Below are 95112 nucleotides of genomic sequence, written 5' to 3'. Positions count from 1 at the left end.
GCACAACCGAGCCCGTCTCCACTATCCGCTCAAACAAATGGACCCCGCGCGCCTCAACGCGCGGATCGCCAACTCCAAGCCGTTCCATGCCAATCCCCAATCCATCACCGGATCAATGAATCAGCTTATTACAAACTTGAATACCCACTTCCGTGCATCCGGTAGACCCCCGAGGAGAGGGCAAAGACGAAAATCTCTTCCCTTTCGCTTCGACCTCCCCCATCGCCCCGGCGCATGATCGAGCACATCCTGGGCATCCTCGCCACCTTCACCATCTGGGTTATCTCCAGCGGCGGCTATCTCGGCATCGCGCTGCTGATGGCGATCGAATCGGCATGCATTCCGCTGCCGTCCGAAATCATCATGCCGTTCGCCGGCTATCTCGTCTCGACCGGGCAATTCAATCTGTACCTGGCGGCAACGGCCGGTGCGATCGGCTGCAATATCGGTTCGATCCCGGCCTATGAACTGGGCAAGCGCGGCGGCCGCCCGGCGATCGAGCGCTGGGGCCGTTATGTCCTGATCGGCCCGGGCGAACTCGACGCCGCCGATCGCTTCTTCGCGCGCTTCGGCAATTCGGCGGTGCTGATCGGCCGGCTGCTGCCGGTGATCCGTTCGTTCATCGCCTTTCCCGCCGGCGTGGCGAAGATGAAGCTGCTGCCGTTCCATATTTACACGTTTGTCGGGTCATGGCCGTGGTGCTTCGGCCTGGCCTGGCTCGGCATGGTCCTGGGCGAGAAATGGAACAGCGACCCGCGTCTCAAGGCCGCGTTCCACAGCGCCGATGCGCTGATCGGCGTGGTATTGTTCGCCGGGATCGCCTTCTATATCTGGCACCGCGTGCGGGGCATGAAACGCAAGCCCTAAGCCGGCGGCATTCGCGCGGCGAGCGCCAGCGTGCGTTTGTCGCGATCCGGCGCGCCGCGCGCCGCCAGCGCCTGATAGCGGGCGAGTGTTGCCGCATCGGCGCGATCTGGCGATCCTGAATCGAACGGCGGCGCGGGATCATATTCAAGGCTGAGCTGGACCAGCCGGGCATGATCCTCGCCGCGAATGGCGGCGGTCAGCGCGAGGCCGAAATCGATGCCCGCCGTGACCCCGCCGCCGGTCACGCGATTGCGATCGAACACCACGCGATCATGCACCGGGATCGCGCCGAATGCTGCAAGATGCTGGTGCTGCGCCCAATGCGTCGTCGCGCGATAGCCGCGCAACAACCCCGCCGCGCCGAGCAGGAGTGCCCCGGTACAGACGCTGGTCACCCAGGTCGCGCCAGCCGCCGTCGAGCGCACCCAGGCCATCGTCGCGTCATCCTCGCTCGCATCGGTGACGCCGAAGCCGCCCGGCACGCAGACGATGTCCGGCTGGCTCACGGTCGCAAACGTCGTGGTCGGCAGCAGCGCAAAGCCCGAATCGGTCGCGACCGGATCGAGCGACCTGGCGACGAGATCGATCGTCACATTGCCAAGCCGCGACAGCACTTGGGCAGGGCCGGTCAGGTCAAGCTGTGTAACGTTCGGGAAAAGCAGAAAGGCGACGCGGATCGGGGACAGTTCGACCATGGGAATCTCTCCTTATACGGTGAGCTTGCCCAGGCGAGCGGCGTGGATCGGTCCCGCTTCCCCGTGGTGCTCCACGCTTCGCCAGTCACGCGACCATCGCTGGATTACTCTCCGTCGATGCGTCCGACAAGGCCGCGGCACGGACCAGGAACCAGAGCAGCGGCAGCGCAAGCGCCAGATACAAACCCAGCCCGAAGCCGCGCCGCCATCCCCACCAATCGCTCGGCAGGGTGGTGATCCCAAGAGTCAGGAAATGCGTCATCACCGGGTCATAGACCGGAAAGCTGAACCCATGCGGCGCGGCGATCTCCGCCGCCGCGATGGCCAGGTTGATGAACATGCTCACGGCCATCAGCCCGGCAAACCAGCGCCGCCCGATCCGGCCCGATACCTGCCAGAGCGGTGCGAGGCCGAGCGCGAGGAAACCGAGCGCGGGCACGGAATGGCGCGGCCCGGTCGAATGGCCGCCGTCCCAATAATAATAGGAGGAATTATACAGCAGCACGATGATCGTGATGGCCAGCGCAAGCCAGCCGAGGTCGCGGGTCTCGCGCGTTCGGATCAGCCGGGACAGGGCGAATGGCGCGAGGAGCAGAATCGGTGCGACATAGATCAGGCCACGCTCCGGCCCGGCAATGATCTGCGCCAGCACTTCGATATGCGGATAGGTCAGGCCGAACAGCCCCTGCTCCATCCCCTCGAAGCCGACCACGCCCTGATAACCGACCTTGAACGGCACGCCGAAGGCGATTTCGTTATAAACGACCATCGGCACCAGCGCGACGAGTCCTGCGGCGGCGGCCAGGCCGGCGAGCGTCAGGCGCTCAGGCCATCGCAGCTCGCGCGTACGCCAGATCGCCCACACACCAATCGCGAAGCCGGGCAGGGCCGCAGGCAGCTCGACCACGATCGCCCAGCCGAGCGCGCCACCGAGCATCAGCGGATAACGCCAGCGGCCGAGTTCACGCGGCCCAGAAGTGCCGCGCCACACCGCCCAGGTCGCTATCAGCAGCAATGCGCCGACCGGTGCATGACCGAACAGGGTGGTCGACCAGCCCCAGGCGGGTGTCGCCATGGCATAACCGAGTGCCGCGATCAGGCCCGCTTTAACATTGCCGGTGATGCCGGTCGCCAGATCGAACAACAGCACCGCCGCGAAGGCGATCAGCACCGCAACCGTTGTCGCGACCGCCAGGCGCAGTCGCAATTTCACGAAAGTTTCAAAACGCGCATCGCCGAAATCGGGCGTATGCTGGTCCGCGCGGTCACCTGTCAGCAAGTCCGCGATCCATACCGCCGGCATCGCCATCAGCGTCATGCCGGGCGTCTTATCGGTATAATAATGCCCCCCGAACTGCGCCTTGTCGATCGTCATCGGGTGGAATTCGTCGATCGTCGCGTCGCCCTGTTCGACCAGCGAAATCGCGGCGAACAGCCGCGTCGAATTGTTGGGATTGAACTCCCACGATCCGAACCAGACGCACGACAGCCAGGCGAGCAGGAACAACCCCATCGCGATCGCATGCGGCGCACGCACGATTGGCGTTTCTTTCACGCGATCAACCGAACAGCCAGGTGCCGAGCAACCGCCCGAACGGCAGCGTAAAGAACCCCGCGATGATCAGCGCGCCCAGCACCATGCCGCGCACCGCGCTGCGGTGGCGCGCGATATTGTGCGTCCGTGCGCTCCACCAGATGATCGGCACCTGAATCAGCGTCCATGCCGACAGGATGTGGATGAAGCCGAGACCACCGCGATTGGAGAGACGAATTTCGAAAGAGATCGACGCGGTTGCCATCATCGCGACCAGCCAGACCGTGCCGAGTGCGCGATGCGGCCGATCGCCCCTACGCCGCAGCAGCATCACCGGGGTAAGTGCAAGCGCGGTCAAAACCGTCGCGAGATGAGCCCAGACCTGCCATGGCAACAGGCCCCATTGCGCATGCCCCTTGGCCAGTGCGACGAGCACGACCAGCAAAAGCGCGATCGCGGCAAAGGCGAGGATTCGCTCGAAATTATCGGGCGCGAGCGATTTCGGCCGTGGCGCCGGATAGGTATCAGCGAGCGTTGCCATCATTTCCCCGCGACCGGCGACCTATACGACCACCCGGAACCGTCTCTAGCGCGCGGGCAACGCGGTGCAACCGCTTATCAGGGCAGCGAATCCTGCACCTGCTCATTGGCCTTCTTCTTGGCCTTGTTTTCGCTTCGTGTCCGGTTGGCCTGCTGCACGAAACAGCCGCTCGCGCCGCCCGGTCCGACCGTGGTGCAGCTGCCGATACCGCCCGCACCCGCCTGATCGTTGGACTGGGCGCGGACCGCCCAGCTTTCATTCTCCGGCGTGACTTCAAGCTCTCGCAATTCCTTGGGGATGCGGAACTGTTCCTGTGCGCTGCGCCGTTCGCACACGACGATTTCGTTGCCGTTCGGATCGGTGGGACATTTTTGCGTGCCGTAGATCACCAGCACGCCATTCTGCGGCGCGTTCTGGGCGAATGCCGGTACGACGGCTCCGCCGGTGGCGAGTATGGTTGCGGCGAATGCCGTGCGAAGTGCGAGTTTCATCGGCCTTGCTCCTGTCCGACCAAACGACGCTCCAGCGCCGTTCGCGTCTCCATGAATTCAATCATATCCGTTTCGCCGTGGCGATCGCGACGCGACAACCCAGGCGAATCGCCGCGCTCAGCAACGGATAGGCGATCGCCATCTCCGCGCCCGCGGCGAGCGCCGCTTCCTTATGCTCGACCTCTTCGGCCTGGAAATCCAGTACCGCGGCAGAGAGTTCGGGATCGCTGTCGCCGAGTTCGACCAGCTGATCGGCGTAATGCTTGTCGATCTCGGTCTCGACCGCGACGGTACAAGCCATCGCCGCCGCCGGCCCGAGCGCCGCCGTCACCGCACCGAGCGCGAAGCCGGCGACATTCCAGAACGGCTGCAACAAAGTCGGACGCACGCCACGCTGCGCGATCATCGCATCGAAAAAGGCGCGATGGCGTTCTTCCTGATTGGCCATGCCGGCGATTGCGCGCGCGGCCGGCGTACGGTCGCCCATCACCGCCAGCTGCCCGGCATAGATCCGCGTCGCGCCATATTCGCCCGCCTGATCCACCCGGATCATGCTGTGCGTGGCACGCTTCGCGTCACCGGGTTTCCAGCCGCTCATCTACGTCGATCTTGTAGCATCAACCACAAGATGGTGGCGGCACCGCCTAGTGAAAAGATCGCATTGAACCCAGCGAGCGAGATTCCGAACAGGTTCCATTGCGCCACGTCGCAGCGGATCAGCGGCGCGCCCATGATGCGCGCCAGCATCTCCTCCGGTGTACCGCCCGATTGGGTGATCGTCGATGCGCAGGCTGTGATCCCCTGCCACCAATGATATTCGACCCCGGCATGGAACACGCCGATCGCGCCGCTGGTCGCGATCGCCAGCGCGGCAAGCATCACCAGCGGGCGCCGCGCGGCCGGCGGCACAAAGAAGGCGAAGCCGGCCAGGGCAATCGCGGTATAATGCGGCCAGCGCTGCCAATGACACATCTCGCACGGATATAGCCCGCCCCAATATTGCGAGAGCAGCGCCCCCGCCATCAGCGTGACGGGCAGGAAAAAGGCGAGCTCGTGCGCCAGCTGGAAACGCGTGCGCGACATTATTTGCCCGATGCCATCTTCGGCGCGGCACCGAGTCGCGCGATCGTCTTCAGCGCATAATCGAGCTGGAAGTCCGTCACCCCCTTGGTCTTGAGCTGGTCGGGCGTCGCGCTGTAGCGCGGATCGTCCTTGGTATCCTCTTCCAACACCGCATTGTCGGCCTTGACCTCGTTGATCAGATGGCGACGCAGATCGGCCTCACGGAACACCGGGCGCGTCTTGAAATCGGGATCGGAAATCTGCGGCACCTTGATGTCGGGCTCGATCCCGCCCTCCTGCACCGACCGGCCCGACGGCGTGTAGTAACGCGACGTCGTCAGGCGCAGGGCCGAGTTGTTGCCCAGGTCGAGCACGGTCTGCACCGATCCCTTGCCGAACGATCGAACGCCCATGACCAGCGCGCGGTGGTGATCCTGCAGCGCGCCGGCGACGATCTCCGACGCCGACGCCGAGCCCGAATTGATCAGCACGACGACCGGAAGCCCGTGCGAGGGGTCGCCATTCTTGGCGTAGAACCGCTCGATATCGCCCTTTTCACGGCCGCGTTCGGAAACGATCTCTCCGTAATTGAGGAAATTGTCGGCGACGTTGATCGCCTCGTCGCGCAAGCCCCCGCCATTGTCGCGCAGATCGACGATATAACCGAGCGGCGCATGGCCGAGCGACTTTTCGATCCCCAGCATGCCCGCCTTCACCGCGGCACCGGTGTTTTCGGAGAAAGTGTTGATGTTGAGGATGCCGATGCCGTTCTTGACCTCCCACTTCACCGGCTTCTGCACGATCTTCTCGCGCACCAGCGTCACCTCGATCGGCTTGTCGCGGCCCGGACGAACCAGGGTCAGCGCGATCTTGCTGCCCGGCGTGCCGCGCATCTGGGTGATCGCCTCGTCCAGGCTCAGGCCGTAGATCAGCTTGCCGTCGATATGGGTGATGTAGTCGCCCGACTTGATCCCGGCGCGGAAGCCCGGCGTGTCCTCCTGCGGCGCGATGACCTTGACCGCGCCGTCCTCCGCCGTGACGGTCAGGCCGAGCCCGCCATAGCTGCCCATCGTCTGGATCCGCAGATTGTCGTAATCGAGCCCAGTCTCGAACGCGCTGTGCGGGTCGAGTGCGGCGAGCATGCCGTCGATCGCACCCTTGATCAGAGTCTTGTCGTCGACCTTGTCGACATAGGCGCCCTTCACCCGATTGAAGACGTCCATGAACTGGTCGATCTCGCGATAAGCATCAGTATCGACCTGCGCCATCGCGGCGGTCGCTGTCGGCACGAGCGCGAGGATGGCGGCGATCGCGGTGGCCTGGATAAAGGGACGAGCCATTGAATTCCATTTCGGGAAGAGCGTGTTGCCGCGACTCTAGCGGCTAATTCGGCACGATCAAAGCGGCCAGAGGATGAACAGGGTCTGAGCGGTCGGAGTTCGTTTGAGAATTCGCGAAAAAGACCCTCAACCGATCAGCGGTGTCATATCGACCGCTCGCCCCTTGCGGCGCAGTTCGATGGTGACGCGCGGGTCGTCGCCCTTGGTCGCACGGCCGATCGGCGCGCCCTGGCCGACACTTTCGCCGACCCGTACCGAGGTCGCGCCCAGGCCCGAGACGAGCGAGGTCCAGCCATTGCCATGGTCGATGATGACGATCGTGCCATAACCACGAAACGCGCCGGCATAGGCGATCCGTCCGGCCGCCGGCGCGACCACCGCGGCTTCGGCGGCCGAGGCGATGGTCAGACCGCGTGAGCGCACGCCGGCATCGGAGAGTTCGCCCAGCCCGATAACCACCTTGCCGAGCACCGCCAGGCGATATGGTGGCGAACCGTGCGACCATGACACGCTGTCGAACGGCGAGGCGACTTCGCCCGGTCGCGGCGGACGCGGCAAGGGGCCGGGCAGCGATTCGAGGCTTTCGCGCACCGCCGCCTGATTGCCGAGTTGATCCATCAGATCGACGATATCCCGCGCCCGCTCGCCCATGGCGATGGCGCGGTCGGATTCGAACAGCGCGTCACGCCCGAGCGAGCGCGAGCGCAGCCGGTGTTCGGCCTCGAGCCGGGTCAGCGCAAGGCGCTGCGCCTCGAGCCGGGTGCGGCTGTCGGCCAGCGTCCGGGTGGCCAGCGCGGCATCCGCCTGCAGCGCGCGCGTCCGCGCGAGATCGGCGCGGACATCGGCGGTGCGGGCATGGATCACCGGCAAGCTGCTCGCCAGCACCGCGCGGACATGGACGATGTCGTTGACCGATCCGGGCTGGACAACGCTGATCAGCACCGGACGGCGCGCCAGCGACTGCAGCGCCGCGACCAGCCGGACGATCGGCCCCTGACGCTCCGCAAGCCGCGCGCGTTGCTCACCGAGCTGGCGGCGGATGATCTCGATCCGTGCCTGACCGGCGGCGATATCGGCCTCGGCCTGCTGGACACGTGCGGCGACGGCGGCTTCCTGCGCACGCGCCTGGCGCGCCTGGTCGCGTTCTCGCCCGGCCTGCGCCTCGAGCCGCTGCGAGCGGAGCGCGGCGGCCTGGGATTGCGCCTTGGCCTCGGCGAGCCGTTGCTGCTGGTCCTGAGCGGGAAGCGATGGCGCACCCAGGCCGATGGCAGCGGCACCCGCCACGACCAAGCCAGCGATTTTGATGCCGCCCCGCATGCCGCTCATCCTTCGCGGTGATAGGGGTGGTTGGCAAGGATGCTCGCCGCGCGCCACAATTGCTCGGCGAGCATCGCGCGGGCGAGCATGTGCGGCCAGGTCGCGCGGCCGAACGAGAGCAGCAGGTCGGCGCCGTCACGCTCGGCATCGTCGAAACCATCAGCCGCGCCGATCATGAAACGTGTTTCGCGCACGCCGTCGTCACGCCAGCGGCCGAGCTTTTCGGCGAAAACGCGCGAGGGCAGCACATCGCCGGTTTCATCGAGCATGACGATACGCGTCTGCGGCTCGACCAGCGGCATCTTGCCGCCGGTATCGGGCAGTTCCGTGACTTTGGTCGGCCAGGAAAGCCGCTTCAGATAACGCGCGACCAGTTCCGCCTCGGGGCTCTGCCCGATGCGGCCGCGCGCGACGATGTGGAGCAGCAAGGCCTAGAGTCCGTTTGGAAATGCGCCGCCGGCGCATTTCAGCGGCACCAGCCCGCTTCCCCACCCGGCCACCCACAGAATATCCTGAACGGGTGGCCGGGTGGGGAAGCGGGCCGGTGCCGCTCCAAAATTCGTTCTTTCGCGAATTTTCGAACGTCTCTCAGTCGTCAGAATCAGCGTCGAGCGCCGGTGCGTCCGGCACGAGCGGCGCGTCGCCGAACGCCCACATCCGCTCGAGATTGTAGAAGCTGCGGACCTCGGGGCGGAACAGATGGACGATCACGTCGCCGGCATCGATCAGCACCCAGTCGGCGGTCGGCAGCCCCTCGATCCGCGTCTGGCGGCCAAGCTCGCCCTTGATCTTTTCGGCCAGCTTCGACGCCATCGACGCGACCTGGCGCGTCGACCGGCCGCTTGCGATCACCATATGATCGGCGATCGACGATTTGCCGGCAAGCGGGATGGAGATCGTGTCGACCGCCTGATCGTCGTCGAGCGACGCCAGGACCAGCTTGTGCAGTGCCTCGACCTCTTCCGGGTCGGTCGCGCGAATGACGGGTGAAGTTGAAGCCAAAACGATTCCTATGATGAGCGTGTTAATCCGGATTGCGGCAAGAAACGCCGTTGCCAGGCGGGATCGGCCTTGCGCAGCCCGGTCGCCGAGGTGGGGTCAGGGCGGAATCGCAACAGCACAAGTGCCGGCATTCTCCACGTCGTCCAGCTCTTTGCCTGGTATGCGGGCCGGATGAAGCGCCGCAACCAACCCATCGCGGGAGCCGCGCGAGCAGCCCGGTCATACCCCGGACGCGCGATTACCGCAATCGGAACCTCGCGAGCGATCCCGCGCCAGTTCCGCCACTGGTCGAACTGGGCGAGATTATCCCCCCCCATCAGCCAGATGAAGCGTTTCTTCGGATAGAGCCGGACCAGTTTGCCGAGCGTATCGGCGGTATAGCGCGTGCCGAGCCGTGCCTCGATATCGCTGACCCGGATCGGCGCATGCCGCGCCATCGCCCGCGCCGAGGCAAGCCGCACGGCCTGCGGGGCCATATCCCGCGCGCCATTCATGAGTGGGTCCTTGAGTGGATTACCGGGCGACACCAGCCACCACACTTCATCGAGATCGAGCGCGCAGATCGCCGCGAGGCTGATCGCGCGGTGGCCGCGATGCGCAGGATTGAACGAACCGCCGAGCAAGCCGATGCGGGTCATAGCTCACCCTCGATTTCGGTCAGCCAGTCTTCTCTCGCATGTCGAATACGCACGATTTCGATTCCGGCTTCGGCGACACGATAGACCAGCAGATAGGGCGTTGTCCGCACCCCCAGAACGCGAAATGGCTCCGCCAACGCGCGACCGATCCCAGGATAATCACGCAGCCGATCGGCTGTCGCGCGAATGGCGCGGAGCGTTCGGCCTGCAACGCCGCCATCGATCGGCTTGAGATAAAGGTCGATGGTTTTCAGATCATCAAGCGATGAAGGCGACCAGATCAGTCGCGGCATCGTGCCTCATGCTTCGCGATCATCGCGTCGAGTTCATCCATGACCACTTCGTGCGGGATCCCCTCGCCACGATCAAGTTCATCTATACCCTGTTGAACGAAAGCGAGAAATGCCTCTTCGCGGCGAGCCGCCTCGCCGACGACCCGAGAGATAAACCAAGAACGACTTTGTCCACGCGCCTCGACGATGCGATCGACGAGTTCGACCGTTTCCGTATCGAGCCTTGCGGTAATGACCGAAGTCTTGCTCATGATTCGAATGTATACATCAGATACACATCGTCAACCCCGCACCTGACCGGTACCGCGCACCACCCATTTATAGGTCGTCAACCCTTCCAGCGCGACGGGGCCGCGCGCATGGAGCCGGCCGGTCGCGATACCGATCTCCGCGCCCAGTCCGAATTCGCCGCCATCGGCGAACTGGGTCGAGGCGTTCCACAGCACGATCGCCGAATCGACCCCGGCGATGAAGCGTTCCGCGATGCCATCGTCTGCGGCAATGATCGCGTCGGTATGATGCGACCCGTGCGTCGCGATATGCGCCATCGCCGCATCGACCCCATCGACGATCGCGACCGAGGCGATCGCGTCGAGATATTCGGTATCCCAATCCGCATCGTCCGCGATCCCGACACCGGCATCGAGAGCGCGCGTCGCGGCATCCCCGCGCAGTTCGCATCCGGCCGCCCGCAGCGCAGCGGTCAGCCCCGTCGGATCGGGATAATCGCGGTCGATCAGCAAGGTCTCCATTGCGCCGCAGATACCGGTACGACGCATCTTGGCATCGACCACGACCGACGTCGCCATCGCCGGATCGGCCGATGCATGGACATAGACATGGTTGATCCCGTCGAGATGCGCGAGCACGGGCACGCGCGCCTCGGCCTGGACGCGCGCGACCAAGCTCTTGCCGCCGCGCGGAACGACCAGGTCGATCGCTCCTTCGGCGATAAGCATGGCGCCGACAGCGGCGCGATCGGTCGTCGGCACGAGTTGCGCGATATCGGCGGGCAGCCCCGCCTCCGCCAGCCCAGCGACAAAGGCGGCATGGATCGCGCGGTTGCTATGCACCGCTTCGGATCCGCCACGCAGGATCACTGCATTGCCCGCCTTGACACATAAGGCGGCGGCATCGGCGGTGACGTTGGGGCGGCTTTCATAGATGATGCCGATCACGCCGATCGGGACGCGGACCCGGCGTAGCACCAGCCCGTTGGGGCGGCGGCTTTCGTCGATTACCGCGCCGACCGGATCGCGTAGCGCGGCGATTGCCGCGACCCCGGCGGCCATCGATTCGATGCGACCTTCATCGAGCATCAGCCGATCGAGCATCGCCCCCGACAGCCCGATCTCCCGCCCATGCGCCATATCGAGCGCGTTCGCCGCCAGAATCTCTGCGGCCGCGTCGCGCAATCTTTGCGCCGCGGCATCGAGCGCACGCGATTTAGCGACGCACGGCAGCGCGGCAACCATGCGTGCGGATTGGCGGGCGCGGGCGCCCATATCGGCGATGAGCCGGACGGGATCGAGATCGAGAACGTCGGTAGCCATGACCGTGGCTATCACGCCCACCGCGCACGGCCAAATATTGATCGCCCAAAACGCTATCGTCTTTTCGCATCGTGATGCTATTCCGCGCGGTGATGACGGGGGAAATCGAAGCAGTCGGCGATATCGCCACGGGTGCTCTGATCGGGCGCGCGGTCGAACCGGGCGCCGGCGATGGCCATGCCACGGGCCATGCACATGGCCTGTGCCTCAATTGCGGCACCGCGCTGATCGGCGATTATTGCCATGCGTGCGGCCAGAGCGAGCATGTCCATCGCTCGCTCGGCTCGATCGGCCACGACCTGCTTCATGGCGTGTTCCATTTCGAGGGCAAGATCTGGCGCACCTTGCCGATGCTGCTGTTCCATCCCGGTGCGCTGACCCGGCGCTATGTCGCGGGCGAGCGCGCGCGCTTCGTCTCGCCGCTCGCGCTGTACCTGTTCTTCGTGTTCCTGATGTTCGCCTCGATCCACACATTCGGCGGCGAACTCGACGACGGGCTGACCCCGGCGGCGCGTCAAACGACGATCAGCAATCTCGATAAACAGATCGCCAAGGCCTCGACCGAACTGGCCAAGCTCGAAGCGGCGTCGACCAAGGCCGGCACGACCGACCCAGGCGACGATATCGTCGCTATGCGCTCCACCGTGAAGGCGCTGCAGACCGCACGCACGGCCACCGCGGCACCCGGCAGCGGCACCAAGGGCAGTCATTCCGATCTCACGACCAGCTGGCCCGCACTCGACAAGGGCGTCGCCAAATTCAACGCCAACCCCGGGCTGATGCTCTACAAGCTGCAGTCGAGCGCGTATAAATATAGCTGGGCGCTGATCCCGATCTCAGTGCCGTTCGTCGCTCTGCTGTTTCTGTGGCGGCGTCGCTTCAAGCTTTACGATCACGCGATCTTCGTGACCTATTCGCTGTGCTTCATGATGTTGCTGGTGACCGTCTTCAGCCTCGGGCTGATGGTCAACGTGCCGAGCGGATGGCTCACCGCGCTGCTGCTGATCGCACCGCCGGTACATATGTTCGCGCAATTGCGCGGTGCCTATTCGCTGCGCAAGCGATCGGCGTTGTGGCGCACCGTCATCTTGATGACCTTTTCACTGTTCGCGCTGATTCTCTGGGGGATGCTGCTGCTGGTGCTCGGCCTGACCGGCTAGACGTCGAGCGCTGTTCAGACGCACGGGTAGAGCTGGTCAGACGCGAAGCCTTGCGCTCGCCTGCGGCAACCCCGTTCGGACAATGAGAAAGAGCGCGCCGGTGTAAAACCGGCAGGGGATGACATGCCAGCTTAGCCGTCATGGGTGAATCACCACCGGCGGCAGGACCGCGGCGACGAGCGGTCAGAGATATGTCACACCCCTTAGTGTCAAATCTCCTGCCGCCGCCGGGACAGGAGCTCGCTATATTATTATCTTATATATCAATAGCTTAATATAAAGCAGCCAACATTGGATGCGGGACACGCCGAGATTGGGAGCCTCAAGCGTTTCCCATGACCGGCGGGAAGCCCGCCCGCCGAATATCGTTCATGCGAGTGCCCGATTTGGCTTCGCTCAAACGATTTCGCTCGGCACGAACGCATCGGGTCATAAAAAACCCTCCCGCGCGGATCCGCGCGGGAGGGTTATGGTCGAACCGCCGAAGCGGCTGATGACCTGGATCAGGCCCCGGCCGGTGCCGGGTTGCCGAACGGACCCTTGGGACGGCGCGTCTTGGGGATCGAGGTTCCGCCGGCCGGCACCGATGGCGCCTTGGGCCCGCTGTCGCGATCGATTGCGTTGCCCGCGACCAGCGCCTTGATCTCTTCACCGGTCAGCGTCTCGAACTCGAGCAATGCGCCGGCAATGGCGTGCAGCTGATCGACATGCCTGGTGATCAGCTCAGTCGCGCGAGCATGCCCGCCCTCGACCAATCGGCGGATTTCGCCATCGATCGCGAGCGCCGTCTCGTTCGACATGTTGTGACGCTGAGTCTGCGAATAACCGAGGAACGTCTCACCCTGCTGCTCTTCATATTGCAGCGGGCCGATCGCTTCCGACATGCCCCATTGCGTGACCATCGCGCGGGCGAGCTTGGTCGCCTGCTTGATGTCGCTCGAGGCGCCTGACGACACCTTGTCGTGACCGAAGATCACTTCTTCGGCGACGCGGCCACCCATGACCGACGCCAGATCGGCATACATCTTGTCGCGGTGGTACGAGTAATTGTCGCGCTCCGGCATGCTCACCACCATGCCCAGGGCACCGCCACGCGGGATGATCGTCGCCTTGTGGATCGGGTCCGACGCCAGTTCATGGACGCGGACCAGCGCGTGGCCCGCTTCGTGATAGGCGGTCATGCGCTTCTCGTCGGGGGTCATGACGAGCGATTTCCACTCAGTGCCCATGATCACGCGATCCTTGGCGATCTCGAACTGCGCCATTGCGACAAGGCGCTTGCCGAGCCGCGCGGCCATCAGCGCCGCTTCGTTGACGAGGTTGGCGAGATCAGCGCCCGACATGCCCGGCGTGCCGCGCGCGAGCGTGCGTGCATCGACGTCAGGTGCCAGCGGCAGCTTTTTCATATGGACTTCGAGGATTTTCACGCGGCCTTCGATATCGGGCAGCGGCACCGTCACGCGGCGATCAAAGCGGCCCGGACGCAGCAAGGCAGGATCGAGCACGTCGGGACGGTTGGTCGCCGCGACGATGATGATGCCTTCGCTCGCCTCGAACCCGTCCATTTCGACCAGCAGCTGGTTGAGGGTCTGTTCTCGTTCGTCGTTACCATTTCCAAGGCCGGCACCACGATGGCGACCGACCGCGTCGATTTCGTCGATGAAGACGATGCATGGCGCCGATTTCTTGGCCTGTTCGAACATGTCGCGCACGCGGCTCGCGCCGACGCCGACGAACATTTCGACAAAGTCCGAACCGGAAATAGTGAAGAAGGGCACGCCAGCCTCGCCCGCAATGGCGCGGGCGAGCAAAGTCTTGCCGGTACCGGGCGAGCCGACCAGCAGCGCGCCCTTGGGAATCTTGCCGCCGAGGCGCGCGAATTTGGTCGGATCCTTCAGGAACTCGACGATCTCCTGCAGCTCTTCGCGCGCTTCGTCGATGCCAGCGACGTCGTCGAAGGTCACGCGGCCTTCTTTCTGTGTCAGCATCTTCGCACGCGATTTACCGAAGCCCATCGCGCCGGAGCCGGAATTCTTCTGCATCTGGCGCAGCACGAAAAATGCGATGCCGAGGAACAGCAGGAATGGCAGCGACTGGATCAGGATGACCTGCCAGATCGCCGGGCCTTCCTCAGGCTTGGCAGTGATCACGACATTCTTGGCGCGCAGCTTTTCGGTCAGCTGCGGATCGGCCATCGCATAGGTACGGAAACGCGTATCGTCGCGCAGCGTGCCGGAAATCACGTCGCCAGCGACATTGACCTCCTTGACCGTGCCCTCCTGAACCTTGTCGAGGAAGGTCGAATAGGCAATCGCGCCGCTCGCCGCCGGGGTGGTGCGGGTGTCGATCATGGTCACGAACAGCGCCAACGCGACGAGGATGCACACCCATACGAGCAGGCTCTTCATCCAGGGGTTGGGGCCGCCGCCGTCGGGGCCGGGCTGCTTGTCGTTGTCGTTCATCGGTGCGCGTACCTTTCGTGACCATAAGATAGGCGACGCGAGGTTAATGGCAATGGAACAAGCGCAGGACTCGGGCTGATAGGTGCTATCGCCGGGGCGGCGCCTCGCGGAATCGCCAGATATCACCCTTTGGCGACGCCATCACGCCGGCCTGGGTCGCCGACCTGCCCCCCTCCAGTGCATCGAGCAGCGCTTCGATATTGGCGGCGGATGACCATTTCGGCGAATCGATCGCCGCCGATTCGCGCACCCGGGAAATCGCGATCCGCGCCAGACGGCGGCGAACCTCGCGCGGCAGCGCGGTGACATCGACCTGCTGCTCGTCCCGCCGTTCGTCGCCGTCACCCTGAATCGCGCGACTGCCCCACAGCCATGCCTCCAGGGCGCGCAGGTCATGATCCGCTTCGGCGAGATAACCCGCAGACCGGGCGATCTGCCCCGCATCAAGCCATAAATTTTCGCGCAACAATATCCGAAAGCGGGTCCGGCCGAACCGATCATTCGCATTGCTCGGATCATCGACAAACGGCAGCGCTTCGGTCTCGGCCACGGCGCGCAATTCGGCGCAGCGCCAGCCGAGCAGCGGCCGGACCAGCATCAGCCCGTGGCCCAGATCCTGAACCGGTCTCACCGCCGCCAGCCCCGACAGACCGGCACCGCGCGCCGCGCGCATCAGGAATGTTTCGGCCTGGTCGTCGGCATGGTGCGCGGTGGCGAGCATGGTGGCGCCGCTCTCGACCGCCCAGTCTCGCAAAGCGAGGTAACGGGCGTCGCGAGCGGTGGCCTGAATATTGGCCGGCCCGATCTGTCCGGCAAGCGCCAGCGTCGCGTGAGGGATGTCATGGGTCGCGCAATATCGGGCAACCATTGCCGCCTCCGCCGCACCCTCCGGCCGCAAGCCATGATCGACGGTCGCTGCGATCGTCCGCCCAGGATGAGCCGCGTTGCCCAGGGCGAGCATTGCCATACTGTCCGGTCCACCCGACACCGCCAGTGCCAGCCGATCGTCCGGCCCCAACGGCCGCCGCAACGCCGCCTCCAGGTCGCGGCGGAAACGCGCGACCTTGTCGGAGGCCGTCACCTCATTTGCATTTGGAGGTGACACGGCCACCCGTCACATCGGCCTTCATCTGCGGCGACAATTTGTCGGGATAGACATCCTCGAGCTCGTCATAGACCTTGCACACCTCGGCCGCCGGCTTGTTGAGCTTCACCAGCGCCTGGGCGAGATAGAACAGGCTCTCATGCGCCCGGTCGCCCTTCGGCATCTTGCGATAATTGTCGTAGAAAGCGAGGATCGCGAGGTTTGGCTTGCCGCCATCGAGCAGCGACCGGCCAAGCATATTCTGTGCGCGGCTAATGCGCCGATGCTGCGGATAATCCTTGATCAGGGATTTGAACTGCACCTCGGCCTCCGGGTAGAGCTTTGCCTCCCACAGCCGATAGCCGTAATTATAGGTGTCTTCGCCGGCGTCGTCGGTCGCCGGCTTCTCGATTGCCGCGAGGCGCCCGGCGCGGGCCGGATCCTTGGCGGACGTGGACGTGCCCGCTGCCGGGGCCACCGCCGGTGTCGTCGGCTTTGGCGGTACTGGCTTTGGCGTCAACGGCTTGGGCGTGACTGGCCTGGTTGGGTCAGTCGCGATTGGCGGCGTCGCCGTATCTCCGGCCACCGCACTGCCCGACGTCGTGCCTTCGATCGCCGCCAGTCGCGCCTCGGTCGATCGCTTGAATGCGGCAAAACCTTCCTCGATCTGGCGGTTCTTGAACTGGAGCTGCTCGATCTGTCCGGTCAGGCCGCTCAATTGCGATTCGAGCGCATCGACCCGCGCAGTAAGATCGGCGACCGGGCTGCCCGAGGGCGTCCCCGATGGCTGGGTGGGGTATTCGCCGGGCGCGATGTCGGGCTGGATCAGCTGGTTGTTGCCCCCCTGACCCTGTGGCGGAAAGACCTTGCGCTGCACGGCGCGCATCTGACCTTCGAGCCGCTCGACGCGGTTCTCGACCGCCGATTGCGCGACAGCGGTGCCGGGGATCGCCCCGACCCCGATCAGAAGAACAGCCGCCGTCAAATAGTTACGCATGAACACCCCCCGGTGCAGTGAATGGGGTGGTATAGCTGACATTGTCATCCTGTCGCCAGTCTTAAGGAGTGGGTGTCGATGGCGCCGATGGCGCGGGCGGCGTAGCTGAGGCGGCGGGTGTCGGTACGCCGGTCGGGGAAGTTTCGGGTCGGCGCTGCGTCGTAAATGCAAGTGGAATCCGCGTCGCAGTGGCGGTCGGCGTCGCCCGGCTGGTCGGCGCGGCGACCGGCACCGACACGCCATTGACCCGTCCCTTCAATGCGGCGGCGCTGATACCGATATCCTTGATCGCCAGCCGCCCGTCACCGAGCGGCGGTAACTGCGATCCGTTGAGCAGGATCTGAAGCTTGTCGGGGCGGCCGATATTGATCATCGGGCCATTGGCATCGGCCGGTACATCATAGCGATCGCCCGGCTTCATCGTATTCTGGAACAAGGTCTTGCCGGTCGCGTCATAGATGCGCAGCCAGATATCGTCGGTCGCGACCAGCGTTACTTGTCCGCCGGCAGGCGCGGCCGGGGTTGGATTGGCGACCGGTGCCATCGGTACGGCCCCGCCTTCGGCCATGGGCGAGGCAGGCGCGGAGCCTTCGCCGCGGAACAGATTGGTGCCGAACCACAGCCCCGCCGCGATCAGCAGGAGGACCGCCAGCACCGCGGTGACCACGACAACACCGCCGGTCGGCGTGCGCGCGGGATCGTTGATCTCATAGGCTTCATATTCGGTGCGCCGCACACCCGTGTCATTCTGGCTGCGCACCTCGCGCGCGATCGCGACTTCGTCCATGCCGACGGCCCGGGCATAGGCCTTGGCGAAACCGACCGAATAGGTGACCGAAGGCAAGGCCGCGAAGTTGCTCGTTTCGATCGCTTCGAGCTGACGAATTGGGATGCGCGTGCGCGCCGCGATCTCGGCCAGCGACAGCCCCTGTGCTTCGCGCGCATCGCGCAGCCGCTCACCTGCCGTCTTGGGGAACAGGGTGGCTTCCTCGCCGGATTCGACGTCGGTCATGAGTGTCTCCGGCAGGAGGGTGCGGCCCGATATTATTTCCTGCGATTACGACGTGTCTCACAAAGGGTCGCGGCGGTGTCAACGCCCGCTTTACCCACCCGTCACGCAATCACGCCAGTTCGACGCCGCTTTCCACCGCCCAGGCGGTCAATTCCCCGCGCATGTCGCGCGGCGGCGCCGCCAGCAGCGTCTTCATATGCGCCATCAGAGCGTCCCGATCGAGCGAGCGGACCATGGCCTTGATCGGGCCGACCGCCGCCGGCGTGATCGACAGCCGATCGATGCCGAGCCCGATCAGCGCCATCGCCTCCAATGGCCGGCCGCCCATCTCGCCGCACACACCGAGCGGTACCCCAGCTTGCGCAGTCGGTGCGACGAGCCGCGCGATGAAACGCAGGATCGCCGGGCTGAGCCAGTCATAGCGTTCGGCAAGCTTTGGATTGGCACGGTCGGCGGCGAACAGGAACTGAGTCAGGTCGTTGGTACCGATCGACAGAAAATCGAGCTTGGGCAGCAGGATATCGAGCTGCTCGGCGAGCGCCGGCACTTCGAGCATCGCGCCATAATTGATCTCGTTGGGCAATTTGCGACCGCGCTGCGCGAACCATTCGCGCTGCGTCTCGAACAGCGCGCGCGCTTCCTCATATTCCCAAGGTTCGGAGACCATCGGGAACATCACATTGAGCGTCCGCCCCGCCGCCGCCTCGAGCAGCGCGCGTGCCTGTACTTTCATCAACCCGTCACGTTCGAGCGCGAGGCGCAGCGCGCGCCAGCCCATCGCCGGATTTTCTTCCTCGCCGCCGTCCTGGATCAGATAAGGCAGTGCCTTGTCGCCACCGATATCGACGGTACGGAAGATCACCGGCCGGTCGCCGGCCGCGTCGAGCACTTCCTTGTAGAGCCGCTGCTGGCGCTCGCGCGCGGGCAAGGTGGCCGACACCAGGAACTGGAATTCGGTCCGAAACAGCCCGATGCCATCCGCTCCGGTCATGTCGAGCGCCGCGACATCGTCGCGCAGGCCGGCGTTGACCATCACCGTCACGCGGTGGCCGTCGGTGGTGATCGGTAATTCGGACTTCAGCGCGGCAAACACCGCGCGACGCTTCTGGCGCAGCTGCAGCTTCGTCTCGAACGCTTCCTCCATCGCCGGCGATGGCCGCGCAAAGACATTGGCCGCGGTCGAGTCGAGCAGCAACATGTCGCCCTCGGCGATCGAGCGGCGCACACCCTTGACCCGGCCGAGCACCGGCACGCCCATCGCCCGCGCGACGATGGTAACATGGGCGGTCAGCGATCCTTCCTCGAGGATCACGCCCTTCAGCCGGCGCCGGTCATATTCGAGCAGCTCGGCGGGGCCGAGATTGCGCGCGATCAGGATCGTGTCCTGCCTGAGCCCGCCTTGCGCGGCAGTGCCCATCTGGCCCGACACGATGCGCAGCAACCGGTTCGACAGGTCCTCCAGGTCGTGCATGCGATCGGCGAGCAATGGATCGTCGATCTGGCGCATGCGCTGACGCGTGCGTTGTTGTACGCGCTCGATCGCGGCTTCGGCGGTCAGGCCGGAATCGATCGCCTCGTTGATGCGCCGGCTCCAGCCCTCGTCATAAGCGAACATCTTGTAGGTCTGCAGTACTTCGTCATGTTCGCCGCCGACGCCGAATTCGGCCTGGCTGGCGATCCGTTCGATCTGCTCGCGCATCTTGTCGAATGCGGCATAGACGCGGTGGCGCTCGGCATCGATATCCTCGGCGACGGTGTGCTCGATCGTGATGCGCGGCTGGTGGAACACGGCATAACCGCTGCCCATGCCCTCGACCAGCTTGAGCCCCTCGATGCGCATCGCGGCGGTCGATTGCGGGCGCAATGTCGCTTCGCCGCTGGCATCGACCAGATCGGCATTGGCGATCAGCTCGCTCAGCACCATCGCGACGGTCTGCAATGCCTCGATCTCGACATCGTCATATTTGTGCGGATCGGCATGCTGCACGCACAGCACGCCGACCGAGCGTTCGCGGCGGATGATCGGCACACCGGCAAAGCTGTGGAATTTCTCCTCGCCCGTTTCGGGCTTGTAGGCGAAATCGGGATGACTCGCGGCTTCGTCGAGGTTGAGCGTCTCGACTTGCTCGGCGATGGTGCCGACCAGCCCCTCGCCCAGCGCGAGCTTGGTGACATGCACTGCCTCCTGCGCCAGGCCGCGCGTCGCATAGAGTTCGAGCACCCCTTCGCGCAGCAGATAGATCGAGCAGACCTCGCTCGACATCGCTTCGCCGACGATCCCGACCACCGAATTGAGCTTGGCCTGTGCCGCCGTGCGCGACGCCATCACATCGTGCAATCGAACCAGGATTTCACGGGCGGAGTTGGCGGCAGTTGGCATGACCCCAGCGCTATCAGATTGTTGCGCGGGGAGCCATCGCGCAGGCATGCGACTTTGCCAAAATCTCGAGCAGTATCTGGCCCTCCATCACCACAATGCCCGAACCGGACAATTCCGGCTGTTCCCCGACCTCGATGGACAAGAGGCTGCGACGTCCCATGCGCGTTCCCTGTTCGACCAACAGCGCGTTTCCGCGCAGCAGGCGCTCCCCGAAAAGATATGCCGCCAATGGGCCCGCCGCCGTGCCGGTCGCGGCATCTTCCCAAAGGCCGACCGTCGGATTGAAGAAGCGCGCATAGGCGTCCGAGCCGGAGTCCGCGTCGAACCAATAGAGATAACAGCCCTCCGCCTGCGCCCCTGTAAGGATGCTCAGCAGCGCCGGCACACTCGGTTCGGCCCGATCAACCGCTGCCTTGTCACGGACACGAACCAGCAGATGCGCCGCGCCCGTATCGGCCACCCGGGGCGCCGGGTCGAAAAGGAAATCTCCAGCCGCCAGACCCAGCGCCGTCGCCAGGCCGCCCGTATCGCTCAGGACCGGCAACAGCCGGAGCGGCTTCTGCCGCATTCGACCATGCGCCCGATCGCCGCGGCGTTCGAGAATGACCGGAAGAACCGCGTCCCCAATCTCCTGATGAAAGGTCGTCGCCGAGTCCAACGGGCCGAGCGCATCGCCCCGCGCCAGCCACAGCCACGCGCCAAGGGCATTATGGCCCGCACCGAATACCTCGGATCCCGCCGCAGTGAACGAACGGAGCTTCCGGTCCGCTTTCGTGCTGCGCATGATGAAGGTCGTTTCCGCCTGATTGAACTCGCGTGCGATCGCGCGAAGCACGTCATCCGAAAGCTGCTCGCCACCTTCGACGACCGCCAGCGGATTACCCTCCAGGGGAACATCAGCAAAAACATCGACCATACCGAACGCCAGCTGACCCATTGCGATACTCCAAATGATGATGACAATTCATCTCAAAATCTGCACACCGTCTCGGTATACAAGTGGCCTAAGCTCCACAATTGAGCAATTCTCAGCATAAGATGAGCAGGATTCATCATGAATGACCTTCCGCCGCTTGCTGCGCTACGAACGTTCGAGGCCGTGGCGCGGCATGCGAGTTTCAAGCGTGCGGCGTTCGAGCTTTCGGTGACGCCAACGGCGGTCAGCCATCAGATCCGACAGCTAGAGGACTATCTGGGCATCAAATTGCTCGACCGAAGCCCGAGGTGGGTTCTGCTGACGCCCGGCGGTGCCGAGCTCTATGAAGCGGCGGCGGCGGCGCTGAAGACGATTGGTGACGCGGCCAGACGCGTGCGGAAAAGGAACGGCCTGGAGAAAGTAACGCTTTCCGCGAACACCGCCTTTATGAGCCAGTGGCTTGTTCCGCGTTTGGCGGAATTGCAGGCGATCCTTCCATCGGTCGACCTCCGCCTGCACGCATCCGACGATCTGGTCGATCTTCGGCGCGGCGAGGTGGACATCGCGATCCGCTACGGCCCGGGCGGCTATTCGAATGTGGATTCCGTCAAATTGGCCGATGACGTATTCGCGCCCGTTTGCAGCCCGTCGCTTGGCGTAAGGGACTCGTCGACACTGAAGAATGCCGTTCTTCTCCATATCGACGGACGGCGAGCACCCGATCCGGCACCGGACTGGGCCCGGTGGTGCGCCGCTGCACAGGTCGATCGGATCGATGTGAATGCCGGCCCCCGCTTCACCGATGGCGGTCATGCGATTCAAGCGGCCATTGCCGGGCACGGCATTGTCATCGCCAGCCTGGTTCTCGTCGCCGACGCGCTGGCGGCCGGGCTGCTGGTTCAGCCGTTTGCTCCGGTCCTGCCCGGCGATTCATATCATTTCGTGGCCACGCCTGGGGCGTCCGATTCCCCCGCTATCTCCGACCTGCGGCTGTGGATGGCAAGCGCACTCCGTCCCCACGCCGCTCGCCTCATGGAACACCTCGCCTGACCGAACCCGCAAAGACTCAGTCGAACAGCCCATCCTGCGAATCCGCTGGCGGGTTGAGGCCGAGATGCTTCCATCCCCCCGCGTTCAGGCACCGTCCCCGTGCGGTGCGCGCGATCAGCCCGAGCTGAATCAGATAGGGTTCGATCACTTCCTCGATCGTGTCACGCGGTTCGGACAAGCCCGCCGCGAGCGTCTCCACCCCGACCGGGCCGCCGCGATAGACGTCGGCGATCATCATAAGATAACGCCGGTCCATCGCATCGAGCCCGAGCGAGTCGACTTCGAGCCGGTTGAGCGCTCCATCGGCGGCGCCGGCGTCAACGATGGCTGTCCCGGCGACTGTGGCGAAGTCGCGCACCCGGCGCAGCAAACGACCGGCGATCCGCGGCGTGCCGCGCGAGCGCCGCGCGATCTCATGCGCGCCATCGGCCGAGACATGCAGGTCGAGCAATGACGCCGCCCGCGCGACCACGCGTTCAAGCTCGTCCACGGTGTAGAAATTGAGCCGCACCGGAATGCCGAACCGGTCGCGCAGCGGCGTGGTCAGCAGCCCCTGCCGCGTAGTCGCGCCGACCAGAGTGAAACGCGGCAGATCGATCCGCACGCTGCGCGCGCTCGGCCCCTCTCCGATCATCAGGTCGAGCGCGCGGTCCTCCATCGCCGGATAGAGTATTTCCTCGACCGCCGGCGCAAGGCGGTGGATCTCGTCGATGAACAGAACATCGCCATCCTCGAGATTGGTCAGCAACGCAGCAAGATCACCCGACTTGGCGATCACCGGACCGGAGGTGGCGCGGAACCCCACGCCCATCTCGCGCGCGACGATCTGCGCCAGCGTGGTCTTGCCGAGCCCGGGCGGCCCGAAGAACAACACATGGTCGAGCGCATCGCCGCGCGATTTGGCGGCGGCGATGAACACACGCAGATTCTCGCGCGCCGCCTTTTGCCCGACAAACTCGTCGAGCGATTTGGGGCGCAGCGCGGCATCGATATCCTCGGGCTTGCGCTCGGGCGTCATGAAGCGGTCGGCATCAGTCACTGGTCCAACTAGCGGGCGGCGGGCGGTCCTGTCTATCGCGACGCGGCGTATTGCCCTATGGTCCGCGCGCTGCAGGATAAGGGTCGCACCACCACAGCCTCGCATGGAGTGACCGCATGAAACCCAAAAGCCCCCTCGTCATCGGCGGCCTTGGCTGCGCCCTGCTGCTCGCCGGCTGTGGCGGAACGCCTGCCGGCAACACCAGCGGCGTGACGACCGCCGAAACCAGCGGGAGTGGCAGCAGTGGCGGGAAGGCGCCGCCGGCCGATTTCAAGGCGACCGATGCCTGCGCGCTGCTCGACAAGGCGGTGGTCGCCGACGTGCTCAAGACCCCGGTGACCGCGGCCACGCTCGGGCTGGTCCATGAATCGAGCGGCAGCGACGCCGCGACCTCCGAATGTACTTATGAAACCGCCGACGGCAAGGCGAGCGTAATGACGCGCTGGTCGCCGATCGCCGACAACACCGCCGATGCGATCAAGATGGCACGCGACGGTGTCGCCGCTTCGATGAAGGCCTTCAGCGACAAACCGGTCGAGGATATTCCCGGCCTCGGCAAGGCGGCATTCTTCGTGCCCGGCATCAACCAGCTCAACGTGTTCATTGGCGATGACAAGTTCGTCGTGATTACGACGCCGGGTGGCGCCGAGGGCCGCGAGACTGCGCTGGCGCTGGCTAAAAAGGTCGGGGCGTGATTGAATCCCGCTCCACGTTTATGTGGATGATATCTAAATCCTGAGGTCAACATGCTTGGTGCGTGTCGTTGAGCCCGGTCACTTGCTGTGCGGCAATTTACCGTTACCAGCCAAGACAACGATACCCATTAATGGCGCATCAGGTGTCGTACGGCAATATTCAATTGCCTCGAGCCACGCTTTAGCAAATTGAGCCTTGTCCTGCGCAAACTTCAGCCGGTGGTCGATCAGGCCAGCGCCTCGCAAATATTTCGTAAATTTATTGCTTTCTATTGGCTTGTCAGGAAATAACGTTTTATACCAATCGGCGTCAAGTACAGCCTGCTTACATTGATAGCCCAAGCCAAGATTATCGAAGTCGTAATCGCTAAAATCAACATTAAGACGTACTTTACCGACTGCCTTAGCCCCATCGCCTAATTTGAACCGAGGAGAGCTCGATTTAGTGAGGGCCAAATCATCCAAAATTTTTGAACGGCTTGATTGAACGATAACGAGGTTCGCCGGATTTCCTTCAGCCGATACGTCGGCCTGAATCACCACCTCCCCATAGTGGCCCAATGATTTGGCTTCCGGGGGGCAGTTTGATCTCAACATATAGTTCAGGTGATTCAGGCGCAGCGACGCCCGGTGATTGTGCGCGCAGCGCCGTGAGCGCACTACATGAAAATAGGATGGCCCCAGCACTAAGTATTCCGCAAGCTCTACTAAACATCACTTCGCTGCCTTTCTTAACGCCAGCCGCACCAACGCGTCGAGCGTCACGCCAACACCCAATTCCTCCTCGGCCGAAGTGACCGCGGCGCTGGCCTCGGCGGGGCGGAAGCCGAGGTTGAGCATCGCCGATACCGCATCCGCGCCGGCACCGCTCGGTGCGAGGGGCGTCGCGCCGCCGATCGCAACGCCACCGATCCTGTCCTTCAATTCGCGCACGATACGTTCGGCGAGCTTGGGCCCGACGCCATTGGCACGCGCGACCATCGCCTTGTCCTGCGCGAGGATGGCGCGGCTCAGATCGGCCGGGTCGAGCGCCGACAGGATCGCCAGCGCCACCCGTGCCCCGACGCCCTGCACACCGGTCAATAGCCGGAACCAGTCGCGCTCGCCCGCGGTGGAGAAGCCGACCAGACGGATGAAATCCTCCGCCACCAGCATTTCGGTATGGAGCATTACCGCTTCGCCAACCGGCCCGATGCTCGCCAGCGTCCTGGTCGAGGCGCCGACCAGATAACCGACGCCGCCGACATCGACCACCGCATGATCGATACCGGTTGCGTCGAGGCGGCCCTTGAGATGCGCGATCATCCGTTATCCATAGGCGGAATTGGACCTGATACTAAACCCCGTTCGGTCAGGTCCGCTGAATCACCCGCGCCGACGCCAGATGATGCGCGTGGCAGATCGCCACCGCGAGCGCGTCGGCCGCGTCCGGTCCGTCGATCTTCACCCCCGGTAACAACCGCGCGACCATCGCATGGACTTGCGCCTTTTCTGCCGTGCCGGTGCCGACCACCGCCTTCTTGACCAGCCGCGGTGCGTATTCGCCAACCTCTACCCCGCTGCGCGCCGCCGCGCACAGGATGACGCCGCGCGCATGTGCGAGCTTCAACGTCGATTGCGGGTTGGCGTTGACGAACACCTCCTCGGCCGCAGCGCCATCGGGCAAGTGGTCGGCGATCAGCGCCGCGACCATCGTGTCGAGATGCGCGAGGCGGCGCGGCAGCGACGCGGCGCTGTCGGTCTTGAGCCGGCCATTGGCGAGGTGGGACAGCCGGTTGCCCTCAGCCCGAATCACCCCCCAACCGGTCGTACCCAGACCCGGATCGAGGCCGAGGATGATCATATATAATCCTCCCCGGAACGGGGACCGGCGAAGCTGGTGGAGGGGGCGTGCCAAACAGCGTTACGCTTGTGGAGAGCTCCCTCCACCATTTGCCGGAGGAGGCAAATGGTCCCCCTCCCCGTGCCGGGGAGGAGTGAGATCAACCCAGCTTCTCCATCACCTCGTCGGAGACTTCGTAATTGCCCCATACTGTCTGGACGTCGTCGTCGTCGTCGAGCGTGTCGATCAGCTTGAACAACAGCCCCGCATCGCCTTCGCCGACCTCGACCATGGTCTGCGGACGCCAGGCGAGCTTCGCGCCCTCGGGTTCGCCGAGCACCGGGGTGATCGCCTTGACCACCTCGTGCAGCGAATCGTTCGACGTCCAGATCTCATGGCCGTCCTCGGTCGATGACACATCCTCCGCGCCGGCGTCGAGCGCTGCTTCGAACACCGCATCGGCGTCGCCCGCGCTCGCCGGATAATTGATCAGGCCCATGCGGTCGAACCCATGGCTGACCGATCCCGATGCGCCGAGATTGCCGCCATTCTTCGCCACCGCAGTGCGCACATTGGTCGCGGTGCGGTTACGGTTGTCGGTCAGTGCCTCGATGATCAGCGACACGCCGCCGGGGCCGAAACCCTCGTAACGGATTTCCTCATAGGTCTCGGCATCGCTGCGGCTCGCCTTGTCGATCGAGCGCTGGATATTGTCCTTGGGCAGCGACGCCGCCTTGGCCGCGTTGACCGCCATGCGCAGGCGCGGATTCATGTCCGGATCGGGCAGGCCCATCTTCGCCGCGACGGTGATTTCGCGGCTCAGCTTGGAAAAGAGCGAACTGCGCTTCTTATCCTGCGCACCCTTGCGGTGCATGATGTTCTTGAACTTGGAATGGCCTGCCATGGGAGAGTCCTGAAAAACTAACCGTTCGGGCCGGGCCTGTTAAAGCCCTGCCCCTCGCTGAACCTGCGGTGGTAGAAGAAAGAACAGCCCTTCGACAAGCTCAGGACGAACGGAAGAGGCCCGTCAGGCGAGCCCGAGTGCGATCTTGTAGGTTTCGAGCAACGCCTCCGCCTCATCGCGGTGATGCTTTTCCATGCGCCGCAGTCGCACGATCGCGCGCATCGTCTTGGTATCGTAACCGGTCGACTTGGCTTCGGCATAGACATCCTTGATGTCGTCGGCGATGCCCTTTTTCTCTTCCTCGAGACGCTCGATGCGCTCGATCAGGAGGCGTAGCTGGTCGGCGGCGATGATGTCGCTCATGAGTGGGAAAGCTCCGGATAAAAGATGAAGGCGCGCGTCTAGGGCATGACACGACGCGGCTCAACCATGGCTGCGATCAATTCGGTGGAAAAGCCTGACGGACACCGTTAATCTTGACCGCAACGCCGTGGCGCATGACAAAATCGACTTGCTCCAGCCGCGTCACATCAACCAGCGGATCGCCGGTCACCGCGATGATGTCGGCGAACTTGCCCGGTTCGAGCGAGCCGAGCTGATCCTTGCGCCCGAGCAAATCGGCGGCATCGATCGTCGCCGCGCGAATCGCCGTGGCGGGTTTCATCCCCGCCCTGATCATCAGCGCGAACTCCTTCGCATTCTCGCCGTGGCGCGACACGCCGGTATCGGTACCGAAGGCGATTTTGACCCCGCCGGCGATGGCGCGCTTATGACTTGCCGCCGCGACGGCGCCCGCCGCTTCCGCCTTGGCGATCGTCGCCGGCGGCAATTGACCGCCGCGCGCCTGGGCCAGCGCCGCGACCGGCGCGATCATCGTCGGCACCAGCCACGCATCATGCTGTTTGAACAGCCGGATCGTCGAGTCTTCGAGGAACGTGCCATGCTCGATCGAATCGACCCCTGCCTCGAGCGCCGCCTCGGTTCCCTCACGGGCATGTGAGTGCGCCGCGACCTTGCGGCCGAAGCCGTGTGCCGTGTCGACGATCGCTTTCATTTCCTCCGGCGTCATTTGCCGCCCGAGCCCGCCCGCGACATTCGACAGCACGCCGCCGGTCGCCGCGAACTTGATCACCTGCGCGCCGAGCGAAATCTGCGCACGTACCGCACGCCGACAATCGTCGGGCCCGTCACACGTGTTGATCTGGTGCGCATGGACAGTCTCGGCATAATCTTCGGCCAGGCCGTTGCTGCCATCGCCATGCCCGCCGGTGACCGAGACCATCAGCCCGGCATTGACGATCGTTGGCCCGACCACAGCCCCCGCCTCGACCCCGTCACGCAGCGCGCGGATGCCGCGCGGATTGCCGCCAAGGTCACGCACCGTGGTGAACCCCGCCTCCAGCGTAACGCGCGCATTTCGTTCGGCCTCGATCAGGTCATCGCCGCCGTCACGGTTGAGCTCGCCGAGCCGCGAGCGCAGTGGATCCCCTCCAATGCCCCACAGATGGACGTGCATGTCGATCAGCCCGGGCAGAACGTAGCGATCCTTGAGGTCGATGACGCTGGCATCACCGTCCGGTGCCGCAAAACCATCGCGCAACTCAACCACCTTGCCCTCGCGCACCACGATGGTGGTTGCGTCGCGTGCCGGCTGGCCAGGGCGATCGATGACATGCCCGGCCTGGATATAAATTGTCCTGGGCGGAGTTACAGGTGCGGTCTGCGCCTGCGCCGTTCCCGTCATGCCCATGCCGAGCATGATCGCCGACCCCAATATCCGACGCATATCCGTCCCCCGTTTTCCGTTGGGGTCAGCCTAGCGGGATAGCGCGGCTAATCAATCGCGCGTGTCACGCATTCTTCGCGACACTCTCACGCATGCGGTCGAGCTGCTCCGGCGTTGCCTCGGTCTGATGCGCTGCCTTCCAGGCGCCATAGGGCATACCGTAGATCGTTTCGCGCGCCGCGCCCTTGTCCAGCGCGCCATCGCTTGCCTCTTCGATCCAGTCCGACAGGCAGTTGCGGCAAAATCCGGCGAGGCCCATCAGGTCGATATTCTGCGCATCGTCACGGTGACGCAGATGCGCGACGAGCCGACGGAACGCGACGGCCGCTACGGCATCGTCAAGGTCTTCGAGCCGCGCCATTTGAAATTCTCCCGGTTGATCGGCGGGAGATAGGCTTTAGAGCCGGGGCCGCAAGCGCAAGGACGTAAAGAATGACCAAGGCCATCAGCCCCCGATCGCGCAAAGTTCGCGTTCTCGCCACGCTCGGCCCCGCGAGCAACAGCGTCGAGATGATCAGCCGGCTGTTCGAGGCCGGCGCCGACGCGTTCCGCGTGAACATGAGTCATGGCGATCAGGAATCGAAAGTCGCGGTGATCAAGGCGATCCGCAGCCTCGAAAAGAAATATGGCCGCCCGACCACGATCCTCGCCGATCTTCAGGGACCGAAACTGCGCGTCGGCAAGTTCGAGGGCGGCCGCACCGAACTGGTCACCGGCACCATCTTCACGCTCGATCGCGATAAGACGCCGGGCGATGCGACGCGCGTAGAATTGCCGCACAAGGAGATTTTCGCCGCGATCGAACCGGGCGCGCGGCTGTTGCTGGACGACGGCAAGCTGGTGCTGCGCGTGACCGAGCATGACGCCGACCATATCGTCACCCGGGTCGAGGTCGGCGGCGCCCTGTCCAACAACAAGGGCCTCAACGTGCCCGACGTGGTCGTGCCGATGGCCGCGCTGACGCCGAAGGACCGCAGCGATCTCGCTTTCGCGATCGACCAGGGCGTCGACTGGATCGCGCTGAGCTTTGTGCAGCGGCCCGAGGATCTGGCCGAGGCACGCAAGCTGATCGGCGGCAAGGCGGCGCTGCTCGCCAAGATCGAGAAACCATCGGCGATCGAGCGCCTCGAGGAGATCGTTGAGCATTGCGACGGCGTGATGGTCGCGCGCGGCGATCTCGGCGTCGAATTGCCGCCCGAATCGGTACCGCCGTTGCAAAAACGCATCGTCGAAGTGTCGCGCCGCCAAGGCAAGCCGGTGGTGGTCGCGACGCAGATGCTCGAATCGATGATCACTTCGCCTTCGCCGACCCGCGCGGAAGTCTCCGACGTGGCGACCGCGGTCTATGACGGCGCCGATGCGATCATGTTGTCGGCGGAAAGCGCCGCCGGCGCCTGGCCGATCGAATCGGTCGCGATGATGAATTCAATCGGCATCGCGGTCGAAAGCGACCCCGGACATGGCGACCGCGTCCATTTCACCATTACCCGCCCCGACCCGACCACCGCCGACGCGCTCGCCGAGGCGGCCAAGAACATCGCCGCGACGGTCGATGCGGTGGCGATCATCTGCTTCACCGTATCCGGGTCGACCGCGCGCCGCGTCGCGCGCGAGCGTCCATCGGTGCCGCTGATGGTGCTGACCCCCAAGCTGGAAACGGCGCGGCGTCTCGGCCTGTTATGGGGCACGCACGCGGTCCATACACGCGACATCGAGTCGTTCGAGGAGATGGTGGCGAAGGCCAAGCGCATGGCGCTCCGGCACAATATCGCCAAGGCGGGCGACCGCGTGATTCTGATTGCCGGCGTGCCGTTCCGCACCCCGGGATCGACCAACGTGCTGCACGTCGTGCGCATCATCGGTGACGAGCTAAAGGGTTATACCGACCAGGACGGATCGACCGGCGGGTAATTCAGGGGCGGGTAATTCAGGGGCGGGCGAGCAGGCCGAGCCCGACCAGATCGGTTCGCAACGTCGTCGAGTCGGTGAACAGCAAGCCGGTCATTCCGACATTCTGTGCGCCGACGATATTTTCTTCGCGATCATCGACGAACACCGCCTGTTCGGGCCGCAAGCCGAATCGTTTCAGCGCAAGGACGTAGATCGCCGCATCGGGCTTGGTAAGTTTCTCGTCGCCCGACACGACGATATCGCGGAATCGATCGAAGGTCGCGGCTTCGCGATCGCGGAACGGCGGCCAGAACTCGCCCGAGAAATTGGTGATCGCGAACAGCGGCACGCTCGCCGCATCGAGCTCCTCGACCAGTGCCTGCATGCCCGGCAGCATGCCCGGCACCTGATCGTTGAAGCGCGGCCCCCATAGCGCGATCATTTCGGCATATTGGGGATATTGCGCGCTCAGTTCGGCGGACGTTTCCGCAAAAGGGCGCCCTGCGTCATGCTGGAAATGCCATTCCTTGGTCGCGACATCGCGCAGGAACGCATCGAGCGCCCGATCATCCTTGATCAGGCGCCCGTAAAGGACCCGCGGATCCCAGTCATAAAGGACGTTACCGACGTCGAAGACGACGGCAATCGACCCGCTCAACAATCAGCCCTGGCGGGCCTTGAAGCGGCGATTCGTCTTGTTGATGACGTAGGTCCGACCGCGACGACGGATCACGCGGTTGTCGCGATGGCGGTCCTTGAGGGACTTCAGAGAATTACGGATCTTCATGGTCGAAACTTCTTCGATTCTGGTGGTGCCGGAAAGACGTGAGCGCCTATAGTCGGCTGCCGCCCAAGTCAAGGCGAACCGGCCATGCGAGCGTCGGGAACCGGCAAGGGGAGGTGAAGCGTTACACCCGTGCAACAATATTGTCGAAAGAGATAGCAGATGAAGAACGCGGCATACGGAATGGCGATCGCGCTCGCGGCGGTGTCGCTCGGCGGTTGCGCCACGACCACGACGAGCGGTCCGGTCGAGGTTACGCGTTTCCATCTCGGCGCCCCACTCGAACGCGGCACGCTGACGGTCGAGCCGCTGGCCGGCGGCGGCGCCCCCAGCCTCGAATTCAAGACCTATGCCGCAGCGGTCGAGACCGAACTGATCAAGGCCGGCTATACCACCAGCGCGACCAGCACCACGGCGCAATATCTCGCGTTGGTCGGCTTTTCGCGTACCTCGCAGGACATCGAACCGCGGCGGTCGCCGGTTTCGATCGGCCTTGGCGGCGGCGTCGGTGGCGGTGGTTATCGCGGCGGCGGTGTCGGCGTCGGTGGCGGCATTTCCTTCCCGATCGGCAAGGCCAGGGCACGCGAAGTCATCCTGTCCGAACTCTCGGTACAGATCCGCCGGCGCAGCGATGGCACGGTGATCTGGGAAGGCCGCGCCCAGACCGGCGCCGATTCGCGCGCGGCCGATGCCCAGGCTAGTGCCGCAGCGGGGAAATTGGCCAATGCGCTGTTCCGGGGCTTTCCCGGAGAATCGGGCCGCACTATTACGGTCAAATGAGCTCGAACCAGAACAGCATCGCCATCGACGCCGCCTTTGACGGCGGCAACATCAAGGTCGTCGCCATTGACGGAGACCGGATCGACCTGGAGATCGTGCATGATCACCAGTCCGATTTCTACCAATGGTTCTATTTCCGCGTTGCCGGTGCCAGGGGTCGCAAGCTCAACTTGCGTATCCTGAACGCCGGCGATTCGGCCTATCCGATGGGCTGGCCCGATTATAAGGCGCGCGTCTCGACCGACCACGAGACCTGGCGCCAGACCGCGACGCGTTATGCCGATGGCGTACTCGAATTCGACTGGACCGGCGAGACCGACCTGGCCTGGTTCGCCTATTTCGCGCCCTATACGATGGAACGGCATGACGCGCTGATCGCGCGCATCGCGCTTCGGTCCGGCGTCTCGCACCGCCAGCTCGGCACCACGATCGATGGCCGGGCGATCGATTGCCTGACCATTGGGCGCGGCCCCAAGCAGGCATGGCTCTATGCCCGGCAGCATCCTGGCGAATCGATGGCCGAATGGTGGATCGAGGGCGCGCTGGAACGACTCACCGACGCGACCGATCCGGTAACTGCCGCGCTGCTCGCCAAGGCGACCTTTCATGTCGTGCCCAACATGAACCCCGACGGGACTTTCCGCGGCCATCTACGCACCAATGCGGTGGGCGTGAACCTCAACCGCGAATGGCACGAGCCATCGCTCGAACGCAGCCCCGAAGTGCTGTGCGTGCGCGACGCGATGGACGCCAGCGGTGTCGATTTCGCGATGGACGTGCATGGCGACGAAGCGATCGCCGCCAACTTCATCGCCGGGTTCGAGGGTATCCCGTCCTGGACCGACGAACTGGGCGGGAAATTCTACGATTTCGGCCGCCGTCTCGCGGCCAACACGCCCGACTTCCAGACCGAACTCGGTTACGGCAAGGCCGCACCGGGCCGCGCCAATCTGACCATGTCGACCAATCAGGTCGCCGAACGATTCGGCGCGCTCGGCATGACGCTGGAGATGCCGTTCAAGGATCACGATGCCAACGCCGACGCCGAATTCGGCTGGTCGGCCGAGCGCAGCAAGACGCTCGCACATTCGTGCCTCGAAGTGTTGGCTGAGGTGATCGACACGCTTTGACCCATTGACGCCGTCATGCTGAACTTGTTTCAGCAACCATGCGCGGTCATCAGACCCTCGGGCGACGTCCATTTGGTCACCGACCGCGCATAAACCCTGAAGCAAGTTCAGGGTGACGTCTGTGAGGAATGCCATGCCCACCCTAGTCCTGATCCGCCACGGCCAGTCGTCGTGGAACCTCGAAAACCGTTTCACCGGCTGGTGGGATGTCGATGTGACCGAAAAGGGCGCGGAAGAAGCGCGCGCGGCGGGGCGGCTGATGGCGGCAAAGGGCCTGGATTTCGACCAGACATTCACCTCGCTGCAGACCCGTGCGATCAAGACGCTCAACCTGGCGCTTGAGGAGATGGGGCGGCTATGGCTGCCGGTCGAGAAAGACTGGCGTCTCAACGAGCGGCATTATGGCGGCCTGACCGGACTGAACAAGGCCGAGACGGCAGCGCTGCACGGCGACGAGCAAGTGCATATCTGGCGCCGCAGTTTCGACATCCCGCCGCCGGTGCTCGAAGCGGGCAGCGAATATGATTTGTCGCAGGATCGTCGTTATGCCGGCATCGCCATCCCCTCGACCGAGAGCCTGAAGGACACGATCGCGCGCGTCCTGCCCTATTGGGACGGCCGTATCGCGCCCGCGCTGAAAGACGGGCAGCGCGTGCTGATCTCCGCCCATGGCAATTCACTGCGCGCGCTGGTCAAGCATCTGTCGAACATTCCCGACGAGGAAATCACCTCGCTCGAAATCCCGACCGGTCAGCCGATCGTCTATGAACTGGACGCCGATCTGAACGCGACCGACCGTTATTATCTCAGCGAGCGGTAGCGCTCGTTGCCGGTCGACACTTCCCCGGCAAAGGCCGGGCCCAGTTGAGAAACAGGGGGCCAGTTGAGAAACAGACGGTAACCGCCGCAACGACAAGTTACTTCTGCCATACCGACTGGATCCCGGCCTTCGCCGCGGAAGCGCTCGCATTTGATACAATCACAACCGACCGATCCGGAGTTGCGGCCTTCGCTGCACGGTTGCTCTCCTCCCGTCTCGCCGCTAGTCAGTCCCCTCCTTGGGACGGGGCACGGACATGGCGGACACGCCACTCATCGGCATCATCATGGGCAGCACTTCCGATTGGGAGACGATGCGCCATGCCGCCGACATCCTGACCCAACTCGGCGTGCCGCATGAAACGAAAGTCGTTTCCGCGCACCGCACGCCACAACGGCTCTATGACTATGCCACCAGCGCCGCCGAGCGCGGCCTGCAGGTTATCATCGCCGGCGCGGGCGGCGCGGCGCATCTGCCCGGCATGACGGCATCGATGACGCATCTGCCGGTGCTCGGCGTGCCGGTCGAAAGCGCCGCGCTGAAAGGCATGGATAGCCTGTACTCGATCGTGCAGATGCCCGGCGGCATCCCGGTCGGCACGCTGGCGATCGGCAAGGCCGGCGCGATCAATGCGGGCCTGCTCGCAGCATCGATCCTCGCGCTCGGCGATCCCGGCTTGAGCGAGCGGCTCCAGGCGTGGCGCGCGGCGCAGACCGATGGCGTGGCGACCGACCCGGCATGACGGTCCTGCCACCCGGTTCCACCATCGGCATCCTTGGCGGCGGTCAGCTCGGCCGCATGCTCGCGGTCGCCGCGGCGCAGCTCGGCTACCACACTCGCGTACTCGCGCCGGATGCCGAAAGCGTCGCGGCGCAGACCGCGTCAAGCTTCACCCGCGCCGATTATCATAGCCGCATCGTGCTCGACGAATTCGCCGCCGCCTGCGACGTGGTGACCTATGAGTTCGAGAATATCGCGCTCGAACCGGTCGAATATCTCGCCGGCAAGATACCGGTCCACCCCGCGCCCGCCGCGCTCGGCATCGCGCAGGATCGCGCGACCGAAAAGGCGTTCGTCGAAAAGATCGGTGGCCGCACCGCGCCCTGGGCGGCGGTCGCGACGCTCGACGAATTGACCGCGGCGATCGGCACGATCGGCTGCCCGGCGATCCTCAAGACCTTGCGGCTCGGTTATGATGGCAAGGGCCAGGTGCGGATCGCCTCACCGAGCGAGTCCGAAGCCGCATGGCAGGCGATCGGCAAACGGCCCGCGATCCTCGAAGGCTTTGTCGCCTTTTCCCATGAATTCTCGATCCTGCTCGCGCGCGGAACCGATGGATCGTCGGTCAGCTATCCCCCGCCTTGGAACGAACACAAGGACGGTGTGCTGGCGCGCTCGACGCTGCCGGCGCCGGCCGAAATCGCTGCGCAATGGGATGAGGCGGCGGCGCTTGCCGGCCGCATCGCCGACACGCTCGGTTATGCCGGCATCCTCGCTTGTGAATTCTTCGCTGGCGCGGACGGCCCGGTGTTCAACGAAATGGCACCGCGTGTGCATAATTCGGGGCACTGGACGATCGAAGGCGCCAATTGCTCGCAGTTCGAGAACCATATCCGCGCGATTTGCGGCCTGCCGCTCGGCGACACCTGCCTGACTGCGCCGAAGATCACGATGGAGAATCTGATCGGCCACGACGCCGATCGCTGGGCCGCGATCCTCGCCGAGCCCGGCGCGCACCTACATCTTTATGGCAAGGAGACCCGCCCCGGCCGCAAGATGGGCCATGTCACGCGGCTCTCGCGCGGCTAGTAATACTGGCTGGGTGTCGTCCGCCCAAAAAATGCCTGTCGAAGCCCCCGTACCTCAAGCGACCGGCAGCTTTTATGGCTGCTGCCCTTCGACAAGCTCAGGGCGGACGGAAGGGTGGCGTGGTAACGAAAAAGCCCGCCACCTTTGGGTAGCGGGCCTCTTCATCTCGCAATCGCGAAAGCCAATCAGGCCGCGCGTGCTCCCGTCAGCGGGAAGCTGCCGAACGCACCCGCGCCGACATTGCCGGTGATCGTATCGCCATCGACCGTAGCGGTGCAGTCGAGCGTCATCGGCATCGGCACGACAATGCTCATCTTCCAGCTGATCGTGTTGCCATCGACAGTGCCATCGGTGATCTCGACCGAACCCATCGCGCCGGTGTTGCTGCCGGTCCAGCTATTGCCGTCGCTCTTCACGACCAGCGTGGCTTTTTGATCGCCCAGCGGCGACTTCACAACGGTATCCCAGGTGCCATCGACATCGGCCATTACGTCTCTCCCTCAACTCGGAACTGTTGGTATCGGATCACTTCGCGCCCGCAATGGACGCGGCGGGCACCACCTCAACCGGCAGCCCGAGGCTGTCAAGCTGGGGCCGGACCGTCTTGGCATCGCCGACCACCACCCAGATGAAGGTCTTGGGGTCGATTGCCGCGCGTGCCGCAGCGTCAAGTTCACCCTGCGTCATCGCGCGATATTTTTGCGTGATGGTCGCGTAATAATCGTCGGGACGCTTGTAGAGGTCGTTGGTCTGCATCGCACCTAGCACATCGTTCGACGTTTCGAAGCTGCCCGCCAGTTCGCGAGTCTTGCCGATGATCGTGCGATCAAACTCGGCCTTGGTCAGCCCCTTGGTGGTCAGGAAATCGCCGACCTGCTGCCGGATTGCGGCGATCGACGCGCCGGTCTTGTCGGCCTGGACCGGAGCCGAGACGATATAGGGCGCGGCGTTCTGCGCACGGCTGAAATTGCCCGACGCACCATAGGTCCAATGCTTGTCCTCGCGCAGGTCCATATTGATCCGCGACAGGAAACTGCCACCGAGCGCGTCGTTGGCGGTCATCACGGACAGCAGGTCCGCAGTGCCCTTGAGCCCGTTGGGCGCGGCGCCGAGGATCAGCGACTGGGGTGAATCGGGGCGGTCGATCAGTAGGATCTTGGGCGCCGACGGTGTTGAGGTTGCGCCGAAATCCTTGACGCCGGCTGTGCCGATTCCCTTCCAGCTGCCGAAGCGCTGGTCGAATGCCGCCGTCACTTCGGCCAGCGGCCGATCGCTGACGACGAAGATCTTGGCCTTTTCGGGACGCAGCCAGGCATGCTGGAACGCGACCAGGTCGTCACGCGTCAGCGCCGCGACCGCAACCGGATCGCCGCGTCCGGCCGACTTCGCATAAGGCGAGGCCGGTCCATAAACGAGCTTGGGCAGCGCACGGCCGGCCAGACCACCGGGGTTGGTCAGCTCCGAGGCGATTCCCGCAAGCTGCTGGTTCTTCAGCCGCGCCACCTCGGCCGGCGCGAACGCCGGGTTGAGCGTCACATCGGCGAACAGGTCGAGCGCGGGGCCCAGATTGGCGCTCGGCGTCGACAGCGAGAGGAAAGTCTGATCGAGGCTCGCGCCCGTGCCGATCTCCGCACCGAGCCGCTCGCGCGCTTCGGCGATCGCGATCGAATCCTTGGTCGTCGTGCCCTCGTCGAGCATGCCCAGGGTGAGCTGTTGCGTGCCGAGCTTAGTCGCCGGATCGGCCGCAACACCGGCATCGAAGCTGATCACCGCACGCGTGATCGGCACCGCGTCGCGCTGCGCATAGATAAGTTCGATGCCGTTCTTGAGCCTGGTACGCTCGACCTTGGGGAAATCGAGATCGGCGATCGTGCCGACCGCCGGCATCTCGCCGCGCGTACCCTTGAACGCCGCAGGCTCGGCGACTTCGGCCACTTCCGCAGGTGCCTTGGCCTCGTCATAGGCGGCACGCGCGCCGGGCTCGATGGTCAGTGCATAGACCGGACGCGACAGCCACTTCGCCGTTACCGCCTTCACATTGGCCGGAGTCTCGGCCGCGAGCGTCGCGAGCTGTTTCTTGTAGAAGCCGGGATCGTTCGAATAGAGCGCGCCCTGCGCCAGCGCGACGGCCTTGCCGCCAAACCCGCCGACCGATTCCAGCCCCTCGATACGGTCGCTCACTTCGCCGGTGGCGACGCGCTGCACCTCGTCGGCAGTCGGGCCGTTCTTGATGAAGTCGGCTATGATCTCGTCGAGCCGCTTGGCGACCAGCGCCGGATCGACCCCGGGACGGACATCGGCGCTGACTTCGAAGGTGCCGATCTGGGCGAAAGTCTGGTTGCCCGCCGACACACCGACCGCGAGTTTTTCCTTACGCACCAGCGCGTTGTCGAGCCGCGAGCTGGCGAGGCCGCCGAGCACGCCGGCGGCGACATCGAGCGCTGTCGCGTCATCGCTGTCGAGGCCGGGCACGACCCAGGTGCGCGTGATCCGCGTCGTCGCGACGCGGTCTTTCATCACCTCGGACTTGGGTGCGGGGAGTGTCGGCACGGGCGCGGCCGGGCGCACCGTCTTCGGCCCGGCCGGAATCGCGCCGAAATATTTCTCGACCAGCGGTTTGGCGGTCGCGACATCGACGTCGCCGGCAATGACCAGGATCGAATTGTTCGGGCCATAATGACCGCGGAACCAGTTCTTCACATCCTCCAGACTGGCGGCATCGAGATCGGCCATCGATCCGATCGTGTCATGGCCGTAGGGATGCTCGGGCGGAAACAGCGCCAACGTCTTGGCATAGTCGACCAGGCCATAGGGCTGATTGTCGCCCTGACGCTTCTCGTTCTGCACCACGCCGCGCTGCACATCGAGCACGCGCTGAGTCACCGCACCGAGCAGATAGCCCATCCGGTCGCTTTCGAGAAACAGCGCCCGTTCCAGCGCAGGGGTCGGCACTGTCTCGAAATAATTGGTCCGATCGTACCAGGTGGTGCCGTTATAGTCGGTCGCGCCGACCTGCTTCAGCGGTTCGAAGAAATCGCCCGGCGCGTTCTCACTGCCGTTGAACATCAGATGCTCGAACAGATGCGCGAAGCCGGTCTTGCCCTTGGGCTCATGTTTCGACCCGACATCATACCAGGCCGACACCGCGACGACCGGCGCCTTGCGGTCGGTATGGACGATGACGCGCAACCCGTTCTTGAGCGTGAATTCCTCGTACGGAATATCGACTTGCTTGACGAGCTCGGCGACCGGCGCGGGTTTCGCGGCCTGAACTGCGGGTGCGGCGGCAGGCGCGGCAAGAGCGGGGCTGGTGAGCGCGAACAGCGCCACGCCGGAGAGCGCGAGAATCCTGGGGGACATTATCGGGGAGGTTCCTTGGTTTGCGACCATTGTGTCACACTATATCACCGGGATAAGACCATGCAATCCAAGCGGTTCGATCAACTCAACCATAATGGACATGCCGCGACAATCAGGGGCGATAGACCCGCTCGACATGGCCGCGCAGCGAGGCGGGCGCGAAACGCACCGGTTTCAGCTTGTGCGCCACGAACAGCGGTGCCTGATCGGCATAATGCGGCGATGCCGGGCGCGTCGTCGCCGCGCCGAACGGCTGGATCGACTGCGACTTGACGCGGCCCTGCTTGTCCCATTCCATGAACATGATGAAGCTGTCGCCATGCTTCACCGAGAGTCGTCCGTCGGGATCCTCATCCCATAGCGCAGCGGCGCGCAGCACGTCGGGCCCGCCGTCGAGCGGCAGATCGACCTTGCCCTGGCGCAACCGCAGCACCGTGCCGAGCGGCGGATCCAGCCGCCCGAAATGGTCCTGCAGATAGGCGGCCGCCTTGCCCAGTTCCTCACGCGGATCGGCCTCCGGGCGGCGCTGATAATGCCATTTATTGCCTGCACGCAGCAGCAAGGCAGCGATTGAGTCGCCGGCTCCCTTGCCGTCGTAATTCCAGTCCCATTTCGCGAGCACCGCTTTCGCCGCCGCGATTTGCCCGTCGCCCCTGGCGTCGACCGCCATGATATCGGCGAACCATTTCGCTGCCCAGCCGACCCGGCTGACCGCCGTGTCGTATTTGATTTGCTCCAGATCGGCCCGACTGATCGACCCGTCCGCACCTATCAGTTCAAGCGCGCGAGTGCCGCGATTGGTCGTGTCGGTCTCGATCCCGAGCAGCGGCGAATAATCGGCGGCGCGCATTTCCGACCCCGCGCCGGCGGCTTGATAAGGCGTGTTGTTGGCGTTGATCAGGAAGCCCGATGCCGGGTTCACGTTGCGCGGCACATTGGCGAACGGCACGGTTCCGGTCGCGAGATCGCGCGCGATATCGCCCGGCAGCATTTTTGCATAATCGAAACCGGGCTTCCGGTTGGGAAAGCTCGCATTGTAGAAATAGGCGATGTTGCCGGCGGCATCGCCATAGAGGAAATTGGTCGCCGGCACGCCCTGGATCGCCAGCGCCTTTTGCCATTCGGCGAAGTTGCGCGCGCGGGTCAGGCGGTAATATTCCTCGATCATGCGCATCTGGTCCGCGCCGCCATAGCGGATTGCGAAGATGCCGTTCTGGTTGGCGATCGCCGGACCATGGACGCTGCGCAGCACCGTCTTCGGCACCGGCAGGACGAATGGCCCCATTTTCACATGCAACCAGACGCGCGTGCGCTTGAGCGGCAACCATTTCCCGTCGAAGCGGTAATGCGTGCCGTCGCCATCGAGCACCAGTTTATAGACGTCGGTCAGGTCGGGGCGATTGACCGTGTTGGTCCAGCCCAGCGTTTCGTTATGCCCGAGCACCGGGAAGGGCACACCGGGGAAGGTCGCACCGGCAAAGTTCCAGCCAGTGCCCGAATGCACGACCAGCTCGTACCAGGCGACCGGCCCGCGCCACGGCTGATGCGAATTGGACACGACCCGGGTGAAACCATCGGCCGAGCGCTTCGGCGCGACGACAAAGGCGTTCGATCCGTTCTGATTGCCCTCGCCCCTGGCGTCGGTACCGGCCGGCAGCGCGGCGGGATCGGGCGCATCGGGCGTGGCGCCGGCGCTTTCCACCGGCAGCGGTGTCTCACCGACCAGTGCGCCGAGTGTCTGGTCGAGCCCGAAGAAGAAAGGCGAGCGCAGTACGAAACCGGTCGCGATATCCTCACCATTGGCAGGGAAGAGATTGGTCAGCCTGACTTCGCCCGGATGCCGCTCCGCATATTTGTTCAGCCCGCTGGCATAGGCATCGAGCAGCGCGCGCACATCGGCCGGCTGTTTCATATAATCGCGGTGCGCGGTGGCGCGCGCGCCGAGCAAGGCGAGCGCATAATCGGTTTGCGCGCCGGCAGCGCCGGTCATCGCGCCGAGCCGCCCGCGCGTCATCGCTACCGCCTCCTGCAGGGTCGAAAAATCATCCTCGGCATGGGCATAGGCGACACCGTAAGCGACATCCGGGTCGGTCTTGCCAAATATGTGCGGCACACCGAAATTGTCGCGCGCGATGACGCTGTCATATTCATGGTCCGGCGGCGGCGCGGCGCGCTCGGCCAGCAACGGCTCCCAGACGGCAAGGCCGATCGCGACCAGCACGAGCAATGCGAACAGGCCGATCGCCCCGGTCTTCACAAATCGCCGCATCGCCATCCTCACCGCATTGTTTTGCGGCAAGCCTAACGATGCGGCAAGATCAAGGCGAGCGGCAATAGCGTCTGCCGCCCCGCGGAGTGCGGGGCGGCAGACCGACCCGGGTCAGAAACCCGTTTTGAGCGTCACGAACACCTGGCGCGGCGCGCCTATCAGCAAGGTCTGATTATCGCCGCTGTTGCCGAAGCCGTTCGACCCGATCGTCGCGACATAATCCTTGTCGAGCAGATTGGTGCCGTTCAGTTGCAATTCGACCTGGCGGTCCCCGGCAAGCTTCACCCGGGCACCCAATGTCGCATCGAACAGCACGCGTGCTGGCACGGATCGGTCGTTGCTGTAGGTGAAATAGCGCTTGCTCATATAGTTCGCGCCGAGCCGGCCGAAGAATATCGAACCGTCATAGCTCAACTCGCCCGAAGCGATGTGCCGGGGCGCATCGACCACCGTCTTGTCCTTGACCGACACGCCGCCATACAGGCTGCCATCGGCATTGAAGATGTCGTTGCGATAGGTCGATTTGTTGAAGGCATAGGAGCCGAACGCACCGAACCCGCCGGGCAGCCGAACCTGGCCGGTCGCCTCGACGCCATAGGAACGCACGCCGCCGACATTGCGCAGGACCGCCGGGTTGCCGAGGATCCCCGCACCATTGGCGAAGGCGAGCAAGCGGTTGCGAAAATCGACATAATAGCCGCTGACCGACCCGGTGAAGATACCCGAACGCGCACGCGCACCGAGTTCATAGGTATCCGACGCTTCGGGTTTGAGGTCGCCGAGTCGGTCGAAGCCCGCCTGAGTGGTGGCGAGCGGACCGCTGGTGGCGGCCGCGACGAAGGCGCGGGTCACCTGAGTGAAACCACCGAACACTTCGGCGCGCTCGCCCAGCTTGTAGGTAAAGCCGGCGTGCGGCTGGAACCAGTCGGTGGTCTTGACCTTGCCGGTCGCGAGCGGACCAGCAAGGATTGGCGTCGACGTGCCGCGAACATCATAGCCCTTCCAGCCGAGATTGATCGTCAGATCGCCGATCGCGATCTTGTCCTCGACATAATATTGCACCGTATCGGTCTGGTAACGCAGGTCCCATTGCGTGGCGAACGCGCCGTTCTGGAATTGCAGCGCATTACGGGTCGGCGCTACTCGGCTGTCGAGCCCGTAGAAGCGGCGCGCCTGGCGCAGGTCGTTGCGTTCGTACCAGCCACCAACGGTGAGATCGCCGAATGCGCCGAGATCGCTGCCGAGCGATCCGAACACGCCCTTGCGGTGCATGTTATATTCGGTGGTGCGCACCGAAATCGGCACGCCTGACGGTGAGGGGACATAAGGCGTAAACCAGATGCCCTGCCCGCGATTGTCGTGATAATAGGCTTTGAGCTGGCCATGGACCTTCGCGTCCTTGGTGGTTTCGATACCGAGCGAGGCGACATAATCGTTCCGCAGGCCCGCCGCGTCATAATAGGCGTCGTCGATAGAACGGAATGGCGTCGGAAAAACACTGCCGGCGCTCGGATTTGAAGGGGCAAGCCCTGTGATATCCGACCTGCCGTCGGCTCCTGGCGCGCCGGTATTATTGTTCACCGTATCGATATTGTTCGCAACATCCGCCACCCGGACCGCGAGCGGGAACTGACCGGTGATATTGTCCCAGCGATAACCAAGCCGGCCGATCATCTCTAGCGACATGTCCTGATAATCTTGTTCGCGACGTTCAGAATAGTTGAACGTGCCGACGAGACGAAGGTCCGGCGTGACCGGCGCGATCGCCTTGGCATTGACCTGGTTCTGGCGCTGCGCGCCGCGGCCCTTCCACTTGCCGGTGTCGAGATAGCCGTATGACACATAGGCACTGGGCCCGTCTTCGCCGAGCGTGCCGGTGTCGAGCCGGCCAAAGGCGCGAACCGTGTTCTCGCTGCCATAGGTGCCGTCGAGCGTCAGGCCGAAATCGGGCTTCGGATCGGCCGAGAAGAATTCGATCGTGCCGCCGAGATTGTTGGTCGCCTGCGTTCCGATCGATCCTGATCCCTGCGATACGCGCGTTTCACGGATATTTTCCGAACTGATCGCGCGGCTGATGTGCAGGCCGTTGGTGTTGCCATAGGTGCCGTCGCCGAGCGGAATACCGTCGAGCGTGAAGCCGATCTGATTCTGGTTGAAACCGCGGATCGAGATGCGCTGCGACCATTCATAAGCGCCGAACGGATCGGCCGACTGGAAATTGACGCCGGGCAGCTTCTGGATCGCCTTTAATGGGCTGGTGCCGGGGGTCAGGATCGCGATATCGGCCTGATTCAAGCGCTGCACCTGCCGCGTCTCGCCCTGGCCGATCACGATGATATCGCTCTGGCTGTCAGCGGCTTCCTCGGCGGGCGCGGGGTCAGCCGGAGCGTCGGTCGTGACAGCCGGCGGCGCGACGAGTTCGTCGGTCGTGGCGGCGGTCGCGGCGAGCGGCCAGCTGAGGGCGGCGCCAGCGAGCAGGCAGGCGGTCAAGGCACGCATCATATTTCCCTTCGGCGTTGGTTGCGCGCAATTGCGCGTCACCCGCCGCCTAGGCGTTGTGCGTTGCACAAATGCGCCTTGACGATGACGAATCGGCGCTGATCGCGTGGCGGATTTGAGACGTCATGCTTGACCGACTAGGCTAAGCTTGCAGTGGCAGCGCAAAAGCGGCCGCGGCGAGCTTGTGTGGCATAAGTGCAACACTATATCGCGTGGGCCAGTGGAGATGGGAGCAACATGAACCTCGAAAAATTCACCGACCGCGCCAAGGGTTTCCTGCAATCGGCGCAAACCGTCGCAATCCGCATGAGCCATCAGCGCATCGCGCCCGAACATCTGCTGAAAGCGCTGCTCGAGGATGAGCAAGGCATGGCGGCCGGGTTGATCAACGCGGCGGGCGGCGATGCCAAGCGTGCGGTAACGGAAACCGACCTGGCGCTGTCGAAAATCCCCGCCGTGTCGGGCGGCGGCGCGCAACAGACGCCGGGGCTCGACAACGACGCGGTGCGCGTGCTCGATCAGGCCGAGCAGATCGCCGCCAAATCGGGCGACAGCTTCGTCACGGTCGAACGGCTGCTGGTCGCGCTTGCCCTGTCGCTCAACACCGCGGCGGGCAAGGCGTTGCAGGCGGCCGGCGTTCGTGCCGATGCGCTCAATACCGCGATCAATGCGGTGCGCGGCGGACGCACCGCCGATTCCTCCGGTGCAGAGGATCGTTTCGACGCGCTGAAGAAATTCGCACGCGACCTGACTCAGGCGGCGCGCGACGGCAAGCTCGATCCAGTGATCGGCCGTGACGAGGAAATCCGCCGCACGATCCAGATCCTGGCGCGGCGCACCAAGAACAACCCGGTGCTGATCGGCGAACCCGGCGTCGGCAAGACCGCGATCGCGGAAGGGCTCGCGCTGCGCATCGCCAATGGCGACGTGCCCGACACGCTGAAGGATCGCCGCCTGATGTCGCTCGACATGGGCAGCCTGATCGCCGGTGCCAAATATCGCGGCGAGTTCGAGGAACGGCTGAAAGGCGTGCTCGACGAGGTCAAATCGGCCGAGGGCGACATCGTGCTGTTCATCGACGAGATGCATACGCTGATCGGTGCCGGCAAATCCGAAGGCGCGATGGATGCCTCGAACATGATCAAGCCGGCATTGGCGCGTGGCGAGCTGCACTGCGTCGGCGCGACCACGCTCGATGAATATCGCAAGCATGTCGAAAAGGATCCGGCGCTGCAGCGACGGTTCCAGCCGGTGTTCGTCGGCGAGCCCACGGTCGAGGACACGATCTCGATCCTGCGCGGCCTGAAGGAAAAATACGAACTCCATCACGGCGTGCGTATCACCGATGCGGCGATCGTCGCCTCGGCCACGCTCGGCAACCGCTACATCACCGACCGTTTCCTGCCCGACAAGGCGATCGACCTGATGGACGAGGCGGCGAGCCGCATCCGCATGGAGGTGGAGTCCAAGCCCGAGGAGATCGAGACGCTCGACCGGCGCATCATCCAGCTCAAGATCGAACGCGAGGCGTTGAAGCGCGAGAGCGACGCCGCGTCGCGCGATCGGCTGACGACGCTGGAGGGCGAGCTTGCCAATCTCGAACAGCAGTCGGCCGAACTGACCACGCGCTGGCAGGCGGAGAAGGACAAGATTTCGGCCGAGGCCAAGGTCAAGGAGAAGCTCGACGCCGCGCGACTTGAACTCGACCAGGCACAGCGTGCCGGCGACCTCGCCAAGGCGGGCGAGCTTTCCTATGGCACGATCCCGCAATTGCAGCGCCAGCTCGACGAAGCGGCGGGCGCGACCAAAGGAGCGATGCTGCGCGAGGAAGTGACCGCCGACGACATCGCCGCGGTGGTCAGCCGCTGGACCGGCATCCCGGTCGATCGCATGCTCGAAGGCGAGCGTGCCAAGCTGCTGGGCATGGAGGAAGCGATCGGCAAACGCGTGATCGGCCAGAAACAGGCGGTCCATGCCGTCTCGACCGCGGTGCGCCGCTCACGCGCCGGGCTGCAGGAAGCGAACCGACCGCTTGGCTCGTTCCTGTTCCTGGGGCCGACCGGTGTCGGCAAGACCGAATTGACCAAGGCGCTCGCCGAATTCCTGTTCGACAACCCTTCCGCGATGGTGCGGATCGATATGAGCGAGTTCATGGAGAAGCATGCGGTTGCCCGGCTGATCGGCGCGCCTCCGGGCTATGTTGGCTATGAGGAGGGTGGCGTTCTAACCGAAGCGGTTCGCCGGCGACCCTATCAGGTTATCCTGTTCGACGAGGTCGAGAAGGCGCATGGCGATGTCTTCAACATCCTGCTTCAGGTTTTGGACGATGGCCGGTTGACCGACGGGCAGGGGCGGACGGTGGATTTCTCCAACACGCTGATCATCCTGACCTCGAACCTGGGCAGCCAGTATCTCACCAATCTGGCCGATGGCCAGCCGGTGAGCGATGTCGAGCCGCAAGTGATGGAGATCGTGCGCGGTCATTTCCGCCCCGAATTCCTCAACCGGCTCGATGAGATCATCCTGTTCCATCGGCTGGGGCAAAGCGAGATGGCGCCGATCGTCGACATCCAGGTGTCGCGCATCGGTAAGCTGCTCGCCGATCGCAAGGTCACGCTCGATCTGACCGATGCGGCGCGGGCGTGGCTTGGTCGGGTGGGCTACGATCCGGTCTATGGCGCACGGCCATTGAAGCGAGCGGTGCAGCGTTACCTGCAGGACCCGCTCGCCGACTTGATCTTGCGCGGCGACGTTAAGGATGGCGCCACTGTCAAGGTCGATGAGGGCGACGGCAAGCTGGAACTAGCTGTGGCTTGATCGGCGCAGAGCAAGACGGCCGCCATACGACAGAGAAAAAAAGGGCGGCTTCTTTCGAAGCCGCCCCGGTTTTTGCTTATCGACTAAGGATCAGAACTTGACCTTCGCGCCAACCCGGAACGAACGACCGATGATGCCTGAGTTCGCCCATGCCGGGTTGTACTGATACCCGCCATAAGTGGTCGCATCCAGCGGTGCTTTGGCCCCGAAGAGGTTCAATACATTGACGTAGAAAGTGAAGTTGTCGTTCACATTGTAGCTTGCCGACATATCGACGTTGACGAAGTGCTTTACGTCGCACTGCACGGGCGTGACCCCGTCATTATAGGTGTGCGAGTTGGCGTCGCTGCTGCTGTCCACGATGCCATCTCCCCCCGGGTTCGCAGCCGTCACGTCCGAGTCGAACAGTGCCGGTACGCCGCAGATAAACGACGAGCCCGCGCCCGAACTATCTTCAGCAGTCGTGCTGTAGCCTTGCGTGTAATATGCCGTCGCCGAGATACTAGCTGCGCCGAAGTCCAGCGTGTTCTGCCAGTTACCGCGCCACTGCGGCGTGCCGGAGCCGGAAGTAATCTGGAAGTTACCCAGCGTACCCGCATAACTCTGGGTTCCACCACCGCCCGGGAACGACTGCTTATAGTCGATCACATAGGTAGCATCGACCGAGCTGGTGAAGCGGATGCCTTCACCGAGTGGGACCCGTGCTGTCGCAGTGAAGTCAAGGCCCGAGGTCTTCTGGGTAGGACCGTTGACATAGGAGTAAAGCACGAACGCGGCACGTGGCTGGGCGTTGGGATTAACTGCAACGTCGGGCAGGCTAGGAACGTCTGCGATAACTTGGAACCCGGCCGGGATCGGCTGATTAGCATAATATGCCGCCAGCGCCGGGGTGTAATCGTCGCCGGTGATCACGTTCGTTTTCTTGATGTTATAATAATCGGCGGTAACCGTGAGCCACTTGACCGGCTCGAGAATGACACCCGCGGTGATGTTACGCGATTTTTCCGGCTTGAGACCTGGCGCGCCGGCCTGACTGAGGCCGAGGCTGTAACCATTGCAATAGGTAGCGTCGCCAATCGGATTCTGGGTACGGCAAGAAGCAGGAGCATTGGTGGTTATGAAGCCCGTGGTAGGAGACGAGCCGGTTTCCGCGAAACTAGGAATACGGAAACCACGCGAATAGGTCCCGCGAATGGCAATCTGCGGGATCGGTGTGAATTTCGCGGCAAATTTCGGCGAGAAATTGTCGTCACCAGTCGAGTATTTGTCGTAACGCCCCGAGACATTAAGTTCGAGCTGATCGACAACCGGAGCACCGATTTCGAAATAGGCCGATTTCACGTTGCGCGACCCCTGCGAACTGAAACCATTGACGCGGATATACTGTTGCGTCGGCTGATTGAGCACGCCGGGGTTGAGTGAAGGCGCGTTGACCTTTTCTTCGCGATAGGATGCGCCGACCGCGACCTGCAGCGGACCACCCGGAAGTTCGAACAGCGCCTTAGAGATGCTGCCCTGGATTTGATAAAGTTCCGAAGTGGCCTTCTTGTCGATCAGGGGCGCGATGAAGTCACGCACGGCCTGACTGTTCTGTTCCGGATTAACCCAATTGTACGAGCCGTCATTTACCGCATCCAGGAAGTTCTGGACATAAATGCGGCCACCAAGCTTGCGCTGCAGATCGACACGCATGCCGGTCGCATCGACAGCGAAGTTCCAGCCTTCACCGAAGCTTCCGCTGACACCGATCGCACCGCGATACGCCTGGTTGAACGTTTCGTTGGTTTCCTGAATGTCCGACAAACGCCCGATGATTGCCGCGCGCTGGCCGACGGTAGCGAACGGGTTGTTCGGGTTGAGCGCACCGTTACCGGCGGTGCAGGCAACGGTCGTACCACGCGGGCAGATATACACCGGAAGCGTGATGAGCTGGCCGAACAAACCACCTGCGCCTTGAGTCAGAGGCGTGCTGGCCGTGGTGTATCGCTGCAGAAGCGGACCCGGCGTGGTCGTGCCGCGATAAATCGCCTGCAGGCCGGTGTACTTAACCCGGCTTTGCTCATAGTTGAAGATGCCATAGGCTTCAATATTGTCACCCAGCTTCACAGTGCCGCGAATGGAGCCGCCGATGCGCTCGATCTCAGGCGCGATCACACTATAACGATTGACGAAGTCTTCCTGGCAAACGACGCCATTGGCAGGAGCTGTTGCGCCACCGTTACCCAAATTGTTAGTCAACTGGTTGCCAGTAAGCGTGATCGCATTGAGTGGACCGCATCCTCCCCCTGGATTGGTTAGCTGCTGATAACGAGTGCCTCCGATGGCGGCCCCAGTCAGCGCATTTGCGGGTCGGGCATAGTTGATCAGCGTCCCGGTCGACTGGCCGGCGAAGCGAGCTACACCATCGCCATACTGCGCGCCATTCTGTAGGCCATTGCCAACGTTGTTTGCATCGCAGGTAAGAGCATTGAAATATGCTGAACGCTCGCTTTGCGGTAAAATGCTGGTCGCGCAACGGCTACTCAGGTTGCTCGAATTATATGGAGCGCCGCGCTGGTTGTTATAGAGGATGTCGCTGTGGACGTAATGACCACTAGCGTAAATGTTGAAGCCTTTTTCGTCGAGATCGCCGAAACCTGCTGTCGCCTCAAGACGTTGGTTAGCCGCGTCGCCTTGTTCGGAAATGCCAGCCTCGACGCGCGCCGAGAACCCGACAAACTGCTTCTTGGTGATGATGTTGATGACGCCCGCGACAGCATCGGCGCCGTAGGTCGACGATGCACCGTCCTTCAGAACTTCGACGCGGTCAACGATCGCGTCAGGGATCGTGTTAAGATCGACGAAGTTACGCGAACCATCGTCGGCGAGAGGATAATATGCTGCGCGCAGGCCGTCGAACAGGACCAACGTCGACGACGTGGTAAGGCCGCGCAGCGATGCCGCTGATGCGCCACCGGCGAACGCGCCGTTAGCCGAGAACGAGTTCATCAACGTGCCGCCATTGTTAGCGGACAGCGTCTGCAGAGCTTCCTGAACGGTGTTGACGCCGCGCTTGTCAAGATCGTCCGACGTCAGCACCGTGACAGGCGACGGGGTCTCGGTGTTGGTGCGGCGCAGTATCGAACCTGTGACGACAATGTCCTGGCCGGTATCTTCCTGAGCTGCCTCAGCGGCAGGTGCCGCCGGTGCGGCGTCCTGAGCGAACGCAGGTTGAGCGGCGAGAATCAGTGCGAACGGAGCCGCTGCTCCGAGCAAACGCACCTTGCGCCCGAAATTGAATGAATTGGTCACGAATATACCCCTCGCTTGTCCCCGCCAGCACGCATTTGCGGTCTGTCGAGTGATGGCCGCATTCCTGTCGATCGCACGCAATACGATCGAGAGGAACATAGCCGCGATGGATGGCGGGGCTGTACGTTGCTGTAAAGCTGGCATTCATGTTGCGCTTACGCCTTTCATGCGCGGTGTAGCTAAAATGACACATTCGCGACATGTTGAGCATGTTCGGCACCCCCTGCACGCACGATTATGTTGCCATAATGCTGCACTAGCGAAACGACATTCGCTATCGGGCGGTCGGCATTGGCCCCGCGAGCAATAAGGGGTCGATCCGTGAATCGCGCCATTTGAGACTCCAGTGGAGATGCGGCCCGGTCGCCCGGCCACTCATCCCGACCGCGCCGATCGTCTGGCCGCGCCGCACCCGCTCGCCGACATGGACATCGATCCGCGACAGATGAAGGAACGCCGAATTGAGTTCCATCCCGTGATCGATCATCAGCAGATTGCCTTCCAGCGTGAAAGGATGATCGGCGGCGAGGATGACCACGCCGTCCGCCGGCGCGAGCACCGGCGTTCCGGCCGGCCGGGCGATGTCGGTGCCCGAATGATAGGCGCCCGGCTGTCCCTGATAGACGCGCTGCGACCCGAACATGCCCGAGATACGCCCGGTTGTCGGCCATAGGAACACCTGCCGCCAGCCTTGCGAATCCGACCGCACGCGCCGCGCGGCATTGATCTGCGCAACTTCGGCGGGGCGCAGCCGCTCCATCTCCGGTTGCGGCCGGGGGAATTTGGGCAGGGTATTGAGCCGCTCGATCAACCAGGCGCGCGGCGCGACGACCAGCGCATCGCTGACCTGGCGGCCGTCCTCGAGCGTAGCGACCAGAGTCGCCGAAGGCGGCGCATCGCGATCGAAGGCGATCAGGAAACGGCCATCGCCGCTCACTGGAACAGGCACGCCGTTGAACGTCAACACGCTCGTGCCCGAGGGCGCGATACCGATCACCGCGCCGCCCTGCATACGCGGGCCGCTATAGCTGAAGGTGGCCGGGCCGGGCGTACGGCGCGGTTGCGGGGTGGGTCTGTCGACCCGGACCGATGGCGGCACCGGCTGCACCCCCGGGTGGTCCGGCACTGTGCGGTCCGGCATCGTGGTGCAGCTTCCGAGCAGCATCAGTGCGATGCCCCCCACCGTCCCCCTGACAGTTCGGCGTCGCATGCGCTTCATCTGGGCGGGCTCATCGCTTCGGTCGCAATCTCCGCGCTGGCATAGGCTTCCTGCGCGGCGACGCTCCAATAGCGCAAATCCTCGAGCGGGATGCGCGCGCCGGACACTGCGCAGACGACATGATCGCCGGTCGTCAGCACGCGAAAGCCGTTCGCCATATAATGAAGGCGCGCGGGGCGGTCACTGTTCGACATCAACATGGCGTATCATCCGGTTACAATAGTTTCGGTTGGTCGGGCTTGCTCTTTTCACGTGCCCCCCTGTCATATGTCGTGCCGCCGCCGCGCTCAACCCGCGCCTCGACCTCTCCGTCCCGGAAATGGAGCGTGACGGCCCCTGCCGCTCGTGCCGCTGCCGCCGTGGAGATCACCGCACCCGACAGTCTGGCCGAGACACGCACATAACCGCGGTCGAGCAGCCGGTCGGGGTTGAGTGATTCGACCAGCCGCCACGTCCGGTCGAGCCGGTCGCGCGCGCCGGCCAGCTGACGCTCGAGCACCGACAGCCGCAATGCGCCGCCCGATCGGTCGAGCGCGCCGCGGGCCAAGGTCACGCGCCGTTCGAGCCCGCGATCGAGCCGCGCGCCGATATCGTCGGCCTTTTGACGCTGCGGACCGAGCAACGTGTCGCGTTTCGGCAAAACGCGGACCAGTGCATCGAGCCGTTCGCGGCCGCGCTCATGATAACGCCGCGCGCAGCGTTCGCTGCGCTGGCCATAGCCATCGAGCGCCAGCCGCAGATCGGCGAGCACCGGCACCGCCATTTCCGCCGCCGCGGTCGGCGTCGGCGCACGCAGGTCGGCAGCGAAATCGGCCAGCGTCGTGTCGGTTTCATGGCCGACCGCCGAGATGATCGGAATCGAGCAGGCGGCGATTGCGCGCACCACGACCTCCTCGTTGAACGCCCACAGATCCTCGACCGACCCGCCACCGCGCGCGACGATGACGAGATCGGGACGCGGCACCGTTCCCCCCGGCACGATCGCGTCGAAACCCCGCACCGCGGCGGCGACCTCCGCTGCCGCACCGTCACCCTGCACCTTGACCGGCCAGACAATGACATGCGTCGGGCAGCGATCCTCGAGCCGATGAATGATATCGCGGATCACCGCGCCGGTCGGCGACGTGACCACGCCGATCACGCGCGGCAGGAACGGCAGCGGCTTTTTCGTCACATTGTCGAACAGGCCCTCGCCCGCCAGCTTTGCCTTGAGCTTTTCGAGCAGCGCCATCAGCGCGCCTTCGCCGGCCAACTCCATCCGCTCGATGATGATCTGGTATTTCGAGCGCCCAGGATAGGTTGTCACCTTGCCGGTGACGATCACCTCGATCCCGTCCTGCGGCTGGAAAGCGAGGGCCGACACCTGCCCCTTCCAGATCACGCCGTCGATCACCGCGCTATCGTCCTTCAGGCTGAGATAGGCATGGCCCGAGGCGACGCGCTTGTATCCGGAAATCTCGCCGCGCAGCCGGACATGGCCGAACTCGCCCTCGACCACGCGCTTCAGCTTGAGCGCGAGTTCGCCGACGCTGACCGGCGCGGCGTTGTCGCCCGCGATCTCCTCGGCTACGAGCCGGCCCATGTCCGTTTGGGGTATGTCGGAAAAGGGGTCGGCCATGAATGTCCTGTTGATTGGGTCGGGTGGCCGCGAACATGCGCTGGCATGGCGACTCGCGCAATCGCCGACGCTCACGAAACTCTATGCCGCGCCTGGAAATCCGGGAATCGCCGAGTACGCCGAACTGGTCGCGCTCGACCCGGCGGACCACCGCGCGGTGATCGATTTCTGCATTCGCCATTCGATCGGCTTCGTCGTGATCGGCCCCGAAGCGCCGCTGGTCGACGGGCTCGCCGACAATATCCGCACCATGGGCTTACCGGTGTTCGGGCCCGACAAGGCGGCAGCGCGGCTTGAGGGGTCGAAGGGCTTCACCAAGGATCTGTGCGCACGCGCGAACATCCCGACCGCCGCTTATGCCAAGGTCACCTCGCGCGACGGTGCGTTGGCCACGCTCGACGATTTCACCATCCCCGTCGTGATCAAGGCCGATGGCCTGGCCGCCGGCAAGGGCGTGACCGTGGCGATGAGTCGTGAAGAAGCGGAAGGCGCGATCGCCGATCTGTTCGCCGTATCGGGGGCCGAAGCGGTGATCGAAGAATTCATGGAAGGCGAAGAAGTCAGCCTGTTCGTGTTGAGCGACGGTGCCAATATCCTCACCTTCGGGTCCGCGCAGGACCACAAGCGCGTCGGCGACGGTGATACCGGGTCCAATACCGGCGGCATGGGCGCGTACAGCCCCGCACCGATACTGACCCCGGCACTGGAACAGCGGGCGATCGACGAGATCGTCGCGCCGACGGTTGCCGCATTGGCGGCGATGGGCGCGCCGTTTTCCGGCGTGTTGTTCGCGGGGCTGATGCTGACCGCCGATGGACCCAAGCTGATCGAATATAATGCGCGCTTCGGCGATCCCGAATGCCAGGTGCTGATGATGCGGCTGCAGGACGACCTGCTCGATCTGATGCTCGCGACCGCCAAGGGCGAGCTCGCCGGGCGTGACGCGGTGCGCTTCTCGACTGAGACCGCGCTGACTGTGGTGATGGCGGCGAACGGTTATCCCGGCGCGCCCGAGACCGGTGGCGCGATCACCGGGATCGCAGCGGCCGAAGCGACCGGTGCGCGCGTGTTTCAGGCCGGGACGCGGGCGGAGGGCAGCACGCTTGTCGCCGCCGGTGGGCGAGTCCTTGCCGTGACCGCGACCGGCAAGGGCGCAGCCAAGGCGCAGGTCGCAGCCTATAAAGCGGTCGGCGAGATCGATTTCCCAACCGGCTTCTATCGCAGCGACATCGGCTGGCGCGAGGTGGAGCGCGAGACGCGCTGATCTGGTGATGGGATCGATGATCACAGGTGGTGCTTTGTCGCCGGCCGTTCGTTAGAGTCGAGCAGATCCGAAACGGAGCACCGTCCATGAAAGTCCAGCAAACTCACGCTACCACAGGGCAGCCGACATGATGACGACACCGACCGCCGCTGAGCTGATCATCATCGCGATCTTCGCGGCGGTCACGATGTTCGGCATCTGGTGGGGCGTCAAACGCAAGCGCGAACGGGTGGAGGCCGAAGCGACCACCGACGAACATCGTGAGGCGATGCGCGATGCGCTGCCGGATGCACCCCCTCCGGCAGCGGTCGTCGCGCCGCCCGTGACCGCCGCGCCGCCGATTGTCGATACGCCGGTTGTGGCGGCGACGCCGCCCATGATGGTCGACGAACCGTCAATCGCCGAAGAGCCGCCGATCGCGAACGAACCGATCGCCGCTGCGGCTGCGTACGATGCCAGTCCGGCGACGCTCGCCGCGGACATCGTCGCCAACACGCCGGTGGGTGAATCACTCGCAGGGAACATCACTCAGCTCAAGGGCCTGGGCCCCAAACTTGCCGCACAGCTCGCCGAGCTTGGCATCACCCGTGTCGATCAGATCGCAGTAATGAGCCCGGCGGAGATCGCGGAGCTCGATGCGAAGCTCGGCACGTTCAAGGGCCGCATCGCGCGCGATCGCTGGGTGGAGCAGGCGAAGCTGTTAAGCGTGGGCGATCGCGCCGGCTATGAAGCGGAGTTCGGCAAGCTCGGCGGATAGGCTTAGCGCGACTCCGGCGCGTAGCGATCGAACGCCGCGACCAGTTGCTCGAAGCTGCGATCGATGCCCGACGCGCTGAGGGCGATATCACCGAATCCCATCGCCTTGTTGGCGCCGGCAAGCTTTCCCAGCACATGACCGGATCGGTATCGACCCGGATCCTGCAACCATAAAGCGAGGAATCGCTGGCGTCCCATCGCCTTGCTCTCGGCGCGCACGATCGCCGTCCATGGAATGCGTTCGTCGGACCAGCGCCGCCACAATATGCCCCGTGCGTCAATCTCCATCACCGGTCCGGTGCGTAACAATTGACGCGCGCCAGCCAGCGCACACGCGCCGAAAAACAACGCCGCTAACCAGCCGATCCCGAACGCCAACCGGTCGGTAGCTCCTTCGGTTCGAATGATCACGCCGGCCGCAATGACGAAGGCTAACGCGCCCAGCACCATCAGGCCGGAACGCCAGCGCGAAACATGAGCGACGAAACCGCCGTCCATTTCAGCCCTTCCTCTTCACCACGCTGACGAGCAATTTGTCGATCCGCCGGCCGTCGAGATCGACCACCTCGAACTTCCAGCCCTGTTCGACAAAGCTTTCGCCCTCACCCGGCAAATGGCGAAACACCGCCAGCGCGAGGCCGGCGACGGTCGCGTAATCGCGGTCCTCGGGCAGGTCGATTCCGAGCCGTTCGGCCAACGCATCGGCGGCCATCTGGCCGGCGACGAGCAATGACCCGTCATCGCGTTCGACCACCGAGGGACTGTCGTCGGGATTGGTGTCCGAGACGAACTCGCCGGCGATCGCCGCGAGCAAATCGGCGGGCGTGACGATGCCTTCGAAATGGCCGTACTCGTCGTGCAGCAGCGCCATCGGCACCTCAGCCTCGCGCAGCGCGATCAGCGCGTCCATCGCGTCGAGCTGATCGAGCACGACCGGTGCCTGGCGCATCAGCGCACGCAGATCGAGCGGCGCACCGCTGAGTAGCGCGATCGCCACGTCGCGCGCCTGCACCACGCCGATCACCGCATCGACCGATCCTTCGGCGACCGGCAAGCGGCTATGCGATGCCATCATCAGCGCGGCACGAATACCTTCGGCATCGAGCTCGACATCGATCCATTCGATATCGGTGCGCGGCGTCATCACTTCGCGTACCGGGCGGTCGGCAAGCCGCACCACGCCCGAGATGATCGAACGTTCATGTTCCTCGATCACGCCGGACTTCGATGCCTCGGCGACGATCAGGTGAAGCTCCTCGGCGGTGACGTGGTCCTCGGTCTCGCGCTTCAGGCCCATCAAGCGGAAAAGTAATGCGCTCGACGAATCGAGCAGCCACACGACCGGCGCGGTGCCCCAGGCCAGCGCAAGGATCGGCCCAGCCATCAGCGCCGCGATCGGCTCAGGCGCGCGCAAGGCGATCTGCTTGGGCACCAATTCGCCGATCACCAGCGAGGCATAAGTGGTGATACCGATGACCAGCGCAAAGCCGATCGTCTCGGTCGTCTCCGCCCCGAAACCAAGCCAGTGCAGCCGCGCCGCGACTGGCCCGCCCAGGCTCGCGCCGGAATATGCGCCGGCCAGGATACCGATCAGCGTGATGCCGATCTGCGTGGTCGACAGGATCTTGCCGGGATCGGCGGCGAGCGCAAGCGCGGTCCGCGCGCCGCGCTTGCCGGTCCGTGCCATCGCTTCGAGCCGCGCCTTGCGCGACGAGACGATCGCCAGTTCGGACATCGCGAACACGCCATTGAGCACGACCAGCGCGAAGATGATCGCGACGTCGATCCAGGGAAAGGGGGGAAGCGGTGCCATGACGCTCCTGACCCTTTGGCGCGAATCTGTCTGTTTCACAACAGCGCGATCATCTTTCATTCAAATCGGATGCGGAACAATCGCACGATGAGGCGAGTTATCGCGGCCGTTGAGTCGCTCCATAGCGATGAATCCAAGGGAGAATTTAAATGATCAAATCCAGACTGTTGCTCGGTGCAACCCTCGCCGCGCTGGTCGCCACCAGCGCCTGCACGACCGATCCGGTGACCGGTGAGCGACGCGTATCGAAGGTGGCGATCGGTGGTATCGGCGGCGCGCTGGGTGGCTATCTGCTCGGCGATCTGGTCGGCGGACGCAACGACCGGACCGAGAAGATCGTGGGCGCCGGCATCGGCGGCCTCGCCGGCGCGGGCATCGGCGCCTATATGGACAAACAGGAACGCGAGATGCGCGCGCGCACCGCAGGGACCGATGTCCAGGTCATTCGCCAGGGCGACGATCTTATCCTCAACATTCCGTCGGGGATCAACTTCGCCACGGACAGCGCGGCTGTCGCACCGACCTTCCGGCGCACGCTCGATCAGGTCGGCCAGGTGCTCGGCCAATATAACCGCACCTATGTCGATGTGTATGGCCATACCGATTCGACCGGCAGCGATGCGTATAACCAGAGCCTGTCGGAGCGCCGCGCGGTGTCGGTCGCCGACTATCTCTCGAGCCGTGGGGTTCAGTCGGCGCGGGTCGGGACGCGCGGCTTTGGCGAATCACAGCCGATCGCGTCGAACGACAATGAGGACGGCCGCGCCGCCAACCGCCGGGTCGAGATCAAGATCGTACCGATTCCGGAAAGCGATCTGCGCTGACCGGCATCTGATTGAACAACCAGACAAGCCGTTCGGGCTGAGCTTGTCGAAGCCTCCTTGCCCAAGCAAGGCCGTGAGCCTGTCGAAAGCAGCCCTTCGACAGGCTCAGGGCGAACGGTTTGATATGGCTAGCGACGTGCCGCGAAAAAATCCCTGAGCAATGCCGCAGCTTCCTCTTCGCCGATGCCGGCATAGATTTCCGGGCGGTGATGGCAGGTTGGCTGAGCGAAGAAGCGCGGGCCATGGGTGACCGCGCCGCCCTTCACGTCTTCCGCACCATAATAGAGCCGGGCGATTCGCGCATGGGCGATGGCGCCGGCGCACATTGCGCAAGGCTCCAGCGTGACCCACAGGTCGCATTCCTCAAGACGGTCCGTGCCGAGCGCCTCGGCCGCGGCGCGAATGGCGAGGATTTCGGCATGAGCGGTGGGATCGCGGAGCCTACGCGGCGCGTTGGCTGCGATTGCGATGATCTCACCGTCGCGGACCACCACGGCACCCACCGGCACCTCGCCATCGGCCGCCGCGGTATTGGCGGCATCGAGCGCGGCGCGCATCGGGGCAGGCATTGGGAACATCACCCCGCTATGCCCGCCCACTGCCGCCCGAGCCAGCCCGGGCGGCGGTCATTTTTGACCAGGCAGCCCTTATTGAGCAGGCGCTGCGCTGTTGCTCGCCGGCGTGTTCATCTTCACCGTGGGCACCGCGATGGTCTTTTGCGTGGTGCCGACGGTCGGCACCTCGATCGTCTTGTTTTCGGTACCGACCGAGATCGTCGCCATGTCGGCCTTGACCTTCGGCGCGGAACCGCCCTCAAGCTTGACCGTGGGCAGCGATCCGGCCGTTCCCTGGAAGGTCAGCAGGCCGAACGACATGAGGCCGACGACTACGAGGGCAGCAAGGCCGATTAGAACCAATAGTGCGCGCATGGGCATTCTCCAGATCGACAAAATCGAATCGTTACCGTAACCAAACGCCACAGCAGCGCGGTTGGTTGCACGGGAAAAGGCTGAATCGGTTGACGCCCTGTCCCGTGTCGGGTATCCGCGCCGCCTTCATGGGATTACCGGGCCGTCATGGCCCCGACCTTCAGGATACGATCATGTCGCGGATATGCGAGCTGACCGGCAAGGGCCGGCTGGTAGGAAACAATGTTTCCCACGCCAACAACAAGACCAAGCGCACCTTTCTGCCGAATCTGCAGAATGTGACACTTATGTCGGACGCGCTGGGCACCAGCGTGAAGCTGCGCGTCTCGACCCATGGTCTGCGTTCGGTGGAACATGTCGGCGGGCTCGACAACTGGCTGGTCAAGACCACCGACGACAAGCTGTCGCTGCGTGCACGCCGCCTGAAGCGCGACGTTCGCAAAAAGCTCTCCACGGCAGTCGCCGCCTGAATTGCTGACGGTCCGGGCGCCTAGGCGCCTGGTTCCAGTTTGAATTTCAGCAGGTACGTGCGTTCCAGCACGAACTGGTTATCGTCCGAGACGATCCAGATTATCGTGTCGCGCCCTTCGCGCGTGACCGCGATCCCCTCATAATTGTCGTGCAGCAACGGCGCGGCGAGCGTCGCGATCTCGCGCCCGCGCACGATCGCGCCGGGCCGGATCTGCCGCTGGTCGACGATCGTCAGCTTGGCCGAGAAATCGAACGGCAGCGCGAATCGACGATTGAGGATCAGCAGCCGGCCATCGGGCAACAGCGTCGCATCGCTCGGATCATAGCCGTCAGGTGGCAGATAGCCGAAGCGGAAACCGGTACGCGGATGGCTGACCGGATCGCCGGCGAATCGGAGCGCCGCCCGGCCTTTGCCCTTTGGCCCGTTACTCGTCTCGGCGATGACGATCATGCCGCCGTCCGTGGTGCGCACCATGGTCTCGGGCCCGCCATTCTCGTTCCAGTGGTACATCGCCGGCGGCGCGGCATGGCCACGTACCCTGGTCAGCGACGAATCATAACGCCAGATCGCGTTGGCGCGCTCGAAGCCGACCCAGATATCGCCCGTTGCCGGATCGACGGTCAGCGATTCGCTGTCGCGATCGTTTTTCTGCCAGCCGCTTCCGGGGCCGTCGGATAGTTCTGCAAAATGCGGGTCGCGGACGCGGCCATAACTATCCATCGCGAATCGGACGATATTGCCGCCATCGCTGAGCAGCGTGAAGCGGTCACCCTGGACCCGCATCGCGGAGAAGCCGCCAAAGGTGCGGTCCGGACTGGTGAGATGCACGCCGCCGAGCCAGTACAGCTTGCCGACGCGGCGGCGTGCCGGGTCATCGGGATCGAGCGCCACGCGGGCTGATTCGATCCGCGCGGTGCTGCCGAGCAGATCGAGACGCTTTGGGCCGCTCCAGGACGGTACCAGCAGCAGGACGAGCAGGATCGACAGCAGGATGCGCACGCGCCCCTCATAACCGCGAACGGCGCGCCGACCAGCGGCCTTTGCCGGAAAATGGACCGGGGGCGAGATGAACCGGCGATAACGGAAGCATTCAGGGTCGGCTCAATGCGACTCTCTTAGACCAAGTGCATCGACGGCGACCAGCAATCCCGTCTGTACGAGTTTCGAGACGAAGGAGACCGATCATGTTCAAGAAATTTTCGCTCGCCGCCGCAGCCCTCGCCATGGGCACCGCCGCACTGATCCCCGCAACGCCAGCCGCAGCGCACCGCCATGGTGGCGGTTACAGCGACCGTTATGACAACCGCGACTATCGCGATGATAACCGCAATTATCGCAACGACGATCGCCGTTATCGCAACGATGACCGCCGTTATTACAACGACAACCGCCGCAACTATCGCGACAACCGTTGCGACAAGGGTACCGGCGGCACGGTGATCGGCGCGATCGCCGGTGGCTTGCTCGGCCATGAGATCGCCGGTCGCCGTGGTGACCGCACTCTTGGCGCCGTGCTCGGTGCCGGTGCCGGCGCCCTTGCCGGTCGTGCGATCGATCGTTCGGATAACCCCCGTTACTGCCGCTGATAGCTCCCCGGTAGTAAGCTTGGCCCTCCGGTAGCGTATCGAGGGCCAGGGCCGGCTCCCGCAAGGGGGCCGGCCCTTCGTTTGAGCGGAGCGCGGTGCGCAAAGCGCAGCGCCCAAACCGGCTCGCGGGCGCTTCAGCGATGCCACCCGCCGGCCGTGCCGGGCGCTGCTCGCTTTGCGAGCACCGGCGGCGAGCTTCGCCGCCTGCGCCCTTCAGTACATATGCTGCCCGCCATTGATCGACAGCGTCGACCCGGTCACAAACCCGCCCTCTTCCGAGCACAGAAACGCAACGCCCCGCGCAATCTCATGCGCTTGGCCCAGCCGACCCACGGGAATCTTCGCGACGATCTTTTCCAGCACATCGGCCGGAACTGCGGCAACCATGTCGGTGTCGATATACCCCGGCGCGATCGCGTTGACCGTCACCCCGGCGCGCGCGCCTTCCTGGGCCAGCGCCTTGGTGAAGCCGTGGATGCCCGATTTGGCGGCGGCGTAATTGACCTGGCCATATTGCCCGGCCTGGCCGTTGATCGAACCGATATTGACGATCCGGCCCCATTTGCGATCGCGCATGCCGGCGAAGGTCGCCTTGGCCATGTTGAAACAACCACCGAGATTGGTGTCGATCACCTCTTTCCACGCCTGATAGCTCATCTTCAGGATCGTGCCGTCGCGGGTGATGCCGGCATTGTTGACGACAATGTCCACCGCGCCGAGCTCTTCGGCGACCTGCGCACACCCCGCCTGGGTCGCGTCATAATCGCCCACGTCCCATTTATAGGCCTTGATGCCGGTGCGTTGGCTGAACTCTCGTGCGCGTTCGTCATTGCCCGCATAACTGGCGGCGACGGTCACGCCCATCTCACTCAGCGCAAGGCTGATCGCCTCACCGATCCCGCGCGTGCCTCCGGTAACGATCGCGACGCGTGCCATACACTCTCTCCTAGAATTTTGTCATTGAAGCGAACGCTAGGCGGTGACGTTCCAGCCTTCAAGCTCTCGTGCGAGCAGAGTCTGGAGCATTTCAATGCCAATCGGGCTTTCGTTGAGGCATGGCAGATACGCGAAATGCGTGCCGCCGGCTTGTTCGAAGCTTTCGCGGCCGCGGATCGCCAGCTCCTCAAGCGTTTCGAGGCAATCGGCGGAGAAACCCGGCGCGACAATCGCGACCCTCTTCACACCCCGACCCGGCAGCGACGCGAGCGTTATGTCGGTTGCCGGCGTGAGCCATTTCGCGCGACCGAAGCGCGACTGGAACGCAATCACCAGATCGCGGCCGAGCGCTTCGCCGAGCAGGCGTGCGGTCTTCTGGCAGTGGCAATGATAGGGATCGCCGAGTTCCAGCGTGCGCTCCGGCATACCGTGAAAGCTGGCAACGATCGCCTCAGGTTGGAAATCGAGACGCGCAAGCGACGCCTCGACCGATTGCTTCAGCGCATCGATATAGGCGGGGTCGTCATGATAGGGCGGCAATGTGCGAATCGCCGGTTGCCAGCGCATTGCCCCGAGCGCGGCGAATGCCTTGTCGTTGGCGGTCGCAGTCGTCGCGGCGCAATATTGCGGATAGAGCGGCGCGATCAGAATGCGGTCGCACCCGGCCCGTTTCAGCGCCGCGAGCCGGTCGGGGATCGACGGATTGCCGTAGCGCATCGCCCAATCGACCATCACGTCGGGCCCGAATACGCCCTGCAGCGCAGCGCTTTGCAATCGGGTGATCGCAGCGAGCGGTGAGCCGTCCTCGCGCCACACCAGGCTATAGGCATGCGCGGATTTCTTCGGCCGCGTGTTGAGGATGATGCCGCGCAGGATCGGCTGCCAGGCGATCGGCGGAATCTCCACCACGCGCCGGTCGGAAAGGAATTCAGCCAGATAGCGTTTCACCGATTTCGCGTCGGGCCCGTCGGGCGTGCCGAGATTGGTCAGCAGGATGCCGATTTTCCGCGGCACAACAGGTGGATGATCGGCAGGAAGGATCACGCGTCTCCAGGTCTTAGCGGCAGGGTACGCATGCGGAACCCGGTCGCAGCCTGCAGCGCGTTGGCGATCGCCGGGGCGACCGGCGGCACGGCGAGCTCGCTCACCCCGCCGGGATCGGCCTCACTACGGATCAGCTCGACCGTGATGTCCGGCGTGTCGGCGAGGCGCGGCAAGGCAAGGTCGCCGAAACCGCGCGCATCGGCGAGATTTTCGGTAAAGCCGGTCGCGCCGCCAAGCGCCGCAGCCATGCCGAAGATCAGCCCGCTTTCGATCGCCTGCATCACCACGTCGGGATTGACCTGGCGCCCACAATCGACCGCCGCGACCAGCCGATCGACCACCGTGCGCTGATCGTCGCCGATATGGGCCTCGGCCAGCACGGCGATATAGGATCCCCGGAAAGAGTGGCAGGCGATACCCTGGCCACTGCCGGCGACGCCGCCTTCCCAGCCGCCCAGTGCCGCCACGGTCGACAGGCAACGCGCAAGTCGCGCATCGCCGCCAAGCATGCCGATGCGGAACGACAGCGGCTCATTCCCGCCGACATGCGCGAGTTCGTCGAGAAAGCATTCAGTAAAAAAGGCGGTGTAGCTGTGCGCGCCCGAACGCCAATGCCCGGTCGGCACGCCGATCTCGGCCGGATGATGATCGACCGCATAAGCGGGCACGCGATAGAATGGCTTGGCCCCGGCCACCGCATAGGCATCGCCCCAGTTCCCATTGGCACGGCTCGTCGCGAGCAACGCACGCGCGGTAGTATCGCCCGACAGCAGCCGCCCGGCGATCTCGCGCCCGGTCGAGGGCGCGGCGATCTTCGCCAGCCAGCCGAGAATCTGTCCATTGGGCCCAAGCCGGGCGCTCATCCGCGCTGAGGCGGGCGGGCGGTAGCGATCGTGCAGCATATCCTCGCTACGCGACCAGACGAGTTGGACCGGGCGTTTGAGCCGTTCGGCAAGCAACGCCGCCTGTTCGGCAACCTGATGTTCGAGATTGGCGCCGAACGATCCGCCGACCAGCATCGGATGGACGACCACCTGATTTTCGGGAATGCCCAGCACCGCCGCCGCCGCGCCGCGTGCGAGCCCCGGCGCCTGGGTCGGCAGCCATAGTTCGAGCAGGCCGTCCTTATACTGCGCGGTCGCGGTCATCGTCTCGATCGCGGCATGGACAGCAAGCCCGGCGCGATACTGCGCGGTCACCACGTTCGCGCCCTTGAACACCGGCCCGAGATCGCCGAGCGCGGCCATGCGCATGCCGGGCCCGTCGAGCGCGACGTCCAGCGCCGCATCGATCGTCGCGCTGCTGACGATCGCGCCCTTGGTCTCGAAACGCGGGCTGAGCGCGTCGAGCGCCTTGTTTGCCGCCCACCAGTTATTGGCGACCGCCGCGACCCAGCGGTCATTGGTCACGACCGAAAGCACGCCACGAATCTCGTCGGCCGCCGCGCGATCGACTCGGATCAGTTTCGAATCGCCGACCGGCCCCTGACGGATCGCCGCATAGACCATGTCGGGCAAGCGCACATCGCCGGCAAAATTGGCCGACCCATCGACCTTGGCGGGCACATCGAGCCGGGGTAGCGACTGGCCATAAAGCCGGTTGGTGTCGCCGCCGCGCAAGGGAATCGGGCTCGGCACCTTATGGCCGATCGCGTCGGCCGCCAATTCGGCGAAGCGCAATTTCCTCGTGCCATGGACGACGAAGCCCGCCGCCGTACCGGTCGATTGCCAGTCGACGCCCCAGCGCTGCGCCGCTTCCTTCGACAGCATGATCCGCGCCGCCGCGCCCGCCGCACGCAATTCGCCCTCGAACGCGCGCACCGAACTCGACCCGCCGGTCAACACCAGCGCGCTGCGCTGCACATGCGTCGCGCGCAACGTTTCCGGCAGCGCGCCGAATGCACCGCCGAACAGCTCGCCCGCGGCAAGCGCATTGGCGTAAAGCGGGCTAAGCGGCGCCGGCTGGACCGAGACGGTGCGCCAATCCGCGCCAAGCTCATCGGCGACGATCTGCGGCAAGGTGGTATAGACGCCCTGGCCATGTTCGGTCTGCGGCACTGCGACGGTGACATGGCCATCGACCCCGATCTTGAGCCAGGCGCCGAACACGGTTTCGCCCTTGGCCGGGGTCAAATTGGGCGCATAGCTGCGCGGCCACACGGCCCAGGCGACGATCAGCCCGACACCGGCCCCACCACCGATCAGCAGCGTGCGTCGGTCGATCCTTCCCGGAGTGTCACGCTGCGCCATCGGCCCGCTCTATCGTGGTGAACGAGGTGTGGAAAGACATGGTGAGGCTCGGCGATTCGTGCGGGCGGGAAAGGGGCGATCGAAAGCGGAACGGGGCTGGGCGAGGGGCCGGTTGGGGGTGATGTGGCGGTTGGACATACGGGTTGAATCGGCACAATTGTCTGGCTTTGACGACCCGGCACAACCCGCCCCGCCACCGTCCAAATTCGCGCAGCTGCGGGAAGTTTTGCGGGAACAAGCTTTTTCGAGCGCCCTGCGGGAATTTACGGGAAAACCTGCGGGAAAACCTGCGGGAAAAACTGCCCCGCGTAACGGGAATTTCGCGGGACGCTTACGGGAAAATCTGGACGGGCCTGGGCCCCGGTCATGGTGTTCGATTCCGATCTGTCGATTCAACATTTTCTGCTCGATCCCGGGCGTGCCCAATTAAAACGGTTCATCGAATGAATTTGCACATGTGACACTGACAGCGCGCACTGCAGAGCAGGCATGACGACGCTGACGCACGAACTGAATCGAGCCGACCACGCGGTAGCCAAAGCGCTTCAACCTGCATTATTCTCCAGGCTGCGGAGCAAAGACCGCAGGCTTATTAAGTGAACGGCCGGCTGGCACCCATAGTCGGCCGTAGCCGAGAGCATTTGCCGATCCTGGAAGCGAACATTGTGAAACGGGCTTTTGACGCCCGCCAAGCTCCGGAAAGCATGGGTCGGATGCTGGTGTCAGAACCGACCGGTTTGTTACCTTAGATGGCTTGGGTGTCTGTAAAGTCATCCAACTCAACGCCATCTATCGGGCTCTAAAAAGCGATCTCCGGGCGGCACACGGAGGTCATTAGCGCGCTGATCGGTTGAACAGGCTACGGTCGAGGATATTCGCCACCTTCTCGACGAGAACCGCCGGAACGAAAGGCTTGACGAGATACCCGTCAGCGCCGGCACCAAGTCCTTCATCGATCTTCGCCCCGCCGCCTGCCCCAGTCAGCATCAGCACCGGCATAAGGTAAGTCTCCGGCTTCATCCGAAGCTGCTGCAAGATCTCAATACCTTGCATACCTGGCAAGGCGCGATCGAGGATTACCAAATCCGGCTTCTTGAACGCGATCGTCTCGTAGGCGAGTGTGCCATGCCCAATGACTCCAACCAGGTAACCGGCTTTGGTCAGGAGGTCCTTGACGATATCTCCCATCAGATCATCGTCTTCAACATAGATTATTCTAATAGGTCGTTTGGATAAAGGATCAGGCTTTTGCATGACTCTGCCAGTAAGAGATAATCATACGTTACTCGCTCTATTGGGCTTTTTCCATTGCCCCGAATTTAAACGTTTAGGACGCCGATCCGCGATCGCGCGTCGCTTTTTCCAGCAATTCATTTACGCGAAAAACCAGCTCATCGGGATCAAACGGTTTCTTTATATAATCATTCGCGCCTTCATACATCGCAAGCTCGACATCGCGCTCGCCCCGCCTGCCGGTCAGAATCAAAACTGGAGTGTCGTAAAATTCCAGAGAATTACGCATTTCACGAAGAACAATTATTCCGTTCTTTTCCGGCATATTACAGTCCAGGATCACCAGATCAGGATTCTTGGCTCGAATAGCCTTCATCATGTCCGTACCGTCCGCAAGGAGGCCGACGGAATGACCTGCCGCGCCAAGCGCATCGCGCGCAATCTCGCCAACGATCTCGTCGTCGTCCGCCATTATTATATGAGCCATCTCACTCCTCCTTTATCGAACAATGCTCCTGACGCTCTTTCATGATGGTGAAAGAGAAGCGCGCCACGCTCATTCGACGAACGGAGAGTTTCATTGGTCTAGTTCGCGTTTCGAAAGGCACTGCTGCCGATGTGCGGCTGGGTCAAGATCATTGCGGGTCATCATTTTTATGCCGCGCGCTTGAACGCAGCCACCGCCTCAGGGACTCGGGAGACACGCTCCCCCGCCGGCCAGGCGAGAAGATCGTCCTCTAGCTGCTTCGCCAGCTCACCGAGTGCTGCTTCGCCGAACATCGCGGCGGTGCCCGCAAGTTTGTGAAGAAGGTCCACCGCTTCGGCCACGGCAATATTATCGTGGTTGTTCGGCTCGACTAGTCGCTCCAGCTTGTGCAGCGTGTCCGCTTTACGCGCGCGATACCGGTCGAGGAGACTGGGGCTGACCACCGAGGCAATTGCTGGCGCACACGTATCGATGATCAGAAATTTTGCCATCATATCGGTCAGGTCGCGCACCCTGACGGGCTTTGCCAAGTGAGCCTGCATTCCGACAGCGAGGCAAGCCTGGATGTCCTCGGCATAGGCGTTGGCGGTCAGCGCGATGATCGGCAGCTTCTCGGCACCAAAGCCCGATGCCCGGAGACGGCGGGTCGCCTCCAAGCCGTCCACTTCGGGCATCTGCATATCCATCAACACAAGTTCAAACGGCTTTCCCGCCTGCGCAGCCTCGGTTACCATCCTGACCGCCTCTGCCCCATCGATCGCCAGTTCCGGATCCATTCCGGCCCGCCGGGCCATGGCGATGATCAGTTCCTGATTGATGTCATGATCTTCGGCAATCAGAACTTTTGGCCTTCGCGTGGCAAGCACGTCCGGGGCCAAGGCAGAGGCCGTTGCGCCCGGTGCCTCCGCTACGTTCTCGGCCTTGCGGAAAGGTAGGACCACGGCGAAGGTGGATCCCTTGCCGACGACGCTGCGCACCGAGATCGACCCTCGCATCAGCCGCGCGAGCTCACCGCTGATCGCGAGCCCGAGCCCGGTGCCGCCATACACCCTGGCCGTGGTATCGTCAGCTTGGGCGAATTGATCAAAGATCAGACCCAGGCGCTCGGCTGGGATGCCGATGCCGGTGTCGGTCACTTCAATCCGAAGCGTGTCGCCTTCGACCTTCGCATCGATGGCGACCGCCCCATGTTCGGTAAACTTTACCGCGTTGCCGATCAGGTTGAGCATGACCTGCCGAAGGCGGAGCGAATCGCCAACGATGCGCGGCGGGATTGTCGGGTCGATCGTCGCGGACACTGCCACCCCCTTGGCTTGTGCGACCGGACTCATAAGGTCGACGCAGCGCCGGACGATATGCCGAAGATCGATTGGTTCTTCCGCGACGGTCATTTTGCCGGAATCGATCTTGGATATATCAAGAATGTCGTTGAGTAACCGCATCATCGAGCGGCCTGACTCTGCGATCAACTCGACGTGGCGGCGCTGCTCGGTGTCGAGATCGCCTGATAACACAAGCTCGGTGAAGCCCAGGACGCCATTCATCGGCGTGCGTATCTCGTGGCTCATGTTGGCGAGGAACATAGCTTTCACCTGAGCCGCGCCCTCCGCCTTGTCGCGCGCTGCGACCAGTTCGGCTTCAAGGTCCTTACGCGCGCCGATGTCACGAATGGCCGAGATAATCCCGCCGGGTTTACCATCCTGCGCGCGCCAAGGCTTCATGTGCGATTCCAGCCAGCGCCAGTCACCGCACTTATGCCGCAATCGGTACGCAACGGTGAGCGCACTTTCCGCACCCGAAACGAGCGCCACGTGAGCGTTATGGACCGTCTCCGCGTCCGCAGGATGGATAAACGCGCCACAATGCTGGCCAGTGAGCTCGGCGGGGTTGTAGCCCGACAACTCGAAGCACGATGGCGACGCATAGACCACAAATCCATCGTCGTTGGTGCGGAGCACCACGTCGGTCGCATTGTCGGCGAGCAGCCGATACTGCTGCTCACTGTCTTGTACTGCAATCGTCGCGCGCTGCGCCGCTACCCTGGCGCGCAACAATATAATTATCGCTCCCGCTATCATGAGCAAAAGCCCGGTGTTCAGCGCCAAGGCGATATGACCGACGTTTTTGATCCGGACCGCCGCCCGATTATGCGCCGCTTCACGAAGGCTGAGCAGACGCCTTTCCTCTGCCTTGATCTGATCGAGGACGCTGCTCGCATTCTCGACCGCCTCTCTTTCACGCCCAGTACGAGCGGAATTCAGCGCGGCTTCTGTTTGGCCCTTTCTAACCAGATCGACAACGTCAGCAGATACCCGCCGAAACGCCGAAACGCGCGCGTCCAACTCCGCAAGCCGGCGCTGCTGGCCAGCATTGTCACGAGAGAGCCAGTGGAGGCGTCGGGCGTGCCGGTAATAATCGGTTAAACCCTGCCTGAATATCGCGAGCGACTTGGGATGCGTGGTCAGGAGATAACCGCGCTCGCCTCGCAGTGTTTTATTGAGGGCGGTGTCGATCGCTTCGGCATCGATCAGGACATTAAGCGTGTGGGCGCGCCACCATTGGGCACGTTCCTGCTGTTCCTGAGCCGCGTCCGTGTTCCTCACGAGTGCGAGTGTCAGCAAGGCTAGGATGACGATACAGACGAAGCAGCCCGACCATATCATTCGCAAGCCGGCGCGACCCGGGCCTTTTTGTAAATTCAAGCCCGCTATTCGGGGCTTATCCGTTGCGTAGGCCAGCCATTTCATGCTCGGATCGATATATAATATTGGTAAACAAACGATGGCGACGCTTCGTACCGACTTAAAGGAAATGGCGCGCATTCTCCGAACGAGCGTTCTCAGGATGCCGCGCCAATCGTTAAAACGGCGGGGATTGGGCAATAGCCGCCGCGCTTCGCCTGGTGTCAAAACCGAACGGTTCTGACACTTTATGGAAAGGCAGTAACGCGCATTGGCTTCCCAAAAGCGGCCAGACCGCTGACCAGACCACTATCGGACGTTCCCGATCTTTGGGTTTGGGACCTGGCTCAAGAAACGAGAGCCATCTTGAAGTCCCTCGAGCAAATAATGCCACTCGAACGAAATCTTCCGCAAACCCAAGGCTTGACCGCGTCAAGCCTCGACCAGCGCGCGCGCGCGATACATCTCGCGGATGCTCACCTTGTCGATCTTCTCCGTGCCCAGCCGCGGCAGAGGCTCCGCCGAGGTCCAGATGCGCTGCGGCACCTTGAACGCGGCGATGTGCGCGAAGAGGAAGGCGCATAGCTCTTCCGGCGCCAGTTCCTCGCCGTCGCGATATTTGACCACCGCGCCCGGCACCTCGCCGAAACGCTCGTCGGGCAGGCCGAACACCGCGGCTTCAGCGACCGCGGGGTGTTCGTAGATCGCCGCCTCGACCTCCTGGCACGAGATATTCTCGCCACCGCGGATGATGATGTCCTTCTTGCGATCGACGATGAACAGATATCCCTCATCATCGAGATAGCCGATATCGCCGGTCAGGAAATAACCGTCGCTGGTATAGGCCTCGCGCGTCGCCTCGGGGCGGTTGTAATATTCGCGGAAGTTGCACACCGAACGGATGCCGACCTCTCCGCGCGCACCCGCCGCCACCGGTTTGCCGTGCCCGTCGAGGATCGCGAGATCGACCAGAGGCCGCGACGCACGGCCGGTCGAATTGGGCTTGGCGATGTAATTGCCGCGCCAATTGGCGCAGCCCACGCCGTTGGTTTCGGTCAGGCCGTAACCGAGCAGCGGCGCGCCTTGGCCGTTGGGGCCGCCCATCTCGTCCTTGATCCGCCGGACATGGTCGATCGGGCGCGGCGCGCCGCCGGCGGCGAAGTCGGACACGGTCGATAGATTATATTTCGAGCGGTTGGGATGAGTGAGCATCTCGAAGCTCATCAGCGGAACGCCGACGAAATAGGTCACATGCTCCGCTTCGATCAGCCGCATCGCCTCCTCCGCATCCCATTTCGGCATCAGCACGAGCTTTCGCCCCATCGCGAAGCTTTGCAGGAACACCGGCACCTCCGCAGTGACGTGGAACAGCGGCACGTTGAGCAGGGTCGCGTGCTGCGCCGGCGGCGACACGCCATCTTCGGTCGAGATGCCGAGCATGACCAATGCCTGGGTGAGATAGTTGAAGATCGCCTGCAGCACCGCGCGGTGATCGCTGATCGCGCCCTTGGACTGGCCGGTCGATCCGGAAGTGAACAGGATCGTCGCATCGTCGCCCCCCGCGAGCAGCGGCAGCGTTTCCGCCTGACCAAGACTGGTCACCGGCGCCAAAGCGGCGACGAGCGGCTGAAGATCGTCGATCGTCACGACCCGCGCGGTCAGGCCAGCGACCTCCGCGAGGCGTTTGGCGCGCGGCGGATCGGCGAAGACCAGGCTGCATTCGACATCGCGCAGTGCCGCGTCGAGCTCGGCCGATTGCCACCAGCCATTGAGCAGGGTGGCGATGCCGCCGGCCATGACGATGCCCATGTAAAGCGCGATCCAGCTCGGCGAATTGCGCATCGCGATGCCGATCCGGTCACCCTTTTGTATGCCGAGCTCCCCGGACAAAGCGCCCGCGACCTGCTGCGCGAGGCTATAGACCTCGGCGAAAGTGAGCCGCTCGGGACCGGCAACCAGAAAGGTCTTGTCGGCATGTTCAGCGCAGTAATGCGCGAAATACCAGGATAGAGCGGGCGGCGCGGTGGCAATCATCGGCACCTCGACACCGAACCGGTCGAGCGACACAGTCGTCAGCGGCAGCGGCGCACCCTCTCCGCTCAGCTTGCCCAGCCCTTCGTCCATTCGCCGGTCAAGCTCGGTGCGCATGCTCTCTCCTATTGGTTCTCGGGACCAGCCCCTTTATGGAGACTGGAAAGCCCGGGGAAAAGCCTTGATCCTGACTGCCGCCACCGCCGTACAGACGCACATGACGTTCAGCAGTCTCGGGCTCGATCCCGTGGCGCTCGACCTTGGTTTCTTCCAGATCAAATGGTATTCGATCGCCTACATCACCGGCATCATGGTCGGCTGGTGGTATCTGCTCAAGCTGATCGCCCAGCCCGGCGCCCCGATGGCGCGGCGCCATGCCGACGATCTGGTCTTTTATGCGACGCTCGGCATCATCCTGGGTGGGCGAATCGGTTATGTGATCTTCTACGCGCCCGAGATGTTTCTGACCCCGACGCACATCCTGCGGCTGTGGGACGGCGGCATGTCGTTCCATGGCGGGGTGATCGGCACCAGTATCGCGCTGGTCCTGTTCGCGCGCAAGAACGGGCTGAACTGGCTGCGCATCCACGATTATGTCGCCTGTGTCGTGCCGTTCGGTCTGTTCTTCGGGCGACTCGCCAATTTCGTGAACGGCGAATTATGGGGCAAGCCGAGTAATGTCGCCTGGGCGATCATCTTCGATCGTGGCGGCGGGCCGATCGCGCGCCATCCGAGCCAGCTCTACGAAGCCGCGCTGGAGGGGATCGTGCTGTTCGCAGTCCTGGCGTTCGCCTTCTGGAAGACCAAGGCACGCTACGATCCGGGCAAGCTCGTCGGCATCTTCGTCGCCGGCTATGGTATCGCGCGCTTCGTCGTCGAATTCTTCCGCGAGCCCGATTCGCAATTTGCCGGCACGTTCGTCGAATCGACCGGCCTGCATATGGGGCAATGGCTGTGCGTGCCGATGATCCTGGGCGGCGCATACCTGATCGCCACCGCCGCGAAACGGCGCGAGCGGGTCGAGCCGATCGCCGGCACCGAGAGCGTCGCTTGAGTTAATTTAGCCGCGACCCTTTCCGCCGGTCGTGTCGAGCGACGTCGAGAAACGGCCGCTGGCACTTGCCCTAATGTCTCGATGTCACTCGACACGACCGGAAAGGGGGTTCCGATGACTGAAGACGCGCCCCTTCCGGAGCGGATCGCCCGCGCGATCACGCTCGCCGGGCCGATCCCGATCGCGCATTTCATGGGCGCGGCCAACGCGCATTATTATGCGACGCGCGACCCGCTTGGCGCGGCCGGCGATTTCGTCACCGCGCCGGAGATCAGCCAGATGTTCGGCGAGCTGATCGGCCTGTGGTGCGCCGATCTGTGGGATCGCGCCGGACGGCCCGATATCGCCTGGGTCGAGCTTGGCCCGGGACGCGGCACGCTTGCCGCCGATGCGCTGCGGGCGATGGCGACGGTCGGGCTGGCACCGCCGGTGCATTTCGTCGAGACCAGTCCGGTGCTGCGCACCGCGCAAGCCCGGCGTGTGCCGCACGCCAGCTGGCACGACAGCGTTGCCACCTTGCCGGCCAATCGGCCGCTGGTGGTCATCGCCAATGAATTCTTCGACGCGCTGCCGATCCATCAGCTGGTGTGTACGACCGGCGGTTGGCACGAGCGGCTCGTCGCCTGTCAGGACCTGTTGTTTCTGCCGATCGCGGGCAAGCAGGTGCCCGAGGCGATCCTGCCGATCCGGCTGCGCGCGGCGACGCCCGGATCGATCGTCGAAACATCGCCGGCAAGCGTCGCGATCATGCGCGAGCTGAGCGCTCGGATCGTCGCGCAGGGCGGCGCGGCGCTGGTGATAGATTATGGTTATGAAGGGCCGGCGATCGGCGACACGTTGCAGGCGGTACGCGCGCATGGTTTCGTCAATCCGTTCGATAACCCCGGCGAGCATGACCTGACCGCGCATGTCGACATGGCGACACTCGCAATTGCAGCACGCGCCGAGGGCGCGATCGCGAGCGGCCCGGTGACGCAAGGCGTGCTGCTCGACACGCTGGGCATCGCCGCCCGCGCAAGCGCACTTGCCGCCGCCGCGCCGGATCGTGCCGCGGGCATCGCCGCCGATCGCGAGCGACTCGCCGCGCCCGCGGCGATGGGCGATCTGTTCAAGGCGATCGCGATCACCGCGCCCGGCTGGCCGGCCCCGGCGGGCTTCGCATGATCAGCTATCGGGATGCCCGCACGATCGACGGGCCGGCGCTGTCGGCGATGGCGCGGCGCAGCTTCACCGAGACGTTCGGCACGCTGTACCGCCAGTCCGATCTTGCCGCGTTCCTGGACGACGCGTTCGGCGCGAACGGTCTGCCCTCGCAATTGTCCGATCCCGATTTCGCGGTCCGGCTCGCACTCGATGGCGACCAGATCATCGGCTTCGTCAAGATGGGGCCGGTGACCTTTCCCGGCGAATGGCGGCCCGACGCGATCGAGCTTTATCAATTCTATGTACTGGGTCCGTGGCAGGGTCAGGGTGTCGCGCAGGAGTTGATGGTATGGGCGCTGGAGCATTCGCGCTCGCATGGCGCGAAGGAAATCATCCTCAGCGTCTATGTCGACAATCATCGCGCACACCGATTCTATCAACGCTACGGCTTTCGCGATATCGGCCGCTACGCGTTTCGCGTCGGCGAAACCGTGGATGACGACAATCTGATGAGGCTCGTCCTGTGACCGATCTCGAATACCGCACCCCGACCCCGAACGATGGCGCCGCCCTGTCGGCAATGGCCCGCGACAGTTTCGCCACCACCTTCGCGACCAAGATCGCGCCGGCCGAAATGGGCGCCTATCTCGATCTGGCTTATGGTCCGGCCGGGCATATGCAGCGTGATCTGGCCGATCCGGCGATTCTCTGGCGCGCGGCGTTTCTGGGCGTGACCCCGGTCGGTTACATCAAGATCATGCCGATGAGCCTGCCCTATGACGCAGCCCTGCCCGGCGCGCTCGAGGTGCGCCAGCTTTACGTCAATGAGGACGCGAAGGGCGCCGGCATCGCCGCCGCACTGATGGCATGGGCGATCGACACGGCCCGCGCACGTGACGTGGGCGAACTCTATCTTGCCGTGTTCGACGACAATAAACGCGCGGTGCGTTTCTATTCGCGGCACGGTTTCGCCAAGGTCGGCCGGTTCGACTTCGTCACCGGCGGACAGGTGTATGACGATGGCATCTGGAGGCTAGCGCTGTGAGCGAGGTCGAAGTGATCCGCAGCGGCGCGCTGGGCAGCGTGCCGCACGGTTTTCTCGGACGGCGCGGCGGCGTCTCGACCGGTATCCATGCCGGGTTGAATGTCGGCATCGGATCGGACGACGAGCCGGATGCCGTGACCGAAAACCGCGCGCGCGCGGTCGACGCCGTGCTGCCGGGCGCAAGCCTGGTTACGGTGTTTCAGATCCATTCCGCCGATGTGATCGCCGTCACGGCACCGCCGACCGAGCGCCCGCGCGGCGATGCGCTGGTCACCGACCGGCCTGGCCTGTTGCTCGGCATCCTGACCGCCGATTGCGCGCCGGTGCTGTTCGTCGATGCGCAAGCCGGTGTGATCGGCGCGGCGCATGCCGGTTGGGAGGGTGCGATCGGCGGCGTCACCGATGCGACGATCGCGGCGATGGAGACACTCGGGGCACGGCGCGAGCGGATCGCAGCGGCGGTCGGACCGTGCATCGCACGCGCCAGTTACGAGGTCGATGACGGCTTCATGCGGCGTTTCGGAGAGGACGACCCCGCCAACGAACGCTTCTTCGCGCCCGGCAAGCCGGGGCATCACCAGTTCGACCTCGAGGCCTATGTCGTCGCGCGCCTCGCCGCCGCCGGACTGACGCGAATCGAGGCGCTGGGACTCGACACCTATGCCGACGAGAATCGCTTCTTCAGCTTCCGCCGCGCAACGCACCACGGCGAGCCGGGTTATGGGCGGCAGATCTCGTTGATAGGATTGAAAACCTAATCCCACGTCCCCGTCGACGAGGCTAATTCGCATTCATCCACCCGGTATCAAATGCGACTATCCCGCGTTAGACAGGTCATCATTTCATCCGGACACCCGAACCATGGCAATCAAGAACGAAACCGAAGCCGACCTGACCGGCGTCCCCGCGCGCGGTAAACCCAAGGCGAGCATCGAGAAGATCGGCGACCGCAAATTGAAGCCATCGACCATGATGATGGGCCATGGCTATGACCCAATGCTGTCGGAAGGCGCGCTAAAGCCACCGATCTTCCTCACCTCGACCTTCGTCTTCCCCAACGCGGCGGCGGGCAAGCGCCATTTCGAAGGCGTCACCGGCAAACGTCCCGGCGGCGCCGAGGGGCTGGTCTATTCGCGCTTCAACGGGCCGAACCAGGAGATTCTCGAGGATCGCCTCGGCATCTGGGAGGAGGCCGAGGACGCGCTCGCTTTCTCCTCCGGCATGTCGGCGATCGCCACCCTGTTCCTGTCAATGGTCAAGCCGGGCGACACGATCGTCCATTCCGGCCCGCTCTATGCCGCGACCGAGACATTGATCGCGCGCATCCTCGGCCGGTTCGGCGTGCACTGGCTCGACTTCCCGGCGGGCGCGACGCGCGAGGAGATCGATGCCGTGCTGTCCAAGGCATCGAGCGGCAATGTCGCGCTGATCTATCTCGAAAGCCCGGCCAACCCGACCAATGCGCTGGTCGATATCCAGGCGGTGGCGGCAAGCCGCGACGCGATCTTCAAGGGGGCCAAGCCGCCGATCGCGATCGACAATACATTTCTTGGCCCGTTATGGCTCAAGCCATTGCAGCACGGCGCCGACATCGTCGTCTATTCGCTGACCAAGTACGCAGGCGGGCATAGCGATCTCGTCGCGGGCGGCGTGCTCGGGTCGAAGGAGCACATCAACACGATCCGGCTGATGCGCAACACGATCGGCACGATCTGCGACCCCAACACCGCCTGGATGCTGATGCGCAGCCTCGAGACGCTCGAACTGCGCATGAGCCGCGCCGGCGAGAATGCGGTCAAGGTGTGCGAGTTCCTGCGCACCCATCCCAAAGTCGAGCGCGTCGGTTATCTCGGTTTCCTGGAGAGTACGCCGGGGATGGAACGCCAGGCCGATATCTATCGTCGCCACTGCACCGGTGCAGGCTCGACCTTCTCGCTGATCGTCAAGGGCGGCGAGAAGGAGGCGTTCGCGTTCCTCGACGCGCTCAAGATCGCCAAGCTCGCGGTCAGCCTGGGCGGGACCGAGACGCTCGCCAGCCATCCGGCCGCGATGACGCATCTTTCGGTGCCCGACGCGCGCAAACAGGCACTTGGCATCACCGACAACCTTGTGCGAATCTCGATCGGCGTGGAAGATGCGGACGACCTGATCGCCGATTTCGAACAGGCATTGGAGGCGATTTGAGCGACAGCGCGGATGTGATGGAGGGCGTCGACCCCGGGCAAATGCTCGGCGATTTCACGACGCCCTTATGGTTTCCGCGCTATCGCGAAGGCGTCTGGGGTCCCTGGTCGCTGCGTGTGATCGCGATGAGCGGCGCGCGCGGTTATTGGGGGCGGACCTATAGCCTCGACGGTACGGCGATCCTGATGGGTCCGTTCGAGAAGGACGCTGCCGCCTGGATGTCGATCGTGCCGATGGAGATCGAAAGCCAGGAGATCGGCATCGCCGCCGCGCACGGGCACACCGTGGTGCTCGGACTCGGCATGGGGTGGTGCGCGGCCAATGTCGCGCTCAACCCCGCGGTGACCCGCGTCACGGTGGTGGAGCGCGATCCCAATGTCATCGCGCTGATCGGGACGCTGCGCGTGTTCGGCCAGTTGCCCGAAGCGGCGCAAGCCAAGATCGCCGTGGTGCGGGACGATGCGCTGACCTGGCGGCCCGGCGACATGGTCGACAGCCTGCAGGCGGATATCTGGGCGAAGTTCGTCGAGCCGCAGAAATGGGACGATGTCCGGCGGATGCAGGACAATATCGGCGCTGGCTCGATCTATTTCTGGGGACAGGAAATGGAGCTGTGGCGCCTCGCCTGCCGGGCGCGCGGCGCGCTGCCGGAGCGGCTGGAGGAGGGCGAGCGTGCCACGCTGATGGCGCAGACTGGCCTGCCACTGATCGACCAGGGCGGCCCAGGGTATGACGAGCGCATCGCCGAGGCATCGCGCTGGTGGACGCCCAAGGAGGAGGGGTGGTGGGACGAATGAAGATCGAACCGGGAGTTGCGTGCCTTGTCGCGAGCGCCTTGGTATCGATCGCTGCCGCGCCGCCGCCAGCGAAATCGAACCGCCTGATCATTCAGCCCGAACGCGCGCTCTATCCGGCGGAAGTTCTGGCCGCCGGGCTGGAAGGCGATGTCGATGTCACGCTGGAAGTCAGCGCAACCGGCGAACTCGCATGCCGGGCAAAGGCCGGCGGGGCGCTGGCGCCACTGAAGCGACCAAGCTGCATGCTCATCGCACAACGCGATATCTTCGGACCCTCGACCGATGCTTCCGGGAAGCCGGCACCGGCAAGCTATGAGGCGACGGTCAGATGGCGTGTCGCAACGGACAACAGTCAGTTCGGCGGCGCTATTCCTATTTCGCGAGAGAATTGGGTTCGCCATTTCGATCACCCGCCTGAACAACTCCGCACCATGATCACCGGGAAAGTGAAGGTCGAATTCGCGATCACGCCGTTCGGACGGGTCGGTGAATGCCGCGTCGTCAAGACGAGCTACAGCACCAACCTCGACGCCGCGGTCTGCCCATTGCTGCTGAAGCGCGCGGTATTCCTGCCCGCGCTCGCCCCCGATGGATCGGCCCAGGCCGCACGTGGGTGGTTCAACGTCAATTGGGCCAATGGTGGATATCACGATGATTTTTCGGTCGATGGCGGGCCCTGAGAATCGCGGCCGGCTATTGCCTTGCGCGCGCACCTGCTCGCGGCAATGATGCCGCATGACCGATCTCGACAGCTTCATCACCGGCCTGCCAAAGGCCGAGCTCCATCTTCATATCGAGGGCAGCCTCGAGCCTGAGCTGATGTTCGCGCTGGCCGAGCGCAACCAGGTCGCGATCCCCTTCGCCAGTGTCGAGGAGGTGCGCGCGGCGTACAGCTTCTCGCGGCTGCAGGACTTTCTCGACATCTATTACAAGGGCGCTGACGTGCTGCGCACCGAACGCGATTTCCACGATCTCGCCACCGCCTATTTCGACCGCGCGGCGGCCGACGGGGTGATCCATGCCGAGATCATGTTCGATCCGCAGACGCACACAGCGCGCGGCATCTCGTTCGAGATCGTGATTGCCGGCCTGTTGTCGGGCATGGCTGAGGCGGAAGCTCGCCACGGCCTGACCTCGAAGCTGATCCTGTGTTTCCTGCGCCATCTCGACGAGGAGGATGCGTTCGCAACGCTCAAACTGGCCGAGCCCTGGATCGACCGGATCGCCGCGGTCGGGCTCGATTCGTCCGAGCTCGGCCATCCGCCGGAGAAATTCGCGCGGGTGTTCGCGGCGGCGCGAGCGCTGGGGCTGCGGCTGGTCGCGCATGCCGGTGAGGAAGGGCCGCCCGACTATGTCTACCAGGCGCTCGACCTGCTCGGCATCGACCGGCTCGACCATGGCAATCGCAGCCTGGAGGATCCGGTGCTGACCGCAAGGCTTGCGCGGACAGGCATGACGCTGACGGTGTGTCCGCTGTCCAATCTGAAGCTGTGCGTGGTCGAGAGCATGGACGCGCATCCGATCGACCGGATGCTTCGCGCGGGATTGCGCGCAACGGTCAATTCCGACGACCCGGCCTATTTCGGCGGTTACATCGCGGACAATTATCGCGCCGCCGCCGCCGGGCGCGGGCTCGATCTTGACGATCTGGTCGCGTTGGCGCGCAACTCCTTTCTCGGGTCGTTCCTCAACGATGACGAGGTCGCCGGGCACCTCGCGACGCTCGATGCCTATGTCGATGGGAACGCGGCATGACCATCTACACCCATATTCCGCAGGCGCAGTTCGTCGCCGATATCCGCGCGCTGGCGGGCCGGCTCGATAGCGGTGCGGGCTGGGATGCGGGCTGGAAGCCGACCTTCATCATCGGCATCGGCCGCGGTGGACTCGTGCCCGCGGTGTTCCTGAGCCATACCACCGGGCTGCCGATGCTGTCGGTCGATTTTTCGTCACAGGTCGAGGATTTCTCCGACGCGCCGCTGGTTCGCCTCGCGGCGCGTACGCGCGACGGCGAGCGATTGCTGTTCCTCGACGACATCAACGATACCGGCCGCACCATCGCCAATCTGCGCCGCGTACTGGCCGAGGCGGGCGCAGTACCGGGCAGCATTCGCTTCGCCACGCTGATCGACAATATTCGTTCCGACCAGCGCGTCGAATATCATGCGCGCGAGATCGACCGGTCGGTGACCAAGGACTGGTTTATCTTCCCCTGGGAAGCGGTCGCGCCCGATGTCGCGATCGCGCTGGATGCAGCGGCAGTGCCGGAACGCACGGCTTAGATCGGTCGGGCGCCGGCGGTGAGCGCGTCAACAAGAGGTCGGAGCGCGTCGATCAGCGGATCCAGCACAACCGGCTCCCCGTCCGGCCATACCGCCTCCAGCTCCGCGATCTCCATGCCGACCACCTCGAACGCGCTCAGTGCGTCGCATGCCGACCGAAGGTCTGCCAGCGTGAGCCCGCCCGGAACCTGATACTCGCTCGGAACGATGCCGGGTTCCAGCACATCGCAATCGAGGTGCAGATAAACTGGCCTGCCGGCCACCGCCGTCCGGAGGCGATCCGCCAGATCGGGGCCGCATTCCACCAGTTCGATCCGGCCGGCATCGATCAGCTCACGCTCGCTGCGATCGAGATCGCGGCTGCCGACCAGAATGACCTGATCAAGGGTCATGCCTGCGCCAAGGCCAGTCGCCCACATGCCCGCCGCGCCGCTCAAGACCATCCCGCCAAGATAACCCGTGCTGGTGCGGTCGGGTACGTTGCAATCGCCATGTGCATCGAACCAGACAATGGCAGCGGCAGGGCACCATTTCGAAATGACCGGCAAAGTCGCCAGGCCGGCGGCACAGCGAGGGAGAACGGTCAGCGCGCGACGCCTCTCGGACAGGGCTCGGTCGAGTTCGCGCGCGAGAAGCCGCAGGCCCGGCATCGCGGCGGGCAATTCAATCGTCCAATCCGCCGCAAGAGGCTTGCCGGGCGTTCCGACGACCTGAACCGGCAAGCGGGTTTCACGGGAAAGGCGCGTCGCGAGCAGGTCCACCCCGGCGGCGGCCCGGTCGTTCCGATCGCCGGCGCGGCCGACATAAGCGACAAGAGCCAAAGCAGGCAGGCCTTCAGGCGCGGCCTTTTCGGTCATCGAAGAGCAGGCGACGCGCGCCTCATCCGTCGCCGACGCGCTCGATATCCGCACCGACCGCCTGAAGCTTCTCCTCAAGCCGCTCATAGCCGCGATCGAGGTGATAGACGCGCTGCACCTGGGTTTCGCCCGATGCCACGAGGCCGGCGAGGATCAGGCTCATCGATGCGCGCAGATCGGTCGCCATCACTGGTGCGCCGACCAGCGGCGAGACGCCACGCACCACGGCGGTGCGGCCGCGCACCTGGATATCGGCACCCATCCGCGCCAGTTCGGGCACGTGCATGTAGCGATTCTCGAAGATCGTCTCGGTCAACACGCTGGCGCCGTCGGCCTGGGTCAGCATCGCCATGAACTGTGCCTGCATGTCGGTCGCGAAGCCCGGGAAAGGCGCGGTCGACAGAGTCAGCGGGCCAAGGCCGTTCGATGCCTCGACATAAAGGTTGCTGCCGCGCTCCTCTACCGTCACGCCGGCCTCGACCAATGCTGCGACCGTCGCGCGCATGTCGTGCATGCCGACGCCGACCAGCTCGAGCGCGCCACCGGTGATCGCGGCGGCGCAGGCATAGCTACCGGCCTCGATCCGGTCGGGCATCACGCGATAGGTCGCACCGTGCAGCCGGTCACGCCCCTCGATCTCCAGCGTCTCGGTGCCGATGCCCGAAATGCTCGCGCCCATCGCGACGAGCAGGTTGCACAGATCGACGATCTCGGGCTCGCGGGCGGCATTCTCGATGATCGAGCCGCCCTTGGCGGTGACCGCCGCCATGATGACATTCTCGGTCGCACCGACCGAGACGATCGGGAAGGTATATTTACCGCCCGACAGCCGGCCGCCTGGCGCGGTCGCCTTGACATAGCCGGCGGCCATTTCAAGATTGGCGCCGATCGCCTCAAGCGCCTTCAAATGCAGATCGATCGGCCGGTTGCCGATCGCGCAGCCACCGGGCAGCGACACCGTCGCCTCTCCGGCGCGTCCGATCAGCGGGCCGAGCACCAGGATCGACGCGCGCATTTTCCGCACGATGTCATAGGGCGCTTCGGTCGATGTGAGCTTGCCGGCTCGGATCGTCATCACCCGACCGAAATCTTCCGGCCGCGATCCCTCGATCTGAGTCGAGGCGCCGAGCTGGTTGAGCAGATGCCCGAAGCTGTCGACATCGGCGAGCCGCGGCAGGTTGCGCAAGGTCACCGGCTCGTCGGTGAGCAGTGCGCACGGCATCAGCGTGAGGGCTGCGTTCTTCGCGCCGGAGATGGGCAGTTTGCCCGAAAGGCGATTGCCGCCGCGGATGAGAATTCGGTCCATGCCGAGCTTCTATCGCGTGTGCGCGGCGGCGCAACCGCCGCGTCGCGATGGATCAATCTCTCCATCGCGCCGGTGCGATGCTCGATCGACTTTAATGCGCGGATTCTCCCGTAATGCTCTGAGGTTACGCGGTCGGGGGGAAGCTTGGGTGTCTGGTAGTTGTTTCGCCGAGCGTTTGGGCGACATGGTGAGTTTGACCCCGGCCGAGCGACACGTGCTCGAGCGGCTGGAGGAGCGTGAGCGCCACCTTCGGCGCGGCGCGGCACTGATCCGCGAGAACGACCGCGCGAGCGAGATGTTCGTGCTGCGCAAAGGCATGATGATGAGTTCGGTGCTGCTCGACGACGGCAGCCGGCAAATCCTGCGCTTCCTGTTTCCCGGCGACATGCTCGGCATATCGAGCCTCGTCTATCGCGAAGCGCCCGAGACGCTGACCGCGTTGACCGATTGCGTCGTGTGCCCGTTCGAACGCTCGGCCATGTCGACGCTGATCTGCGGGCATCCCCGCCTCGCCGCACTGATCATAGTCTATAACCAGATCGAGCGCGCCGCGCTGACCGACCGGCTCGCGGCGCTGGGGCGGACATCGGCCAAGGCGCGCGTCGCGGCGGTGCTGATCGAACTGGGCAACCGCATGCGGGACAAGGCGATCGACGTGAGCTTCATCCTGGGCCTGACGCAGGAGGAAATCGGCGACGCGACCGGGCTGACCGCGGTTCATGTCAACCGTATGCTGCGGCAGTTGGAGGAAGAAGGGTTGATTGCGCGAGAGGCAGGGCGGGTGTCGTTCCTCGACGAACGCGCGCTGGCGCGGGCGGCGAATTATGTCGATCGTTATGCCGGACTCGATCTGGGGTGGTTGCCTGCTTCGGTGGAGTGAGGGCGCGATCGCAAACCCGGGAATCCCCCCGGCCTATGCCTTTTCCAGCGTGCATTGCAGCGGATGCTGATTCTGCCGCGCGAATTCGGTGACCTGCGCGACCTTGGTCTCGGCAACTTCATAGCTGAAAGTCCCGCACACCCCGACGCCCTTTTGATGGACATGGAGCATCACGCGCGTCGCGGCCTCCATATCCATGCGGAAGAAGCGCTGCAGCACGAGGACGACGAATTCCATCGGCGTGTAGTCGTCGTTAAGCAGCAGCACGCGGTACGGTGTCGGTTGTTTGGTGCGGACGCGGGTGCGCGTGGCGACGCCTAGGCCGGTGCCTTCGTCGTCACCACCGGTACCGCCCTCGTCGGGGCCTTCGGCCATCGCCTTGATGTTGAGCTGATCGATCATGAAGTTCGAAAATATGGCATGGCGCGCCGTCAGGGCAAGGGGGTGCACACAAGTTAGGGTTGTTTTGGCCGTGAGTTCCCCGGCTTTCATCGCCCACCGTTCACCCTTCGAGGCATGTTGCCCGGCACTCGAACGACCGGAGTCCTGATTTTATCCAGGCGCGACATATCGGGACGCTAGTCGAAGACTTTCGCCACATCGTCGGTATTGAGATCGCCATGCCGCATCGCGAGAGCAGCGCGCACGCCGTTGATCAGCACGACCAGCATCACGATGTTGACGACGATGCCGGGGATACCGATCAGCGTAACGAGCTTCGCGACGATTTCGATCGCGAGCAAAAGCGCCGCGACCCCGCCCCAGATAATCCCCTTGCCGGCACGCAAGCGGAACCCGGCAACGACGAACACGAGCATTTCACCAGCCATGGCAGCTAGCACACCGATCAATTCTTCCTTCGATCCCAGATGCGTCCCGATAGCCAGCGCCATGCCAACGACACAAAAACCCGCCGCGATGAAACAGGCAAGGCCGCCATTCTGCGCCGCACTCTGCGCGCCGTCCTCAGTTGTCAGGTCGATGTTCCAGAACGCCATGTCGATTCCCCCATTTACCCCATATGGGCAGCCTAGCACGACACGGTGCGCCGTCGAGGGATCGGAAGAAAATTGGCAGTGACGGCTTTCGCCCTGGGGATGGCGAAGATGTTTTTCGTCAGCGCAAACGAAAAGGGCGGCCCCTTGCGGGACCGCCCTTTCCTGATCGGTTCGATTGCTCGCGATTAAGCGGCGATCTTGACCTTCTCGACTGCGACGGCGACACGGTTCGAGATCGGCTGAGCGACCTCGCCGGCCAGCTTCAGCATGGCTTCGGTGTTCTTCGAGGCCTGCGCGACGATCGCATCAAAGGACGAACGGACATAGTCGCTATGCAGCTTGAAGAAATCGGTCGGCGACTTGACGGCCGACAGGCTCTTCAGCGCGGCGGTCGCGCCTTCGAACTGCTTGCGGCTGTAGTCGGCGGCGTCCTGGCCCATGGTCTCGATGCCCTTGGCAGCGATCTTGCCCGATTCGACAATGGCTTCGATGTTGCCCTTGCTGAACTCGTTGATTTCCTCGAACGCCTTGGTGCTCTTCTCGATAGCGGTCTTGGTGCGATCGTTCGCATCGGCGAACAGGGTCTTGGCCTTCTCGGTGGCGGTCTTCAGCGTGGCTTCCATGACATTCACTTCCTTCTGGATGACGGCCTTCGCTTTAGCGACGACCGGCTTGATTGCGGTGATCTTGAGTGCGGGCTTCGATGCAGCCGGCTTGACCGTCACTGGCTTGACGAGCTTTGCAGGCTTTTTGGCTGCCTTCGCGGCAACCTTCTTCTTGGCCACCGGCTTGCGCACGGGAGCGGTAATGGCCTTGACGGGCTTTGGGGCAGCCTTGGCCACTGCCTTGGCGACCGGCGCCGGCTTGGTTTCGACCTTAGGGGCTTCGACCTTAGGGGCTTCGACCTTCGCTGCGGGAACCGGATCGGCCCGGGGCGCAGGTGCCGCTTCGGTCTTCACGACAGGAGCGGGTACTGCAGCCGTTTCGACAGCCTTGGCGGCCGCGTCGGTGATGGGCGAGTTGCTGGCCAAAACGGGCCTCCTTACATTCGTTGCTGCACTGCAATATAATTGCTGCGGCGCCAAACGCAAGTATCTTTGTTGCAATGCAACATAACCGTAACGACCTGAATTAAATTCGAAATAATGCAGGATATTAGCGCGCCCTGACATAGCTCCCCGGCGCATCTTCCAGCGCCTTGAGCTTGCCCTTGCCAGGCTGGCGCGCGGCGTTGGCCGGCACCACGCCGTCATCCTGATCGTGCAGCCAGCCGAGCCAGTCCGGCCACCAGCTGCCCTTGGTTTCGGTCGCGCCCGCGACGAACTCGGCGAGCGTCGTCACCGGCTGCGGATTGAGCCAATATTGGTATTTGTGCAGCGAGGGCGGGTTGACCACGCCGGCGATGTGGCCCGACCCGGCAAGCACGAACTTCATCGGCCCCGCAAAATGATGTGTGATGTTCCACACGCTTTCCGCCGGAGCGATATGATCCTCGCGCCCAGCCTGGATATAAGACGGCGTCTTTACCTTCGACAGGTCGATCGGCGTCCCGCCGGCGTTCAGCGCATTTGGCTTGGCGAGCAAATTGTCGCGGTACAGGTCGGTCAGATAGCTGAGATGCCATTTGCTCGGCAAATTGGTCGTGTCGCCGTTCCAGTGCAGCAGGTCGAACGGCGCATAATCCTGGCCCAACAGATAATTGTTGGTGACGTAGTTCCAGATCAGATCGCGCCCGCGCAGCAGATTGAAGGTCAGCGCCATGTAGCGCCCATCGAGGAACCCGTCGGGCGACATTTTGGCGATCATCGCGAGTTGTTCGTCATCGATGAAATTGAGAAGCTCGCCCGCGCCGGCGAAGTCGACCTGGGCGGTGAAGAAGGTCGCGCTCTTGACCTTGTCCGCTTCGCCCCGCGCGGCCAGCACCGCGAGCGTCGCGGCAAGCGTGGTGCCCGCAACGCAATAACCGATCGCATGCACCGCATCGACCTTCAGCGCGTCGCGAATCGTGTCGATCGCGTCGAGCTGCGCGGCGATATAGTCGTCCCACATGACGTCCTTCATGCCGGCGTCGGCCGATTTCCACGACACCATGAACACGGTGAGGCCCTGATCGACCGCCCAGCGGATGAAACTTTTCTCCGGCGTCAGGTCGAGGATGTAGAAGCGGTTGATCCAAGGCGGGAAGATCACCAGCGGTACGCCGAGCACCTTGTCGGTGGTCGGCGTATATTGGATCAGTTCGTATAGATCGGTGCGGTGCACGACCTTGCCCGGCGTCATCGCCAGATTGCGCCCGACCTCGAACGCATTCGGATCGGTATGGGTGAGCTGCCCCTTGCCGATATCGGCGAGCATGTTCTGCAGGCCTTTCAACAGATTCTCGCCACCGGTCTCGATCGTCTTTTCGAGCACTTGCGGGTTGGTTGCTGGGAAATTGCTCGGGCTCATCGCATCGAGGAAACCGCGCGCGGCGAAGCGCAACTGCCCCTTCTGCTTTGCATCCACGCCCGGCATCGCCTCGACGCCTTGCAGCAGATGGTCGGAGATCAGGAAATAGCTTTGCCGGATCCAGTCGAACATCGGGTTGTCGCGCCATGCCGCATCCTTGAAGCGCTTGTCGCGGGCATGTTCGGGTTTCTCCTCCGACGCCGGCGCGTGCGCCGGATCGAGGAAACGCTGCCAGAGAGTGAGGCTGTCCGTCCAAAAGGACTGCACGCGTTCGATCGTCGCCGTATCGTTGAAGCCGGGAATCACCGGCATGCCGCTCACCTCGGGCGGCGTCATTGCACCGAGCCCCTGTTCGAGCATCATCTGCTGCGCCCGGCCCATCACCCAGGTCCAGTGCTGAAGCTCCGCCAGGCTGGGCAAGGTCGGTATGGGCATGTCGATCTTGGCCATGGGATTCCTCAGGAGCTTCCTCGGGGTTTTCGGGCACCCTAACGCATGGCCGCGCTTGCGTCATTCCTGCCAAAGGAAGAAAGACGTAAGCAGGACAATACCGTCCCAGTGCAGAGAACCACTCATGTCCGACGATTTCTACCGCATCCGCCGCCTGCCGCCTTATGTCATCGCCGAAGTGAACGCGATGCGGGCCGAAGCGCGAGCGGGCGGCGAGGACATTATCGATCTTGGCATGGGCAATCCCGATCTGCCGCCGCCGCCGCATGTCATCGACAAATTGTGCGAAGTCGCGCGCAAGCCCGATGCGCATGGCTATTCCGCCTCCAAGGGCATTCCCGGCCTGCGCAAGGCGCAGTCGGGTTATTACAAGCGCCGCTTTGGCGTTGATCTGAACCCCGATACCGAGGTGGTGGTGACGCTCGGGTCGAAGGAGGGTCTCGCCAACCTCGCTCAGGCGATCACCGCGCCGGGCGATGTCGTGCTCGCGCCCAATCCGAGCTATCCGATCCATACCTTCGGTTTCATCATTGCGGGCGCCACGATCCGCAGCGTGCCAACCACCCCCGACGAGCATTATTTCGAGGCGCTGGAGCGGGCGATGGCCTTTACCGTGCCGCGTCCGAGCGTGCTGGTGATGGGCTATCCGTCGAATCCGACCGCCGAGGTCGTCGATCTCGCCTTCTACGAGCGCGTCGTGGCGTTCGCCAAGGAGCACAAGCTCTGGGTGCTGTCGGACCTCGCTTATTCCGAGCTTTATTATGACGGCAAGCCGACCCCCTCGATCCTGCAGGTGCCCGGCGCCAAGGACGTCGCGGTCGAATTCACCTCGCTGTCGAAGACCTATTCGATGGCCGGCTGGCGAATCGGCTTCGCGGTCGGCAATCCGACGCTGATCGCCGCGCTGACGCGGGTGAAATCCTATCTCGATTATGGCGCCTTCACCCCGATCCAGGCCGCCGCGGTTGCCGCGATCAACGGACCGCAGGATATCGTCGAGCAGAATCGCAAGCTCTACCAGCATCGCCGCGACGTGCTGGTCGAAAGCTTCGGCCGCGCCGGATGGGACATCCCCTCACCGCGCGCGTCGATGTTCGCCTGGGCCCCGCTGCCACCGGCGCTTGCCCATCTCGGCAGCCTCGAATTCTCCAAGCAATTGCTGACCCATGCCAAGGTCGCGGTCGCCCCGGGTGTCGGTTACGGCGAAAATGGCGAAGGGTTCGTGCGCATCGCGATGGTCGAGAATGAACAGCGCCTGCGCCAGGCGGCGCGCAACGTGAAAAAATATCTCCAGAGCATGGGGGTCAACACTCCCGCCAGTTCCGGGGCTCGTTCGGCCTGATGTTGTTGTTCAACTGATGTTTCTGTTTCGAGGTGTCGAAAGTCATCCCCGGTCGTTCATCAAGGCGGTGTCGTGGCGCGCGCTGGGGAGCATCGACACCTTCATCCTGAGCTACCTGTTCACCGGCAGCGCGAAATCGGCCGGTGCGATCGCGGGCACGGAGGTCTTCACCAAGATCATCCTGTTCTATTTCCACGAGCGCGCCTGGTCGCTGGTGCGCTGGGGTCACCGGGCCGAGGATCCGGCGGTGCGCGACCAATCGGGCGAGGGCGCGACGCCGGTCTGATGACCCGGTTCGCGGGAGCCGGATTGACGCGCCCCCCGCCGCGCGTCATCGAGGCGCCATGACCGACAGAATCGCCACCAAGCTCGCCGAACTCGGCCTCGTCCTGCCCGAAGCAGCAGCGCCGATCGCCTCCTATGTCCCGGCCGTCGAAGCGGGCGGACTGCTCCATATCTCGGGCCAGCTGCCGTTCAAGGATGGCGCGGTGATGACCGGACGGCTCGGCGAGGACCAGGATCTCGCTTATGGCCAGGAAGCGGCGCAGCGTTGCGCACTGATGCTGGTCGCACAGATGAAGCTGGCACTTGGCGGCCTCCACCGCGTCGAGCGCATCGTGAAGCTCGGTGTATTCATCAATTCGGCGGGTGGCTTCACCGATCAGCCCAAGGTCGCCAATGGCGCGTCGGACCTGATGGTCGCCCTGTTCGGCGATGCCGGCAAGCATGCGCGCAGCGCGGTCGGCGTACCGGCGCTGCCGCTCGGCGCGGCGGTGGAGATCGACGCGATCATCAAGATCGCTGATTAACACGACGCCACGGGTTGGAGCGGGAGGCCACCGCCTCTACCTAAGAGGCAATGACCGCCGTCACTGCCCGAATCGCCCACGGCGTCGCCGCCATCGCGCCCGCCGAGTGGGATGCGTGCGCTGGCGCGGGCAATCCCTTTCTGTCACATGCCTTTCTCTCGATCCTCGAGGAATCAGGCAGCGTCACGCCGCAGACCGGGTGGCAGGCGATCCCGATCGTCATCGACAGCGCCGACGGCACGCCCGGAGCGATCGCGCCGGCCTATGCCAAGAGCCATAGCCAGGGTGAATATGTCTTCGACCATGGCTGGGCCGATGCGTGGGAGCGCGCCGGGGGGACCTATTATCCCAAGCTGCAGATTGCGGTGCCGTTCACGCCGGTGCCCGGCCCGCGGCTATTGCTGCGCGACCCGGCACTGGCCGCGCCGTTGATCGCGGCGATCGAGGCGGTGACCGACCAGCATGGCCTGTCCTCCGCTCATGCCACTTTTGTGAAACTCGACCAGTTGCCGCTGTTCGAGGCGGCGGGCTGGCTGATCCGCACGGGGACGCAATTCCACTGGCAGAATGACGGATATCGCAGCTTCGATGATTTCCTTGGCCGCCTCGCCAGCCGCAAGCGCAAGGCGATCCGCAAGGAACGCGCCGACGCGGTCGAGGGTCTGACGATCCGCCATGTCACGGGCAGCGAGATCAGCGAGGCGGACTGGGACGCCTTCTGGATTTTCTATCAGGACACCGGATCACGCAAATGGGGCCACCCCTATCTGACCCGCGAAGCCTTTACGCTGCTCGGCCAGCGCATGGGCGATGACATATTGCTGATCCTCGCCGAGCGCGACGGGCGGGCGATCGCCGGCGCGCTCAACCTGATCGGCGCGGACACATTGTACGGGCGCTACTGGGGATGCACCGAGGAGGTGCGGTTCCTCCATTTCGAGCTTTGTTATTACCAGGCGATCGACGCGGCGATCGCGCGCGGGCTGGCGACGGTCGAGGCCGGCGCGCAGGGCGAGCACAAGCTGGCGCGTGGTTATGTGCCGGTCACAACCTGGTCGGCGCATTATATCCCGGATCCGAATTTCCGCCGCGCGATCGCCGATTTCCTCGAGCGCGAACGGGAATCGGTCGAGTCCGATCAGGAATATCTGACCGAGCTCACCCCGTTCAAAAGGGCACCCGCCTGACATATTTCGGGTAGAGTTCGTCGTCGGCGACGTTCGGACCGCGCTTCGAATGATCGACCTTGAACAGCACGCTGTCCCCGTCGCGCCACACCTCGATCAGGCCAGCATTGAATTTCGCATCATATTTAGGCGGCTGGATCAGCCAGACATAATCGAACGCGTCGCGCGGGAAGCGCGCCAGCGCACGACCGATCGGGCGCCACCATTCGCGCGGGCATTGCGAGCTGGTCACGATCTGCGACGGATCATGTGCGAAGCGTAGCGCCCTGGTGTATTTCGCTGTGAGCAATTGCGCGCCGGGCATCGACCATTGGTCGTTGGTGTAGGCGATGCGCCGTTCGAGCGCGATCGCCGGAAGATGTTCGACCCGCGACATCAGCCATTGATTGCCGCAAACCTCGCCGACGAAACTGACCAGCCGCGCACCAACCGGCACATGCTCCAGCGCCTGCAATTCGTGATCATATTTCTTGTCGAACATCCAGTAGCTGACGGTCCCTGCGCCGATCCGGACGAGGAAGAAGGCGCAGCCGAGCACCGCCAGCGTCGCTGTGCCGCGTGCCGACAGGCCTGGCCGGGGCCGAAGCGAGATCACCGCGATCGCGAGCATGAACGGCGCGAGCCGCATATCGGCATAGGCTGAGCCGAACACGATGCGCGGCAGCACGATGAACACCGCGAGCAGGAACAGCGCCGACAGGCCGAGATTGCGCGAATATTCGATGCTCGGGTCGCGAAAACCCTTGAACAGGATGAGGAATAGGACCGCGGTCGAGGCGATGTCGAAGAACGGCCACCGGTCCTTCAGGACCATGGTCAGCCAGCCCATCTTGGCGCGCCAGTTGAACCAGTCGGTGGTCTGGCCGGCGACATGGTTGCCGGTGCGCCAGGCGACCATCAACAGCATCGGCAGCGCCAGCGGCAGGCAGCTCAGCCCGGCGCGCACCCAGGCCCTGGCCCAGCGCCGCCATCCCTTGCCGCGGATCGCGTCATGCTGGCGGATCATCTCGGCCGAAAAGGCGAGCACGCCGAGCACGCCCCAGCCGAAAGTGTGGCACAGCCACAACAGGCAGGAGAGCGGCACGAAGATCGCCGCACGCAGCCTGAGTCGACCGAGCCGTCCCAGCCGCAGCCATAAAGCGAAGGCGTTGAGCGCGATCGCCATCGCCAGCGCAAAATTGACGAAGCCGAACTGAAACGGAAAACTATAGGCCAGCGGCAAGGCGAACAAAGCGGTCGCCGGGATGCGGCCATGCACCTCTCGCGCGATCCACAACAGGCCGAGGACGGTCAGGGCGGGAATGGCGATGACGATCAGCTTGACCGCCAGTTCGAGCCCGAAAATCGGGGTCAGTGGGATGACCAGCAGGTCGACGCCGAGATTGCCGATCAGCGACCAGTTAAAATCATACCAGTCGCGCAGCCATGGATAGGTGCCGATGTCGAGCTGAACACGGTAGCGGCCCATATGACCGGGCAGATCGACCAGAGGCGGAATATCGGGCTTGAGCAACGGAATGATCGACACGAGCACCATCAACGCCACGAACCAGCGCGTCTGCCACCAGAGTAGCTTCGGATCGGGTGGGCGATGTGTCGACATAATCCTAGTTACTTCGCCTTTGCGCCGGTTGCGGCATAACCCGATAGAGCGCGGAACGGCCATTGGTCCAGACCGGTATCAGATCCGCGGCTCGCGTCTGCCTGATCGGGAAGCCGATCGTCCAGACATATGAGAAAGTCCCGCGATCGAAGCTCGCCAGCGCTCCGTCGAAATCGGTAATGTGAAGATCGCTGCCGAGCGGAAAAACGAGTTGCGACGGGTCACGATCGAAGGGCATCGCCGCAGGATGGATCGGGCGGATCAGTTGCTGCCCCGGTATCGACCATTGTTCGTTGGTAAAGATGTGGCGGCGCGCGATCGCCAGTCCCGCGATATGGCCGAGCCGGCGATTGTCCCAATCGGCCGGCGAAGGCTCCTGCACCAGAGTCAGTACCGACGAACCTGTCGGGATCGCGGCCAGTGCGCCAAGTTCGACCTGTTGCGCTCGCGCGAAAAGGGTCAGCGCCGCGATCGAGGTAACCGTACGCAACGCGAAGAAACCGGTGCCGGCCAGAGCAAGCCGTGACTCGAGACGCCCTTCTCCCGGGGCCACGCGGATCGCGATCAGCGCTAGCGCCACGACCCACGGGAGCAGTCGCATGTCGACATAGGAACCGCCGGCGTAAAGGCGCGGCAAGAGGATGAACGCAGCAAGGCCGAGCAAGGCGGGAATGCGCAGGATCGGCGAAAAGCTCAGGCGGCGCGAGCGGATCGCGGTCCATAAAAGGAGTGCGAGCACGACGACGCAGCCGACGTCATAGAGCTTCCATCGTTCGCGCAACATCGACGCGACCCACTGCGCCTTGGCCAGCCAGTGGAACCAGTCTCCGGTGTCGCCAACCAGCGTGACTCCCCCAGACATTGCCAATATTTGCGGCCAGGCCATCGGGATGCATACAAGAGCTGCGAGCAATGCCGGGCGTACCCCCCGTGCGCCGGCATCACGCCGCAAGGCCCATTCCGCCCCAAACACGAACAGACCCAGCATCGCCCAGCCAAAGCTGTGACACAGCCAGACCATACCGGCGACCGGCACAAAGAGCAGGATCCGGACCCAGAGCGGCGCGATGCGCGCCAGCCTGATCCACAACGCGAGTCCGGCCAGGGAAAGAGTCGCGGCAAGCGTGAAATTGACGAAGCCGAGCTGAAAGGGAAACGCATAGACCAAGGGCAATGCGAATAATGTCGTGGGTTGAACACGCCCATGCACTTCGCGCGCCAGCCAGAGCATCGCTGCGACGGCCAATGGCGGGATCAGGGTGACGACAAGGCGCATGGCCGGTTCAACATCCAGCAATGGCCTTAGCGCCCGCACCAGCAGGTCGATGCCGAGATTTCCGATCAATGCCCAGTGCACCGCATAATGGCTCGATAGCGGTGCCACACCAGCGTCAGCCAGAATCCGATAGCGGCCGATATGGCCCGGCAGATCGGTCAAAGGCGCGACAGGGAGTGATATAAGAGGCAGCATCGAAGCGATAAGCGCGACGGCCACGAACCAGCGCGTCTGCCACCAGAGCAGCCTGTCGGTATCCCCGTGCATGGTCACCGCCTTACCGCGATGAACGCGGCGCAAACAAGCGCGGCTCGACGGTAAAAAGGGTCAAACCCTCGCTATTCTTGCCCGTCGGCCGCATCCAGGGTGGAATCCGGCCCTGGCGGAGCTGCGCGAGCAGATGGTCGGGGTTGCCCGACATCGCCGCACCGAGTTCGTCGAAACTGCCCGGACACAGCGCGATATAGCGAAGCCGCCAGCGTTGTGCGATCGATCGCGCCTGATCGGGCGTGCCGAGGAAGAAGCGATAAACCGCAACATTGCCGGCATTGTTGCGATGATAGGGCGCTCCGACCACCGTCAACCGGGTCGCGGCAAGCGCATAGGCGCCGAGATCGAGCGGCGCGATCAGCCGTCCTTCGGGCAGCGCGCCGAATTCGGCCAGCGCCTCTGGCGACGTGCAGCCCGGCCCGGCCCGAGTCGAACCCTGGCCTTCCGATTGCGGCACGAAAGCATTGACGGCGAGTGGGTAGAGCATGCCGGCCGAGCCGAGCCATGCTGCGGTGAGCCATAACGAACCGCGCCGCCGCGCGACCGCGATCACCGCCGCGAGCGCGGGCGCGGCGAGGATCGCGCCGGCATAGGCCCCGCGCAATTGCAGGCAGCTGAGCATCAGCGCGGCAAGCTGAAACGCGAGCAGCACCGACCAGAAACCGTCACGCGTCGCGCGCAACCGCCAAAGACTTGCGGCAAGCCCTGCGACCATCAGCCCGGCATAACCGATCGCCACCTCTGGGCGCGCGGCAAACAGAGGTTGCGCCTCGCCGACATTGGCGAGCCACAGGCGGTTGAGCATCGGATCCACCCCGCCATAGGGCGCCAGGCATGACGGCGCGACGAGCCACAGGCCCGATGTTGCGGCAATCCCCAGCGCGACGGCCAGGCCGGTGCGGACATCGCGCCGTGCGCTGGCGTAACCGGCGATCGCGAGCACGATCGGTGCGAACGCGGCGAATTGGGTCGCGCGCCACACGATCGCGGTGAAGCCGTCGCACCCGGCGAAATCGAATTGTTCGGTCTTGAGCACGGTATTCGCGGCAAGCAGCCCGGCGGCGAGTGCGATGCCGAAACCCATCAACGCGTCGTCCGCGCCCCGCCGCCCCGAGATCCAGCCGATCACCAATATGATCGCCGCCGCGGCGAGCAACGGCAAGGTCTCCAAGCCGATCGCAATGCTTGCCGCCGCCGCCAGTCCGGCGGTGAGGCCCCGCGACATGTCCGGGACATGGACCAGCGCATGGACGATGACGAGCAACAGCACGACCTGAAGTCCGTGATGATCGATTCTGCCGGGCAGGAAGATCGTCGTCGCCGGATAGGCGATCGCCGCCACGACCAGCGCGGTGCGGGCGATCTCGGCGCCGCCCAGTGCGCGCGTGATGCGAGCGGTCAGCAGCAGGGCTCCGGCCAGCAGCAGCGTTGGCCAGACGATCACCGCGGCGATTTCGGCAAGGTGCCGGCCAGTGAAGGGAGACAGCGCGACGATGATCCCGCCCGGCACCAGGTCTGGCAGGCGCGACCAGTGCATCGCAAGGCCGGGCGACGCGCCCAGGCGGTGCTGCGCGAGATCGGAAAAACGCTGCCCGCCGAGCCAGTCGCGGATCTGCTGCAAGCGCATGACATCGTCGGTGTCGGGCAGGCGCAGCGCGGACAATTGATGCCAGTCGCGAAAGCTCCAGGCGGCGGCGAGCAGCAACGCCAGGACGAACGCGGCCAGCGCGTCCCCCTTCATGCCCTGCCGATTACCATAGTCCATCCGCGCGCTCTACGCGCCCACGGTTAAATTGCCGTTCCCGGCGTTAACCGATGGGAATGAGATGAAGGCAAGCGCTTCGCTGCCGGCCAACCCCTTGTATCTAGACGAGCACGGCTCGTTTCTGCTGGAAGCGACTGAGCGCCGGGGTGGGTGGCCACCCACCCCGGCGCGGCGGCGATGTCGCC

General features: G+C 64.0%; 91 protein-coding genes and 1 riboswitch. Of the genes, 32 read left to right on the top strand and 59 right to left on the bottom strand.

Annotated features, from left to right (window positions below):
* Both ACVWZA_RS16075 and ACVWZA_RS16070 read left to right on the top strand, forming a co-directional pair.
* On the top strand, positions 1-238 hold a 238-nt coding region (locus tag ACVWZA_RS16075; protein WP_457312269.1), incomplete at its 5' end, for a hypothetical protein.
* Positions 235-867 carry a DedA family protein gene (locus tag ACVWZA_RS16070; protein ID WP_457312268.1) on the top strand — a complete coding sequence of 211 codons (633 nt, stop codon included), beginning with the start codon at positions 235-237 and terminating at the stop codon, positions 865-867. The genes ACVWZA_RS16075 and ACVWZA_RS16070, both read left to right, overlap by 4 nt.
* Here ACVWZA_RS16070 and ACVWZA_RS16065 read toward each other — a convergent pair.
* The 14 genes from ACVWZA_RS16065 to ACVWZA_RS16000 form a co-directional block, all read right to left on the bottom strand.
* A complete protein-coding gene (locus tag ACVWZA_RS16065; protein ID WP_457312267.1) occupies positions 864-1562 on the bottom strand; it encodes a DJ-1/PfpI family protein in 699 nt (232 codons plus the stop codon). The genes ACVWZA_RS16070 and ACVWZA_RS16065 overlap by 4 nt on opposite strands.
* Before the next feature lie 20 nt (positions 1563-1582).
* Positions 1583-1661, bottom strand: a riboswitch (ZMP/ZTP riboswitch).
* Positions 1648-3099, bottom strand: a complete 1452-nt coding sequence (locus ACVWZA_RS16060) for a hypothetical protein (protein ID WP_457312266.1) — start codon at positions 3097-3099, stop codon at positions 1648-1650. Its footprint overlaps the riboswitch before it by 14 nt.
* A 22-nt stretch (positions 3100-3121) precedes the next feature.
* Positions 3122-3637, bottom strand: coding sequence for a DUF2306 domain-containing protein (locus tag ACVWZA_RS16055; protein ID WP_457312265.1), 516 nt, complete (start codon positions 3635-3637; stop codon positions 3122-3124).
* 77 nt (positions 3638-3714) lie between these two features.
* Complete coding sequence (locus ACVWZA_RS16050) at positions 3715-4128, bottom strand: hypothetical protein (protein ID WP_457312264.1); 414 nt, start codon at positions 4126-4128, stop codon at positions 3715-3717.
* A gap of 61 nt (positions 4129-4189) precedes the next feature.
* A complete protein-coding gene (locus tag ACVWZA_RS16045; RefSeq protein WP_457312263.1) occupies positions 4190-4726 on the bottom strand; it encodes a demethoxyubiquinone hydroxylase family protein in 537 nt (178 codons plus the stop codon).
* The gene (locus tag ACVWZA_RS16040; protein ID WP_457312262.1) at positions 4723-5211 is read right to left on the bottom strand and encodes a disulfide bond formation protein B; all 489 of its coding nucleotides are present in this window, start codon (positions 5209-5211) and stop codon (positions 4723-4725) included. Before ACVWZA_RS16040 ends, ACVWZA_RS16045 begins: the two co-directional genes overlap by 4 nt.
* Positions 5211-6530, bottom strand: coding sequence for a S41 family peptidase (locus tag ACVWZA_RS16035; RefSeq protein WP_457312261.1), 1320 nt, complete (start codon positions 6528-6530; stop codon positions 5211-5213). The genes ACVWZA_RS16040 and ACVWZA_RS16035 overlap by 1 nt, the downstream gene beginning before the upstream one ends.
* A gap of 126 nt (positions 6531-6656) precedes the next feature.
* A complete protein-coding gene (locus ACVWZA_RS16030) occupies positions 6657-7847 on the bottom strand; it encodes a murein hydrolase activator EnvC family protein (RefSeq protein WP_457312260.1) in 1191 nt (396 codons plus the stop codon).
* Positions 7848-7852: 5 nt separating this feature from the next.
* Complete coding sequence (locus ACVWZA_RS16025) at positions 7853-8275, bottom strand: 23S rRNA (pseudouridine(1915)-N(3))-methyltransferase RlmH (protein ID WP_457312259.1); 423 nt, start codon at positions 8273-8275, stop codon at positions 7853-7855.
* A 160-nt stretch (positions 8276-8435) separates the two neighbouring features.
* Positions 8436-8849 (bottom strand): ribosome silencing factor, encoded by a 414-nt coding sequence (gene rsfS, locus ACVWZA_RS16020; RefSeq protein ID WP_457312258.1) that lies wholly within the window; start codon positions 8847-8849, stop codon positions 8436-8438.
* A gap of 8 nt (positions 8850-8857) precedes the next feature.
* On the bottom strand, positions 8858-9487 hold the full coding sequence (locus ACVWZA_RS16015; protein WP_457312257.1) for a nicotinate-nucleotide adenylyltransferase: 630 nt from the start codon (positions 9485-9487) through the stop codon (positions 8858-8860).
* Positions 9484-9780: a type II toxin-antitoxin system RelE/ParE family toxin gene (locus ACVWZA_RS16010; protein WP_457312256.1), complete on the bottom strand. Its 297-nt coding sequence runs from the start codon at positions 9778-9780 to the stop codon at positions 9484-9486. Before ACVWZA_RS16010 ends, ACVWZA_RS16015 begins: the two co-directional genes overlap by 4 nt.
* A complete protein-coding gene (locus tag ACVWZA_RS16005) occupies positions 9768-10031 on the bottom strand; it encodes a CopG family ribbon-helix-helix protein (protein ID WP_457312255.1) in 264 nt (87 codons plus the stop codon). The genes ACVWZA_RS16010 and ACVWZA_RS16005 overlap by 13 nt, the downstream gene beginning before the upstream one ends.
* 30 nt (positions 10032-10061) lie before the next feature.
* Positions 10062-11333: a glutamate-5-semialdehyde dehydrogenase gene (locus ACVWZA_RS16000; RefSeq protein ID WP_457312254.1), complete on the bottom strand. Its 1272-nt coding sequence runs from the start codon at positions 11331-11333 to the stop codon at positions 10062-10064.
* A 92-nt stretch (positions 11334-11425) separates the two neighbouring features.
* On the opposite strand from ACVWZA_RS16000, the gene ACVWZA_RS15995 reads away from it, so the two are divergent.
* A complete protein-coding gene (locus ACVWZA_RS15995) occupies positions 11426-12493 on the top strand; it encodes a DUF3667 domain-containing protein (RefSeq protein WP_457312253.1) in 1068 nt (355 codons plus the stop codon).
* Between the two features lie 503 nt (positions 12494-12996).
* On the opposite strand, the gene ftsH is transcribed toward ACVWZA_RS15995, so the two are convergent.
* From ftsH to ACVWZA_RS15965, 6 genes are all read right to left on the bottom strand, one after another.
* Entirely contained in the window at positions 12997-14955 is a 1959-nt protein-coding gene (ftsH, locus tag ACVWZA_RS15990) for an ATP-dependent zinc metalloprotease FtsH (RefSeq protein WP_457312252.1), read from the bottom strand.
* Positions 14956-15040: 85 nt separating this feature from the next.
* Positions 15041-16036, bottom strand: coding sequence for a tRNA lysidine(34) synthetase TilS (gene tilS, locus ACVWZA_RS15985; RefSeq protein ID WP_457312251.1), 996 nt, complete (start codon positions 16034-16036; stop codon positions 15041-15043).
* Between the two features lies 1 nt (position 16037).
* The gene (locus tag ACVWZA_RS15980; RefSeq protein ID WP_457312250.1) at positions 16038-17036 is read right to left on the bottom strand and encodes a hypothetical protein; all 999 of its coding nucleotides are present in this window, start codon (positions 17034-17036) and stop codon (positions 16038-16040) included.
* A gap of 61 nt (positions 17037-17097) precedes the next feature.
* Positions 17098-18048 carry a helix-turn-helix domain-containing protein gene (locus ACVWZA_RS15975; protein ID WP_457312249.1) on the bottom strand — a complete coding sequence of 317 codons (951 nt, stop codon included), beginning with the start codon at positions 18046-18048 and terminating at the stop codon, positions 17098-17100.
* A gap of 109 nt (positions 18049-18157) precedes the next feature.
* Positions 18158-20428 carry a phosphoenolpyruvate--protein phosphotransferase gene (gene ptsP / locus ACVWZA_RS15970; protein ID WP_457312248.1) on the bottom strand — a complete coding sequence of 757 codons (2271 nt, stop codon included), beginning with the start codon at positions 20426-20428 and terminating at the stop codon, positions 18158-18160.
* 13 nt (positions 20429-20441) lie between these two features.
* Entirely contained in the window at positions 20442-21344 is a 903-nt protein-coding gene (locus ACVWZA_RS15965; protein ID WP_457312273.1) for a PhzF family phenazine biosynthesis protein, read from the bottom strand.
* Positions 21345-21482: 138 nt separating this feature from the next.
* Here ACVWZA_RS15965 and ACVWZA_RS15960 point away from each other — a divergent pair, with 138 nt between their 5' ends.
* Positions 21483-22394 (top strand): LysR substrate-binding domain-containing protein, encoded by a 912-nt coding sequence (locus tag ACVWZA_RS15960; RefSeq protein ID WP_457312247.1) that lies wholly within the window; start codon positions 21483-21485, stop codon positions 22392-22394.
* Between the two features lie 16 nt (positions 22395-22410).
* Here ACVWZA_RS15960 and ruvB read toward each other — a convergent pair whose 3' ends face one another.
* The gene (ruvB, locus tag ACVWZA_RS15955; RefSeq protein WP_457312246.1) at positions 22411-23433 is read right to left on the bottom strand and encodes a Holliday junction branch migration DNA helicase RuvB; all 1023 of its coding nucleotides are present in this window, start codon (positions 23431-23433) and stop codon (positions 22411-22413) included.
* A 116-nt stretch (positions 23434-23549) separates the two neighbouring features.
* On the opposite strand from ruvB, the gene ACVWZA_RS15950 reads away from it, so the two are divergent.
* On the top strand, positions 23550-24128 hold the full coding sequence (locus ACVWZA_RS15950; RefSeq protein WP_457312245.1) for a hypothetical protein: 579 nt from the start codon (positions 23550-23552) through the stop codon (positions 24126-24128).
* A gap of 78 nt (positions 24129-24206) precedes the next feature.
* Here ACVWZA_RS15950 and ACVWZA_RS15945 read toward each other — a convergent pair whose 3' ends face one another.
* The 7 genes from ACVWZA_RS15945 to ACVWZA_RS15915 all read right to left on the bottom strand — a co-directional run bounded on the left by ACVWZA_RS15945 (position 24207) and on the right by ACVWZA_RS15915 (position 29001).
* On the bottom strand, positions 24207-24725 hold the full coding sequence (locus tag ACVWZA_RS15945; protein WP_457312272.1) for a TonB family protein: 519 nt from the start codon (positions 24723-24725) through the stop codon (positions 24207-24209).
* A 117-nt stretch (positions 24726-24842) separates the two neighbouring features.
* Entirely contained in the window at positions 24843-25433 is a 591-nt protein-coding gene (gene ruvA, locus ACVWZA_RS15940; RefSeq protein WP_457312244.1) for a Holliday junction branch migration protein RuvA, read from the bottom strand.
* 46 nt (positions 25434-25479) lie between these two features.
* Entirely contained in the window at positions 25480-25971 is a 492-nt protein-coding gene (gene ruvC / locus ACVWZA_RS15935; protein WP_457312243.1) for a crossover junction endodeoxyribonuclease RuvC, read from the bottom strand.
* Positions 25972-26110: 139 nt separating this feature from the next.
* A complete protein-coding gene (locus ACVWZA_RS15930; RefSeq protein ID WP_457312242.1) occupies positions 26111-26854 on the bottom strand; it encodes a YebC/PmpR family DNA-binding transcriptional regulator in 744 nt (247 codons plus the stop codon).
* Between the two features lie 123 nt (positions 26855-26977).
* Positions 26978-27217 carry a DUF2312 domain-containing protein gene (locus ACVWZA_RS15925; RefSeq protein WP_183109878.1) on the bottom strand — a complete coding sequence of 80 codons (240 nt, stop codon included), beginning with the start codon at positions 27215-27217 and terminating at the stop codon, positions 26978-26980.
* Between the two features lie 76 nt (positions 27218-27293).
* The gene (locus tag ACVWZA_RS15920; RefSeq protein WP_457312241.1) at positions 27294-28640 is read right to left on the bottom strand and encodes an amidohydrolase family protein; all 1347 of its coding nucleotides are present in this window, start codon (positions 28638-28640) and stop codon (positions 27294-27296) included.
* A gap of 64 nt (positions 28641-28704) precedes the next feature.
* On the bottom strand, positions 28705-29001 hold the full coding sequence (locus ACVWZA_RS15915) for a DUF1244 domain-containing protein (RefSeq protein ID WP_457312240.1): 297 nt from the start codon (positions 28999-29001) through the stop codon (positions 28705-28707).
* Between the two features lie 71 nt (positions 29002-29072).
* Between ACVWZA_RS15915 and pyk the strand changes: the two genes are divergently transcribed.
* Positions 29073-30551 (top strand): pyruvate kinase, encoded by a 1479-nt coding sequence (gene pyk, locus ACVWZA_RS15910; protein ID WP_457312239.1) that lies wholly within the window; start codon positions 29073-29075, stop codon positions 30549-30551.
* Positions 30552-30567: 16 nt separating this feature from the next.
* Here pyk and ACVWZA_RS15905 read toward each other — a convergent pair whose 3' ends face one another.
* Complete coding sequence (locus tag ACVWZA_RS15905; RefSeq protein ID WP_457312238.1) at positions 30568-31188, bottom strand: HAD family hydrolase; 621 nt, start codon at positions 31186-31188, stop codon at positions 30568-30570.
* Positions 31189-31191: 3 nt separating this feature from the next.
* Positions 31192-31317 carry a type B 50S ribosomal protein L36 gene (ykgO, locus tag ACVWZA_RS15900; RefSeq protein ID WP_003046794.1) on the bottom strand — a complete coding sequence of 42 codons (126 nt, stop codon included), beginning with the start codon at positions 31315-31317 and terminating at the stop codon, positions 31192-31194.
* Between the two features lie 159 nt (positions 31318-31476).
* On the opposite strand from ykgO, the gene ACVWZA_RS15895 reads away from it, so the two are divergent.
* The 5 genes from ACVWZA_RS15895 (at position 31477) to ACVWZA_RS15875 (ending at position 35853) form a co-directional block, all read left to right on the top strand.
* Positions 31477-32094, top strand: coding sequence for a DUF4136 domain-containing protein (locus ACVWZA_RS15895; RefSeq protein WP_457312236.1), 618 nt, complete (start codon positions 31477-31479; stop codon positions 32092-32094).
* Positions 32091-33224, top strand: coding sequence for a M14 family metallopeptidase (locus tag ACVWZA_RS15890; RefSeq protein WP_457312235.1), 1134 nt, complete (start codon positions 32091-32093; stop codon positions 33222-33224). The genes ACVWZA_RS15895 and ACVWZA_RS15890 overlap by 4 nt, the downstream gene beginning before the upstream one ends.
* 133 nt (positions 33225-33357) lie before the next feature.
* Positions 33358-34044 (top strand): 2,3-diphosphoglycerate-dependent phosphoglycerate mutase, encoded by a 687-nt coding sequence (gene gpmA / locus ACVWZA_RS15885; protein ID WP_457312234.1) that lies wholly within the window; start codon positions 33358-33360, stop codon positions 34042-34044.
* A 256-nt stretch (positions 34045-34300) separates the two neighbouring features.
* Complete coding sequence (gene purE, locus ACVWZA_RS15880; protein ID WP_457312233.1) at positions 34301-34786, top strand: 5-(carboxyamino)imidazole ribonucleotide mutase; 486 nt, start codon at positions 34301-34303, stop codon at positions 34784-34786.
* Positions 34783-35853 (top strand): 5-(carboxyamino)imidazole ribonucleotide synthase, encoded by a 1071-nt coding sequence (locus ACVWZA_RS15875; protein ID WP_457312232.1) that lies wholly within the window; start codon positions 34783-34785, stop codon positions 35851-35853. Before purE ends, ACVWZA_RS15875 begins: the two co-directional genes overlap by 4 nt.
* A 185-nt stretch (positions 35854-36038) precedes the next feature.
* Here ACVWZA_RS15875 and ACVWZA_RS15870 read toward each other — a convergent pair whose 3' ends face one another.
* The 4 genes from ACVWZA_RS15870 to ACVWZA_RS15855 all read right to left on the bottom strand — a co-directional run bounded on the left by ACVWZA_RS15870 (position 36039) and on the right by ACVWZA_RS15855 (position 43981).
* Positions 36039-36341 carry a hypothetical protein gene (locus tag ACVWZA_RS15870; RefSeq protein WP_183109888.1) on the bottom strand — a complete coding sequence of 101 codons (303 nt, stop codon included), beginning with the start codon at positions 36339-36341 and terminating at the stop codon, positions 36039-36041.
* A gap of 37 nt (positions 36342-36378) precedes the next feature.
* Complete coding sequence (locus tag ACVWZA_RS15865) at positions 36379-39213, bottom strand: M16 family metallopeptidase (RefSeq protein WP_457312231.1); 2835 nt, start codon at positions 39211-39213, stop codon at positions 36379-36381.
* A 112-nt stretch (positions 39214-39325) separates the two neighbouring features.
* A complete protein-coding gene (locus ACVWZA_RS15860) occupies positions 39326-41482 on the bottom strand; it encodes a penicillin acylase family protein (RefSeq protein ID WP_457312230.1) in 2157 nt (718 codons plus the stop codon).
* Positions 41483-41593: 111 nt separating this feature from the next.
* Entirely contained in the window at positions 41594-43981 is a 2388-nt protein-coding gene (locus tag ACVWZA_RS15855; protein ID WP_457312229.1) for a TonB-dependent receptor domain-containing protein, read from the bottom strand.
* Between the two features lie 237 nt (positions 43982-44218).
* On the opposite strand from ACVWZA_RS15855, the gene clpB reads away from it, so the two are divergent.
* Positions 44219-46798: an ATP-dependent chaperone ClpB gene (clpB, locus tag ACVWZA_RS15850; RefSeq protein WP_457312228.1), complete on the top strand. Its 2580-nt coding sequence runs from the start codon at positions 44219-44221 to the stop codon at positions 46796-46798.
* A gap of 90 nt (positions 46799-46888) precedes the next feature.
* Here clpB and ACVWZA_RS15845 read toward each other — a convergent pair whose 3' ends face one another.
* The 4 genes from ACVWZA_RS15845 to xseA all read right to left on the bottom strand — a co-directional run bounded on the left by ACVWZA_RS15845 (position 46889) and on the right by xseA (position 52926).
* Positions 46889-50089: a TonB-dependent receptor domain-containing protein gene (locus tag ACVWZA_RS15845; protein ID WP_457312227.1), complete on the bottom strand. Its 3201-nt coding sequence runs from the start codon at positions 50087-50089 to the stop codon at positions 46889-46891.
* A 274-nt stretch (positions 50090-50363) separates the two neighbouring features.
* Positions 50364-51299, bottom strand: a complete 936-nt coding sequence (locus ACVWZA_RS15840) for a M23 family metallopeptidase (protein ID WP_457312226.1) — start codon at positions 51297-51299, stop codon at positions 50364-50366.
* Positions 51300-51304: 5 nt separating this feature from the next.
* Positions 51305-51508 carry a DUF2093 domain-containing protein gene (locus ACVWZA_RS15835; RefSeq protein WP_457312225.1) on the bottom strand — a complete coding sequence of 68 codons (204 nt, stop codon included), beginning with the start codon at positions 51506-51508 and terminating at the stop codon, positions 51305-51307.
* Positions 51509-51522: 14 nt separating this feature from the next.
* On the bottom strand, positions 51523-52926 hold the full coding sequence (xseA, locus tag ACVWZA_RS15830) for an exodeoxyribonuclease VII large subunit (protein WP_457312224.1): 1404 nt from the start codon (positions 52924-52926) through the stop codon (positions 51523-51525).
* Between xseA and purD the strand changes: the two genes are divergently transcribed.
* Complete coding sequence (gene purD / locus ACVWZA_RS15825; protein ID WP_457312223.1) at positions 52925-54190, top strand: phosphoribosylamine--glycine ligase; 1266 nt, start codon at positions 52925-52927, stop codon at positions 54188-54190. The two genes, xseA and purD, sit on opposite strands and share 2 nt — an antisense overlap.
* 127 nt (positions 54191-54317) lie before the next feature.
* Complete coding sequence (locus ACVWZA_RS15820) at positions 54318-54947, top strand: helix-hairpin-helix domain-containing protein (RefSeq protein WP_457312222.1); 630 nt, start codon at positions 54318-54320, stop codon at positions 54945-54947.
* A gap of 2 nt (positions 54948-54949) precedes the next feature.
* Here the strand turns inward: ACVWZA_RS15820 and ACVWZA_RS15815 are convergent, their stop codons facing one another.
* Entirely contained in the window at positions 54950-55444 is a 495-nt protein-coding gene (locus ACVWZA_RS15815) for an STM3941 family protein (protein WP_457312221.1), read from the bottom strand.
* 1 nt (position 55445) lies between these two features.
* Positions 55446-56759 carry a hemolysin family protein gene (locus tag ACVWZA_RS15810; RefSeq protein WP_457312220.1) on the bottom strand — a complete coding sequence of 438 codons (1314 nt, stop codon included), beginning with the start codon at positions 56757-56759 and terminating at the stop codon, positions 55446-55448.
* A 149-nt stretch (positions 56760-56908) separates the two neighbouring features.
* Here ACVWZA_RS15810 and ACVWZA_RS15805 point away from each other — a divergent pair, with 149 nt between their 5' ends.
* Entirely contained in the window at positions 56909-57583 is a 675-nt protein-coding gene (locus ACVWZA_RS15805; protein WP_457312219.1) for an OmpA family protein, read from the top strand.
* Between the two features lie 128 nt (positions 57584-57711).
* Here ACVWZA_RS15805 and ACVWZA_RS15800 read toward each other — a convergent pair whose 3' ends face one another.
* On the bottom strand, positions 57712-58161 hold the full coding sequence (locus tag ACVWZA_RS15800; RefSeq protein ID WP_457312217.1) for a nucleoside deaminase: 450 nt from the start codon (positions 58159-58161) through the stop codon (positions 57712-57714).
* Positions 58162-58230: 69 nt separating this feature from the next.
* On the bottom strand, positions 58231-58512 hold the full coding sequence (locus ACVWZA_RS15795) for a hypothetical protein (protein WP_457312216.1): 282 nt from the start codon (positions 58510-58512) through the stop codon (positions 58231-58233).
* Positions 58513-58685: 173 nt separating this feature from the next.
* Between ACVWZA_RS15795 and rpmB the strand changes: the two genes are divergently transcribed.
* On the top strand, positions 58686-58982 hold the full coding sequence (gene rpmB, locus ACVWZA_RS15790) for a 50S ribosomal protein L28 (protein WP_183109906.1): 297 nt from the start codon (positions 58686-58688) through the stop codon (positions 58980-58982).
* Positions 58983-59002: 20 nt separating this feature from the next.
* On the opposite strand, the gene ACVWZA_RS15785 is transcribed toward rpmB, so the two are convergent.
* Positions 59003-59983 carry an esterase-like activity of phytase family protein gene (locus tag ACVWZA_RS15785; RefSeq protein WP_457312215.1) on the bottom strand — a complete coding sequence of 327 codons (981 nt, stop codon included), beginning with the start codon at positions 59981-59983 and terminating at the stop codon, positions 59003-59005.
* Between the two features lie 185 nt (positions 59984-60168).
* On the opposite strand from ACVWZA_RS15785, the gene ACVWZA_RS15780 reads away from it, so the two are divergent.
* Positions 60169-60570 (top strand): glycine zipper 2TM domain-containing protein, encoded by a 402-nt coding sequence (locus ACVWZA_RS15780; protein ID WP_457312214.1) that lies wholly within the window; start codon positions 60169-60171, stop codon positions 60568-60570.
* 213 nt (positions 60571-60783) lie between these two features.
* Here ACVWZA_RS15780 and phbB read toward each other — a convergent pair whose 3' ends face one another.
* The 7 genes from phbB to ACVWZA_RS15745 all read right to left on the bottom strand — a co-directional run bounded on the left by phbB (position 60784) and on the right by ACVWZA_RS15745 (position 71348).
* Positions 60784-61506: an acetoacetyl-CoA reductase gene (gene phbB, locus ACVWZA_RS15775; RefSeq protein ID WP_457312213.1), complete on the bottom strand. Its 723-nt coding sequence runs from the start codon at positions 61504-61506 to the stop codon at positions 60784-60786.
* Positions 61507-61542: 36 nt separating this feature from the next.
* Positions 61543-62550 carry a ferrochelatase gene (hemH, locus tag ACVWZA_RS15770; protein WP_457312212.1) on the bottom strand — a complete coding sequence of 336 codons (1008 nt, stop codon included), beginning with the start codon at positions 62548-62550 and terminating at the stop codon, positions 61543-61545.
* Positions 62547-64799 (bottom strand): molybdopterin cofactor-binding domain-containing protein, encoded by a 2253-nt coding sequence (locus ACVWZA_RS15765; RefSeq protein WP_457312211.1) that lies wholly within the window; start codon positions 64797-64799, stop codon positions 62547-62549. Before ACVWZA_RS15765 ends, hemH begins: the two co-directional genes overlap by 4 nt.
* 834 nt (positions 64800-65633) lie before the next feature.
* Positions 65634-66053, bottom strand: coding sequence for a response regulator transcription factor (locus tag ACVWZA_RS15760; RefSeq protein WP_457312210.1), 420 nt, complete (start codon positions 66051-66053; stop codon positions 65634-65636).
* A gap of 73 nt (positions 66054-66126) precedes the next feature.
* Entirely contained in the window at positions 66127-66504 is a 378-nt protein-coding gene (locus tag ACVWZA_RS15755; RefSeq protein ID WP_457312209.1) for a response regulator transcription factor, read from the bottom strand.
* Positions 66505-66686: 182 nt separating this feature from the next.
* Entirely contained in the window at positions 66687-69266 is a 2580-nt protein-coding gene (locus tag ACVWZA_RS15750; RefSeq protein WP_457312208.1) for an ATP-binding protein, read from the bottom strand.
* Positions 69267-69632: 366 nt separating this feature from the next.
* The gene (locus ACVWZA_RS15745; protein WP_457312207.1) at positions 69633-71348 is read right to left on the bottom strand and encodes a class I adenylate-forming enzyme family protein; all 1716 of its coding nucleotides are present in this window, start codon (positions 71346-71348) and stop codon (positions 69633-69635) included.
* 100 nt (positions 71349-71448) lie between these two features.
* Between ACVWZA_RS15745 and lgt the strand changes: the two genes are divergently transcribed.
* From lgt to ACVWZA_RS15695, 10 genes are all read left to right on the top strand, one after another.
* Positions 71449-72285 carry a prolipoprotein diacylglyceryl transferase gene (gene lgt, locus ACVWZA_RS15740; protein ID WP_457312271.1) on the top strand — a complete coding sequence of 279 codons (837 nt, stop codon included), beginning with the start codon at positions 71449-71451 and terminating at the stop codon, positions 72283-72285.
* A 114-nt stretch (positions 72286-72399) separates the two neighbouring features.
* Positions 72400-73449, top strand: coding sequence for a class I SAM-dependent methyltransferase (locus tag ACVWZA_RS15735; RefSeq protein WP_457312206.1), 1050 nt, complete (start codon positions 72400-72402; stop codon positions 73447-73449).
* On the top strand, positions 73446-73955 hold the full coding sequence (locus ACVWZA_RS15730) for an N-acetyltransferase family protein (protein ID WP_457312205.1): 510 nt from the start codon (positions 73446-73448) through the stop codon (positions 73953-73955). The genes ACVWZA_RS15735 and ACVWZA_RS15730 overlap by 4 nt, the downstream gene beginning before the upstream one ends.
* On the top strand, positions 73952-74473 hold the full coding sequence (locus ACVWZA_RS15725; RefSeq protein WP_457312203.1) for an N-acetyltransferase family protein: 522 nt from the start codon (positions 73952-73954) through the stop codon (positions 74471-74473). Before ACVWZA_RS15730 ends, ACVWZA_RS15725 begins: the two co-directional genes overlap by 4 nt.
* The gene (gene pgeF / locus ACVWZA_RS15720; protein ID WP_457312202.1) at positions 74470-75231 is read left to right on the top strand and encodes a peptidoglycan editing factor PgeF; all 762 of its coding nucleotides are present in this window, start codon (positions 74470-74472) and stop codon (positions 75229-75231) included. The genes ACVWZA_RS15725 and pgeF overlap by 4 nt, the downstream gene beginning before the upstream one ends.
* 103 nt (positions 75232-75334) lie before the next feature.
* The gene (locus ACVWZA_RS15715) at positions 75335-76657 is read left to right on the top strand and encodes a cystathionine gamma-synthase family protein (protein WP_457312201.1); all 1323 of its coding nucleotides are present in this window, start codon (positions 75335-75337) and stop codon (positions 76655-76657) included.
* Entirely contained in the window at positions 76654-77454 is an 801-nt protein-coding gene (locus ACVWZA_RS15710) for a hypothetical protein (protein WP_457312200.1), read from the top strand. The genes ACVWZA_RS15715 and ACVWZA_RS15710 overlap by 4 nt, the downstream gene beginning before the upstream one ends.
* A complete protein-coding gene (locus tag ACVWZA_RS15705; protein ID WP_457312199.1) occupies positions 77451-78134 on the top strand; it encodes an energy transducer TonB in 684 nt (227 codons plus the stop codon). Before ACVWZA_RS15710 ends, ACVWZA_RS15705 begins: the two co-directional genes overlap by 4 nt.
* Positions 78135-78189: 55 nt before the next feature.
* Positions 78190-79209: an adenosine deaminase gene (locus tag ACVWZA_RS15700; protein ID WP_457312198.1), complete on the top strand. Its 1020-nt coding sequence runs from the start codon at positions 78190-78192 to the stop codon at positions 79207-79209.
* Entirely contained in the window at positions 79206-79736 is a 531-nt protein-coding gene (locus tag ACVWZA_RS15695) for a phosphoribosyltransferase (protein WP_457312197.1), read from the top strand. Before ACVWZA_RS15700 ends, ACVWZA_RS15695 begins: the two co-directional genes overlap by 4 nt.
* Here the strand turns inward: ACVWZA_RS15695 and ACVWZA_RS15690 are convergent.
* Together ACVWZA_RS15690 and murA are read right to left on the bottom strand one after the other, a co-directional pair.
* On the bottom strand, positions 79733-80593 hold the full coding sequence (locus tag ACVWZA_RS15690) for an arginase family protein (RefSeq protein ID WP_457312196.1): 861 nt from the start codon (positions 80591-80593) through the stop codon (positions 79733-79735). The two genes, ACVWZA_RS15695 and ACVWZA_RS15690, sit on opposite strands and share 4 nt — an antisense overlap.
* Before the next feature lie 22 nt (positions 80594-80615).
* Positions 80616-81899, bottom strand: coding sequence for a UDP-N-acetylglucosamine 1-carboxyvinyltransferase (gene murA / locus ACVWZA_RS15685; protein WP_457312195.1), 1284 nt, complete (start codon positions 81897-81899; stop codon positions 80616-80618).
* A 184-nt stretch (positions 81900-82083) separates the two neighbouring features.
* Here murA and ACVWZA_RS15680 point away from each other — a divergent pair, with 184 nt between their 5' ends.
* A complete protein-coding gene (locus tag ACVWZA_RS15680) occupies positions 82084-82779 on the top strand; it encodes a Crp/Fnr family transcriptional regulator (RefSeq protein ID WP_457312194.1) in 696 nt (231 codons plus the stop codon).
* 33 nt (positions 82780-82812) lie between these two features.
* On the opposite strand, the gene clpS is transcribed toward ACVWZA_RS15680, so the two are convergent.
* From clpS to ACVWZA_RS15660, 4 genes are all read right to left on the bottom strand, one after another.
* Complete coding sequence (gene clpS, locus ACVWZA_RS15675; RefSeq protein ID WP_457312270.1) at positions 82813-83154, bottom strand: ATP-dependent Clp protease adapter ClpS; 342 nt, start codon at positions 83152-83154, stop codon at positions 82813-82815.
* Between the two features lie 203 nt (positions 83155-83357).
* The gene (locus ACVWZA_RS15670; protein WP_457312193.1) at positions 83358-83777 is read right to left on the bottom strand and encodes a hypothetical protein; all 420 of its coding nucleotides are present in this window, start codon (positions 83775-83777) and stop codon (positions 83358-83360) included.
* A 185-nt stretch (positions 83778-83962) separates the two neighbouring features.
* Entirely contained in the window at positions 83963-84808 is an 846-nt protein-coding gene (locus ACVWZA_RS15665; RefSeq protein ID WP_457312192.1) for a phasin family protein, read from the bottom strand.
* Positions 84809-84932: 124 nt separating this feature from the next.
* Positions 84933-86675, bottom strand: coding sequence for a PHA/PHB synthase family protein (locus ACVWZA_RS15660; protein ID WP_457312191.1), 1743 nt, complete (start codon positions 86673-86675; stop codon positions 84933-84935).
* Between the two features lie 124 nt (positions 86676-86799).
* Between ACVWZA_RS15660 and ACVWZA_RS15655 the strand changes: the two genes are divergently transcribed.
* The 4 genes from ACVWZA_RS15655 to ACVWZA_RS15640 are packed head-to-tail and all read left to right on the top strand — an operon-like array spanning position 86800 to position 90013.
* Positions 86800-88017 carry an LL-diaminopimelate aminotransferase gene (locus tag ACVWZA_RS15655; protein WP_457312190.1) on the top strand — a complete coding sequence of 406 codons (1218 nt, stop codon included), beginning with the start codon at positions 86800-86802 and terminating at the stop codon, positions 88015-88017.
* 16 nt (positions 88018-88033) lie between these two features.
* On the top strand, positions 88034-88303 hold the full coding sequence (locus tag ACVWZA_RS15650; protein ID WP_457312189.1) for a DUF2061 domain-containing protein: 270 nt from the start codon (positions 88034-88036) through the stop codon (positions 88301-88303).
* Between the two features lie 58 nt (positions 88304-88361).
* The gene (locus ACVWZA_RS15645; RefSeq protein WP_457312187.1) at positions 88362-88826 is read left to right on the top strand and encodes a RidA family protein; all 465 of its coding nucleotides are present in this window, start codon (positions 88362-88364) and stop codon (positions 88824-88826) included.
* A gap of 50 nt (positions 88827-88876) precedes the next feature.
* Complete coding sequence (locus tag ACVWZA_RS15640) at positions 88877-90013, top strand: GNAT family N-acetyltransferase (protein WP_457312186.1); 1137 nt, start codon at positions 88877-88879, stop codon at positions 90011-90013.
* On the opposite strand, the gene ACVWZA_RS15635 is transcribed toward ACVWZA_RS15640, so the two are convergent.
* The 3 genes from ACVWZA_RS15635 to ACVWZA_RS15625 are packed head-to-tail and all read right to left on the bottom strand — an operon-like array spanning position 89994 to position 94927.
* On the bottom strand, positions 89994-91616 hold the full coding sequence (locus tag ACVWZA_RS15635; protein ID WP_457312185.1) for a hypothetical protein: 1623 nt from the start codon (positions 91614-91616) through the stop codon (positions 89994-89996). The genes ACVWZA_RS15640 and ACVWZA_RS15635 overlap by 20 nt on opposite strands.
* Before the next feature lie 4 nt (positions 91617-91620).
* On the bottom strand, positions 91621-93159 hold the full coding sequence (locus ACVWZA_RS15630; protein ID WP_457312184.1) for a hypothetical protein: 1539 nt from the start codon (positions 93157-93159) through the stop codon (positions 91621-91623).
* Between the two features lie 10 nt (positions 93160-93169).
* Positions 93170-94927 (bottom strand): hypothetical protein, encoded by a 1758-nt coding sequence (locus ACVWZA_RS15625; RefSeq protein ID WP_457312183.1) that lies wholly within the window; start codon positions 94925-94927, stop codon positions 93170-93172.
* Between the last annotated feature and the right edge of the window lie 185 nt (positions 94928-95112).

The sequence above is a fragment of the Sphingomonas sp. UYAg733 genome, from assembly GCF_054057355.1.
The sequence above is the reverse complement of the archived record's forward strand: the minus strand, read 5'-3'. Positions and strand labels throughout refer to the sequence as shown.

Excerpts from the sequence above, each read along its gene's own strand:
- ACVWZA_RS15630 (WP_457312184.1), bottom strand. The coding sequence starts at position 93,159 with ATGCACGGGGATACCGACAGGCTGCTCTGGTGGCAGACGCGCTGGTTC.
- ACVWZA_RS15835 (WP_457312225.1), bottom strand. The coding sequence starts at position 51,508 with ATGTTGATGTCGAACAGTGACCGCCCCGCGCGCCTTCATTATATGGCG.
- phbB (WP_457312213.1), bottom strand. The coding sequence starts at position 61,506 with ATGGCACGCGTCGCGATCGTTACCGGAGGCACGCGCGGGATCGGTGAG.
- ACVWZA_RS15840 (WP_457312226.1), bottom strand. The coding sequence starts at position 51,299 with ATGCGACGCCGAACTGTCAGGGGGACGGTGGGGGGCATCGCACTGATG.
- ACVWZA_RS15750 (WP_457312208.1), bottom strand. The coding sequence starts at position 69,266 with ATGAAATGGCTGGCCTACGCAACGGATAAGCCCCGAATAGCGGGCTTG.
- ACVWZA_RS15860 (WP_457312230.1), bottom strand. The coding sequence starts at position 41,482 with ATGCGGCGATTTGTGAAGACCGGGGCGATCGGCCTGTTCGCATTGCTC.
- ACVWZA_RS15655 (WP_457312190.1), top strand. The coding sequence starts at position 86,800 with ATGTCCGACGATTTCTACCGCATCCGCCGCCTGCCGCCTTATGTCATC.
- gpmA (WP_457312234.1), top strand. The coding sequence starts at position 33,358 with ATGCCCACCCTAGTCCTGATCCGCCACGGCCAGTCGTCGTGGAACCTC.
- ACVWZA_RS16050 (WP_457312264.1), bottom strand. The coding sequence starts at position 4,128 with ATGAAACTCGCACTTCGCACGGCATTCGCCGCAACCATACTCGCCACC.
- ACVWZA_RS16005 (WP_457312255.1), bottom strand. The coding sequence starts at position 10,031 with ATGAGCAAGACTTCGGTCATTACCGCAAGGCTCGATACGGAAACGGTC.
- ACVWZA_RS15660 (WP_457312191.1), bottom strand. The coding sequence starts at position 86,675 with ATGGCCAAGATCGACATGCCCATACCGACCTTGCCCAGCCTGGCGGAG.
- clpS (WP_457312270.1), bottom strand. The coding sequence starts at position 83,154 with ATGGCCGAAGGCCCCGACGAGGGCGGTACCGGTGGTGACGACGAAGGC.
- ACVWZA_RS15625 (WP_457312183.1), bottom strand. The coding sequence starts at position 94,927 with ATGGACTATGGTAATCGGCAGGGCATGAAGGGGGACGCGCTGGCCGCG.
- ACVWZA_RS15995 (WP_457312253.1), top strand. The coding sequence starts at position 11,426 with ATGACGGGGGAAATCGAAGCAGTCGGCGATATCGCCACGGGTGCTCTG.
- ACVWZA_RS15890 (WP_457312235.1), top strand. The coding sequence starts at position 32,091 with ATGAGCTCGAACCAGAACAGCATCGCCATCGACGCCGCCTTTGACGGC.
- ACVWZA_RS15865 (WP_457312231.1), bottom strand. The coding sequence starts at position 39,213 with ATGTCCCCCAGGATTCTCGCGCTCTCCGGCGTGGCGCTGTTCGCGCTC.
- ACVWZA_RS15980 (WP_457312250.1), bottom strand. The coding sequence starts at position 17,036 with ATGCGTAACTATTTGACGGCGGCTGTTCTTCTGATCGGGGTCGGGGCG.
- lgt (WP_457312271.1), top strand. The coding sequence starts at position 71,449 with ATGACGTTCAGCAGTCTCGGGCTCGATCCCGTGGCGCTCGACCTTGGT.
- ACVWZA_RS15975 (WP_457312249.1), bottom strand. The coding sequence starts at position 18,048 with ATGACCGACGTCGAATCCGGCGAGGAAGCCACCCTGTTCCCCAAGACG.
- ACVWZA_RS15680 (WP_457312194.1), top strand. The coding sequence starts at position 82,084 with ATGGTGAGTTTGACCCCGGCCGAGCGACACGTGCTCGAGCGGCTGGAG.
- ACVWZA_RS15820 (WP_457312222.1), top strand. The coding sequence starts at position 54,318 with ATGATGACGACACCGACCGCCGCTGAGCTGATCATCATCGCGATCTTC.
- ACVWZA_RS15920 (WP_457312241.1), bottom strand. The coding sequence starts at position 28,640 with ATGCGTCGGATATTGGGGTCGGCGATCATGCTCGGCATGGGCATGACG.
- ACVWZA_RS15650 (WP_457312189.1), top strand. The coding sequence starts at position 88,034 with ATGTTTCTGTTTCGAGGTGTCGAAAGTCATCCCCGGTCGTTCATCAAG.
- ACVWZA_RS16040 (WP_457312262.1), bottom strand. The coding sequence starts at position 5,211 with ATGTCGCGCACGCGTTTCCAGCTGGCGCACGAGCTCGCCTTTTTCCTG.
- ACVWZA_RS15765 (WP_457312211.1), bottom strand. The coding sequence starts at position 64,799 with ATGGCGCAGCGTGACACTCCGGGAAGGATCGACCGACGCACGCTGCTG.
- ACVWZA_RS16015 (WP_457312257.1), bottom strand. The coding sequence starts at position 9,487 with ATGACCCGCATCGGCTTGCTCGGCGGTTCGTTCAATCCTGCGCATCGC.
- ACVWZA_RS15800 (WP_457312217.1), bottom strand. The coding sequence starts at position 58,161 with ATGTTCCCAATGCCTGCCCCGATGCGCGCCGCGCTCGATGCCGCCAAT.
- ACVWZA_RS15945 (WP_457312272.1), bottom strand. The coding sequence starts at position 24,725 with ATGTTGAGATCAAACTGCCCCCCGGAAGCCAAATCATTGGGCCACTAT.
- ACVWZA_RS15950 (WP_457312245.1), top strand. The coding sequence starts at position 23,550 with ATGAAACCCAAAAGCCCCCTCGTCATCGGCGGCCTTGGCTGCGCCCTG.
- ACVWZA_RS16045 (WP_457312263.1), bottom strand. The coding sequence starts at position 4,726 with ATGAGCGGCTGGAAACCCGGTGACGCGAAGCGTGCCACGCACAGCATG.
- ACVWZA_RS15635 (WP_457312185.1), bottom strand. The coding sequence starts at position 91,616 with ATGTCGACACATCGCCCACCCGATCCGAAGCTACTCTGGTGGCAGACG.
- ACVWZA_RS16055 (WP_457312265.1), bottom strand. The coding sequence starts at position 3,637 with ATGGCAACGCTCGCTGATACCTATCCGGCGCCACGGCCGAAATCGCTC.
- ACVWZA_RS15760 (WP_457312210.1), bottom strand. The coding sequence starts at position 66,053 with ATGCAAAAGCCTGATCCTTTATCCAAACGACCTATTAGAATAATCTAT.
- ACVWZA_RS15795 (WP_457312216.1), bottom strand. The coding sequence starts at position 58,512 with ATGCGCGCACTATTGGTTCTAATCGGCCTTGCTGCCCTCGTAGTCGTC.
- ykgO (WP_003046794.1), bottom strand. The coding sequence starts at position 31,317 with ATGAAGATCCGTAATTCTCTGAAGTCCCTCAAGGACCGCCATCGCGAC.
- ACVWZA_RS15930 (WP_457312242.1), bottom strand. The coding sequence starts at position 26,854 with ATGGCAGGCCATTCCAAGTTCAAGAACATCATGCACCGCAAGGGTGCG.
- ACVWZA_RS15745 (WP_457312207.1), bottom strand. The coding sequence starts at position 71,348 with ATGCGCACCGAGCTTGACCGGCGAATGGACGAAGGGCTGGGCAAGCTG.
- ACVWZA_RS15965 (WP_457312273.1), bottom strand. The coding sequence starts at position 21,344 with ATGGTCGATGTTTTTGCTGATGTTCCCCTGGAGGGTAATCCGCTGGCG.
- ACVWZA_RS16000 (WP_457312254.1), bottom strand. The coding sequence starts at position 11,333 with ATGGCTACCGACGTTCTCGATCTCGATCCCGTCCGGCTCATCGCCGAT.
- ACVWZA_RS15645 (WP_457312187.1), top strand. The coding sequence starts at position 88,362 with ATGACCGACAGAATCGCCACCAAGCTCGCCGAACTCGGCCTCGTCCTG.
- ACVWZA_RS16010 (WP_457312256.1), bottom strand. The coding sequence starts at position 9,780 with ATGCCGCGACTGATCTGGTCGCCTTCATCGCTTGATGATCTGAAAACC.
- pyk (WP_457312239.1), top strand. The coding sequence starts at position 29,073 with ATGACCAAGGCCATCAGCCCCCGATCGCGCAAAGTTCGCGTTCTCGCC.
- ACVWZA_RS15805 (WP_457312219.1), top strand. The coding sequence starts at position 56,909 with ATGATCAAATCCAGACTGTTGCTCGGTGCAACCCTCGCCGCGCTGGTC.
- clpB (WP_457312228.1), top strand. The coding sequence starts at position 44,219 with ATGAACCTCGAAAAATTCACCGACCGCGCCAAGGGTTTCCTGCAATCG.
- ACVWZA_RS15755 (WP_457312209.1), bottom strand. The coding sequence starts at position 66,504 with ATGGCGGACGACGACGAGATCGTTGGCGAGATTGCGCGCGATGCGCTT.
- ACVWZA_RS15780 (WP_457312214.1), top strand. The coding sequence starts at position 60,169 with ATGTTCAAGAAATTTTCGCTCGCCGCCGCAGCCCTCGCCATGGGCACC.
- murA (WP_457312195.1), bottom strand. The coding sequence starts at position 81,899 with ATGGACCGAATTCTCATCCGCGGCGGCAATCGCCTTTCGGGCAAACTG.
- ACVWZA_RS15855 (WP_457312229.1), bottom strand. The coding sequence starts at position 43,981 with ATGCGTGCCTTGACCGCCTGCCTGCTCGCTGGCGCCGCCCTCAGCTGG.
- xseA (WP_457312224.1), bottom strand. The coding sequence starts at position 52,926 with ATGGCCGACCCCTTTTCCGACATACCCCAAACGGACATGGGCCGGCTC.
- ACVWZA_RS15670 (WP_457312193.1), bottom strand. The coding sequence starts at position 83,777 with ATGGCGTTCTGGAACATCGACCTGACAACTGAGGACGGCGCGCAGAGT.
- ACVWZA_RS15925 (WP_183109878.1), bottom strand. The coding sequence starts at position 27,217 with ATGAGCGACATCATCGCCGCCGACCAGCTACGCCTCCTGATCGAGCGC.
- purE (WP_457312233.1), top strand. The coding sequence starts at position 34,301 with ATGGCGGACACGCCACTCATCGGCATCATCATGGGCAGCACTTCCGAT.
- purD (WP_457312223.1), top strand. The coding sequence starts at position 52,925 with ATGAATGTCCTGTTGATTGGGTCGGGTGGCCGCGAACATGCGCTGGCA.
- ruvC (WP_457312243.1), bottom strand. The coding sequence starts at position 25,971 with ATGATCATCCTCGGCCTCGATCCGGGTCTGGGTACGACCGGTTGGGGG.
- ACVWZA_RS15810 (WP_457312220.1), bottom strand. The coding sequence starts at position 56,759 with ATGGCACCGCTTCCCCCCTTTCCCTGGATCGACGTCGCGATCATCTTC.
- ACVWZA_RS16065 (WP_457312267.1), bottom strand. The coding sequence starts at position 1,562 with ATGGTCGAACTGTCCCCGATCCGCGTCGCCTTTCTGCTTTTCCCGAAC.
- ptsP (WP_457312248.1), bottom strand. The coding sequence starts at position 20,428 with ATGCCAACTGCCGCCAACTCCGCCCGTGAAATCCTGGTTCGATTGCAC.
- ACVWZA_RS15715 (WP_457312201.1), top strand. The coding sequence starts at position 75,335 with ATGGCAATCAAGAACGAAACCGAAGCCGACCTGACCGGCGTCCCCGCG.
- rpmB (WP_183109906.1), top strand. The coding sequence starts at position 58,686 with ATGTCGCGGATATGCGAGCTGACCGGCAAGGGCCGGCTGGTAGGAAAC.
- ACVWZA_RS15700 (WP_457312198.1), top strand. The coding sequence starts at position 78,190 with ATGACCGATCTCGACAGCTTCATCACCGGCCTGCCAAAGGCCGAGCTC.
- ACVWZA_RS15815 (WP_457312221.1), bottom strand. The coding sequence starts at position 55,444 with ATGGACGGCGGTTTCGTCGCTCATGTTTCGCGCTGGCGTTCCGGCCTG.
- ACVWZA_RS15695 (WP_457312197.1), top strand. The coding sequence starts at position 79,206 with ATGACCATCTACACCCATATTCCGCAGGCGCAGTTCGTCGCCGATATC.
- ACVWZA_RS15915 (WP_457312240.1), bottom strand. The coding sequence starts at position 29,001 with ATGGCGCGGCTCGAAGACCTTGACGATGCCGTAGCGGCCGTCGCGTTC.
- ACVWZA_RS15895 (WP_457312236.1), top strand. The coding sequence starts at position 31,477 with ATGAAGAACGCGGCATACGGAATGGCGATCGCGCTCGCGGCGGTGTCG.
- ACVWZA_RS15690 (WP_457312196.1), bottom strand. The coding sequence starts at position 80,593 with ATGACCGAAAAGGCCGCGCCTGAAGGCCTGCCTGCTTTGGCTCTTGTC.
- ruvA (WP_457312244.1), bottom strand. The coding sequence starts at position 25,433 with ATGATCGCGCATCTCAAGGGCCGCCTCGACGCAACCGGTATCGATCAT.
- ACVWZA_RS15875 (WP_457312232.1), top strand. The coding sequence starts at position 34,783 with ATGACGGTCCTGCCACCCGGTTCCACCATCGGCATCCTTGGCGGCGGT.
- ACVWZA_RS15960 (WP_457312247.1), top strand. The coding sequence starts at position 21,483 with ATGAATGACCTTCCGCCGCTTGCTGCGCTACGAACGTTCGAGGCCGTG.
- ftsH (WP_457312252.1), bottom strand. The coding sequence starts at position 14,955 with ATGAACGACAACGACAAGCAGCCCGGCCCCGACGGCGGCGGCCCCAAC.
- ACVWZA_RS16030 (WP_457312260.1), bottom strand. The coding sequence starts at position 7,847 with ATGCGGGGCGGCATCAAAATCGCTGGCTTGGTCGTGGCGGGTGCCGCT.
- ACVWZA_RS16035 (WP_457312261.1), bottom strand. The coding sequence starts at position 6,530 with ATGGCTCGTCCCTTTATCCAGGCCACCGCGATCGCCGCCATCCTCGCG.
- ACVWZA_RS15705 (WP_457312199.1), top strand. The coding sequence starts at position 77,451 with ATGAAGATCGAACCGGGAGTTGCGTGCCTTGTCGCGAGCGCCTTGGTA.
- ACVWZA_RS16070 (WP_457312268.1), top strand. The coding sequence starts at position 235 with ATGATCGAGCACATCCTGGGCATCCTCGCCACCTTCACCATCTGGGTT.
- ACVWZA_RS15640 (WP_457312186.1), top strand. The coding sequence starts at position 88,877 with ATGACCGCCGTCACTGCCCGAATCGCCCACGGCGTCGCCGCCATCGCG.
- ACVWZA_RS15730 (WP_457312205.1), top strand. The coding sequence starts at position 73,446 with ATGATCAGCTATCGGGATGCCCGCACGATCGACGGGCCGGCGCTGTCG.
- ACVWZA_RS15870 (WP_183109888.1), bottom strand. The coding sequence starts at position 36,341 with ATGGCCGATGTCGATGGCACCTGGGATACCGTTGTGAAGTCGCCGCTG.
- ACVWZA_RS15735 (WP_457312206.1), top strand. The coding sequence starts at position 72,400 with ATGACTGAAGACGCGCCCCTTCCGGAGCGGATCGCCCGCGCGATCACG.